At 70.6% G+C, this 113,078-nt stretch carries 101 protein-coding genes and 1 pseudogene (1 of these 102 running past the window's edge); 42 read left to right on the plus strand and 60 right to left on the minus strand.

Features of this window, described 5'->3' with window-relative positions; all coding sequences use genetic code 11:
* Positions 1–1,118, minus strand: a 1,118-nt coding sequence (locus ABID77_RS17080; protein ID WP_429598324.1) for a methyl-accepting chemotaxis protein, incomplete at its 3' end; no start/stop codon positions are given.
* 1,022 nt (positions 1,119–2,140) lie between these two features.
* On the opposite strand from ABID77_RS17080, the gene ABID77_RS17085 reads away from it, so the two are divergent.
* Positions 2,141–3,304 (plus strand): zinc-binding dehydrogenase, encoded by a 1,164-nt coding sequence (locus ABID77_RS17085; protein WP_429598326.1) that lies wholly within the window; start codon positions 2,141–2,143, stop codon positions 3,302–3,304.
* A 176-nt stretch (positions 3,305–3,480) separates the two neighbouring features.
* Positions 3,481–4,476: an extracellular catalytic domain type 1 short-chain-length polyhydroxyalkanoate depolymerase gene (locus tag ABID77_RS17090; RefSeq protein ID WP_429598328.1), complete on the plus strand. Its 996-nt coding sequence runs from the start codon at positions 3,481–3,483 to the stop codon at positions 4,474–4,476.
* On the opposite strand, the gene ABID77_RS17095 is transcribed toward ABID77_RS17090, so the two are convergent.
* A complete protein-coding gene (locus ABID77_RS17095; RefSeq protein ID WP_429598330.1) occupies positions 4,460–6,016 on the minus strand; it encodes a methyl-accepting chemotaxis protein in 1,557 nt (518 codons plus the stop codon). The genes ABID77_RS17090 and ABID77_RS17095 overlap by 17 nt on opposite strands.
* A gap of 205 nt (positions 6,017–6,221) precedes the next feature.
* Here ABID77_RS17095 and ABID77_RS17100 point away from each other — a divergent pair, with 205 nt between their 5' ends.
* Positions 6,222–6,968 (plus strand): DUF2076 family protein, encoded by a 747-nt coding sequence (locus tag ABID77_RS17100; RefSeq protein ID WP_429598332.1) that lies wholly within the window; start codon positions 6,222–6,224, stop codon positions 6,966–6,968.
* Between the two features lie 256 nt (positions 6,969–7,224).
* On the opposite strand, the gene ABID77_RS17105 is transcribed toward ABID77_RS17100, so the two are convergent.
* Complete coding sequence (locus ABID77_RS17105; RefSeq protein ID WP_429598334.1) at positions 7,225–7,587, minus strand: hypothetical protein; 363 nt, start codon at positions 7,585–7,587, stop codon at positions 7,225–7,227.
* A 247-nt stretch (positions 7,588–7,834) separates the two neighbouring features.
* Between ABID77_RS17105 and ABID77_RS17110 the strand changes: the two genes are divergently transcribed.
* From ABID77_RS17110 to ABID77_RS17155, 10 genes are all read left to right on the plus strand, one after another.
* Positions 7,835–8,863 (plus strand): amidohydrolase family protein, encoded by a 1,029-nt coding sequence (locus ABID77_RS17110; protein WP_429598336.1) that lies wholly within the window; start codon positions 7,835–7,837, stop codon positions 8,861–8,863.
* Between the two features lie 2 nt (positions 8,864–8,865).
* Positions 8,866–9,573: a 4-carboxy-4-hydroxy-2-oxoadipate aldolase/oxaloacetate decarboxylase gene (gene ligK / locus ABID77_RS17115; RefSeq protein WP_429598338.1), complete on the plus strand. Its 708-nt coding sequence runs from the start codon at positions 8,866–8,868 to the stop codon at positions 9,571–9,573.
* A 52-nt stretch (positions 9,574–9,625) separates the two neighbouring features.
* Positions 9,626–10,654, plus strand: coding sequence for a Bug family tripartite tricarboxylate transporter substrate binding protein (locus ABID77_RS17120; RefSeq protein ID WP_429598340.1), 1,029 nt, complete (start codon positions 9,626–9,628; stop codon positions 10,652–10,654).
* Positions 10,655–10,674: 20 nt separating this feature from the next.
* Positions 10,675–11,985, plus strand: a complete 1,311-nt coding sequence (locus ABID77_RS17125; RefSeq protein ID WP_429598342.1) for a gallate dioxygenase — start codon at positions 10,675–10,677, stop codon at positions 11,983–11,985.
* Between the two features lie 90 nt (positions 11,986–12,075).
* Positions 12,076–12,987 (plus strand): metal-dependent hydrolase, encoded by a 912-nt coding sequence (locus tag ABID77_RS17130; protein ID WP_429598344.1) that lies wholly within the window; start codon positions 12,076–12,078, stop codon positions 12,985–12,987.
* Positions 12,984–13,691, plus strand: coding sequence for a substrate-binding domain-containing protein (locus ABID77_RS17135; RefSeq protein ID WP_429598346.1), 708 nt, complete (start codon positions 12,984–12,986; stop codon positions 13,689–13,691). The genes ABID77_RS17130 and ABID77_RS17135 overlap by 4 nt, the downstream gene beginning before the upstream one ends.
* A 67-nt stretch (positions 13,692–13,758) precedes the next feature.
* Positions 13,759–15,051 (plus strand): LysR family transcriptional regulator, encoded by a 1,293-nt coding sequence (locus ABID77_RS17140; RefSeq protein ID WP_429598348.1) that lies wholly within the window; start codon positions 13,759–13,761, stop codon positions 15,049–15,051.
* A gap of 117 nt (positions 15,052–15,168) precedes the next feature.
* Positions 15,169–16,266: a porin gene (locus ABID77_RS17145; protein WP_429598350.1), complete on the plus strand. Its 1,098-nt coding sequence runs from the start codon at positions 15,169–15,171 to the stop codon at positions 16,264–16,266.
* A 47-nt stretch (positions 16,267–16,313) separates the two neighbouring features.
* A complete protein-coding gene (locus ABID77_RS17150; RefSeq protein WP_429598352.1) occupies positions 16,314–18,224 on the plus strand; it encodes a subtype B tannase in 1,911 nt (636 codons plus the stop codon).
* Between the two features lie 55 nt (positions 18,225–18,279).
* Positions 18,280–19,260: a Bug family tripartite tricarboxylate transporter substrate binding protein gene (locus ABID77_RS17155; protein WP_429598354.1), complete on the plus strand. Its 981-nt coding sequence runs from the start codon at positions 18,280–18,282 to the stop codon at positions 19,258–19,260.
* Between the two features lie 114 nt (positions 19,261–19,374).
* On the opposite strand, the gene yghX is transcribed toward ABID77_RS17155, so the two are convergent.
* The gene (yghX, locus tag ABID77_RS17160; RefSeq protein WP_429598356.1) at positions 19,375–20,262 is read right to left on the minus strand and encodes a YghX family hydrolase; all 888 of its coding nucleotides are present in this window, start codon (positions 20,260–20,262) and stop codon (positions 19,375–19,377) included.
* Between the two features lie 157 nt (positions 20,263–20,419).
* Here yghX and ABID77_RS17165 point away from each other — a divergent pair, with 157 nt between their 5' ends.
* Positions 20,420–21,025: a methyltransferase gene (locus tag ABID77_RS17165; RefSeq protein WP_429598358.1), complete on the plus strand. Its 606-nt coding sequence runs from the start codon at positions 20,420–20,422 to the stop codon at positions 21,023–21,025.
* Positions 21,026–21,149: 124 nt separating this feature from the next.
* Positions 21,150–22,523, plus strand: coding sequence for an MFS transporter (locus ABID77_RS17170; protein WP_429598360.1), 1,374 nt, complete (start codon positions 21,150–21,152; stop codon positions 22,521–22,523).
* A 51-nt stretch (positions 22,524–22,574) separates the two neighbouring features.
* On the opposite strand, the gene ABID77_RS17175 is transcribed toward ABID77_RS17170, so the two are convergent.
* Positions 22,575–23,807 carry an ATP-binding protein gene (locus ABID77_RS17175; protein ID WP_429598362.1) on the minus strand — a complete coding sequence of 411 codons (1,233 nt, stop codon included), beginning with the start codon at positions 23,805–23,807 and terminating at the stop codon, positions 22,575–22,577.
* Between the two features lie 427 nt (positions 23,808–24,234).
* Here ABID77_RS17175 and ABID77_RS17180 point away from each other — a divergent pair, with 427 nt between their 5' ends.
* On the plus strand, positions 24,235–26,241 hold the full coding sequence (locus ABID77_RS17180; protein WP_429598364.1) for a glycoside hydrolase family 28 protein: 2,007 nt from the start codon (positions 24,235–24,237) through the stop codon (positions 26,239–26,241).
* A 116-nt stretch (positions 26,242–26,357) separates the two neighbouring features.
* On the opposite strand, the gene ABID77_RS17185 is transcribed toward ABID77_RS17180, so the two are convergent.
* The 8 genes from ABID77_RS17185 to ABID77_RS17220 are packed head-to-tail and all read right to left on the minus strand — an operon-like array spanning position 26,358 to position 33,900.
* The gene (locus tag ABID77_RS17185) at positions 26,358–27,218 is read right to left on the minus strand and encodes an HpcH/HpaI aldolase/citrate lyase family protein (RefSeq protein WP_429598366.1); all 861 of its coding nucleotides are present in this window, start codon (positions 27,216–27,218) and stop codon (positions 26,358–26,360) included.
* Entirely contained in the window at positions 27,215–27,904 is a 690-nt protein-coding gene (locus tag ABID77_RS17190; protein WP_429598368.1) for an alpha/beta hydrolase, read from the minus strand. Before ABID77_RS17190 ends, ABID77_RS17185 begins: the two co-directional genes overlap by 4 nt.
* A gap of 17 nt (positions 27,905–27,921) precedes the next feature.
* The gene (locus tag ABID77_RS17195) at positions 27,922–28,854 is read right to left on the minus strand and encodes an electron transfer flavoprotein subunit alpha/FixB family protein (RefSeq protein WP_429598370.1); all 933 of its coding nucleotides are present in this window, start codon (positions 28,852–28,854) and stop codon (positions 27,922–27,924) included.
* Positions 28,855–28,856: 2 nt separating this feature from the next.
* On the minus strand, positions 28,857–29,606 hold the full coding sequence (locus ABID77_RS17200) for an electron transfer flavoprotein subunit beta/FixA family protein (RefSeq protein WP_429598372.1): 750 nt from the start codon (positions 29,604–29,606) through the stop codon (positions 28,857–28,859).
* Between the two features lie 36 nt (positions 29,607–29,642).
* Positions 29,643–30,632 (minus strand): tripartite tricarboxylate transporter substrate-binding protein, encoded by a 990-nt coding sequence (locus ABID77_RS17205; protein WP_429598374.1) that lies wholly within the window; start codon positions 30,630–30,632, stop codon positions 29,643–29,645.
* Between the two features lie 23 nt (positions 30,633–30,655).
* Positions 30,656–31,837, minus strand: coding sequence for a CaiB/BaiF CoA transferase family protein (locus ABID77_RS17210; protein ID WP_429598376.1), 1,182 nt, complete (start codon positions 31,835–31,837; stop codon positions 30,656–30,658).
* A gap of 22 nt (positions 31,838–31,859) precedes the next feature.
* Positions 31,860–33,020, minus strand: a complete 1,161-nt coding sequence (locus ABID77_RS17215) for an acyl-CoA dehydrogenase family protein (protein WP_429598378.1) — start codon at positions 33,018–33,020, stop codon at positions 31,860–31,862.
* A 28-nt stretch (positions 33,021–33,048) separates the two neighbouring features.
* The gene (locus tag ABID77_RS17220) at positions 33,049–33,900 is read right to left on the minus strand and encodes an FAS1-like dehydratase domain-containing protein (protein ID WP_429598380.1); all 852 of its coding nucleotides are present in this window, start codon (positions 33,898–33,900) and stop codon (positions 33,049–33,051) included.
* A 149-nt stretch (positions 33,901–34,049) separates the two neighbouring features.
* Here ABID77_RS17220 and ABID77_RS17225 point away from each other — a divergent pair, with 149 nt between their 5' ends.
* Positions 34,050–34,985, plus strand: a complete 936-nt coding sequence (locus ABID77_RS17225; RefSeq protein ID WP_429598382.1) for a LysR substrate-binding domain-containing protein — start codon at positions 34,050–34,052, stop codon at positions 34,983–34,985.
* Positions 34,986–35,031: 46 nt separating this feature from the next.
* Here ABID77_RS17225 and ABID77_RS17230 read toward each other — a convergent pair whose 3' ends face one another.
* From ABID77_RS17230 to ABID77_RS17245, 4 genes are read right to left on the minus strand one after another with little or no spacing between them, the layout of a single operon-like run.
* Positions 35,032–36,030 (minus strand): Bug family tripartite tricarboxylate transporter substrate binding protein, encoded by a 999-nt coding sequence (locus ABID77_RS17230; protein ID WP_429598384.1) that lies wholly within the window; start codon positions 36,028–36,030, stop codon positions 35,032–35,034.
* Between the two features lie 53 nt (positions 36,031–36,083).
* Positions 36,084–37,562, minus strand: a complete 1,479-nt coding sequence (locus ABID77_RS17235) for an aldehyde dehydrogenase (RefSeq protein ID WP_429598386.1) — start codon at positions 37,560–37,562, stop codon at positions 36,084–36,086.
* Positions 37,563–37,604: 42 nt separating this feature from the next.
* Complete coding sequence (locus ABID77_RS17240) at positions 37,605–38,201, minus strand: thiamine pyrophosphate-dependent enzyme (RefSeq protein ID WP_429598388.1); 597 nt, start codon at positions 38,199–38,201, stop codon at positions 37,605–37,607.
* A complete protein-coding gene (locus tag ABID77_RS17245) occupies positions 38,201–38,737 on the minus strand; it encodes a phosphonopyruvate decarboxylase (RefSeq protein ID WP_429598390.1) in 537 nt (178 codons plus the stop codon). The genes ABID77_RS17240 and ABID77_RS17245 overlap by 1 nt, the downstream gene beginning before the upstream one ends.
* 104 nt (positions 38,738–38,841) lie before the next feature.
* On the opposite strand from ABID77_RS17245, the gene ABID77_RS17250 reads away from it, so the two are divergent.
* Positions 38,842–39,774: a LysR family transcriptional regulator gene (locus ABID77_RS17250; RefSeq protein WP_429598392.1), complete on the plus strand. Its 933-nt coding sequence runs from the start codon at positions 38,842–38,844 to the stop codon at positions 39,772–39,774.
* 146 nt (positions 39,775–39,920) lie between these two features.
* On the opposite strand, the gene ABID77_RS17255 is transcribed toward ABID77_RS17250, so the two are convergent.
* The 11 genes from ABID77_RS17255 to ABID77_RS17305 form a co-directional block, all read right to left on the minus strand.
* Positions 39,921–41,096, minus strand: coding sequence for a Gfo/Idh/MocA family protein (locus ABID77_RS17255; protein WP_429598394.1), 1,176 nt, complete (start codon positions 41,094–41,096; stop codon positions 39,921–39,923).
* Complete coding sequence (locus ABID77_RS17260) at positions 41,093–42,100, minus strand: sugar phosphate isomerase/epimerase family protein (protein WP_429598396.1); 1,008 nt, start codon at positions 42,098–42,100, stop codon at positions 41,093–41,095. The genes ABID77_RS17255 and ABID77_RS17260 overlap by 4 nt, the downstream gene beginning before the upstream one ends.
* Positions 42,101–42,226: 126 nt before the next feature.
* Positions 42,227–43,186, minus strand: coding sequence for a substrate-binding domain-containing protein (locus ABID77_RS17265; protein WP_429598398.1), 960 nt, complete (start codon positions 43,184–43,186; stop codon positions 42,227–42,229).
* A 49-nt stretch (positions 43,187–43,235) separates the two neighbouring features.
* Positions 43,236–44,246 carry an ABC transporter permease gene (locus tag ABID77_RS17270; protein ID WP_429598399.1) on the minus strand — a complete coding sequence of 337 codons (1,011 nt, stop codon included), beginning with the start codon at positions 44,244–44,246 and terminating at the stop codon, positions 43,236–43,238.
* A 142-nt stretch (positions 44,247–44,388) separates the two neighbouring features.
* Positions 44,389–45,909, minus strand: coding sequence for a sugar ABC transporter ATP-binding protein (locus tag ABID77_RS17275; protein ID WP_429598620.1), 1,521 nt, complete (start codon positions 45,907–45,909; stop codon positions 44,389–44,391).
* A 5-nt stretch (positions 45,910–45,914) separates the two neighbouring features.
* Complete coding sequence (locus tag ABID77_RS17280) at positions 45,915–47,084, minus strand: ROK family protein (RefSeq protein WP_429598622.1); 1,170 nt, start codon at positions 47,082–47,084, stop codon at positions 45,915–45,917.
* 277 nt (positions 47,085–47,361) lie between these two features.
* Complete coding sequence (locus ABID77_RS17285; protein ID WP_429598400.1) at positions 47,362–48,336, minus strand: Bug family tripartite tricarboxylate transporter substrate binding protein; 975 nt, start codon at positions 48,334–48,336, stop codon at positions 47,362–47,364.
* 44 nt (positions 48,337–48,380) lie between these two features.
* Entirely contained in the window at positions 48,381–49,949 is a 1,569-nt protein-coding gene (locus ABID77_RS17290; protein ID WP_429598402.1) for a bifunctional 3-(3-hydroxy-phenyl)propionate/3-hydroxycinnamic acid hydroxylase, read from the minus strand.
* 4 nt (positions 49,950–49,953) lie between these two features.
* Positions 49,954–50,817 carry a fumarylacetoacetate hydrolase family protein gene (locus tag ABID77_RS17295; protein ID WP_429598404.1) on the minus strand — a complete coding sequence of 288 codons (864 nt, stop codon included), beginning with the start codon at positions 50,815–50,817 and terminating at the stop codon, positions 49,954–49,956.
* Positions 50,818–50,849: 32 nt separating this feature from the next.
* Entirely contained in the window at positions 50,850–51,782 is a 933-nt protein-coding gene (locus ABID77_RS17300) for a VOC family protein (protein ID WP_429598406.1), read from the minus strand.
* Positions 51,779–52,879: an amidohydrolase family protein gene (locus ABID77_RS17305; RefSeq protein ID WP_429598408.1), complete on the minus strand. Its 1,101-nt coding sequence runs from the start codon at positions 52,877–52,879 to the stop codon at positions 51,779–51,781. Before ABID77_RS17305 ends, ABID77_RS17300 begins: the two co-directional genes overlap by 4 nt.
* 83 nt (positions 52,880–52,962) lie before the next feature.
* Between ABID77_RS17305 and ABID77_RS17310 the strand changes: the two genes are divergently transcribed.
* Positions 52,963–53,868, plus strand: a complete 906-nt coding sequence (locus ABID77_RS17310) for a LysR family transcriptional regulator (RefSeq protein WP_429598410.1) — start codon at positions 52,963–52,965, stop codon at positions 53,866–53,868.
* Positions 53,869–53,872: 4 nt separating this feature from the next.
* On the opposite strand, the gene ABID77_RS17315 is transcribed toward ABID77_RS17310, so the two are convergent.
* From ABID77_RS17315 to ABID77_RS17330, 4 genes are read right to left on the minus strand one after another with little or no spacing between them, the layout of a single operon-like run.
* Positions 53,873–54,316 carry a GlcG/HbpS family heme-binding protein gene (locus ABID77_RS17315; RefSeq protein WP_429598412.1) on the minus strand — a complete coding sequence of 148 codons (444 nt, stop codon included), beginning with the start codon at positions 54,314–54,316 and terminating at the stop codon, positions 53,873–53,875.
* A 30-nt stretch (positions 54,317–54,346) separates the two neighbouring features.
* Positions 54,347–55,798: an aldehyde dehydrogenase family protein gene (locus ABID77_RS17320; protein ID WP_429598414.1), complete on the minus strand. Its 1,452-nt coding sequence runs from the start codon at positions 55,796–55,798 to the stop codon at positions 54,347–54,349.
* Positions 55,795–57,576 carry a thiamine pyrophosphate-binding protein gene (locus tag ABID77_RS17325; RefSeq protein ID WP_429598415.1) on the minus strand — a complete coding sequence of 594 codons (1,782 nt, stop codon included), beginning with the start codon at positions 57,574–57,576 and terminating at the stop codon, positions 55,795–55,797. The genes ABID77_RS17320 and ABID77_RS17325 overlap by 4 nt, the downstream gene beginning before the upstream one ends.
* A gap of 4 nt (positions 57,577–57,580) precedes the next feature.
* On the minus strand, positions 57,581–58,573 hold the full coding sequence (locus tag ABID77_RS17330; protein WP_429598417.1) for a Bug family tripartite tricarboxylate transporter substrate binding protein: 993 nt from the start codon (positions 58,571–58,573) through the stop codon (positions 57,581–57,583).
* A gap of 106 nt (positions 58,574–58,679) precedes the next feature.
* On the opposite strand from ABID77_RS17330, the gene ABID77_RS17335 reads away from it, so the two are divergent.
* The 5 genes from ABID77_RS17335 (at position 58,680) to ABID77_RS17355 (ending at position 63,186) form a co-directional block, all read left to right on the plus strand.
* Positions 58,680–59,591 carry a helix-turn-helix domain-containing protein gene (locus ABID77_RS17335; RefSeq protein WP_429598419.1) on the plus strand — a complete coding sequence of 304 codons (912 nt, stop codon included), beginning with the start codon at positions 58,680–58,682 and terminating at the stop codon, positions 59,589–59,591.
* Positions 59,592–59,731: 140 nt separating this feature from the next.
* The gene (locus tag ABID77_RS17340) at positions 59,732–60,598 is read left to right on the plus strand and encodes an intradiol ring-cleavage dioxygenase (protein ID WP_429598421.1); all 867 of its coding nucleotides are present in this window, start codon (positions 59,732–59,734) and stop codon (positions 60,596–60,598) included.
* 90 nt (positions 60,599–60,688) lie between these two features.
* Entirely contained in the window at positions 60,689–60,937 is a 249-nt protein-coding gene (locus ABID77_RS17345; RefSeq protein WP_429598423.1) for a hypothetical protein, read from the plus strand.
* A complete protein-coding gene (locus ABID77_RS17350) occupies positions 60,928–62,460 on the plus strand; it encodes a BCCT family transporter (protein WP_429598425.1) in 1,533 nt (510 codons plus the stop codon). The genes ABID77_RS17345 and ABID77_RS17350 overlap by 10 nt, the downstream gene beginning before the upstream one ends.
* Before the next feature lie 12 nt (positions 62,461–62,472).
* Entirely contained in the window at positions 62,473–63,186 is a 714-nt protein-coding gene (locus tag ABID77_RS17355; protein WP_429598427.1) for a MarC family protein, read from the plus strand.
* A gap of 19 nt (positions 63,187–63,205) precedes the next feature.
* Here the strand turns inward: ABID77_RS17355 and kdpE are convergent, their stop codons facing one another.
* The 8 genes from kdpE to ABID77_RS17395 all read right to left on the minus strand — a co-directional run bounded on the left by kdpE (position 63,206) and on the right by ABID77_RS17395 (position 73,551).
* On the minus strand, positions 63,206–63,901 hold the full coding sequence (kdpE, locus tag ABID77_RS17360) for a two-component system response regulator KdpE (RefSeq protein WP_429598429.1): 696 nt from the start codon (positions 63,899–63,901) through the stop codon (positions 63,206–63,208).
* Between the two features lies 1 nt (position 63,902).
* Positions 63,903–66,638 carry a DUF4118 domain-containing protein gene (locus ABID77_RS17365; protein WP_429598431.1) on the minus strand — a complete coding sequence of 912 codons (2,736 nt, stop codon included), beginning with the start codon at positions 66,636–66,638 and terminating at the stop codon, positions 63,903–63,905.
* A 52-nt stretch (positions 66,639–66,690) separates the two neighbouring features.
* Positions 66,691–67,263, minus strand: coding sequence for a potassium-transporting ATPase subunit KdpC (kdpC, locus tag ABID77_RS17370; protein WP_429598433.1), 573 nt, complete (start codon positions 67,261–67,263; stop codon positions 66,691–66,693).
* Between the two features lie 28 nt (positions 67,264–67,291).
* Positions 67,292–69,391: a potassium-transporting ATPase subunit KdpB gene (gene kdpB, locus ABID77_RS17375; RefSeq protein ID WP_429598435.1), complete on the minus strand. Its 2,100-nt coding sequence runs from the start codon at positions 69,389–69,391 to the stop codon at positions 67,292–67,294.
* Between the two features lie 10 nt (positions 69,392–69,401).
* The gene (kdpA, locus tag ABID77_RS17380) at positions 69,402–71,120 is read right to left on the minus strand and encodes a potassium-transporting ATPase subunit KdpA (RefSeq protein ID WP_429598437.1); all 1,719 of its coding nucleotides are present in this window, start codon (positions 71,118–71,120) and stop codon (positions 69,402–69,404) included.
* 1 nt (position 71,121) lies between these two features.
* The gene (gene kdpF, locus ABID77_RS17385; RefSeq protein WP_429598439.1) at positions 71,122–71,220 is read right to left on the minus strand and encodes a K(+)-transporting ATPase subunit F; all 99 of its coding nucleotides are present in this window, start codon (positions 71,218–71,220) and stop codon (positions 71,122–71,124) included.
* 242 nt (positions 71,221–71,462) lie between these two features.
* Positions 71,463–72,599, minus strand: a complete 1,137-nt coding sequence (locus ABID77_RS17390) for a mandelate racemase/muconate lactonizing enzyme family protein (protein ID WP_429598441.1) — start codon at positions 72,597–72,599, stop codon at positions 71,463–71,465.
* A gap of 16 nt (positions 72,600–72,615) precedes the next feature.
* A complete protein-coding gene (locus ABID77_RS17395; RefSeq protein ID WP_429598443.1) occupies positions 72,616–73,551 on the minus strand; it encodes an SMP-30/gluconolactonase/LRE family protein in 936 nt (311 codons plus the stop codon).
* A gap of 214 nt (positions 73,552–73,765) precedes the next feature.
* On the opposite strand from ABID77_RS17395, the gene ABID77_RS17400 reads away from it, so the two are divergent.
* From ABID77_RS17400 to ABID77_RS17430, 7 genes are read left to right on the plus strand one after another with little or no spacing between them, the layout of a single operon-like run.
* Positions 73,766–74,590 (plus strand): SDR family NAD(P)-dependent oxidoreductase, encoded by an 825-nt coding sequence (locus tag ABID77_RS17400; RefSeq protein WP_429598445.1) that lies wholly within the window; start codon positions 73,766–73,768, stop codon positions 74,588–74,590.
* 34 nt (positions 74,591–74,624) lie between these two features.
* The gene (locus tag ABID77_RS17405; RefSeq protein WP_429598447.1) at positions 74,625–75,461 is read left to right on the plus strand and encodes an ABC transporter permease; all 837 of its coding nucleotides are present in this window, start codon (positions 74,625–74,627) and stop codon (positions 75,459–75,461) included.
* A complete protein-coding gene (locus tag ABID77_RS17410) occupies positions 75,458–76,276 on the plus strand; it encodes an ABC transporter permease (RefSeq protein WP_429598449.1) in 819 nt (272 codons plus the stop codon). The genes ABID77_RS17405 and ABID77_RS17410 overlap by 4 nt, the downstream gene beginning before the upstream one ends.
* 22 nt (positions 76,277–76,298) lie before the next feature.
* Positions 76,299–77,144 (plus strand): ABC transporter ATP-binding protein, encoded by an 846-nt coding sequence (locus ABID77_RS17415; RefSeq protein ID WP_429598624.1) that lies wholly within the window; start codon positions 76,299–76,301, stop codon positions 77,142–77,144.
* Between the two features lie 54 nt (positions 77,145–77,198).
* A complete protein-coding gene (locus ABID77_RS17420; protein WP_429598451.1) occupies positions 77,199–78,434 on the plus strand; it encodes an ABC transporter substrate-binding protein in 1,236 nt (411 codons plus the stop codon).
* A gap of 36 nt (positions 78,435–78,470) precedes the next feature.
* The gene (locus tag ABID77_RS17425; protein WP_429598453.1) at positions 78,471–79,394 is read left to right on the plus strand and encodes an NAD(P)-dependent oxidoreductase; all 924 of its coding nucleotides are present in this window, start codon (positions 78,471–78,473) and stop codon (positions 79,392–79,394) included.
* 15 nt (positions 79,395–79,409) lie between these two features.
* On the plus strand, positions 79,410–79,706 hold the full coding sequence (locus ABID77_RS17430; RefSeq protein ID WP_429598455.1) for a DUF1330 domain-containing protein: 297 nt from the start codon (positions 79,410–79,412) through the stop codon (positions 79,704–79,706).
* A 21-nt stretch (positions 79,707–79,727) separates the two neighbouring features.
* Here ABID77_RS17430 and ABID77_RS17435 read toward each other — a convergent pair whose 3' ends face one another.
* From ABID77_RS17435 to ABID77_RS17445, 3 genes are all read right to left on the minus strand, one after another.
* Positions 79,728–80,621: a LysR family transcriptional regulator gene (locus ABID77_RS17435; protein WP_429598457.1), complete on the minus strand. Its 894-nt coding sequence runs from the start codon at positions 80,619–80,621 to the stop codon at positions 79,728–79,730.
* A 38-nt stretch (positions 80,622–80,659) separates the two neighbouring features.
* Complete coding sequence (locus tag ABID77_RS17440) at positions 80,660–82,519, minus strand: hypothetical protein (RefSeq protein WP_429598459.1); 1,860 nt, start codon at positions 82,517–82,519, stop codon at positions 80,660–80,662.
* 79 nt (positions 82,520–82,598) lie between these two features.
* On the minus strand, positions 82,599–82,928 hold the full coding sequence (locus ABID77_RS17445) for an EthD family reductase (RefSeq protein WP_429598461.1): 330 nt from the start codon (positions 82,926–82,928) through the stop codon (positions 82,599–82,601).
* Between the two features lie 233 nt (positions 82,929–83,161).
* Between ABID77_RS17445 and ABID77_RS17450 the strand changes: the two genes are divergently transcribed.
* Positions 83,162–84,058: a hypothetical protein gene (locus tag ABID77_RS17450; protein ID WP_429598463.1), complete on the plus strand. Its 897-nt coding sequence runs from the start codon at positions 83,162–83,164 to the stop codon at positions 84,056–84,058.
* A gap of 33 nt (positions 84,059–84,091) precedes the next feature.
* On the opposite strand, the gene ABID77_RS17455 is transcribed toward ABID77_RS17450, so the two are convergent.
* From ABID77_RS17455 to ABID77_RS17470, 4 genes are all read right to left on the minus strand, one after another.
* Positions 84,092–84,628 carry a pyridoxamine 5'-phosphate oxidase family protein gene (locus ABID77_RS17455; protein ID WP_429598465.1) on the minus strand — a complete coding sequence of 179 codons (537 nt, stop codon included), beginning with the start codon at positions 84,626–84,628 and terminating at the stop codon, positions 84,092–84,094.
* A 460-nt stretch (positions 84,629–85,088) separates the two neighbouring features.
* Positions 85,089–85,460 carry a response regulator gene (locus ABID77_RS17460; RefSeq protein ID WP_429598467.1) on the minus strand — a complete coding sequence of 124 codons (372 nt, stop codon included), beginning with the start codon at positions 85,458–85,460 and terminating at the stop codon, positions 85,089–85,091.
* Positions 85,461–85,546: 86 nt separating this feature from the next.
* The gene (locus ABID77_RS17465) at positions 85,547–85,870 is read right to left on the minus strand and encodes an ArsR/SmtB family transcription factor (RefSeq protein ID WP_429598469.1); all 324 of its coding nucleotides are present in this window, start codon (positions 85,868–85,870) and stop codon (positions 85,547–85,549) included.
* A 260-nt stretch (positions 85,871–86,130) separates the two neighbouring features.
* Complete coding sequence (locus ABID77_RS17470) at positions 86,131–87,018, minus strand: LysR substrate-binding domain-containing protein (protein WP_429598471.1); 888 nt, start codon at positions 87,016–87,018, stop codon at positions 86,131–86,133.
* A gap of 102 nt (positions 87,019–87,120) precedes the next feature.
* Here ABID77_RS17470 and ABID77_RS17475 point away from each other — a divergent pair, with 102 nt between their 5' ends.
* The 5 genes from ABID77_RS17475 to ABID77_RS17495 are packed head-to-tail and all read left to right on the plus strand — an operon-like array spanning position 87,121 to position 91,000.
* Positions 87,121–87,981 carry an amidohydrolase family protein gene (locus ABID77_RS17475; protein WP_429598473.1) on the plus strand — a complete coding sequence of 287 codons (861 nt, stop codon included), beginning with the start codon at positions 87,121–87,123 and terminating at the stop codon, positions 87,979–87,981.
* An 11-nt stretch (positions 87,982–87,992) separates the two neighbouring features.
* Positions 87,993–88,823 carry an SDR family NAD(P)-dependent oxidoreductase gene (locus ABID77_RS17480; protein WP_429598475.1) on the plus strand — a complete coding sequence of 277 codons (831 nt, stop codon included), beginning with the start codon at positions 87,993–87,995 and terminating at the stop codon, positions 88,821–88,823.
* A 36-nt stretch (positions 88,824–88,859) separates the two neighbouring features.
* Entirely contained in the window at positions 88,860–89,837 is a 978-nt protein-coding gene (locus tag ABID77_RS17485) for a Bug family tripartite tricarboxylate transporter substrate binding protein (RefSeq protein WP_429598478.1), read from the plus strand.
* Between the two features lie 27 nt (positions 89,838–89,864).
* Positions 89,865–90,383, plus strand: a complete 519-nt coding sequence (locus ABID77_RS17490) for a carboxymuconolactone decarboxylase family protein (RefSeq protein WP_429598480.1) — start codon at positions 89,865–89,867, stop codon at positions 90,381–90,383.
* A gap of 11 nt (positions 90,384–90,394) precedes the next feature.
* Positions 90,395–91,000, plus strand: coding sequence for a hypothetical protein (locus ABID77_RS17495; RefSeq protein ID WP_429598482.1), 606 nt, complete (start codon positions 90,395–90,397; stop codon positions 90,998–91,000).
* Positions 91,001–91,380: 380 nt separating this feature from the next.
* Here the strand turns inward: ABID77_RS17495 and ABID77_RS17500 are convergent, their stop codons facing one another.
* Complete coding sequence (locus ABID77_RS17500; protein WP_429598484.1) at positions 91,381–92,580, minus strand: vanadium-dependent haloperoxidase; 1,200 nt, start codon at positions 92,578–92,580, stop codon at positions 91,381–91,383.
* A 398-nt stretch (positions 92,581–92,978) separates the two neighbouring features.
* Here ABID77_RS17500 and ABID77_RS17505 point away from each other — a divergent pair.
* Positions 92,979–93,224 (plus strand): annotated as a pseudogene (locus tag ABID77_RS17505) (type II 3-dehydroquinate dehydratase); the annotation flags it as partial.
* Positions 93,225–93,401: 177 nt separating this feature from the next.
* Here ABID77_RS17505 and ABID77_RS17510 read toward each other — a convergent pair.
* Positions 93,402–94,376 carry a Bug family tripartite tricarboxylate transporter substrate binding protein gene (locus tag ABID77_RS17510; RefSeq protein WP_429598486.1) on the minus strand — a complete coding sequence of 325 codons (975 nt, stop codon included), beginning with the start codon at positions 94,374–94,376 and terminating at the stop codon, positions 93,402–93,404.
* Between the two features lie 107 nt (positions 94,377–94,483).
* Here ABID77_RS17510 and ABID77_RS17515 point away from each other — a divergent pair, with 107 nt between their 5' ends.
* The 4 genes from ABID77_RS17515 (at position 94,484) to ABID77_RS17530 (ending at position 100,322) form a co-directional block, all read left to right on the plus strand.
* On the plus strand, positions 94,484–95,383 hold the full coding sequence (locus ABID77_RS17515; protein WP_429598488.1) for a LysR family transcriptional regulator: 900 nt from the start codon (positions 94,484–94,486) through the stop codon (positions 95,381–95,383).
* 305 nt (positions 95,384–95,688) lie between these two features.
* Positions 95,689–96,975 carry an ATP-grasp domain-containing protein gene (locus ABID77_RS17520; protein WP_429598490.1) on the plus strand — a complete coding sequence of 429 codons (1,287 nt, stop codon included), beginning with the start codon at positions 95,689–95,691 and terminating at the stop codon, positions 96,973–96,975.
* A gap of 27 nt (positions 96,976–97,002) precedes the next feature.
* Complete coding sequence (locus ABID77_RS17525; protein ID WP_429598492.1) at positions 97,003–99,729, plus strand: CoA-binding protein; 2,727 nt, start codon at positions 97,003–97,005, stop codon at positions 99,727–99,729.
* 296 nt (positions 99,730–100,025) lie between these two features.
* Positions 100,026–100,322, plus strand: coding sequence for a BLUF domain-containing protein (locus ABID77_RS17530; protein WP_429598626.1), 297 nt, complete (start codon positions 100,026–100,028; stop codon positions 100,320–100,322).
* 96 nt (positions 100,323–100,418) lie between these two features.
* Here the strand turns inward: ABID77_RS17530 and ABID77_RS17535 are convergent, their stop codons facing one another.
* The 11 genes from ABID77_RS17535 to ABID77_RS17585 form a co-directional block, all read right to left on the minus strand.
* Positions 100,419–101,627 (minus strand): sensor histidine kinase, encoded by a 1,209-nt coding sequence (locus ABID77_RS17535; RefSeq protein WP_429598494.1) that lies wholly within the window; start codon positions 101,625–101,627, stop codon positions 100,419–100,421.
* Between the two features lie 390 nt (positions 101,628–102,017).
* Entirely contained in the window at positions 102,018–102,728 is a 711-nt protein-coding gene (locus tag ABID77_RS17540) for a Crp/Fnr family transcriptional regulator (RefSeq protein ID WP_429598496.1), read from the minus strand.
* Between the two features lie 332 nt (positions 102,729–103,060).
* Positions 103,061–103,768 carry a Crp/Fnr family transcriptional regulator gene (locus ABID77_RS17545; protein ID WP_429598498.1) on the minus strand — a complete coding sequence of 236 codons (708 nt, stop codon included), beginning with the start codon at positions 103,766–103,768 and terminating at the stop codon, positions 103,061–103,063.
* Between the two features lie 612 nt (positions 103,769–104,380).
* The gene (locus tag ABID77_RS17550) at positions 104,381–106,099 is read right to left on the minus strand and encodes a carboxylesterase/lipase family protein (RefSeq protein ID WP_429598500.1); all 1,719 of its coding nucleotides are present in this window, start codon (positions 106,097–106,099) and stop codon (positions 104,381–104,383) included.
* 90 nt (positions 106,100–106,189) lie between these two features.
* Positions 106,190–107,950, minus strand: a complete 1,761-nt coding sequence (locus ABID77_RS17555; RefSeq protein WP_429598502.1) for a carboxylesterase/lipase family protein — start codon at positions 107,948–107,950, stop codon at positions 106,190–106,192.
* A gap of 50 nt (positions 107,951–108,000) precedes the next feature.
* Positions 108,001–108,948, minus strand: coding sequence for a 3-keto-5-aminohexanoate cleavage protein (locus ABID77_RS17560; RefSeq protein ID WP_429598504.1), 948 nt, complete (start codon positions 108,946–108,948; stop codon positions 108,001–108,003).
* 66 nt (positions 108,949–109,014) lie between these two features.
* Positions 109,015–109,749 (minus strand): ABC transporter ATP-binding protein, encoded by a 735-nt coding sequence (locus tag ABID77_RS17565; protein WP_429598506.1) that lies wholly within the window; start codon positions 109,747–109,749, stop codon positions 109,015–109,017.
* A complete protein-coding gene (locus ABID77_RS17570; RefSeq protein ID WP_429598508.1) occupies positions 109,746–110,501 on the minus strand; it encodes an ABC transporter ATP-binding protein in 756 nt (251 codons plus the stop codon). The genes ABID77_RS17565 and ABID77_RS17570 overlap by 4 nt, the downstream gene beginning before the upstream one ends.
* Positions 110,498–111,796 carry a branched-chain amino acid ABC transporter permease gene (locus ABID77_RS17575; RefSeq protein ID WP_429598510.1) on the minus strand — a complete coding sequence of 433 codons (1,299 nt, stop codon included), beginning with the start codon at positions 111,794–111,796 and terminating at the stop codon, positions 110,498–110,500. The genes ABID77_RS17570 and ABID77_RS17575 overlap by 4 nt, the downstream gene beginning before the upstream one ends.
* A 4-nt stretch (positions 111,797–111,800) precedes the next feature.
* A complete protein-coding gene (locus tag ABID77_RS17580; protein WP_429598512.1) occupies positions 111,801–112,742 on the minus strand; it encodes a branched-chain amino acid ABC transporter permease in 942 nt (313 codons plus the stop codon).
* 17 nt (positions 112,743–112,759) lie between these two features.
* Positions 112,760–113,078 carry the 3' portion of a branched-chain amino acid ABC transporter substrate-binding protein gene (locus ABID77_RS17585; RefSeq protein ID WP_429598514.1) on the minus strand. It continues 947 nt past the right edge of the window, so 319 of the gene's 1,266 nt are visible here — the last part of the coding sequence; its start codon lies off the right edge, out of view; its stop codon occupies positions 112,760–112,762.

A 113,078-nucleotide genomic window follows, 5' to 3' on the forward strand; every position in this document is an offset into this window, starting at 1 on the left:
ATGCCGTCGATCACCCCGATGATGTCGGCGATCCTGCGGCTGCTGTCGTTGATGCCCTTCATCGTCTCCACCACCTCCACCACCACCTCGCCGCCTCGGCGCGCCACCGCGCTTGCGCCGTCGGCCAGCTGGTTGGCCTCTCGGGCGTTGTGCGCGTTTTGCTTGACGGTGGAGTTGAGCTCCTCCATGGAGGCGGCCGTCTCCTCCAGCGCGGAGGCCTGCGACTCCGTGCGGCTCGACAGGTCGTTGTTGCCCTGGGCGATCTGCGAGCTCGCCGCGGCGATGCTGTCGGCCGAGGCGCGCACCTGACCGATGAGGCCCACCAGCTGCGCCTGCATCGCTCCCATGGAGGCCAGCACGCTGCCCGGGGCCGCCTGCCTCGCCCCGGCGATCTCGCCCAGGTCGCCGCGCGCCACGCGCTGCGCCGCCACGCTCAGCTCGGCCGGCTCCGCACCCAGTTCGCCGAGGACGCGGCGGGTGGCGAACAGTCCCAGCGCGATCGCGGCCAGGACGGCGAAGACGCCGAGACCCAGGAGGAGGTTCCTCTGGCTGGCATAGGCCGCCGCCGAGGACTCGACATCGACCTTCGATTGCTCTTTGTTGACTTCGACGTTTTCCCTGATCGTCGCCAGCAATTCGGAAAGCAGGGGACGGCAGACCGTGTTGATCGTTTCGATGGCCTGGTCGCGCCTGCCGGAGGACGCCAATTCGACGATCGAGAGCGCCACCGGTTCGTATCTGGCTTCGACACGCTCGATCTTGTCGAACAGCACCCGCTCGCGATCCGAGACATCGGCGCCATTGCCGATGAGGGCTCTCAGGCTTTTCAGCCCGGCATGCAGATCCTCGTTGGCGCTGACCGCCATCGCCTTGCCGGCATCGCGTTCGGCGGCCGTCGTGACCAACGCCATGTCCCGCACGCCGATGGCGCGCCGGTTGGCGGCGGCCCTCACATCCGAGAGCAGGCTCTGGCGCTCGCCGATGCCATGGACATAGCCGGAAAACCGCTCGTCCGAAGAATGCAGCGAGCGCATGGCCAGCAAGCTGACGACCAATACCAGGAAGGCCAATACCACGAAGGTACCGACGAGAAGTTGTCTAGTGGACAGATTTTTCATTGCGATGGGATTCCAGACGATTCAAAACTTGCGGCGATCGACTGCCTGCGGTGAGTGCCAACCCTCCGGACCGAAATCGTTCGCTCGTCGATTCGGGTGGCTCCGGATGCTTCCCGAGCGCCCACGGGGACGTCTTTTCGCACACGGACTGATTGCCTGATTCCTTCAAATCATTGGAAACAGGAAGTCGATAATAAAAAACAATAATACTAATTCATTAATAGAAACTCGATGATCCGGCGCATCGGGCGCCCTCGAAAAGAAAACGATTCAGGACATACGGCAGGCGAAAGGGCGTGGATTCGGATCGACCGTGGAACGTCGATCCCATTCGGTGAAGAATTTCACGAAACCGCCTCCATGCGATGTCGAGGCCTGCAATGAACACTTTTCCTTTAAACGGCGAGTTTCCAGGGACCGACGTGCGATCGAACGACGTCGACCCGCATTCTCGATTCGTCCATCAGTAAAAGCGCGTCGATTAATTCCTGGAAACCGGATCGTCGTCGTTGGCTATTGCGCCGATCGAGGATCGCTATTCGTCCATTTCTCCGGGTTTTCCAAGCATCGGGAAAACGTGATCCGACGTCGGCCGGCGCGGACATGCTTTTTCGAGCTCGAATTGCCTCGTCCGAACGACTCGGGCGCGAGGAGGCCCGGTTTTTTTCACCGTGGAAGGCGCCCCTTCGAATTGGACGTCTTTAAGTCTTTTATCGATCCGATGGAAATCACCGGGCCGATTCACTGGATCGCGATCTGAAAGGCCATCGAGACGACGAGCGAACGGACGCCGACGGAAATCCGGGAAGCGAACCTGACCTGCCTCATGCTGTTCTGGCACCTGCCGACCCGGCACGACCTGCCCACGCGCACGGCGGGCGAATCCATCGCCCGCCGGCCCGCGGACCTGCCGATGGCCGACCGCTGCGCGGAAAGCCCGGTCTGAGCCGACATCCCGACGCCGGGCGGCGCCATAGGATCCGCCTCCGCTCCCCGGAAACACCAAGACCACCAGGCACCCCATGACGACCGACACCGACCCTACCGCCCTCCAGCTCCGCTCCCTCGTCACGCCCGAGGGCGAACTGCGTGTGACGCTCGAGCGCGTGCCGATTCCCGTCCCCGCCGACGACGAGGTGCTGGTGCGCCTTCAGGGCGCGCCCATCAACCCGTCCGACCTCGGCCTGCTGTTCGGCGCCGCCGACCTGCGCACGGTGAAGGTCGCGGGCACGGCCGCGCGCCCCGTGGTCACCGCCCGCGTGCCCGAGGCCGCGATGAAGGCCATGGCCGGACGCGTCGGCCAGTCGCTGCCGGTGGGCAACGAGGGCGCCGGGCGGGTCGTCCGGGCCGGTGCGTCGCCGGCGGCGCAGGCGCTGCTGGGCCGGACCGTCGCGGTGCTCGGCGGCGCGACGTACGCGCAGTACCGGGCATTGCCGGTCGACCAGTGCCTGCCGCTGCCCGACGGCGCGACGGCCGCCGAGGGCGCATCGTCCTTCGTCAATCCGCTGACCGCCCTGGGCATGGTCGAGACGATGCGGCGCGAAGGCCACCAGGCGCTGGTCCACACGGCCGCCGCGTCCAACCTCGGACAGATGCTCAACCGCATCTGCCTGAAGGACGGCATCGGCCTCGTGAACATCGTGCGCCGGCCGGAACAGGTCGATCTGCTGAAGTCGATCGGCGCGACGCACGTGTGCGACGCGAGCGCGCCCGCCTTCGCGCAGGACCTGACCGAGGCCCTGGTGGCCACCGGCGCCACCCTCGCCTTCGACGCCACCGGCGGCGGTCCGCTCGCGGGCACGATCCTGCGTTGCATGGAAGCGGCGCTCGGCCGCACGGCGCGGGAGTACAGCCGCTACGGCTCGACGACGCACAAGCAGGTGTACCTCTACGGTCGCCTGGACACCCGAACGACCGAGATCGACGTCAACTTCGGCATGGCCTGGGGCATCGGTGGCTGGCTGCTGTTCCCCTTCCTGCAGAAGATCGGCCCCGACGCCGCGCAGCGGCTCAAGCAGCGGGTGGCCGATGAACTCACCACCACCTTCGCGAGCCGCTACGCCCGGGAGGTGTCGCTCGCCGAAATGCTGCAGCCCGAGACGATCGCCGTCTACGGCAAGCGCGCGACCGGCGAGAAGTTCCTGCTCGATCCCCACAAGGACCTGGTGCCGCCGCCCGGGTTCTGAGGCGGCTCGCGGGCACGGCCTCGATGACCGCACGCGCAGCCTCCCGATCGTCGGCACGCGCAGGAGCCCGCGCCCTACATCGCTTCGGCGCCATCCGAGCGGGTCGGGCACGCGCCACGGCCCCATCGTCGTGACTCGATCGATTCAACCCACACCGCGGCACGACTGCATCTCCCATGACGTTCTGGCTCGATCTCGCATGCGCCTTCGCGACCCCTTTCTTCGTGCCGCCTTTCCTTTCGTCGACCGATCCCGCGACGACCTCCGGCATCGACGCCTCGCCCGTCCGACGGGGACACGTCTCGGCCGCGAGCTTCCTCGACGCCGATGGCGGGTCGATCGACTACCGGCTCTTCCTGCCCGCCTCGGCGTCGACGTCGACCAGGAAGGCGCTTCCGCTGGTCGTCATGCTGCACGGCCACTCGCAGGACCTCGACGGCTTCATCGCCGGCACCTCGATGAACGAGGCGGCCGCGGCCGCCGGCTTCGCCGTCCTGTATCCGGCCCAGTCGTCCAAGGCCCATCCGCAGAAATGCTGGCACTGGTTCGACCCCGACCATCAGCGGCGCGACCGGGGAGAACCGGCCCTGCTGGCGGCATTGACGCGCTCGGTCATGCAGGCCCATCCGATCGACGCCCGCCGGGTCTACGTCGCCGGCCTCTCCGCGGGCGGCGCCATGGCGACGGTCATGGGACGCGAGTACCCCGAACTCTTCGCCGGCGTGGGCGTGCATTCCGGGCTGGCGGCCGGCCTGGCCCACGACGTGGGTTCCGCCCTGGCGGCGATGCGGGGCGAACTGCCGATCGCCGACGGCGCCCGCACGGCGATGCCGACCATCGTCTTCCACGGCGACGACGACAAGGTGGTCCACCTGGACAACGCCGAGCGCGTCGTCGCTTCCTGCGCGGGCGGCGCCTGCGCGGTGGAGGAACAGCGGTTGAGCATCAACGAACGGGCCTGCACCCGTCGACTGCACCGGCGCGCCGATGGCGCCGTGCTGGCGGAACACTGGATCGTCCACCGCGCGGGCCATGCCTGGTCGGGCGGATCGACGCGGGGGTCCTTCGCCGATGCGCAGGGTCCCGACGCCAGCACCGAGATGCTGCGCTTCTTCGCCGCACACCCGAACGCCCGCCGAACGGCCTCGACCCGGTTCAGGCCGGCAGCCTGAAGGTGCCCACCAGGGACGACAGCTGCTGCGCCTGATCGCGCAGCGCTTCGGCGGCGGCCGACGACTCCTCCACCAGCGCGGCATTCTGCTGGGTCATCCGGTCGAGGTGGCTCACGGCATCGCCGACCTGGCCGAGCCCGAGACTCTGCTCGCCGGTGGCCACGGTGATCTCTCCGATGATCGCCGTCACACGCGAGACCGAATCGACGATCTCGCCCATGGTCGCCCCGGCGGCCTGCGCCAGGTGGGCGCCTTCGTCGACCTGCCGCACGCTGTCGGCGATCAGGCCGCCGATCTCGCGCGCGGCGACGGCCGAGCGCTGGGCGAGGTTGCGCACCTCCGCCGCCACCACGGCGAACCCGAGCCCCTGCTGCCCGGCCCGGGCCGCCTCGACCGAGGCGTTCAGCGCCAGGATGTTGGTCTGGAAGGCGATGCCGTCGATGACGCCGGTGATCTCCGAGATCCGGCCCGACGAGGCGGCGATGCCGGTCATCGTGGTCACCAGCCTGGCGACCGCGTCGCGACCGTCGCGGGCGGTGTCGCCCGCCACCTGCGCCAGACCGCTCGCCTGGCGCGACGCGTCGGCCGTCTGCCGCACGGTGGACACCAGCTCCTCCATGCTCGCGGCGAGTTCCTCCAGATTGGAAGCCGACTGTTCCGTGCGCGCGGCCAGGTCGTTGTTGCCGGTGGCGATCTCGGCGCTGGCCATCGCCACGTGATCGGCCGCGTCGTGCATCCGGCCCACCAGACCGACCAGCCGGGCCTGCATGAGACCGAGTTCGCCCAGCATGGCGCGCACCTCGTCGCGGCTGCCGGGTCGCGCCGGCGGCGGCCCGGCGGTCAGGTCGCCCTGCGAGATCCGTGAGGCGAGCTGCGAGGCCCGCTGCAGCGGCCCCAGGATCGAGCGGCTGAGCAGCCACGCGCTGACGGCGCCGACCGCCAGTCCGAGCAACGACCCCACGGCAAGCAGCCAGATGCCGGTGCCCGCGTTGCGGGCCGCTTCGGCGCGCGCCTGGACGACCTGTTCGCGCTGGAAGCCGGCGAAGTCCTCGAGCGACTTCGCATAGGCGTCGGCGGCGGGCCGCAGGCGCAGCGCCACGGTGTCGGCGGGCAGGGTCTCGCCGGCCTTGCGGCGCCGGACCAGGCCGTCGCGCACCTGGCGGAAGGCATTGCCGGCGCGGTCGACCGCCGCGAAGAGCCGCTTCGACTCGTCGTCGGTCGCCAGTTCCTCGAGCCGCTTGCGAACGGCCTCGGAACGGATGGAGGTCGCCTTGCGGTCCGCATCGATGCGCGCGACGAAGGCCGGGTTGTCGCCGAGTTCCAGCAGCGTCTCGGCCCGGTGGGCGCTGATCACCACGATGCCCTGCAGTTCGCGTGCCAGCAGGGCACGCTCGGCCGACGGGCCGCCGAGGTCGTCCGCCAGGCCGCGCAGCTCGGCCAGTCGCCAGATGCCGACCCCCGCGGCCAACGCCATCACCAGACACACCAGCCCGAAGGCCGCCACCAGACGCATCGCCAACGTCGCACGAGACAAGAACATCGAAACCTTTTTCGTTTGAGAGCCGGAGCACCCGCCGCGCGAAACGCATTCCCCCGCGGGCACTTTCCCCGTCGTCTATCGTCCGTTCCCATGGGAACTTGAGCGCGCGGGGCCGGGCGCACGCCTCGACGGCGCGGGAACATCCGGCACCGTCGGCGACTCCATACGGCCGCGGCCATTTCCAGGCCGATGAAGAAGGACCGAGATGACCCCCCAGGAACTTTCCATGCTCGAGAACATGCTGCAGCGCCTGACGGCGGTGCACGGCGTGCAGAAGGACCCGCAGGCCGATGCGCTCATCCGCGACCGCCTGGCCACGCAGCCGGACGCGCTCTACCTGCTGGTGCAGCGGACCCTGCTGCTCGAGCACGCCCTGGAGGACGCGCGCCGCCAGCTGGCACTGCGCCCTCCGGCGGCGCCGGCCGATCCCGGCGGCGCGGCCTTCCTGCAGCGCGGACTGGAACCGGGCTTCGGGCGCGACGCGGTCGACCGCGACGCCTACACGCCGGGTCGTCCGGCCCAATCCGACGCCCAGGCGACGGCATCCGCGGCGGCGCCCGCGCCCGGATGGCGCGAACGGCTCTTCGGCGCTTCGGCCCCCGCCGCGTCGGCGCGCGGCGGCGGTGGCGCCGGCTTCCTGGGTCAGGCCGCCACCGCCGCCGCCGGCGTGGCGGGAGGCATGTTCCTCTTCAACGGCATCGAGCACCTGATGAAGGGCGGCCACGGCGGTGGCGACGGCGGCGGTTTCCTGGGACTGGGGGGCGGCGGCGGGAACGGCGGCGGCGGCACGACCGAGGTGATCGAGAACGTCACCCAGAATTTCTACGGGGATGGCGGCAGCGGCGGCACGGGCGACGGTGGCGGCGACATCCGCCGGCTGGCCGACGATGCCGGCGCGGACTGGTCCGGATTCGACGACGGCGCTTCGTTCGACGACGATCGCTTCGCCTGAGCAGGGCCCGACCCGGAGCCGTCGCCGTCCCGCACCACCCGCGGGACGCATGGACGGCGAGGTCCACCGTGGACGATGGAAGGACGGCGGAATCCGCCGGGCGCGCAACCCTGGAACGCGCGCAGGCGCCGGGTCCCGGTGCCGGTCGACGACGACCCGGGTCGCGCGCCCGGCGAGGCGTGCGGGAACCGACGCGACGACCGGCCTCGGGCGGCGCGGCGAGCGGCGCGACGCGCCCGCCGGTGGCCGGTCCGGCTTAGAAGCAGCCCGTGGCCGTGCAGGTCCTGTTGTAGAAGCGGCCCCGGTTGTCGATGCCCTGGCGGTAGGTCGTGCCACCGTAGTTCTGGCTCGTGCCACCCCCGGCGCCGCCGTCGGCCGCCGCGCCCTGGCGAGCCCTGGCGTCGCCCGGCGATGGTGGCGCGGGTGGACTGCGGGCGTTGCCGGCCGGCGAGGGACCGTCGCGGGACGGCATCCCCTCGCCCGGGCGGCGGACGTCCTCGCTGCGGCCCGGATCGTCGCTGCAGGTCTGGAACGACCGCGATCCGTGGCACGCCGCGCTCGCCACCGCGCACGACAGGACGCTCGCCGCGAGGCAGGCCCATTGCTTTCGATGCGTCATCGGAACTTCCCTTCTTCGGCGACGGCCGCACCCGGCGGCCCCGGACCGCCCTGAACGGGCAAGGCGTCTCCCCTGACGAGAGATCCTCCGGACGTCGACAAGTTCGCGGCATTCCCGTGCCACCGGCCCCGATGTCGACCCTCGGCGATAAAAAAGTGTGACGGCAACCCAAATCGAAGTCATCCATGGCGCGGCGTTTCGCGCCGACACTGGCGCCCAGCAAACACCCTCCAGCGAGCGAACTCCCATGATCATCGACTGCCACGGCCACTACACGACCGCGCCCAAGGCCCTGGAGGCCTGGCGCAACCGGCAGATCGCCGGCATCCAGGATGCGGCGCTGAAGCCCCGGGTCGCCGACCTGAAGATCAGCGACGACGAGCTGCGCGAGTCCATCGAGCAGAACCAGCTGCGCCTGATGAAGGAGCGCGGCAGCGACCTCACCATCTTCAGCCCGCGCGCGAGCTTCATGGCGCACCACGTCGGGGACTTCGAAGTCTCCTCGACCTGGGCGGCGATCTGCAACGAGCTGTGCGCCCGCGTCGCCGGGCTGTTCCCCGACCACTTCATCGGCGCGGCGATGCTGCCGCAGTCCCCGGGCGTCGACCCGGCCACCTGCCTCCCGGAGCTGGAGCGCTGCGTCAAGGAGTACGGCTTCGTCGGCATCAACCTGAACCCCGATCCGTCCGGCGGTCACTGGACCAGCCCGCCGCTGTCGGACCGCCACTGGTACCCGATCTACGAGAAGATGGTCGAGCTCGACATCCCGGCCATGGTCCACGTGAGCACCAGCTGCAACGCCTGTTTCCACACCACCGGCGCGCACTACCTCAATGCCGACACCACCGCCTTCATGCAGTGCCTGACCTCGGACCTGTTCAAGGACTTCCCGACATTGCGCTTCGTGATCCCGCACGGCGGCGGCGCGGTGCCCTACCACTGGGGGCGCTTCCGCGGCCTGGCCCAGGAGATGAAGAAGCCGCTGCTGGAGGACCACCTGCTGAAGAACATCTTCTTCGACACCTGCGTCTACCACCAGCCGGGCATCGACCTGCTGACCAAGGTGATTCCGGTGGAGAACATCCTGTTCGCCAGCGAGATGATCGGCGCCGTGCGCGGCATCGACCCGCAGACCGGTCATTACTTCGACGACACGCGCCGCTACATCGACGCGACGCCGCAGCTCGACGCGGCCACGCGCCACCAGGTCTTCGAAGGCAACGCGCGCCGCGTGTACCCGCGGCTGGACCGCGCCCTGAAAGACAGAGGACTCTGACCATGACCGACAACGCGCAACCCTCGTTCCAGCAGCTCGGCGTCGTGCGCCGCACCATCGGGCGTGCCGACCCGGCGGCCGTCGAACGGCTCTCGCGCTTCGGCGTCTCGACCGTGCACGAGGCCATGGGCCGGCTCGGCCTGATGGCGCCGCGCATCCGTCCCATCTATCCGGAGGCGCGCTGCTGCGGCCCGGCCGTCACCGTGCTGCTGCAGCCCGGGGACAACTGGATGATGCACGTGGCCGCCGAGCAGATCCGCCCCGGCGACGTGGTGGTGGCGGCCTGCACGGCCGACAGCACCGACGGCTTCTTCGGCGACCTGCTGGCGACCTCGTTCCAGGCGCGCGGCTGCAAGGGGCTGGTGATCGACGGCGGCGTGCGCGACGTGCGCGACCTCACCGCGATGGGTTTTCCGGTGTTCAGTCGGGCCGTCCACGCCCGGGGCACCATCAAGGCGACGCTCGGCTCGGTCAACGTGCCGGTGGTGTGCGCCGGCGCGCTGGTGAACCCGGGCGACGTGATCGTCGCCGACGTCGACGGCGTGGTGGTGGTGCCGGCGGCGCGGGCGCGGGAGGTGGCCGACGCCGCCGCAACGCGCGAAGCCGGCGAAACCGACAAGCGTGCGCGTTTCGCCGCTGGCGAACTCGGCCTCGACATGTACGCTATGCGCGAGCCCCTGGCCCGAGCCGGCCTGCGCTACATCGACTGAAGCGCGGCGCCATCCCATCGCACGCAACCCGCATTCCTTGGAGACGAACGAGATGAGAGACACCCGGATCCCCCGCACCGCCCCCCGCGCGACGACGCGCCGCCGCTTCGCCGCCCTGGCCGCCGCGGCCGGCGCCTGCGCCGCGTTCTCGGCCCTGCCGACGACGGCCGCCGCCCAGGACTTCCCGAACCGCCCGGTGCGCATCATCACGCCGTTCCCGGTCGGCGGCGGTCCCGAGGGCGTGGTGCGTCTGCTGGCCGACAAGCTCAGTCGCGCCTGGGGCCAGCCCGTCACGGTGGAGAACCGCCCCGGCGGCAACGGCTTCATCGCCATCGACGCCTTCAAGCGCGGCAACAAGGACGGCTACGACCTGATCCAGCTCGACAACGTCCACCTGACGGCCTACCCGTCGCTGTTCAAGAAGCTGCCCTACGACCCGGTCAAGGACTTCGAGCAGATCGCCCCGCTGTTCCGCACCAACTTCTTCTTCACCGTCTCGACCGACAGCAAGTACAAGTCGGTCGGCGAGATCGTCGCCGACGCCAAGGCCAACCCCGGCAAGCTGAACTACGGCTCGTGGTCGATCGGCAACCCGGTGCACCTGGGCTCGGCATTGTTCGAGTCGATGACCGGCACGACGATGTCGCACGTGGTCTACAAGGAGACCTCGCAGCTCTACACCGCCGTGGCGACCAACGAGCTGTCCTTCGCGCTCGGCACGCTGGGCAGCGCCGGCGCGATGCAGCGCGCGGGCAAGCTGCGCTACCTGGCCGTGGCCGCGCCGGTGCGCCACCCGGCGTTCCCGGACGTGCCCACGGTGGCCGAGTCGGGCGGCCCGGCCGGCTTCGAGGTCATCGGCTGGACCACGCTGGCCGCGCCCCCGGGCCTGCCCGCGGCCGTGACCGACAAGATCCGCCGCGACGTCGAGAAGGCCCTGGCCGACAGCGACTTCAAGGCCAAGTTCGCCGCCTTCGGCTACGAGCCCTTCCCGGTCACGCGCGTGCAGTTCGAGCAGTTCGTGCGCTCGGAATCGGCCCGCCAGGCCGACGTCATCAAGAAGGCCAAGGTCTCGCTGGACTGAGGCCGCGCAAGGAGAAGTTCATGGCTCGCATCATCGGCGCCGTCGCCTGTTCCCACACGCCCACCATCGGCTTCGCGTTCGACAAGAACAAGCAGCAGGACCCCGTCTGGGCGCCCATCTTCGAGGCCTTCGCGCCGGTGCAGCGCTGGCTGGCCCAGAACAAGCCCGACGTGCTGTTCTTCATCTACAACGACCACGTCAGCTCGTTCTTCTTCGACCACTATTCGGCCTTCTCGCTGGGCGTGGGCGAGACGCACCGCGTGGCCGACGAGGGCGGCGGCGCGCGCGACCTGCCCGCGCTCGCCGGCCATCCGGCGCTGGCGCGGCACATCGGCCGCTCGCTGGTGGCCGACGAGTTCGACATGTCCTTCTTCCAGGACCGCGCGCTCGACCACGGCGTGTTCTCGCCGATGTCGCTGCTGTGCCCGCACGCGCCGGACTGGCCGATGCCGGTGGTGCCGCTGCAGATCGGCGTGCTGCAGTCGCCCGTGCCCTCGGCGCGGCGCTGCTGGCGCCTCGGCCAGGCCCTGCGGCGCGCCATCGACAGCTATCCGGAGGACCTGTCGGTGGCCATCGTCGCCACCGGCGGCCTGTCGCACCAGGTCCACGGCGAGCGCGCGGGCTTCAACAACCCGGCCTGGGACGCGCGCTTCCTCGACCTGATCGAGAACGATCCGGTGCGCATCACCGAGATGACGCAGGCCGAGCTGGCCACGCTCGGCGGCATGGAGGGCGCCGAGGTCATCATGTGGCTGGTCATGCGCGGCGCCCTGTCGTCGAACGTGCGCAAGCTCCACCAGAGCTACTACCTGCCCTCGATGACCGGCATCGCCACCGCCATCTACGAGAACCTGGCCAGCGCGCCGGTCGCCGGCGAGGCCAGGCGCCACCTGCGCCACGTCGACGAGCAGCTCGCCGGCGCCGAGGCGCTGGAAGGCACCTACCCGTTCTCGCTGGAGACCAGCGTGCGGGCCTACCGGCTCAACAAGTTCCTCCACGCCATGGTCGAGCCGGCCCACCGCGCCGCCTTCCTGGCCGACGAGGAGGCCGCCTTCGAGCGCGCCGGGCTGACCTCGGCCGAGCGCGACCTGGTGCGCCGGCGCGACTGGCGCGGGCTCATCCACCACGGCGTCATCTTCTTCATGCTGGAGAAGCTGGGCGCGGTGGTCGGCGTGTCCAACCTGCACATCTACGCCGCCATGCGCGGCGAGACGCTGGAACAGTTCCAGCAGACCCGCAACGCGCCCGGCGCGCTGTACTCGGTCGCGGGCAAGGACGCCGCGCCGCAGTCGTGGGACGCGGCGGCACCTTCGACCTCGGCCTCGCACTGAGCCGGCGAAGCCACGCCGTTGCCCCGTTCATCCGATTTCCCGATGCCCGTCCCGTCGCGGTCCGCCCACCGGATCGAGGAGCTTCCGACCATGTCCGTCCGCAAGAAACGCCCGGCCTCGCGCCTGCTCCCGCTGCTCGCGGCATGCGCGCTCGCCGGTGGCCTCGTCGCCGGCTGCGCCAGCCCGCCGCCGCCCGCCATGGCCGTCACCCTGAGCGCGCCCGGCGCCGCGGCCCCGCCGGCCGCCGCCGGCCGCACGGAGGTGCTGTGGCTCGGCCAGGCCGCCTTCCGCATCGCCACGCCGGGCGGCAAGGTCATCGTGATCGATCCGTGGCTCCGGCAGAACCCGACGACGCCACCGGCCTACAAGAACCTCGAGGCGCTGGGCAAGGTCGACGTGCTGCTGGTCACGCACGGCCACCTCGACCACTTCGCCGACGCGCCCGCGCTGGCGCAGATGCACCAGGTGCCGATGCACGCGCCGGCGGACATGAACCAGACCGTCGGCGTGCTGGGCATCCTGCCGGTGGCGCTGGCGCCGCGCTTCGGCAAGAGCGGCACCGTCAGTCCAGCGCCCGGCATCAAGGTGACGGCCGTGCACGCCGAACACTCCTCGGTCGTGGTCTGGAAGAACCCCGCCAGCGGCAAGGACGAGGTCCATCCCGGCGGCGAACCGGTGGGCTACGTCATCGAGCTGGAGAACGGTTTCCGCATCTACCACATGGGCGACACCGGTCTGTTCGCGGACATGAAGTTCATCGCCGACTATTACCGGCCCGACCTGGTGCTGATGCCCATCGGCGGCCATTTCACGATGGATCCGGTCGACGCGGCCCACGCCACGCGCGCCTGGCTCCGGCCGAAGTTCGTGATCCCGATGCATTACGGCGCCAACCCGCTGGCCAAGGGCACGCCCGAAGCTTTCGCGAGCGCGCTGGGCGCCGGCACCGGCACGCGGCTGCTGACCCTGCAGCCCGGCGGCACGGCGACTTTCGGTCCATGAACGCGGCGCCGACCCCGACCCCGATCCGTGGCATCTGCTCGATGGCCACGCGCGGGCTGCTCGACGAGCTGGCCGCCGTGCATGCCGCGCGCTCCGGCGTGCCGGTGTCGTTCCTGGCCGTGGGCGGCGTCGAAGCGGCGCGGCGCGTGCTCGCGGGCGAGTCCTTCGACGTCGTCGCGCTGGCGGCCGACGCCATCGACCGGCTGGTGGCCGCCGGCCGTGCCGACGCGGTCGGCCGCATCGACGTGGCGCGCTCCGGCGTCGGCGTCGCGGTGGGCGCGGCGGCACCGGTGCCGGACATCGCCAGCGGCGCGGCCCTGCGCACGGCCGTCGAGGGCGCGGCGCGGATCGGCTACTCCACCGGGCCGAGCGGCGTCGCGCTGGTGGCGCTGTTCGAGCGCTGGGGCATCGCCGACCGCGTGCGCGACCGCCTGGTGCAGGCGCCGCCGGGCGTCCCGGTCGCCTCGCTGGTCGCGCGCGGCGACGTCGACCTGGGCTTCCAGCAACTGAGCGAATTGATGGGCGTCGCGGGCATCCGGCTGGTCGGGCCGCTGCCGCCGGACGTGCAGATCCACACGGTGTTCGCGGCGGCGCCCGTGACCGGCGGCGAGGCGCCGTCCGATGCCGTGCGCGGGCTGCTCGACTTCCTGGCGTCGCCCGCCAGCGCCGAGGCCAAGCGCCGTCACGGTCTGGCGCCGGCCTGACGGCCGCCGAGCCTGCCGTCCGCCCGGCCCGGAAGCCCTTCCCTCTCGCCGGATCGACCTCGCCCCAGTGAACGCCCGACGGAATCAGCAGCGGCCTGCCCGGGTCACTCCGCTCGGCATCAATCTGCGGCACCTGCGCGCGTTGTCGGCCGTCGCTGCGGCAGGGAGCATCGCCGGCGCGGCGGAGCATCTCTTTCGTGTCCCGTCGGGCGTGACGCGCGCCATCACCGAACTCGAAGCCGCACTGGGCCGGCCGCTGTTCGATCGACGGGCGCGTGGCGTGACCCTGAATTCCTACGGCGAACTGGTGCTGGCGAGGGCGCACCGCATCGACGCCGAATTCGAGCTCGGCCGTGCCCAGCTGGTGGCGCGAGGCGGCATCCAGGCGTCGGCGGATGTGAGTGCCCTGTTCAACTCGATGCTCAACGGGCGCCGCCTGGCCGTCGTCGCGAGCCTGGTCGAGAAGCGCAACATGCCGATGGTGGCGCGCGAATTCGGCATCACGCAGCCGGCCATCAGCAGCGCACTCCGGGATCTGGAGACCGGTCTGGGCGTGCCCCTGTTCGAGCGCAAGGCCGGCGGGCTGGCGCCCACCCTGGCGGGCGACATCATCGCCTTCCACTTCAAGCGCGTGCTGGCCGAACTGCGCAGCATCGGACCCGACATCGCCGCCAACGAGGGATGCCTGCAGGGCAGCGTCGTCGTCGGCGCCCTGCCGCTGGGCCGCACGCTGATCCTTCCGCTGGCCATCGCGGCCCTGCTCCGACGCCATCCCGGCCTGCACGTGGCGACGGTCGAGAGCCCCTACGACGCCCTGGTGGCCGGGTTGCGCAATGGCGACGTCGATCTCATCTTCGGCGCCTTGCGCGACGGCGACCAGAACAGGGACCTGCAGCAGGAACCCTTGTTCGAGGACCGCATCGCCGTGATCGCACGCGCGGGTCATCCGCTCCTGAAGAGCACCCGGATCGACTTCGACACCTTGCGTCGGGCCCGGTGGGTGCTGTCGCGCAACGGCTCGCCCTCGCGCGAACTGCTCAAGCGGTTCTTCTCCGAAGCCGAGGAGATTCCGCCGGACCCGGCCGTCGAAACGGGCGATCTGGCCATCCTGCGCGGCCTGCTGATCGAGAGCGACATGATCACGGCCATCTCGGCGCATCAACTGCATTACGAGATCCGCGACGGCAGCCTGGCCGTCGTCGACTTCCCGCTGGATCGCACCCGGCGCGAGATCGGCCTGACCCAGCGCCTGGGCGCGTTTCCATCGCCCGGCACGCGGGCCCTCGCGCAGGAGATCAGGTCGGTGGTCGCCAACGCCTCGGTCGTCTCGTCGCGAACGCCGCGACGAGCTGATAAATAAAAGTCACCTCTCCGACATCGGAACTCACCCCTCGGCCGGCGGGATGTGAACAGACTCGCACCCGGCGTCCATCGCCGTCTCCGGGCCATGGCCTGTTCCAATTCGAGAAGACAACTCATGAGAAGACAACTCATCGCCTCGGCCTTGCTCGCCACCCTCGGGTGCTCCGCGCAGGCTCAGACGGTCACCCTCTACGGCATCCTCGACCAGGCGGTCGAGCACCTGAACCACGTGGGCACGGCCCAGGGCGGCCTGACCCGGATGCCCGGCCTGACGGGCAGCTTCCCCTCGCGCCTGGGCTTCCGGGGCAGCGAAGACCTCGGCGGCGGACTCAGGGCCGTTTTCACGCTGGAGCAAGGTCTGGGCGTCGACTCGGGAACGCTCAACCAAGGCGGGCGGGCGTTCGGCCGCCAGAGCTTCGTGGGCCTGTCGGGCGACTGGGGCAGCGTGACGGCGGGCCGGCAGTACTCGATGCTGTACTGGTCGCAGCTCGACGCCGACATCCTGGGTCCCAACGCCTTCGGATCGGCATCGCTCGACAGCTACCTGCCCAATGCGCGGGTCGACAACTCGCTGGCCTACCGCGGCACGTTCGGCGGTCTGACGGTCGGCGCGACCTACAGCCTGGGCCGTGACACGGTGAACGCCGGCCCGACGCCGGCCGGCACCAACTGCCCGGGCGAGAGCGCTACGGATTCCAAGGCGTGCCGCCAGTGGTCGGCCATGCTCAAGTACGACCAGACGAACTGGGGCGTCGTCGCCGCCGTCGACGAGTTCAGGGGTGGGCCCGGTGCCTTCGCGGGTCTCACCGGCAGTGCCTTGAAGGACCGCCGCGCCACCGTGGCGGGCTGGGTCAAGGTGGCCGACGTGGTCAAGGTCGGCGCCGGCGTCATCTCGCGCCGCAACGAAGGCAGCGCCGCGACGCCGCGCAGCGACCTCGGGTACCTGGGCGCGTCCTATGCCCTCACACCGCTGCTGACGCTGGACGCCCAGTACTTCGCCCTGAACTTCAAGGACAGCGCCAACGAAGCCGGCCTGTTCGCCGTGAAAGCCACCTACGCGCTGTCCAGGCGAACGGCGGTCTACGCCACGGCCGGACGGATCTCGAACGACGGCACCTCGGCGATCTCCGTCAGCAACGCCGCCGCCGGCGGCGCACCCGCCGCGGGCGCGTCGCAGACCGGCGTCGCGCTCGGCGTGCGCCACACGTTCTGAGTTCCGCGATGCCATCGATCAGCCTCGAACAAACACAGGAGACGCTCATGCACAAACGATTCCACCTTCGCACGCTCGCAGCGGCCATCGCCACGCTTTCGGCCGCCGGCCTCCTGACCGCCTGCGGCGGCGACGGCGATGCCGGCACCACGCCCGTCGTCACCACGCCGACCTCACCGACGACGCCCACCACGCCCGTCGCTGCCGGTGCCTACGACAGCGCGCTGGCCTTCGACAGCACCCGGTACACGACCATCACCGTCACCCTCGACGGCGTCCGCACCCCGGTGCGCTGGTACCGGGAACTGTGCTTCGTCGGCAGGCCGATGCGGCTGGCGCCCACGCAGGCGGCCGGCGCGGTCGACAACCAGACCTGCGGCTACCAGAACATGAACGTCTTCGTGCGCGAGGCCGACGCCGCCCGGCAGGACAACGCCATCCTGCTCAACGTCAACAACGCCGGCTGGCTGGCCAGCTACCAGGGCGGCCTGGGCGGCTGGAACGGCTCGACGCCGATCACCAACGCCAACTACCGCGGCGCCGACATCGTCGACGGCGGCGTCTACGTCAGCACGAGCGACACCGACAAGCGCGGCGCCGCACTGAAGCGCGGCTTCGTGTACGTCAACATGGCATCGCGCAGCCGTGGCGCCACCGCGCCCGCCGGTGTCTACGACGACGGCATCTACCCGGGCAAGGCGCCGGCGGCCATCGTCGACGCCAAGGCCGCCGTGCGCTACCTGCGCCTGAACGACGGCGCGATGCCGGGCAGCGCGAACCGCATCGTGGTCAACGGCACCAGCGGCGGCGGCGCGCAGACCGCGCAGCTCGCGGCCACGGGCGACAGCGCGGACTACCTACCCTACCTGAAGGCCGTCGGCGCGGCCGGCATCGACGCGGACGGCCGGAGCCTGATCGGCGACGGCGTCTATGCCGCCGTGGCCTACTGCCCGATCCAGGACCTGGGCAGCGCCGACCTCGCCTACGAGTGGATGTTCAACGTCCTCGACACCCGCAAGCTGGTTTCCGCCGACCAGAAGGCGGGCTTGATCGTCGACGCGGCCGGCAACGAACTCGTGCGCGCCTCCAACCCGGACCCCGCCGGCAGCGCCGCGCTGCTGCGGAAGTTCGTGGCCTACCAGGCGAGCCTGGGGCTGCGGAACGAGGCCGGCGCGCCGCTGACCGCCGACAACATGCTCGACGCCCTGCGAACCGAATTCACGAAGGCGGCCAGCGCCCACGTCAAGGCCGGCTCACCCTTCGTCGCCTACGGCGCCTACGGCAGCGCCGCGGCCAACGGCGTGGCGGGCGGCAGCGGCACCCTGTATTACAGGAACGACTTCATCGACGTCGATGCGACCGGCACGGTGACGTTCTTCGACCTGTCGAACTACCTCAAGTTCGTCGCCAAGCAGGCCCGGCTCAAGGCCCTGCCGGCGTTCGACCAGATCGGCCAGACCCCGGCCCTCGCGGCGACCGCCACGGCCGACACCACCCGGGCCGGCGCGGTCGTCAACGGCAACTACAGCGGCGGTGAATCGAACCTGTTCGGCACCGCCTCCCAGGTCTATTCCAACTTCACCGAGTACGCGTGGAACAACAACAACGGCGGCGACGCGGTCAACGCCGCGCAGGTCGATGTCGGCTTGAAGAACACCGGTGTCACCTGGGCCGCCAGTCCCAGACAGGCTTTCCTGCTCGACCAGTACAAGCTGATCAACGCACTGGCCTACATCGGCAAGACCGACGGCATCGCGACGCACTGGCGCATCCGCGTCGGCGCGCGCGACCGCGACACGTCGTTCACCGTGGCCTACAACCTGAGCCGCGCGCTGAAGGCCGATGTCAGAGTCAAGGACATCGACTTCGCCCTCCACTGGGACCAGGGGCACGCGGGCAACTATGACGTGCTCGATGCCTTCGCCTGGATCGACCGGCGACTGGCCGCAGGCAATTGATGCGCGCGGCACCGCGGCGCCTTCCCCCCTCTTCCATTCCACAAGGAGTTGTCCGATGTCCGGATTCCTGCTCTCCAGACGCCGTGCCCTGCTCGCCGCCGCCGGGTCGCTCGCCCTCGGCCCGGCGTGGGCCCAGTCCGCCTATCCTGACCGTCCCGTCAAACTCGTCGTGGGCTATTCCGCCGGCGGTGCCGTCGACATCGTGGCGCGCACCCTCGGGCAGAGCCTGTCCGCCAGCATGGGGCAGCCCTTCATCATCGAGAACAAGCCCGGCGCGGGCACGAACATCGCGGTCAAGTCCGTGATCGCCGCCGCGCCGGACGGCCACACGCTGATGCTGGCGGCCAATGCATTGGCAGCCAACATGGCGCTCTACAAGCCGATCCCGTTCGACGCCGAACGCGACCTGGTCCTGATCGCGCAGGTCGGTCGCGTGCCCGTGGTCATCGCCGCGAACACGTCCGTGCCCTACAGCACCCTCCCGGACCTCGTGGCCGCCGCGAAGGCGAAGCCCGATTCGGTGGCCTACGCGACGCCGGGCAACGGCGCGACCCCGCACATGGCGGTGGAACTGTTCGCCAAGACCGCCGGCATCGACCTGCAGCACGTGCCCTACCGGGGCGGGTCGCAGGCCATCACCGACACGATCGGCGGTCAGGTCCCGCTGGTCGCGGTCAACGCGCTGGAGGCGCTGCCGCACGTCAGGAGCGGCAAGCTGAAGATCATCGCGACGCTCGGCGCGAGCCGCACCCGCATCTTTCCGGACGCGCCGACGATCGCCGAGTCGGGCTATCCCGGCTTCGAGGCGTCGGTGTGGTACGGGCTCGTGGCGCCGGCCGGGACGCCCGGGTCCATCGTCGAGCGGCTGTACACCGAGGTCCAGAAAGCCTTGGCGACACCGGAAGTCAAGGAACGCCTGACCGCCGTCGGCGGCGACGTGACGCCCGGCGGCAGCACCCAGTTCGCGACGCTGGTGCGTTCGGAGCGTCAGCGCTACGACAAGCTGGTCCGGGAGACGGGAATCAAGCCCGACTGAGCCGGTTTCGACCCTGCCGCGCCGGGGGTGCGCCGCGCGCGCGACGCATCCCGCGCGCGTGGCTCCCTGGCCGTCGTGGACGCGGGCTCGGCCGACCGGGCGGCGTCGCCGGCATCAGGCCAGATGACGCCGGAACCAGCCGAGGGTCCGGTCCCACGCGAGCCTGGCGGCCGGTTCGTCGTAGCGCGGCGTCGAGTCGTTGTGGAAGCCGTGGCCGGTGCCCGGGTAGACGTGCGCCTCGTAGGTCGTACCGGCGGCCTTGAATGCCGCCTCGCAGGCCGGCCACGTGGCGTTGACGCCCGGATCGGTTTCGGCGAAGTGCAGCAGCATCGGCGCCCGGATGCGCGGCACGTCCTCGGGCCGGGCCTGACGGCCGTAGAACGGCACCGCCGCGCACAGTTCCGGATGCGCGACCGCGGCCGCGTGGCAGACGCCGCCGCCGTAGCAGAAGCCGGTGATCCCGATCCGGCCGGTGGTCCGGTCGCCGGCGCGCAGGTAATCGACGGCGGCGAGGAAGTCGTTCATCAGCTTCTGCGGATCGACCCGCTGCTGCAGTGCACGCCCTTCGTCGTCGTTGCCGGGGTAGCCGCCGAGCGAGCTCAGGCCGTCGGGCGCCAACGCCACGAAGCCGGCCTTGGCCAGGCGCCGCGCCACGTCCTCGACATAGGGATTGAGGCCCCGGTTCTCGTGGACGACGACCACGCCCGGCACCGGTCCCGTCGTCCGCGCGGGGCCGACGAGATAGCCGCGCACGTCGCCGTGGCCATGGGGCGATGGGTAGCGGACGTAGCCGGGCCGGATGTCGGGATCGGTGAAACGGACCTGCTGCGCCAGCGCGTAGTCCGGGCTCAGCGCGGTCAGCAGCGCCCCGGCCGTCAGGCCGCCGACGGCGAACCTGCCCGCGCGATCGAGGAAGTCGCGCCGGCCGATGCGGCCGTGGACGTAGAAGTCGTAGAGTTCCAGCAGTTCGGGCTGGAAGTCCTTGGCGGTGAGACGGCTCATGGCATGGCTCCTGGAGGATCGACGGCGAGCAGGATGCGACGAGTCTCTCATCGTTGGTGCGCTCGCGACCCCGATTTGCCCGTCGATCGTCCGCCGCATCGGATGCGCGGGCACGCCCGTGGTGCCACCGTCGATGCCTGCGGGTTAGCATCCGGGCATGGAATCCGCCGACGCCGCCACCTTCGACGAGTCGTATTACGACCGCTTCTATTTCGACAAGAAGACCAGGGTGGCCGATCGGCTGCACGTCGAACGACTGGGCGCCTTCGTGAGTTCCTATCTCCAGTACCTGCGCGTTCCCGTGCATCGCGTCCTGGACATCGGTTGCGGCGTGGGCCTGTGGCGCGACATCGTGATGCGCCACTTTCCGCAGGCGAGCTACCATGGCGTGGAGGTCAGCGACTACCTGTGCCGGCGCTATGGCTGGGAACGCGGCTCGGTCGTGGACCACGCCGCCGCGAAGCCGTTCGACTTCGTCATCTGCCAGGGCGTCCTGGCCTACCTGAGCCCCGCCGACCTGAAGCAGGCCCTGCGCAACCTCGGGACCCTGAGCCACGGCGCCCTCTACGTGGAGGCGGTGACGCTGGAGGACTACGAGAACGACGTCGTGGACGAGGAACTCACCGATCCCCTGCTCTTTCGGCACCGCGCCGAGGTGTACCGCCGCGGGCTGTCGAGGAACTTCAGGAACCTGGGCGGCGGCGTGTGGCTCGCTCGACGCGCCGAGGTGCCGGTGTTCACGCTGGAATGCGTGCCGGAATGACCCGCTGACCCGCTGACCCGCCGACGAGGAAGCGCCGCAGGCCGCCGGACGCCGCCGCCGGCCGCGCGGGACCGCCCATCGAATCGATCGATCCGATCGATCGAGCCTCCGAAGAAACATGGAAATGAATGTGAAACCCTCGAAGACCGTGGACGTCCAGACGTTCCTCAATGCGCACCCCTTTTCAGGCTACCAGTGGCTGATCTTCCTGATGTGTTTCCTGGTCGTCCTCCTGGACGGCTTCGACACGGCGGCCATCGGCTACATCGCGCCTTCGCTGATGAGGGAATGGGGCGTGCCGCGTTCCGCCCTCGCCCCGGTGCTGAGCGCGGCGCTCTTCGGGCTGGCGTTCGGCGCCCTGGGCGCGGGGCCGCTGTCCGACCGCTGGGGGCGCCGGCTGCTGCTGATCGTGTCGGTGATGGTGATGGGCACGGCCTGCCTGGCCTCCGCCTTCTCGCCCGACCTGCCGACCCTGACCGCCTGGCGCTTCGTGACCGGGCTGGGGCTGGGGGCGGCGATGCCCAATGCGATCACGATGATGAGCGAGTACTGCCCGGACAACCGCCGCGCCACGCTGACCAACCTGATGTTCTGCGGCTTTCCCCTGGGTGCCGCCCTGGGCGGCTTCCTGGCGGCCTGGATGATCCCGCAGTTCGGCTGGCGCAGCGTGCTCGTCCTCGGCGGCGTCGCCCCGCTGCTCCTGGTCGTCGTCATGCTCGCGACCCTGCCCGAGTCGGTGCGCTACATGGTCGCGCGGTCGCGGCCGGTCGACGAGGTCCGGGCCGTTCTCCGGCGCATCTCCGCCACGGCCGTCCGGGCGGGCTCGTTCATCAACACGGAGAAGGCCTCCCATTCGCTCCACACGAAGACGGGCCTGGGCCTGGTGCTCTCCGGCCCCTTCCTGGTCGGGTCGGTCATGCTCTGGGTGGCCTACTTCATGGGCCTGGTCATCTTCTACGCCCTGATCAACTGGATGCCCATCCTGCTCAGGGACGCGGGCATCGACGCGCGAACCGCCACCCTGATCGCCTCCCTGTTTCCCCTGGGAGGCTGCGGCGCGATCCTCTTCGGTGTGCTGATGGACAGGTTCAATCCGAACCGGATCATCGCCGTGGGCTACGCGCTGACGGCGGTGGCGGTCTATGCCATCGGCCAGTTCGCCGGCAATGTCGGCCTGCTGGTCGCGGTCGTGTTCCTGGCGGGCGTGCTGATGAACACCTCGCAGTCGTCCATGCCGGCGTTGGCCGCCCCTTTCTATCCGACCCAGGGACGGGCCACCGGCATTGCCTGGATGCTGGGCGTGGGTCGGTTCGGCGGCATCGCCGGCTCTTTCCTGGTGGCCGAACTCACCACCCGCAAGGCGTCCTTCGCCGAGATCTTCACCGTGATCGCGGCAGCGGGCCTGGTCGCCGCGGCCGCCCTGGCGATCAAGCAGGCGGTCCATCCGGAGACCGCGCGAACGCGATCGGCCCCCGGCGCCGACGTCCCGGCGCACTAGGAGCCGGTCGACGCTGCGCGATGAGATCGAGCGCCGACCGGCGCGCTCCCGTCAGGAACCGTCCTTCTCGTCGGGCACGTCCGTGGCGGCGGCTTCGTCCTCCTGCATGGCCGGCAGGCCGTGGGGATCGACCGGCGGCCAGCGTTCCTCCCTGGCCCGCTGCTCGAACCAGCGGTGCATGGCCGCATCGTCCACGGCGTACTCGCCGCGGGCCGACTTCCACACCAGCGCCGGATTGCGTTCGCGCAGCGATTCCAGCGCGCGCTGCACCATCTGCGGCGTGACGCGGCCCGTCACCCGATCCCGGTAGAAGCGCAGCGCCTCGCCGTCGTAGGGGCGGAAGCGCGCCCCCTGCGACAGCAGGCGCCACACCACCGCCTGTTCCAGAGGGCGCAGCGCCAGGTACTCGGATTCCATCTGGGCCTCGTCGGCGTCCTGCCGTTCCTTCGCCGCCTGCAGCACGGCCTGCTCGAACCTCACGCCGCTCAGGCCCGACAAGGGGCTCAGCGCTTGGCCCAGCGCTTCCATGAAAAACTGCGGCCGTTGGCCGAAGCTCTCGAAGGCCTGCAGCAGCAGGGCGGCATCCACCGGCGCCAGATCGGGCCGCTGGGCCGTGATCAGCCGCGCCACGTGGTCGATGAAATCCCGCCCCAGCGGCGGCATGCGCGAGATCTGCGAGCCGTAGAACGGCGCACCGTTGGTGTTGACCAGCCGCAGCAGCTTGTCGCGGTCGGAGCCCGACATCACCAGCATCAGGTTCACCCCGCCCGGCCGGTTGAGCTGGTCGCGGGCGGATTTCAATGCCGACATCGTGGCCTCGCCGGCTTCGCTGGTCAGCGCATGCTGCGCCTCGTCCACGATCAGGGCCACCGGCGCCCGGGCGGCCTCGTGCAGCGCGCGCAGCGCGTCGGGCAGCGTCACGCCGTCGATCCGGCCGATCTTGCCGACGTCGATCTTCAGCGCGCCGGCGATCGTCACGCTGTCCAGCCCGGCCGCCCGGGCCGCGCGGCTCACCACCCCCAGACGCGGCGCCAGCGCGCGGGCGATGGCGTCGGCGATCAGAGCGCCGGGGTCGCGGCGCGGGTCGGCCCACAGGTCCACATAGGCCACCACCGCGCCGGCGGCTTCCAGGGCCGGCTTCAGGTCGGCCTGCAGGAAGGTGGACTTCCCCGTGCGGCGCGGCGCGGCCAGGAACAGGCCGTTGTGCGCATCGCCGAAGACCGCCTGGCCTCGCAGCGCCGCGACGAGCTCCCGGGCCAGGGCCTGACGAGGAAAGTGGATCAATGTATCTCCGATTATTTTGAATTCAATAATTTATCAAGTTCGCGGTAAAAGTCAATAACCCATGTCGCGGTCGGGGGCCGAACTCCCGATGCTCGCGGCAAGCCGCTCCGGCGAGGACGTCGGAGGCCCGGCCGGACTCGCATCGCGTGCAGGCCTTCGGATCGCGTGGAACCCACGCACGGTCTAGGGAAACCACTTAAAAATTCGGTCGCCGTCCGTGAAATGACAACGATATCATCCCTCCGAACTTCGAAGAAGCCGGCCCGATCCTGGTTGAGGTTTGGAACGGATCTTCGAAATCACCGGAAATGACAACGTTGTCATATTCGTGACGGATGCCGGCGTGCCGGTGCACCGCTTCGCGCCTCGGCGGCGGTCGGTGCGACATCCCGGCTTTTCAACTGCAGACCATTCGACGGAGACAGTCATGAGTTCATTTTTCCAGGCCACCGGGGCGAAGCCCGGCGCGTCTTCCCTGCTGGACCGCCGGGGCTTCCTGCTGGGCACGGGCACCTTGCTGGGAAGCACGGCGCTGGGTGGCCTGGCGGGTTGCGGTGGCGGAGGCGGCGGCGACGAGGGCGGCGTGAGCGGCGGCACGACCGGCGATGCCATCTGGGGACCGTACGGTGCCGCCACCGCCATCGTCGAGTCGCTGAAGTCGGTGTCGCAGGCCGCCTTCCCCGCCCAGGACTTCCAGGTGGTCGCCTACGGCGCGAGACCCTGTGCCGTGGTCGCGGCCGTGAATCCCTACACCAACGCGGCCCTGTCGCCATTGAGCGCCGGCTCCGACCGGACGCACGCCCCCGGCTCCTTCGATTCGCGCCCGGCCTTCCTGGCCGCGATCGAGGCGTGCAACGCGGCCGGCGGCGGCCGGGTGGTGGTGCCGCCGGGCACCTGGTACTGCGCCGGTCCGATCGTGCTGCTGAGCAACGTCAACTTCCATCTGAGCGCCAACTGCCAGATCTACTTCAGCAACCGGCCGGCCGACTACGCCAAGGACGGCCCGGTCGACTGCGGTGCCAACGGCAAGCTGTATCACGGCCGCTGGCAGTCCAACGACTGCCTGAACTTCGGATCGCCGATCTACGCCCGCAACCAGTCGCGCATCGCCATCACCGGCGAGGACCGGACGTCGATCCTCAACGGCCAGGCCATGATCCCGTTCGCCGGCAGCGGCAACACCGCCACCTGCTGGTGGACCTACAAGGGCAACGTCGGCCAGTACGGTTTCGTCAACGCCGCGACGACGCCCTCGGCGGCCTCGAACAATCCGTTGAACCCGGACCTGCGCACCAAGGTGCCGGGCATCCCGGACGTGCTCTATGCGCTGCTGACCAATCCGGTCACGCCCTGGCAACAGGACCAGAACTACCTGCCCTGCCTGTCGGAGGCCGGGGTGCCGGTCGAGCAGCGCGTCTTCGGGCTCGGGCACTTCCTGCGGCCCTGCATGGTGACGTTCATCGGCTGCACCGACGTGCTGATGGAGAACTACCAGTGCAACAACACGCCGTTCTGGCAGCACCATCCGGTGGCCTGCCGCAACGTCGTGATCCGCAACGTGCTCGCCGACAGCACCGGGCTGAACAACGACGGTTTCGATCCCGACGGCTGCGACACGGTGCTGTGCGAACGCGTGGAGTTCAACACCGGCGACGACTGCATCGCCATCAAGTCGGGCAAGAACCTCGACGTCCAGTTCGGTCCGTCGCAGAACCAGGTGATCCAGGACTGCACGATGCAGAGCGGCCACGGCGGCATCACGCTGGGCAGCGAGATGGGCGCGGGCATCCAGAAGGTCTACGCGCGCAACCTCGAGATGCGCAATGTCTACTGGGCGACCAACGCGCTGAACATCGCCATCCGCATCAAGACCAACATGAATCGCGGCGGCTTCGTGCGCGACTTCTACGTCGACAACGTGACGCTCGCCAACGGCGTGAGCACGACGCCGGCGGGCTACGGCTCGTCGCTGCTGCCGGGCAGCCCGATCAACGCGACGGTGCCGCTGGGCGTGGTGACGGCCGCGGCCGCCAATCCCTCGGCGGCCCAGGGCGGGATCATCACCTTCGACTGCGACTACCAGCCGGCCAAGGATGCGATCCGCACGCGTCCGGCCACCGTCGAGAACATCGTCATCTCGCGCGTCCGGGCGAGCAACGTGACGCTCGGCGGCGTCACCGCGTCGTGCTTCCAGGCCATCGTGGCGCAGGGGCCGGTGAAGGCCGACTACAACGGACCCCTGCCCGTGCCGCCCGTGCCCGCGATCACCGGCGTGACGATCAGCGACTGCGACTTCGGGACTCCCGCCGCGGCCGGCCCGGCCGGCGCGACCGTGCCCGGTCCGATCTACGCGTACAACGTCCACGACATCGTGCTGAAGAACGTGAGGATCGGAGGCAGGATCTACGACACGACGATCGTCGACGCGCGGTGAGACGTGGTCGGGCGAGGCCCGACGATCCACCCTCGGCCGCTCCCCCTGCGGTCAACGCGGCGACGGCTTCACCAGGGCGGGACGGCCATGTGCGCGGAGGGCGAACAGGCGGGCGATCACGACGTCGGTCGGCAGGCGTCGTGCCGGGCCAGCACGCGGCGGGCCTGCAGCACCACCGGCCGGTCGACCATCCGGCCATCGAGCTGCACCGCCGCGCCGCCCGAGGCGGCGTCGGCCTCGACCACGCGCCGGGCCCAGGCCACCTGCCGCGCATCGGGCGTCATCACCTCGTGCACCGGTCCGACCTGACGCGGATGGATGCAGAGCTTGGCGCCGAAGCCGAAGCGCAGGGCCCGTCGGGTGTCCTCGCGCAGTCGCTCGTCGTCCTGGATGGCGACGGTCACGCCGTCCACGGCCGGCGCGAGCCCGTGCGCGCGGGTCGCCATGGCCAGCGCGAAGCGCAGGGGCGCGAGTTCGGCCTCGTCGGGGCCGCACTGGATGCCGGTGTCGGCCATGAAGTCGATGTGGCCCAGCACCAGGCGGGCCACGCCGTCGCACGCGGCGATCGACGCCACGGCGTTCCAGCCGGCCGCGCTCTCGATCAGCGGCAGCAGCGGCACGCCGGGGAGCCGGTCGCGCACGAGGGCCAGCGTGGCGGCGGATTCGACCTTGGGCACCATCACGCCCGCCGGGGCAGGGGCCGGCAATCGCGCCAGCCAGGCCAGGTCGTCGTCGCCCGACGGCTGATCGGCCGCGTTGATGCGCACGACCAGCGCGGTCCCCAGCGATCGCAGGGCGGCCCAGGCCTGCGCGACGGCCTGTCGCGCCGCCGCCTTGTCGGCCGGCGGCACGGCGTCCTCGAGGTCCAGCACGATGGCGTCGGCGCCGCTGAGGGCGGCCTTCTCGAAGCGTTCCGGCCGGTTGCCGGGGACGAACAGGAAGGTACGGGCGTCGGTCAGGGGAATGGAAGGGGTCATGGTGGTGGAGGAGGAAATGCGGCCGGGACGCAGATCGCCAGGTGCGACAGGACCAGGCCGCGCAGGATGGGCAATCTGCCCGTGAAGAAGTGATCGGCCCCCGGCACGACGACGACCGGCTGTCCCTGGGGCCGCGCCCAGTCCAGCACCGCGGCGAGCGCCACGCGCTCGTCGCGCTCGCCATGCACGACCAGCGCGTTGGCGAGGCCCTGCGGCGGGTCGAAGACGCGCCCGTCCTGGACAGGCCCCGAGGGCATGCCGGCGAGGCAGACGCGCCAAGCCGCCCGTCCCCGGTCCTCCAGCGCGCGGGCGACGCGCGCCTGCACGAAAGCGCCGAAGGAGAACCCGACCAGCGCGATCCGCGCACCGGGATGCGCGCCGCGCAGGGCGTCGTGGAGGGCCACGACGTCCTCGGCCTCGCCGATGCCCGCGTCGTGGACGCCGGCGCTGCCCCCCACGCCCCGGAAGTTCGGCCGCGCCACCCGCCAGCCGGCGTCGCTGAGCGCCCGCGCGAGCAGCTGCGGGACCTTGTGCAGGGCATGGCCGCCGAGCAGCGGCTGCGGATGCGCGACGATGGCGATGCCGTCGTGCATCGGGCCGCGCGGCGCGTCGACGATCACCTCCATCGGGCCCGCCGGTCCGGCGACCAGCTGACTGCCGGAGACGGCGAGATCGAGCGCGTGCATGGTCGGGGGATCCGCGCTCAGAGCTTCTCGACGAGTTCCGGCACGGCGGTGAACAGGTCGGCCACCAGGCCGTAGTCGGCCACCGAGAAGATGGGCGCCTCCTCGTCCTTGTTGATCGCCACGATCACCTTGGAGTCCTTCATGCCCGCCAGATGCTGGATCGCCCCGGAGATGCCCGCGGCGATGTAGAGCTGCGGCGCCACGATCTTGCCGGTCTGCCCCACCTGCCAGTCGTTGGGCGCGTAGCCCGCGTCCACCGCCGCGCGGCTCGCGCCCAGGCCCGCGTTGAGCTTGTCGGCCAGCGGCGTCATCACCTCCGCGAACTTCTCCGCGCTGCCCAGGGCGCGACCGCCCGAGACGATGATCTTGGCCGCCGTGAGCTCGGGCCGGTCGCTCTTGGTGACCTCGCGCCCGACGAAGCTGGACTTGCCCGAGTCGGCCACCGCCTCGGCGTTCTCGATGGTCGCGCTGCCGCCGGAGGACGCCGCCGCGTCGAAGCCCGTGGTGCGCACCGTGACGACCTTGATCGCATCGCTGCTCTGCACCGTGGCGATGGCGTTGCCCGCGTAGATCGGGCGCTCGAAGGTGTCGGGACCGTCGACCTTGGTGATGTCGCTGATCTGCGCGACGTCGAGCTTGGCGGCCACGCGCGGGGCGACGTTCTTGCCCGCCGCGGTCGACGGGAACAGGATGTGGCTGTAGTTCGAGGCGATGGCCAGCACCTGCGCGGCGACGTTCTCCGCCAGGCCTTCGGTCAGGCTCGCGCCGTCGGCCACGATGACCTTGGCCACGCCGGCGATCTGCGCGGCGGCGGCGCCCGCCTCCGCAGCGTTGGCGCCGGCGACGAGCACGTGGACGTCGCCTCCGATGGCGAGCGCGGCCGTGACGGTGTTGAGGGTGGCCGGCTTGACGCTGGCGTGGTCGTGTTCGGCAATGACGAGGATGGGCATGGTCAGATCACTTTCGCTTCGTTCTTGAGCTTGTCGACCAGGGCGGCCACGTCGGCCACCTTGACGCCGGCGCCGCGCTTGGGCGGCTCGGCGACCTTGAGCGTCTTCAGGCGCGGCGCGACGTCCACGCCCAGGTCCTCGGGCTTCACGACGTCGAGCGTCTTCTTCTTGGCCTTCATGATGTTGGGCAAGGTCACGTAGCGCGGCTCGTTGAGCCGCAGGTCGGTCGTGACGATCGCCGGCAGCGTCAGCGACACCGTCTCCAGGCCGCCGTCGACCTCGCGCGTGACGCTCACCTTGTCGCCCGAGACCTCGACCTTGCTGGCGAACGTGCCCTGGGGCAGGTCGGCCAGCGCGGCGAGCATCTGGCCGGTCTGGTTGGCGTCGTCGTCGATGGCCTGCTTGCCCAGGATCACCAGCTGCGGCTGCTCCTTGTCGACCAGTGCCTTCAGGAGCTTGGCCACCGCCAGCGGCTGGAGCTCCACGCTCGTCTCCACCAGGATGGCGCGGTCCGCGCCGATGGCCAGCGCCGTGCGCAAGGTCTCCTGGCACTTGGTCTCGCCGCAGGACACCGCGATGATCTCCGTGACCACGCCGCGCTCCTTGAGCCGGACGGCCTCCTCGACGGCGATCTCGTCGAAGGGGTTCATGCTGTGCTTCACATTGGCCACGTCCACTCCGCTGCCGTCGGATTTCACCCGAACCTTCACGTTGTAGTCGACGACCCGCTTGACTGGGACCAGAACCTTCATGGGATGCTTCCTGCTTCGATGTGGCCAGCGTGCCGGTCAGTCGGCGAACTGGCCGGCGGCCTTGATGACCGGGGCGTAGCGCTGCGTCTCCTGCTCCAGCCAGGTCTTCAGGCCCGCCGGAGTGAGCTTGTCGTCGCCGGGGACGACCGCGCCGAGCTCGGCCAGGCGCTGGACGATGGCCGGATCCTTGAGCGTCGACTTCAGCGCCGCGCCGAACTTCTCGATCGCTTCCTTCGGGGTGCCCTTGGGCGCGTAGATGCCGTGCCAGACGACGACCTGGAAGCCCGGCAGGCCCTGCTCGGCCAGCGTGGGCGTGTCGGGCAGGGTCTTCAGCCGGGTCGGCGTGGTCACGCCGTAGAGCTTCACCGAGCCGGCCTTGATGTAGGGCGTCGTGGACGTGGTCTGGTCGCACAGCAGGTCCACCTGGCCGGCGAGCAGCGCGTTCATCGCCGGGCCGGTGCCCTGGTAGGGCACCGTGGTCATCTCCACCCCCATGGCCTGACGCACCAGCATGCCGCACAGGTGCGAGACGGCACCCAGCCCGGCATGGGCCAGGTTGACCTTGTCGCCGTTGGCCTTGGCATAGGCCATGAGGTCCTTGAAGTCCTTCGCTGGCAGGTCCTTGCGGCCCACCAGGGTCATGGGCACGTCGATCACCTGGCTGACGTACTCGAAGTCGGCCAGCGGCTGGTAGCTGAGCTTGCGGTAGAGCGCCGGCGCGGTGGCCATGCCGTTGTGGTGGATGAGGAAGGTGTAGCCGTCCGGAGCGGCGCGCGCGGTGAACGCGGCCGCGATGGTGCCGCCGGCGCCGGTCTTGTTCTCGACCAGCACCGTCTGGCCGAGCGACTTCGTCATGGCCCCGCCCAGGGTGCGGGCGACCACGTCGGTCGGCCCGCCGGCGGCGAAGGGGACCACCAGGGTGATCGGCTTGGTCGGGTAGCCCTGCGCCCAGCCGGCCATGGCGCAGGTCAGGCCGGCCATCGCCACGGCCGTGCATTGGAGGGCGTGCTTGTAGAAGTTCTTCATGGTTTCTTGTCTCCGGGGTGGCTTCAGATCGCGTGGGTCTGGCGCATGTCGTCGATGGCCTCGGCCGACCAGCCCAGTTCCCGCAGGAGGTCCCGGGTGTGCTGTCCGAGGCCGGGCACGCCGTCCATGCGGGGTTCGTAGGCGTCGGTGCGGCCGGGCGGCAGCAGCGCGGGAATCGGTCCGTTGGGCGTGGCCACCTCGGTCCAGCGTCCCCGGGCCTTCAACTGCGGGTGCGCCCACACGTCGTGCATGTCGTTGACGCGGGCGTTGGCGATCTGGGCGTCGTCCAGGCGCTCGACGACCTGCGCGGCCGAGAGCGCAGCGAAATTCTCCAGGATCAGCGCGCGCAACGCGTCCCGGTTGGCCACCCGGCGCGAGTTGGAGGCGAAACGCTCGTCGCCCGCCAGGTCGGGCTGCCGCAGCACGAGCCGGCAGAAGGCGTCCCACTCCCTTTCGTTCTGCAGCCCCAGCATGACCGAGACCCCGTCCCCGGCCACGAAGGGACCGTAGGGATAGATGGTGGCGTGCGCCGCGCCGGCGCGCGGCGGCGGCGGCGCCCCCTCGTAGGCGTAGTACATCGGGTAGTTCATCCACTCGACCATGCTCTCGAGCATGGACACGTCGATGCGGCTGCCCCGGCCCGTGCGGTCGCGCTGCAGCACCGCGGCCAGGATGCCGCTGTAGGCGTACATGCCCGCGGCGATGTCCGCGATCGAGCAGCCGGCCTTGGCCGGCTCGGCCTGCGAACCCGTGACCGACAGGAAGCCCGACTCGCTCTGGATCAGCAGGTCGTAGGCCTTCTTGTCGCGGTAGGGGCCGTCGTCGCCGTAGCCCGAGATGTCGCACACGATCAGGCGCGGGTGCTTGTCCTTCAGCGCCTCGTAGGACAGCCCCAGGCGCGCCGCCGCGCCGGGCGCGAGGTTCTGCACCAGCACGTCGGCCTTTTCCAGCAGCTGGGCGAGCACCTCTTGGGCGACGGGCTGCTTGACGTCCAGCGTCAGGCTCTCCTTCGACCGGTTGGTCCAGACGAAGTGCGAGGCCAGGCCCTGCACGCGCTCGTCGTAGGCGCGGGCGAAGTCGCCGGTGCCCGGGCGCTCGACCTTGATGACCCGGGCGCCCAGGTCGGCGAGCTGGCGGGTGCAGAACGGCGCGGCGATGGCGTGTTCCAGCGTGACGACGGTGATGCCGTCGAGGGGGCGTGTCATGGCGTGCTCCTTGCCTTCGCGTTCAGAACGACCGCGGCAGGCCGAGCACGTGCTCGGCGACGTAGGCGTAGATCAGGTTGGTCGAGATCGGCGCCACCTGGTAGAGGCGCGTTTCGCGGAACTTGCGCTCGATGTCGTATTCGTTGGCGAAGCCGAAGCCCCCGTGCGTCTGCAGGCACACGTTGGCCGCCTCCCAGCTGGCCTTGGCCGCGAGGTACTTGGCCATGTTGGCCTGCGCGCCGCAGGCCTCGTGGGCGTCGAAGCGGCGCGCGGCGTCGAAGCGCATCAGGTTGGCGGCCTCGATCTCGATGAAGGCGTCGGCGATGGGGAACTGCACGCCCTGGTTCTTGCCGATCGGGCGGTCGAACACGACGCGCTCGTTGGCGTACTTGCGCGCGCGCTCGATGAACCAGTAGCCGTCGCCGATGCACTCGGCGGCGATCAGCGTGCGCTCGGCGTTCAGGCCGTCGAGGATGTACTTGAAGCCCTTGCCCTCCTCGCCGATCAGGTTCTCCTCCGGGATCTCCAGGTTCTCGAAGAACAGCTCGTTGGTCTCGTGGTTGACCAGGTTGGGGATCGGGCGCACGGTGAGCCCGTTGCCCACGGCGTGGTGCAGGTCGACGATGAAGATCGACATGCCCTCGGACTTCTTCTTCACGTCGGCCAGCGGCGTGGTGCGCGCCAGCAGGATCATCAGGTCGGAGTGCTGCACGCGGCTGATCCACACCTTCTGCCCGTTGACGACCCAGCGCCCGTCCTTCCTCACGGCGGTGGTCTTGATCTTGGTGGTGTCGGTGCCGGTGGTCGGCTCGGTCACCGCCATCGACTGGATGCGCAGCGTGCCCGCGGCGATGCCGGGCAGGTACTTGTCCTTCTGCGCCCGGCTGCCGTTGCGCAGCAGCGTGCTCATGTTGTACATCTGGCCGTGGACGGCGCCGGCGTTGCCGCCGCTGCGGTTGATCTCCTCCATGATCACCGTGGCCGCCGTCAGGCCCAGGCCGGTGCCGCCGTATTCCTCGGGGATCATGGCCGCGAGCCAGCCCGCCTCCATCAGCGCGTCGACGAACTGCTCGGGGTAGGCCTTCTGCTCGTCGACCTTGCGGAAGTACTCGTCGGGGAACTGCTTGCACAGGGCGCGCACGGCGTCGCGAATTTCTTGATGCTCGTCGATCTCGTTGAACATGAGGGTGGTCTCCTAAGTGCTTTGTGTATCAGGCCAGCGTGGCAGTGGCGTCCATGGCCAGGTGGCCGTCGTGGGTGCGCGCCCACAGCGTCGCCGTCCCGTCGCCCTCCACGCGGCCGCAGACGGCGAAGGGCGCGATGTCGAACAAGGGCTTGACGGCGCGGAAGTCGAAGGTCCTGACCTGCGCATCGGGCAACTGGCGGCGCAGCAGGTCCAGCAGCAGCGTGGCGATCAGGGGCCCGTGCACGATCAGGCCGGGATAGCCCTCGACCTCGGTCACGTAGCGGCGGTCGTAGTGGATGCGGTGGCCGTTGAAGGTCAGCGCCGAGTAGCGGAACAGCAGCACGTCGTCGGGCACGATCTCGCGCGTCCATTGCGCATCGGTCGGCGCGAGTCGGGCGGCGGGCGCCGGGGCATCCGCCTGGGGGTTGTCGCGATAGACGATGTCGTGCTCCTCGACGATCGCGACGCCCGCCTCGTCGGCGATCTCGTGGCGCACCCGCACGAACACCAGGTCGCCGGTGCGGCCGGTCTTGCCGCTCACGTCCTCGATGCGCGAGGTCCGCGTCACGGCGCTGCCCACCGTCAGCGGACGCTGGAACGCCAGGCGCCCGCCGGCCCACATGCGGCGCGGCAGCGGCACCGGCGGCAGGAAGCCGCCGCGTCGGGCATGGCCGTCCGGGCCGATCTCGGACTGGCGGTGCAGGGGCAGGAAGTACAGCCAGTGCCACAGCGGCGGCACGGCATCGCCCGCCAGGGGGACGGCATCGTCGCGATCCAGCGTGGCCGCCAGCGCCCGCACGGGCGTCGGCGCGGTGACGTCGTGGACTTGTTCGGTTCGACCGATCCAGGATTTCAGGTGGTCCAGGTCCAGGCTCATCTCTTCGTCTCCAGCGTCGTGTCCATCGACACCCTGCGAGGCATCGTCGGAAGGTGTATCGGAGCCTGGATTGTTCGATGCCGATCGATATTTGTGAAATATGGATTTAAGCTAGGCGCTAGACGTCGAAGACATAGCAAGACCGACCAATGGAACTGCGCCACATCCGCTACTTCATCGGCGTCAGCGAGGCCGGCAGCCTGCTGAAGGCCTCGGCGCGGCTGCACGTCGCACAGCCGGCGCTGGGCCAGCAGATCGCGGCGCTGGAACACGACGTCGGCGCGCGCCTGTTCGACCGGTCGAGCCGCGGCGTCACGCTCACCGAGGCCGGCAAGGCCTTCCTGGAACACGCGCGGGTGGTGCTGGCCGACGTCGAGCGCGCCCGCGCGGCCGTGCGCCAGACCGGCGTGGTGCCCGCCGGCGAGGTCGCGCTCGGCCTGCCGACCACCGTGTCGCTCATCGCCACCGTGCCGATCCTGCAGGCCTGTCGCGAGCGGCTGCCGCAGGTGCGCATCAAGCTGGTGGAGGGCTACAGCGGCTTCCTGCGCGAGTGGCTGATCGCCGGCCGGCTCGATCTGGCCCTGATCTTCGGCGACCAGGCCGACCCGGCGCTGGCCAAGCAGCTGCTGCTGGAGGACCGCCTGGCCTTCGTTTCGAACGCCTACGGCGCCACGGCCCCGCGCACGATGGCCCTGGCCGCGCTGCCGCGCTGGCCGCTCGTGCTGCCGGGCCGCGACCACGGCCTGCGCCGCATCGTCGACGACGCCTGCGAGGCCGAGGGCCTGGTGCTCGACGTGGTGGCCGAGATCGAGTCGCTGCCCAGCGTCAAGCGTGCGGTCGAGGCGGGCCTGGGCAGCACGATCCTGCCGCCGGGCGCCGTCGCCGACGAGGTGGCCGCCGGCCGCCTGCGGGCCTCGGTGATCGACAGCCCGCGCATGCTGCGCCGGATCGTCGGCGCCACCAGCGTCACCCGGCCCGGCACCACGGCGGGCGCCGCCGTGATGCGCGTGGTGGTCGACGTGCTGCGCCGGATGGTCGAGGACGGCAGCTGGCCGGCGCGCTGGATCGGTCCCGGCGACGCGTGAACCGGGAGGCGGTCCGTCGGAGCCGCGTGGTCGCAACGGCGCGCGCTCAGTCCCGCTTGAGGCCGCCGATGGACCGGATGACGCCGCCCCACTTGTCCAGTTCCGACGCGACCAGCGACGACAGCACCTCCGGCGTGGAGCCCACCGGCACCGCGCTCAGGTCCTTCAGCCTGGCCTGCACGTCGGGCTGCGCCACCACGGCCTGGAGCTCGCGGCTCAGGCGATCGACCAGCGGGCGCGGCAGCTTGGCCGGACCGAAGATGGCGTTCCAGGTATAGGTCTCGTAGCCCGGCACGCCGGCCTCGGCCAGGGTCGGGATGTCGGGGAAGGACGGCGAGCGCTGGCGGGTCGTCACCGCCAGGGCCCGCGCCGAACCGGCGCGGATGTGCGAGGCGGCGCCGGTCAGCACGTCGAACAGGATCGGGATGTGGCCGCCCACCAGATCGGTCATCGCCGGTCCGCCGCCCTTGTAGGGGACGTGGCCAATCTCCACCCCGGCCATCGACTTGAACAGCTCCCCGGACAGGTGCGGCGGCGTGCCGACGCCCGAGGAGCCATAGCTGTACTTGCCGGGCTCCGCCTTGAGCAACGCGATGAGTTCACGCACGTCCTTGGCCTTGACCGATGAACTCACCAGCAGCACGTTGGGCACGGTCGCGACGAGCGAGATCGGCGTGAAGTCGCGCTGCGCGTCGTAGGGCGCCGGCGGCGTCGACAGGGGGTTGATGGCATGGGTGGCGACGGTGCCCATGAGCAGCAGGCCGCCATCGGCGGGCGCCTTGGCCACCCTGGCCGCGCCGATGGCCCCGCCGCCGCCCGCGACGTTCTCCACGATGACGCCGTGCGACAACCGCTCGGACAGCTTCTGCGCGACGAGGCGCGAGACCACGTCCGTCGCGCCCCCGGCGGCGAAAGGAACGACCAGGACGATCGGACCCTTCGGCAGTTCGGCGGCCTGCGCGACGGCGAACGGGGCAGCCGGGCCCAGCGTCGCGGCAGCGCCCCACGCCAGCAGGTCACGACGAGAAATCTTCGAACCGGTCATGTGCCTTGTCTCCGTCTTGTTCTGTTCTGTTCTGTTTTTTCGTGACGCTGCCGTCAACGCATCACGAACGGATTGCCCGCCACGGCGCCGCTGTTGATCCAGACGCACTTGGTCTGCAGGTACTCGCGGATCGCGTCGATGCCGTTCTCGCGGCCGAGGCCGGAGTCCTTGTAGCCGCTGAACGGCGCCATGAAGCTCACGGCCCGATAGGTGTTGACCCAGACGGTGCCCGCCTGCAGCTTCTCGGACATGCGGAGCGCGCGGCCGATGTCGCTCGTCCACACCGCCGCCGCCAGACCGAAGCGCACGTCGTTGGCGATGCGCAGCGCGTCGGCCTCGTCCCGGAAGCGGATGATCGACAGCACGGGACCGAACACTTCCTCCTGGGCGATGCGCATGTCGTTGCGCACGCCGGTGAAGATGGTCGGCTGCACGAACCATCCCCGGCCGCATCCGGGCGCCGTCCCCTTCCCGCCGCCGAGCACCACCGTCGCGCCCTCGGCACGGGCAATGTCGATGTACTCCAGCACCTTGCGGTACTGCGGCGGGGTCGTGACCGGGCCGACCTGCGTGCCGGGGTCCATCGGGTCTCCCATGCGGGCCGTGCGCGCCACCGCCAGGAGGCGCTCGACGAAGGCATCGTGGATGCTGTCGTGCACCAGCAGCCGGGAGCCCGCGATGCAGGTCTGGCCGGTGGCCGCGAAGATGCCGGAGATGGCGCCGAAGGCGGCCTGCTCCAGGTCGGCGTCCTCGAACACGATGTTGGGCGACTTGCCGCCCAACTCCATGGCGGTGTGCTTCAGGTGCCGGCCTGCCTGCTCGTTGATCAGGCGGCCCGTGGCGTCGGAGCCGGTGAAGCTGATCTTGTTCACCAGCGGGTGCTCCACCAGCGGCGTGCCGACCTCGGCGCCGAAGCCGGTGACCACGTTGAACACGCCCGGCGGGAAGCCGGCCTCGTCGAACAGCTCGGCCAGCTCCAGCGTGGAAGCGGAAGTGAACTCCGATGGCTTGACCACCACCGTGCAGCCGGCGGCCAGCGCCGGGGCGACCTTCCAGCTCAGCAGCATCAGCGGCGAGTTCCAGGGCGTGATGGCCGCCACCACGCCGACGGGCTCGTGACGCGTGAAGGCGAAGTAGCCCTTCTTGTCGAGCGGCAGCGTCGCCCCCTGCACCTTGTCGGCCAGACCGCCGTAGTAGCGGAACCACTGCGGGATGTAGTCGAGCTGGGCCTGCATCTCGGCGAGCAGCTTGCCGTTGTCGCGCACCTCCGTCGTGGCCAGCTGGACGGCGTCACGCGCGATCAGGTCGGCGAGCCGGTGCATCAGCGCACCGCGCCGGGTGGCCGTCAGCTCGGACCAGGGTCCCCCGGTCAGCGCCTGGTGGGCCGCCCGCACGGCGGCGTCGACGTCGCTCGCATCGCCACGCGGGATCCGTGCCCAGGTCTCGCCGGTGTAGGGGTTCTGCGTGTCGAACCACTGCCCGCTCCGGGGCTCGCAGGCTTGCGCGCCGATGCGCAGCAGGTAGCGTTTCATGGGGTTTCCTTGGAGGATCATCGGTGCTCGAAGCGTTGCCGCTCAGAACGGCTGGAGGCCGAGCGCAGCGCGGAACCGGTTCTTGATGAACGGGCCGTCGCGCGGCGGCAGGGCGCGCGGCGGTTCATTGGCGTCGATGAAGACCTGCACGAAGCGCAGGCCGCCGCGGGCGTTGATGCCCTCGGCGATCTCCCCGACTCGCTCGATGCCGTCGGTCGAGTCGGCGTGGGCGATGCCGAAGCCCTTGGCGATCGCCACCAGATCGGCGCCGAGGCTGGAATGGCTGCGCTGCATGCCGGTCTCGCCGAAGTGCCCGTTATCCAGCACGACGATGGTGAGGTTTTTGGGCTGCTTGACGGCGATCGAGCCCAGGCTGCCGATGCCCATCAGCTGCTCGCCGTCGCCGGTGATCACGACCACGGACTTGTCGGTCTGCGCCAGGGCCAGGCCCAGGCCCAGCGCCGCGGCACCGCCCATGGCGCCCCACAGGTAGTAGTTCTTGTCGCGGTCGCCGGCGGCGAACACGTCGTAGGACGCGGAGCCCAGGCCGGTGACGACCAGCGCTTCAGGGGTGGCCGCCAGCAGCTCGGCGACGAATTCGCGGCGATCGGCGCGCGGCTTCGATTCGATCTGGTTCATCACTTGCGCTCCCACTTCTTGCGTCCGATCAGGCTCTGTCCCAGCAGCACGGCAACCTTCTCGCCGGCCTGGAAGGCGGCGTCGTAGCCGGCACTCACGATCTCCTCGACCTCGTCGGGGTGGGAGGCACGCAGCACGTGGATGCCCATGAGCTCCAGCGCGGCCTGCGTGGCCTTGCCCATCGGGCCCTGCCAGGGATTGAACTCGGCGTACTCGCCGCGCATGGTGACCAGCGTGAAGAACGGGAAGTCCGCCGCCTGCAGCAGGGAGAACATGTTCACGCAGTTGCCCACGCCGCTGCTCTGCATCAGCAGCACGGCGCGCTTGCCGCCGAGCCAGGCGCCGCACACCACGGCCACGCCCTCCTCCTCGGTCGTGAGGACGACGTCCTCGATGTCGGGATCGGCGATGGCGCTGCGGATCACGTGCGAATGCCCGGCGTCGGGCACGTACGCGATCTGGTCGACGCCGCCCTCCTTGAGGACCTTGAAGACGGCTTCCTGCCAGGCGGGCGCCGAGGAGGGGGGATGACTCATGGGAATGAAGATCTGGAGTGGACGGGTCGGTCATCATAAAATTTGATTCCTGACGATGTGAAATAAATATTTCGCATTCCTCCATCACCACCCGGCATCGCTCCATGGACTTCAAGCAGCTCAAGGCCTTCCTCACGGTCGCGGAGACCGGCAACGTGACGCGGGCCTCGGAGGTCCTGCACCTGGTGCAGCCGGCCGTCTCGCGCCAGCTGCGCCTGCTCGAGGAGGACGTGGGCACCCCGCTGTTCGTCCGGGAGCGCCACGGCATGGTGCTCACGGATGCGGGCCACGCCCTGGTGGGCTACGCGCGCCGCGCGATGCTCGAACTCGACCGGGCGCGCGTGGAGATCGCCGGTGGCGCCGAGGGCGTCGCGGGACTGGTCACGCTCGGGCTGCTGCCCAGCACGATCGACGTCCTGTCGGGCCCGCTGGTCGCCGCGCTGGCGCGCGAGCATCCCGGCATCCGCATCCGGCTCGCGATGGGCTACGCGGGGACCCTGGCGCGCTGGCTGGTCTCGGGCGAGGTCGACGCCGCGCTGCTCTATGGCGTCGAGCATTCCGCCGACGTGCGCACCACCGCGCTGATCGAGGAACCTCTGTGGGTGATCGGGCCGAAGGACGCCGGACTGGACCGCCGGACGCCCGTGGCGCTGAGCAGCCTGGCGCAGCGCAAGCTGGTGCTGCCCAGCGCGCCGCACGGCATCCGCTCGCTGGTCGAGCACGCGTGCGCCGTGCGGAACGTGGTGCTGGATCTCTCGGCCGAGACCAACGCCCTGAGCGTGCAACGCCGCCTGGTCCTGGCGGGCCACGGCCTCACCATCCTGCCCCCCATCGCCGTCGCCGAGGACCTGCAGGCCGGCAAGCTCTCCGGCGCGCCGCTGGCCGATCCGCCGGTCGCACGGACCATCGTGCTGGCGCTGCCGTCGAACCGCCTGTGCGGCCGTCACGTGCATCGCGCCGTGGACGTGCTGGTGCGGGAAACGCGTCGGGCGGTCGAATCAGGTGCCTGGCCGGAGGGTCGCTGGCTGGGCGCCTGAGGACGCTCGGACGTCCGGAGCATCCGGCCCAGCCCGGTGGCGCGTCGGCCTTCGGCAGTCTCGCGGACCGGCACCCGCGCTCCGGCCCCGGGCGGCCGCGCCGTCGTCGATCCCTCGGTCGACCGCGGGCATCGCGGCATCCTCCGTCACCAGGGCGTCCATTTCGCCTCGCTCGCCGCCGACGCCAGGGTGCGCTCGATGAAGCGCACCCCGCGCGCCCCGTCCTCGACGCGCGGATAGACGGCGTCCGGCGGATCGTCCGGCGCGCCCGCGAGCCGGGCGCGGATGGCCGCGAAGATGCTGGCGTAGACGTCGGCAAAGGCCTCGATGAAGCCTTCGGGATGGCCGCTCGGCAGCCGGTTGCCGCGCAGCGCCGCCGGGTGCAGCCATGGCGAGCCGCGCGTGAGGCGCCGCGCCGGTCCGTCGAGCGGCCGGTGGATCAGCTCGTTGGGCCGCTCCTGCTGCCATTCGACCGTGCCGAGCGTGCCGGACACCCGCAGCCGCAGGTCGTTCTCCACGCCCGTGTTGATCTGCGACGCCACCAGCACGCCGCGCGCGCCGTTGGAAAAGCGCAGCAGCAGGTTCGCATCGTCATCGAGCGCGCGGCCCGGCACCAGCGAACCGAGGTCGGCACAGAGGCTCTCGATCTGCAGCCCGGTGACCGTGGCGATCAGGTTCTCCGCATGCGAGCCGATGTCGCCGATCGCACCGGCAGCGCCGCTGCGCGCCGGGTCGAGCCGCCAGTCCGCCTGCTTGTTGCCGATGTCCTCGAGCGCGGTCGCGAGCCAGCCCTGGCTGTATTCGACCACCACCTTGCGCACCGTGCCGATCTCGCCGGCCGCGACCATGGCGCGCGCCTGTCGCACCATCGGATAGCCGCCGTAGTTGTAGGTGACGCCGAACACCGTGCCCTGCCGCGCGACGGCGGCCACCAGCGCATCGGCCTGCGCGCGCGTGTGCACCAGCGGCTTGTCGCACACGACGTGGAAGCCGGCGTCGACGAAGGCCTGCGCCACCGGGAAATGCACATGGTTGGGCGTGACGACGACGACGAAGTCGATGCGCTCGTCGGGCGACCGCCGCAGTTCGTCGGCCAGCAACGCGGCCCAGTCGCCGTGGTTGCGGTCGTCGGGCAGGAACAGGTCGCGGCCCGAGGCGCGCGCCTTGTCCGGGCTCGACGAGAGCGCGCCGGCGACCAGCTCGGCCTGGCCGTCGAGCGCGATCGCGTGGCGATGCACGGCGCCGATGAAGGCGTCGCGCCCGCCGCCGACCATCGCGTAGCGCAGCTTGCGGCGGGGCGTGGAGGAAGGCGGGGCGTTCATCGGCGCTTTCTGTCGAACACGGCGTCGAAGGCGCCGGCCGCCGGTTCGAAGTCGAGCCGCCTGCAGAAGGCCGCGCTCTCGGTGGCGCCGTGCACGCGGTCCATGCGGCTGTCCTCCCATTCGACGCTCAGCGGGCCGGCGTAGCCGATGTCGTTGAGCGCGACGATCACCGATTCGAAATCGATCATGCCGCGGCCCACGCTGCGGAAGTCCCAGAAGCGGCGCGCGTCGCCGAAGCTGGTGTGGCCGCCGAACACGCCGACCGTGCCGTCGCCCTTGCCCCACCACACGTCCTTCATGTGGGCGTTGTGGATGCGGTCGTGGAACAGGCGGATGAACCTGACGTAGTCGACTCCCTGGTAGCCCAGGTGGCTCGGGTCGAAGTTGAAGCCGAAGCGGCGGTGGCCGTTCACGGCCGCGATCGCGCGTTCGGCGGAGGCGATGTCGAAGGCGATCTCGGTCGGGTGGACCTCGAGCGCGAAATCGATGTCGTGCGCGTCGAACACGTCGAGGATCGGGGTGAAGCGGCGCCCGAAGTCGGCGAAGCCCTTGTCCCAGAAAGCCTGCGTGGTCGGCGGGAAGGCGTAGATGGCGTGCCAGACCGACGAGCCGGTGAAGCCGGTCACGGTCTTGACGCCGAAGGCCGCCGCCGCGCGCGCGGTGTCGGCCAGTTCGCTGGCGGCGCGCCGGCGCACGCCTTCGGGCTCGCCGTCGCCCCAGACGTGATCGGGCAGGATGGCCCGGTGACGCTCGTCGATCGGGTCGCAGACGGCCTGGCCGACCAGGTGGTTGCCGATCGCGAAGCACCGCAGGCCGTGCGATTCGAGCAGCGCCCGCTTGTCCCGCACGTAGGTCGCGGAGGCGAGCGCCTCCTGCACGTCGAAGTGGTCGCCCCAGCAGGCCAGTTCGAGGCCGTCGTAGCCCATGCGCCTGGCCAGCGGCGCCAGCTCGGCCAGCGGAAGGTCGGCCCATTGGCCGGTGAAGAGCGTGACGGGTCTTGCCATGGTGGGTATTTGGTTTGTCTTCGCGCGAAACGCCGCTGAACCGGCTTCGCCGGGCCGCTGGCGTTGCCCCCGGCAGGGGGTGGGCGAAGCGACACGAAGTGCGCGGAGCCTGGGGCGGAGCCCGTATCAGAACGGCGAATCGGGGACGTAGAAGTCCTTGGCGTTGTCCTTCGTGATCAGCACCGACGGGATGATCGTCGTCGCCGGCAGCTTCTCGCCTTTCAGGCGCGCTTCGGCCGTCAGCTTGATGGCGTCGTAGATGAACTTGGGCGAGTAGCTGACGTCGGCGCCGATGCGCTTGTCCTTGCCGTCCATGATGGTCTTGACCATGCCCTTGGCGCCCGCGCCGCCGAACACGATCTTGATGTCGTCGCGCTTGGCCTGCTCGATGGCCTTGAGCACGCCCACGGCCATGTCGTCATCGGCGGCCCAGATGGCGTCGATCTGCTTGAAGCGCGTGAGGTAGTCCTGCGTCACCTTGAAGGCGTCATCGCGGTTCCAGTTGGCGTACTTGGCGTCGAGCAGCTTCACGTCCGGGTGGTTCTTGAGCACCGCGTTGAAGGCGTCCATACGCTCGTTGTCCAGCGTGGTCGCGATGCCGCGCAGCGCCACCACGTTGCCCTTGCCCAGCGTCTTCACGATGTATTCCGCCGGGATGCGGCCGAAGGCGGTGTTGTCGCCGGCCACGTAGGCGTCCTGCGCGCTGGTGTCGGTCAGGCCGCGATCGACCACCGTGACGTAGGCGCCCTTGGCCTTGACCTGCGCCACCGGCTTGGTGAGCGCGGCCGACTCGAACGGGAAGATCACCAGCGCGTTGATCTTGCTGACCGTGGTGAAGTCCTGCAGCTGGTTGGCCTGCTCGGGTGCGCCGCTGGCGGTCTTGATCGTGATCTTCAGGTCCTTGTGTTCCTTCTCGAGGTCCTTCTTCGCCTGGTTGGCCCAGTAGTTGATGCCGCCCATGAAGCTGTGCGTGGCGGCCGGGATCGAGACGCCCAGGTTGACCTTCTCGGCCGCGAGGGCCGGCAGGCCGGCGAGGGAGGCGGCCGCGATGGCCGTGAGCGCGAAACGGCGGGTGAGGTTCTTCATGCTGGATGTCTCCTGTGGATGTGTCGATGGAACGGGACGAGGGGAAAAACTAGCGCCGACCTCTCTGGAGGAACGCCACGACGATGATCACGAAGCCCTGAACCGCCGCGTTCAGGTAGACGCTGATGATGCTGGTGAGGTTGAGGATGTTGCTGATGACCGACAGCAGGATGGCGCCGACGACGGTGCCGGTGATGCTGCCCGCGCCGCCCTTGAGCGCCGTGCCACCGACGATCACGGCGGCGATCGCCTCCAGCTCCCACAGCAGGCCGGTGGTCGGCGAGGCCGAGCCCAGGCGCGGCACGTACAGCAGCGTCGCGATGCCCACGCACACGCCCAGCAGCACGTAGGTCAGGATCTTCACGCGGTCGACGTCGACCGCCGCGTAGCGGGCCACCTGCTCGTTCGAACCGATGGCCTGCATGTAGCGCCCGTAGGCGGTGCGGTTGAGGATCACCCCGCCGACCACGGCGACGACGAAGAACACCCACACCGGCACCGGGATGCCCGCCAGGCTCGCGTAGTACACGGGGGCGTAGAGGTCCGCCGGCTCGTTGTCGAGCGTGAGCGCGCCGCCGTCGGCGAAGTAGGTGAGGTAGGCGCGGAAGATGCCCAGCGTGCCCAGCGTCACGATGAAGGGTTCGATGCGGCCCTTGGTGATGAGCAGTCCGTGCGCCAGGCCGAACATCGCGCCCAGCACCACCGCGAGAGCGGCGCCGAGCACGACGGCCGCGAGCGGCGAGCCCGTCGCCGGCCCCGCCCAGTTGATGAACATGATCACGCTGCCGGCGATGAGCGCGGCCATCGAGCCCACCGAGAGGTCGATGCCGCCCGAGATGATCACGAAGCACATGCCCACCGCGATGATCCCGATGAACGCGGTGCGGGTGAGCACGTTCATCGCGTTGTCGAGCGTGGCGAAGTCGCCGTTGAGCAGCGTGCCGGCGATGCACAGCAGCACCAGCCCGACGACCGGCCCGATGCCGCGCAGGCGCTCGGCCCAGCCGGGCTTGTTCTCGGCGCGGTGCGCGGAGGCGCTCGATTCAGGAGTCGATGCCATGGTTTTTTCCTGTGCTCAATGCGTTTCCGGGACGCGGCCGAAGCCCGGAACACCGTGGAACCGGCTTTGCCGGGCCGCCGGTGTTGCCCCCTGCGAGGGGGTCGGCGAAGCGACACGCAGTGCGCGAAGCCTGGGGGTGGGTCTAGTTCGTTCCGGTGGCATGGGCGATGAGTTGTTCTTCTGTCAGATGGTCGGCGTCGAGCGTCGTCACGATCCGGCCGGCGCGCATCACCGCGACGCGGTGGCACAGGCCGATCAGCTCCATCAGCTCGGACGAGACGACGATCACGGCCAGGCCTTCGCGGGCCAGTCGCTGGATCAGGAAATAGATGTCGCGCTTGGCGCCGACGTCGACGCCGCGCGTGGGCTCGTCGAGCACCACCACCTTCGGCCGCGGCTGCAGCACCTTGGCCAGCGCCAGCTTCTGCTGGTTGCCGCCCGACAGCGACGAGGCGCGCGCGTCGAGGCTGCCGGTGCGGATGCCGTAGTCCTCGACCGCCTCGGCCAGCGCGGCGCGCTCCGCGTCGGGCCGGAGCCAGGGCGTGGCGTAGCGCTCCAGCGCCATCAGCGTGAGGTTCTGCCGCAGGCCGAAGTGCACGTGCAGGCCCTTGCCCTTGCGGTCCTCGCTGAGGTAGGCGAAGCCGTGCCGCGCGGCATCGCGCGGATCGCGCCAGCCGCGCCCGTCCGGAACGACCCTGCCGAGCATCTCGACGTGGCCGCTCGCGGGCCGCAGGCCGATCAGCCCTTCGAACAGCTCGGTGCGGCCGGCGCCGACCAGCCCGGCGAAGCCGAGGATCTCGCCGGGACGCACCTCGAAGGCCGCGTCCCGCGCCCAGCCCGGCACGCCGAAGCCGGCCACGCGCAGCGCCGGAGCGCCCTCGCGCGCCACGGCGTCGCGCGGCGGATAGAGGTCGGCCAGCTCGCGCCCGACCATCAGGTTGGCCATCTGCTGGCGCGTCACGTCGGCGGTGGGCGCGCGGGTGACGAAACGGCCGTCGCGCATCACGATCACCTCGTCGGTCACGCGCTGCACCTCGTCGAGCTTGTGCGAGATGTAGACGATGGTCACGCCGTCGGCGCGCAGCTGCGCGATCAGCCCGAACAGCCGCTCGGTCTCGCCCGGCGTGAGCGTCGCCGTGGGCTCGTCCATGATCAGCAGGCGCGCCCGGCGGGCCACGGCCTTGGCGATCTCGACCAGCTGCTTCTCGGCCACGATCAGCCGGCGCACCTTGGTACGCGGCTCGACCCGCAGGCCGACCTGGGCCAGCGCCGCCGCCGCGTCGCGCGTCATCGACGCGTCGTCCAGCAGCCAGCCCTTCTTCTTCTCGTGGCCCAGGAAGATGTTCTGCGCCACGCTGAGGTCTTCGGCCAGATTGAATTCCTGATGGATCAGCACGATGCCCAACGCCTCGGCGTCGCGCGAGCCGGCGAAGCGCCGCGGCGTGCCGTCGATGCGCAGCGCGCCCTCGGTCGGCTGCTCGTAGCCGGCGAGGATCTTCATCAGGGTCGACTTGCCCGCGCCGTTCTCGCCGAGCAGCCCGTAGACCCGGCCGGGCGCCAGCGAGAAGCTCACGCCGTGGAGCACCCGCACCGGCCCGAAGGCCTTGACGATGCCGTCGAAGTCGACCGCCACGCCGGCCGGCGGCGACGGCGTCGTCGCGATGCCCGTCACGGCGCCACCCCCCGCACCCTGAGCGTTTCCTGCATCGCCAGCACGCCCGCGCCGATGACGCCGGCCTGCGCGCCCAGCGGCGTGTACTGGATCTCCAGGTGCCGCGTCGACAGCGCCAGCGAGCGCTGGTAGACGCTCTGCCGCACCGCCGCCAGGAACAGCGGTCCCACCTGCGTGATGCCGCCGCCGATGAAGATGTGCGAGGGGTTGAAGAAGTTGACCACCGACGCGAGCATCTGGCCGAGCAGGCCGGCCGCCTTCTGGATGATGCCGTTGGCCGCCACGTCGCCGGCGCGGCCCGCGTGGCCGACGTCGGCCGCCTCGATGCGTCCCGTCCGGCGCAGGCATTCGGCCAGGGCTTCGCTCTCGCCGTCGGCGGCGGCCCGCGTCGCCATGCGCGTGATCGCCGGGCCGGCGGCCATCGCTTCCACGCAGCCGACGTTGCCGCAATGGCAGCGCGGCCCGTCCAGGTCGACGCAGATGTGGCCGACGTCGCCGGCGGAGCCGGCCGCGCCGCGGTAGACCTCGCCATGGCAGACGATGCCGCAGCCGATGCCGGTGCCGACCTTGACGACGAGGAAGTTCGACAGCGAGCGCTTGAGCCGCCAGAGTTCGCCCAGCGCCATCAGGTTCACGTCGTTGTCGACGAAGACCGGCGCGGCGTAGTCCTCCCGCAGCAGGTCGCGGATCGAGAAGCCGTCCCAGGCCGGCATCAGGGGCGGGTTCACCAGCTGGCCGCTCTGGAAGTCGACCGGCCCGGGCACGCCGATGCCGATGCCGATCACCCGGCGCGCATCGATGCCGGCGCTCGCGAGCATGTCGCGCAGCAGCACGCGCACCCGCGCCAGCACCACGCCCGGCCCCTGGCGCACGTCGGCGGCTTCGACGTGCTGCGCGAGCGGCCGCAGATCGGGCCCGAGGAGCGCGATGTCGAGGCGGGTGGCGCCGATGTCGATGCCCAGGAGCACGCCCAGCGAGTCGCTGAGCCGGAGGTTCTCGGCGCGGCGGCCGCCCGACGAGGGCCGCAACCCCGCCTCGGCGAGGACGCCCTGGTCGACGAGGCCCGCGATCAGCGCGTTGGCCTTGCTCTTGGAGAAGGCCAGCCGCTCGGCCATGCCATGGCGCGAGCCGCCGGACGACCAGAAGGTGGCTTCCAGCAGCAGCAGTTCGTCGGCGGTCAGGCCGCTCCAGCGTTCAGGCATGTGTCTCCGTCGCTTCGTCCGGCATCGTGTGGCCGGTCGCAGGCGAATACTAGGGGCGCATCTTCAGCCGGACAAGCTCCAACTTCGGACAAATTCGGGTCGAAGTCGGCGACGTCTCCTCGCATCGGCCACGCGCGAGCGGCGAGGCGGTCCCGGCGCGCTTTCTCGGCCGCCGCGGCTCCCTTCACGACCCGTCCCGGCCTCCGCGTCGCGCCTGCGCCGTCGCGTCGACGGCCGACGGTCACTCGGGCAGCAGGCCGATCTCCGACGCGACCTGACCGAGCCGGCGGTGCTCGGCGACGAGCCAGGCCTCGACGTCGCGGGGCGAGCCGCCGGGCGCGGCGATCGGGCCGACCGTCAGCATGCGCTGCGCCAAGGCCGGGTCCCGCAGCAAGCGCTCGACCTCGGCGTTGAGGCGCGCGACCACCGGGGCGGGCGTGCCGGTCGGCGCGACCAGCGCCATCCAGCCGCTCATGTCGACGCCGGGCAGGGTCTCGGCGACGGTCGGCACCGCCTCCCAGCCGGCCACGCGCTTCGCCGACGTCACCGCCAGCATGCGCAGGCGGCCCTGGCGCACCAGCTGCGAGGTCGACGCCACGTCGGCCACCAGGGCGTCCGCGTGGCCGCCCATCACGTCCTGCACCGCCACGCCCACCGCGCTGTAGGAAACCAGGTTGGCCTGCGCGCGGCCGCGCACGTTGACCAGCCGCGCGATCATGCCGCCGAAGGTGCGCGGCCCCTCGTTGGCGATCGACAGCCGGCCCGGCGCCTGGGCGCCGCGCGCGAGCAGGTCGGGCAGCGACTGGATCGGCGAGTCGCCGTTGACGAGCAGCGCGAACGGGCTGTTGGCCACGAAGGCCACCGGCGCGAAATCCTTGAGCGGGTCGTAGGGCAGGTTCCGGAACAGGTAGCTGTTGGTCACCAGCGCGGCGGCGGTGGCGAAGTACAGCGTGTAGCCGTCGGGCGCCGCGCGGGCCACGGCCTGGGCGCCGATCACGTTCTGGCCGCCGGGGCGGTTGTCGATCACCACCGGCTGCCCCAGCGCGCGCGCCAGGCCGTCGCCCAGCAGCCGCGCGACGTTGTCGGGGCCCGAGCCGGCCGGCTGCGACAGCACCAGCTTCACCGGTCGGTCGGGCCAGGCGCCCTGGGCGGCAACGCGGCCGGTGCCGGCGAGCGCGGCCAGGGCCAGCCCGAGCTGGAAGGTTCTGCGGTCCATGTGTCGTCTCCTCGTCTTGTGTTCGTCCCAGGTGGGGAATCGCTTCAGCGCCAGTCGCGCGCGAGCCGGTCGAGCAGCGCGCGCAGTTCGCCGGCGTCGCCGGCCACGCCGTAGACATAGCGGTCCGGCCGGACGATCGCCGCGCGGCAGCCGTGGCGGTCGAACCAGCCGGCGACCACGCCCTCGGTCTCGCGCAGCGCGTCGGCGCCGAAGCGCAGCACGGTCGGCGCCGGTCGCGCCGGCAGCGCGTCGGCGAGCGCCGCCGCGTCGATGCGCTCGCCGTCGAGCGCCAGCCACCAGCCGTCGCCGGCCAGCATGTCCAGGCGCGTGGCCGTGCCGTCGACGTCGATCCACGGCTGCGGAAAGATCGTGCCGACGGCCGGATGCGCCCCCGGCGCGAGCCAGCCGGTCTCCAGGCCCGGGATCACGTCCTGGCGCGGCGTGTCGCGCACCACGCCGCCGCACTCGGCGAGCAGGCGATCGTCGCGTTCGCGGGCGCGATCGGCATCGCGCTCGCCGATGACCGCGCCGATGGCCTTGATGCGCCCGGTGAGCGTTCGCACGTGGCGGCCGCGCTCCTCGCCGTAGCTGTCGAGCAGGCGCTCGGCGGCGTCGCCCTCGATGTCGCCGCGCAGCACCGCCGCCAGCTTCCAGGCCAGGTTGGCGGCGTCGCGCACGCCCTGGCACATGCCCTGGCCCAGGAAGGGCGGCTGCTGGTGCGCGGCGTCGCCGGCGACGAAGACGCGCCGGTCGCGCCAGCGCTCGGCCACCAGCGCGTGGAAGCGGTAGGCCGCCTGGCGCCACAGCTCGCCGTCCTCCGGCGTGAGCCAGCGCTCCAGGAACCGCCAGGTGACCTCGGGCCGCACGACCTCGCGCGGGTCCTCGCCCGGCTTGAGCGAGATCTCCCAGCGCCGGTGGTTGCCCGGACCGATGACCAGGGTGCAGGGCCGGTCGGGCTCGCAGTACTGGACGCTGGTCGCGGGCAGCTTCGCCAAGCCGCGCTCGTTGACCCGCACGTCGACCACCAGCCAGGGCTCGTCGAAGTCCAGGTCGTGCAGCGCCAGGCCGGCGAGGCCGCGCACCGTGCTGGAGGCGCCGTCGCAGCCGATCGCGTAGCGGGCCCGCACCGTCCGCGCCGCGCCGCCGCCCTCGACGTCGGCGATGCGCAGCGTCACGCCCGCCTCGTCCTGCGCCAGCGACGCCAGCGCGGCGCCGAGCACGACCCGCGTGCCGGGCGCCGACCGCACGTGCGCGCGCAGCAGTTCCTCCACCGGCGGCTGCGTGAACACGTTGGAGGGCGTGTAGCCCAGCGGATGCGGCGGCGCGACCATCGTCAGCCGTTTGATGAGCCGGCCGTCGGCGCCGTAGTAGGCCGAGGGCGTGAAGGGCTCGACGTGCCGGGCGACCGCCTCTGCCACGCCCAGCTGCTGCATCACGCGCATCACCTCGTGGTCGATGGCGATGGCGCGCGGCTTGTCGTAGACCTCGGCGAGCCGGTCGCAGACGAAGACGCTCAAGCCTTCCTTGGCCAGCAGACCCGCCGCCACCGCGCCCGACGGGCCGAAGCCGACCACCGCGACGTCGAACACGTCGCGTTCCTCGTCGATGTCCATGGCCTCAGTCCTCGGCGCGGATCGGGTTGGCCAGCGTGCCGATGCGCTCGATCTCGACCTCGAAGGTGTCGCCGGCCTTCAGCCACACGGGCGGCGTGCGCGCTTGGCCGACGCCCGCGGGCGTGCCCATGACGACGACGTCGCCGGGCTCCAGCGTGAGCACCTCGCTGAGCAGCGCGAGGGTCTCGGCCACGCCCCAGATCATGTCGGTGGTGTCGGCGCTCTGCATCACCCGGCCGTTGAGGCGCCCCTCGATCTTCAGTCCGACAGCCGCCGGCGGCAGCTCGTCGGCCGTCACCAGCACCGGGCCGAAGCCGCCGGTGCCGTCGAAGTTCTTGCCGATGGTCCACTGCGGCGTGCGCTTCTGGTAGTCGCGCACCGACATGTCGTTGAAGCAGGTGTAGCCGAAGACGTAGGACGGGGCGTCCTCCTGCGACACGTGGCGCGGCACGCGCCGCCCGACGACCAGGGCCAGCTCGGCCTCGTAGTCGAACTTCGCCGAGACGCGCGGCGCGATGCCGGCCTCGCCGTGGGCGATCAGCGAGCTGGCGCCGCGGAAGAAGAACCAGGGGTAGTCGGGCTTCTCGCGGCCGCCCTCCTTCGCGTGGTCGAAGTAGTTCAGCCCCAGGCAGACGATCTTGCCGGGCTCGGGCACCAGCGGCGCCAGCCGCAGGCCGGCCAGCGGCCGACGCGGCGCGTCCGAGGCCAGCGCGCGCCCGGCGGCGGCGGCGAGGTCGACGCCGGCGGCCAGGGCGGCGCGCAGGCCGGGCGGCACGGCGGGATCGGCGGCGTTCAGGTCGATGACGTGCGCGCCGTCGACCAGGCCCAGGCGGGGCTGGCCGTCCTGCAGGAAGGTGGTGAATTTCATGGGATCGTCGCTCGGGATGGCAGTGGAGGGATTCAGGCGTCGGTGGCGTCGGTGGCGCTGGCGGGGGCGACCGGGGCGAAGAGGACCCGGCGCTGCGCCTCCTTCAGCCGCGCCGTCGGCGGCTGGGAGATGCCCCACTGGTCGACCCGGCCGGCGGGCCACTTCCAGTCCTCGGGGCCGCGGGCGACGTAGGTGTCGTCGATCTGCTCGACCTCGGCCGTGTACTCGATGACCTCGCCGAACGGGCCGACGAAATAGTTGAAGGCGTTGTCGCCGGGTCCGTGGCGGCCCGGACCCCACTCGATCGCGTGGCCGGCGTCGCGCATGCGGCCGCCGCCGCGCATCACCGATTCGAGGTCCGGCATCACGAAGGCGATGTGGTTGAGCGCGTCGTTGTCGGCGTCGCCGAGCGCCACGCTGTGGTGGTCGCCGGCGCAGTTCATGAAGGCCATGATCCGGGTGCGGTCGGCCAGCGTGAAGCCCAGCGCCTGCTCGAAGAAGCGCCGCGTCGCCTCGACGTCGTGGCTGTTGAGGACCACGTGCGCGAGGCGCGAGGGCCGGTCCCTGGCCTCGTGGGCATCGGCATGCGCGGCGTCGCCGAAGACGGCGCGCAGCACGCGCCCGTCGGGGTCGCGTACGGTGACGGCGGTGCCGCCGCCGGGCTCGTCGAGCGGCGCCGGCGCGCGCACGACGGTGCCGCCGGCGCGCACGGTGGCCGCGGCGATCTCGTCGAGCGCCGCGCGACTGCGGGCGCGCAAGGTGACGTGGCGGATCGCGGTGGCCGCTCCGCCCTGGTGCAGCGCCAACAGGTGGTGGTCGGCGCCGGTGCCGCGCAGATAAAGCACGCCGTCGCCGCGCGCCGCGACGTCGAGGTGCCAGACGCGGGTGTAGAAGTCCTCGGCGCGCGCGAGGTCGCTCACGTCGAGCGCGACGCTGCGCAGGCCGCCGATCCAGGGAGAGCTCATGGGGATTCCTTGTGGGTCGAAGGACCGAACGCGCGCGCCAGGAAGCGGCGCGCGGTGCCTTCGGTGAGTTGTTGGATCTGCGCGTCGTCCAGCCCGGCCGCGGCCAGCGGCGCCAGCGGCGCGGATTCGTGGAAGTTGAACGGGTAGTCCGTGCCCAGCATCAGCCGCGACGCGCCGAACCGCCCGACCAGGTGGGCCAGCGTCCGGGGGTCGAACACCAGGGTGTCGAAGAACAGCCGCGCCGCCTGCTCGGCCGGCGCCACCGGCATGTGCTCCTGCAGCGCCGGGAACACCGACCAGCCCTTCTGCAGCCGTGGCAGCAGCGACGCGAAGGTGCCGCCGCCGTGGCTGAACGCCAGGCGCAGGCGCGGCCGGCGCACCGGCAGGTTGCCGGTGACGACCGAGGCCGCCGCCAGGCCGACGTCGGTCGGATAGCCCAGCACCTGCTGCAATGGCGCGGGTCCGGCGACGCGGTCCATGCCGGTGGGCTTGAGCGCGTGCACGAAGACCGCCGCGTCGAGCGCCTCGCAGGCCTCGAAGAACGGATCGAAGCGCGCGTCGCCGATGGGCGTGCCGTCGACGTTGCTGCCGATCTCCACGCCGGCGAGGCCGAGCGTCCCGACGGCGTGGCGCAGCTCGGCGATGGCCGCGTCGACGTCCTGCAGCGGCACCGCGCCCAGGCCGATCAGCACGCCGCCGGACTCGGCCGCCATGCGGGCGATCTCCTCGTTGAGGAAGCGCAGCAGCTGCTGCGCGTCGGCCGCGTCCATCCAGTAGGACAGCAGTTCGGGCATCGGCGAGATCGCCTGGTGGGCCAGGCCCATGCCGGGCAGGTCGGCCAGGCGCCGCGTCGCGCTCCAGCACTTCTCGGAGACGGTGCGGTAGTTGCGCCCGGCGATCATCACCTGCCGGTGGCACAGGCCGTTCACGCTCGGCGCCGCCAGCGTCGAGGGCCAGTCGGCCGGCGCGCGGCGGCCGAGGTAGGCCGGGAACCGCGCCGGCACCACGTGCGCGTGCACGTCGATGCCGCAGGCGCAGCGCAGGCGTCGCGGGCCGCCCTGGCCGTCCTCGCCGCTGTGTCGGGGTCGTTCTTCCATCTGCCTCGTCTCCGTTGGCAGGCAGTCTAGGCAGGCGCACTCCATCGATGAAGCGGATCGCTCGTATACATAGAATCCACGCCATGGATATCGCCGAGGTCGACCTGAACCTGCTCGTGGCCTTCGCCGCCATGGCCGAGCACCGCAGCGTCACCCGCGCGGCCGAGTCGATCGGGCTGAGCCAGCCGGCGATGAGCGCGGCGGTGGCGCGATTGCGGGTGCTGTTCGACGACGCGCTGTTCGTCAAGACGCCGGCGGGCATGCAGCCGACGCCACGGGCGTCGCAGCTGGCCGAGCCGGTGCTGCGCGTGGTGGAGGCGATCCGCAGCGAGATCCTGCCGGCGTCGGCCTTCGACCCCGGCGCGGCCACCAAGGCCTTCGCGATCGTCCTGCCCGACATCGCGGAGGTGCATTTCCTGCCGCGCATCCTGGCGGCCTTCGCGTCCGAGGCGCCGCGCTGCACCCTGCGCACGATGGCGATGGCGCGCCACGCGGCCGCCGACGCGCTGGCCTCCGGCGCGGCCGAGCTCGCGATCGGCTACCTGCCGGACCTGCAGAAGGCGGGCTTCTTCATGCAGAAGCTGTTCGTCAACGACTACGTGTGCATCGTGCGCAAGGACCATCCGGCCGTCGGCGAGCGGATGACGCTCCCGACCTACCTGGCCGCCTCGCACGCCGTGGTCAGCCCCGACGGGCGCGAGCACCTGCTCGAGCAGGCGCTGCAGCTGCGGCGCGTCGAGCGCCGCGTGGTGGTGGTGCTCTCGCACTTCATGAGCCTGCTGCCCATCGTCGAGGGGTCGGACCTGGTCGCCACGGTGCCGCGCGACCTGGCCGGCATCTGCGAGCGCCACGGCGACATCCGCATCGTGGCCCCGCCCTTCGAGTCGCCGACGGTGGAGGTGCACCAGTTCTGGCACCGGCGCTTCCACCAGGACGCCGCCAGCGTCTGGCTGCGCACGCGCGTGCACCAGCTCTTCGGCGGCGCCTGAACGCTCAGCCGGCGACGAGGCCGGCGGAGGTCACGCCGGCGATGCAGATCGCCTCGTCCTCGTCGCCCGTGCCGCCGCTCGCGCCGACGGCGCCGATGGTGCGGCCCTCGGCGTCCTTGATCAGCACGGCGCCGGTCTGCGGCAGGAAGCGGCCCGACGCGGTGGCCGCCAGCGAGACGAAGAAGTTCGGATTGCCCTTGGCGCGCTCGCCGAGCACGCGGCTGGAGACGCCCATGCCGACCGCCCCCCAGGCCTTGGCCTGCGCGACCTCGAAGCGGAACATGCTCGCGCCGTCCTCGCTGGCGAAGGCCTTGAGGTGGCCGGCGGCGTCGAGCACGGCGATGCCCATGGGGGCGTAGCCCGACCGTTCGGACTGCAGCAGCGCCCCGGCGATGATCTGCTGGGCCTGGGCGAGGGTGAGAGGGGTCAGGGTGGTGGTGGTCGTCATGGCGATGCGATGAGGAAGGAGGGAAGGGTTTCAGAACGGATGGTGCCGCGGCCCCGTCTGCACGGTGATCCAGCGCAGTTCGGTGAAGGCCTCGACACCGGCGCGGCCGCCGAAACGGCCGTGGCCCGAGTCTTTCACACCGCCGAAGGGCATCTGCGCCTCGTCGTGCACGGTGGGTCCGTTGACGTGGCAGATCCCCGACTCGATGCGCCGCGCGACCTGCAGCGCGCGCCCGAGGTCGCCGCCGAAGACCGCCGCCGCCAGGCCGAACGGGTTGTCGTTGGCGCAGGCGACGGCGGCCTCGACGCCGCGCACGCGCACGATCGGCTTGACCGGGCCGAAGCTCTCGTCGTGGTAGATCGCCATCTCGCGCGTGACGTGGTCCAGGAGCGTGGCCGGCATCAGCGTGCTGTCGGCCCGGCCGCCGCACACCAGACGCGCGCCCTTGGCCAGGGCGTCGTCGATCAGGGCGTTGCAGCGCGCGACGGTGGAACGGTCGACCACCGAGCCCAGCACCGTCGGGCCCTCGCGCGGGTCGCCGGCGGGCAGGGCCACCGCGCGCGCCGCGAGCTTCTCGACGAAGCGGTCGGCCACCGCCTCGTCGACCACGATGCGCTCGGTCGACATGCAGATCTGTCCCGAGTTGGCGAAGGCGCCGAAGATCGCCGCGTCCACCGCCGCGTCGAGGTCGGCGTCGTCGAGCACCACGAAGGGCGCCTTGCCGCCGAGCTCCAGCACCACCGGCTTGAGGTACTGCGCGCAGGTGACGGCGATCTTGCGGCCCACGTGCGTGGAACCGGTGAAGTTGACGCGCCGCACCGCCGGGTGCGCGACCATCGCCTCGACCACCGCCGCCGCGTCGGCCGGCGCGTTGGTGACGAAATTGACCACCCCGGGTGGCAGTCCGGCCGCCTGCAGGGCCTCGACGATCAGGCCGTGCGTGGCCGGGCACAGCTCCGAGCCCTTGAGCACCACCGTGTTGCCGCAGGCCAGCGGCGTGGCGACGGCGCGCACGGCCAGGATCACCGGCGCGTTCCAAGGCGCGATGCCCAGCACCACGCCCGCGGGCACGCGCAGGCCCATCGCCAGGCTGCCGGGCACGTCCGACGGGATGACCTCGCCGGCGATCTGCGTCGTCAGGCTCGCGGCCTCGCGCAGCATCGAGGCGGCCAGGTGCGCGTTGAAGCCGGCCCAGGGCGACGCGGCGCCGGTCTCGGCCGCCATCAGTTCGACGAAGCGCGGCGTGCGCGCCTCCAGCGCCGCGGCGGCCTGCAGCAGCAGGCCCCGGCGTTCGGTCGGACCCAGGGCGGCCCAGGCCGGGAAGGCGGCCGCGGCGGCGTCGACGGCGCGCGCGGCGTCGGCCGGCGAGGCGGCGGGCGCGCGGGTGGCGACCCGGCCGTCGAGCGGATTGGCGCGCTCGAAGGTGCGGCCGTCGGCGGCCGCCGCGGCCTCGCCGCCGATGAGCATGCGGATGTCGTTCATGGTGTCGTGTCCTTGTCGGGTGGAACGGGGTGGGCGGAAGGCGCGTCGGCGCGTGCGAGGGCGTCGAAGCCGAAACGGTTCATGGCGCCGAACAGCGGCCCGGCCGGATGCGGCACGAAGCGCGTTCGGCAGTCGAGCACGGCGGGCAGCCCCGAGGCGAAGGCCCGCGCCAGCGCCGGCGCGACGTCCTCGACGCGGTCGACCCGCTCCCCGAAGCAGCCGAAGCCGCGTGCGATGGCGGCGTGGTCGGTGCCCTCCAGCCCGGTGCCGAACTCGAAGCCCAGCTGCGCCTTCTGGCCGGCGCGGATGATGCCCCAGGCCTCGTTGTTGTGGATCACCGTGACGACCGGCGCGCCCGCGCGGCGCGCCGTGTCGAGTTCGTTGAGCGTGAAGCCGAACGAGCCGTCGCCGGTGATGTTCAGCACCGGCCGCTGCGGATGCTGCAGCTTCAGCGCGATGCCGCAGGGCAGGCCGAAGCCGAGGTGGCTCATGCCCGGTTCGTGGAAGCGCGTGCGGACCTCGGCGACCGGCGTCAGGTCGTTGCTCCAGAAGGTGGTGTGGCCGCCGTCGAAGACCACCAGCGCGTCGGCCGGCAGGGCGGCGGCCACGGCCTGCGCCAACGCCGCCGGGTGCATCACGGGGGTGCGCTCGGCGGCCATGGCCGCGAGGGTCGCCTCGTGGCCCGCGCGCACCGCGCGGCAGCGTCCGAGCCAGCCCGGCTCCGCGCCCTCCCCCGCGCCCTCCGCCGCGCTCCCCTCGCCCAGCGCGTCCAGCAGGTCCTCCAGCGCGAACCCGGCATCGGCCTGCATCGCGACCTCGTGCAGCGCGGGATGGCCGAGCGCCGAGGGATCGACGTTGATGCCGATGGTGCGGTGGTGGCGGCGCGCGTACGGTCCGCGCTCGTCCCACATCCACGACGAGTAGCGGCAGCCGACGCCCAGGATCACGTCGGCGGCGTCGAAGGCCGCGCGCACGGCCTCGCCCGCGATCAGCCCGCCGTGCCCGATGAAGTGCGGGCTGTCGCTGGCCACCACGCCGAGCGCCATCTGGGTCGGCACGACCGGCGCGCCGAGGCGCCGCGCGATGCGCCGCACCGCGTCGGCCGCGCCGCTGGCGACGACGCCGCCGCCGGCGACGATCAACGGCCGGCGCGCCGAGCGCAGCAGCGCCACCGCCTGCTCGACCAGCGCCCGGGCCGGCCGGGGCCCCAGCGTGGCGCGGTAGCGCGAGGGCGCCAGGTCGAACTCGTCGTCCGCGTAGTCGGTCGGCGCGGCGAGCACGTCCTGCGGGATGTCCAAGTGCACCGGGCCGGGCCGGCCCGAGAGGGCTTCGCGGAACGCCCGCCGGGCGAGCTCGGGAATGCGCCGGGGATCGTGGACGACCGCGTTCCAGCGGGTCAGCGGCGCGAACACGGCCCGGGTGTCGAGGTCCATGAACATGCCGCTGTGCGGGTAGGCGGCGGCGCGGTGCTGGTTGGTGGTGATGGCGAGCAGCGGCAGGTTGTTGTTCAGCGCCACGCCCATGCCCGAGGCCAGGTTGAGCGCGCCCGGCCCCATCTCGCCCAGCGCGACCGCCATCCGGCCCGAGCCGGCATGCACCGCCGCGGCCATCATTGGCCCGGTGGCCTCGTGGCGCACGCCGACGAAGCGCACCGCGTCCTGCCGCGACAGCGCGTGCATCAGCGGCGCCAGCTTGCCGCCGACGATGCCGAAGGCGAACGGCACCCGCTCCGCCGCCAGCACGCGCACCAGCGCCTCGGCGCCCGTGAGTCGGATCATGGCGTCAGTCCTCCGCCGTGAAGCCGGTGGCGCGCACGATCGGCCCCCAACGCTCGTGGTCGGCCCTGACGCGGCGCGCGAAGTCCTCGGGCGACTGGTGCATCGGCTGCAGCCCGTGGGTGGCCAGCTGCGCGACGTGGTCGGGCGCGTCGAGGGCCTCGCGCACCTGGCGGTTGAGCAGGTCGACGGTGGCCCGGGGTGTCCGCGCCGGCAGGAACCAGCCCAGCCATTCCTCGACCGCGATGTCCCGGTAGCCCTGCTCCACCAGCGTCGGCACGCCGGGCAGGAAGGGCGAGCGGTCGGCGCTCGTCACGGCCATCGAACGCAGCTTGCCGTTGCGCACGTAGGGCATGACCTCGCCGACGACGTTGAAGCTCACGGGCACCTGCCCGCCCAGCACGTCGTTGAGCAGCGGCGCGCCGCCCCGGTAGGCCACGCTGGTCATCTCGATGCCGGCGGCCTTCTGCAGCAGCATGCCGGCGAAGTGCAGCGCCGAGCCCGCCGCCGGCACGCCGTAGGTCGCCTGCCTGGGATTGGCGCGAGCCCAGCGCACGTAGTCCTCGACGGTCCGGATCTCCGCCGGCAGACCCGGCCCGGCCGTGAACGAGAAGGCGTAGGTGACGGTGGAGCAGACCGGCGCGAAATCCGCCAGCGGGTCGTAGCCGAGCTTCCGGTAGGTGTGCGGATAGAGCACCATCGGCGAACTCGGCACTTGCAGGATGGTGAGTCCGTCGGGCGCCGCCCGCTTCACGTACTCGACCGCGATGCGGCCGCCGGCACCGGTGCGTGACTCGACCGTGAGGCTGCTCGCGTAGCGGCCCCGCAGCCTCTCGGCCACCGGTCGCGCGACGTTGTCGCCCATGCCGCCGGCCGGAAAGCCGGAGACGATGGCGGCATTGCCGGCCAGGGCCTGCGCCCGGCCCGCGAGGGGCCATCCCAGGGAAGCCAGCGCGCAGGCACCCGCGCCGCGCCGCAGCCATTCACGTCGATCCACCATGTCCGTCTCCTGATTGGTATGGCGGGAGCTTAGGCACGGGGCGGGCAGGCGACCATGGACGAATGGGCCCTCGGCAGGTAGATTTCCGGCCTCAGGATCACGTCCCATGCCCGCCGCCAACGCTCAGAAGCTCCTCGTCGTGCCCTTCCGCGAGGTACGGCACTTCCGACCCGACGACAGCCTCCACTGCGAACCGATCGAGTTGCGCGCCGCGCAGTACGGGTGGACGATTCCGGCCCATCGGCACGCCGAACTGCACCAGTTCCAGCTGCTGACCGAAGGCGGCATGACCCTCGCCCTGGACGGAGAGCATCGGGTGCTGGAAGCGCCGCACGCCCTGATGATCGCCCCTGGCGTCGTGCACGGTTTCGTCTACGTGCCGGGCAGCCAGGGCCGCCAGGTGAGCATCCCCAGCACGGTGCTGGCCGCGCTGTCGGCCCACTCCCCCGCGACGGCGGCCCGGCTGTCGCAATCGATCTCGATCGACCTGTCGTCGCCCGATGCGCAGCGACAGGACTGCTTCCGGCTCTTCGACCTGCTCGGCCGGGAGTTCGCCTGCCAGCACGACGGCCGGGCCGAGGCCCTGAACGCGCATGCGATCCTGCTGGCCTTGTGGTTCCTGCGCCATGTCCGGTCGCCGCGCGGCGGCAGGCGGCGGCAGGTCCTGCGCGACACCCTGGTGCAGCGCTTCCAAACCCTGGTCGAGCGGCATTTCCGGGAACACCGGCCCCTGGGTTTCTATGCCGGCGCGCTCGGGGTGACGGCCGACCACCTGAGCCGGGTCTGCCGCGGCGTCGGTCGCACGAGCGCCCTGGACGTGGTCCACGAGCGCGTCGCGCTGGAGGCTCGACGGATGCTCGCGCACACCGACGCGACGGTCGCGGACGTCGCCGTCCAGCTCGGCTTTTCCGATGCCGCCTACTTCAGCAGGTTCTTCAAGGCCGCCGCCGGCACGTCGCCCTCCGGCTATCGCGGCCTGCTGGCGCTCGGCCTGACGCCGGCGCCCGCGCACGCCTGATGCATCTCGTCCGCGCCGTCGAACCCTCGGGGAAACCCCTTCTCTTCCGGTGTCCGCGCGCGGGATTTCCACCCGACGCGGCTTTCTCTGGTTTCATCGACCGCATCGACACCCATCGCGACGACGAAACGGAGACAGCCTTGCGAAACCTCGACGAAGACAACATCACCCGCGCCGTCATCGGCACGCATGCCGGCGCGGCCAGTGCCCGGCTGCGCGAGCTGATGACCAGCCTGATCCAGCACCTGCATGCCTTCGCCCGCGAGACGCGCCTGACCGAGGCGGAATGGATGCAAGGCATCGAATTCCTCACCGAGGTCGGCCACATCACCACCGACAAGCGGCAGGAATTCATCCTGCTGTCGGACACGCTGGGCCTCTCGATGCTGGTGACGGCGCTGAACCACAGGAAGCCCGAAGGCTGCACCGAGGCCACGGTGTTCGGCCCCTTCCACGTCGAGGACTCCCCACGGGTCGAGCTGGGCGGCGACGTGGCCAACGGCGCCCAGGGCGAGCCCTGCTTTGTGCGCGGGACGATCTGCGGGCCGGACGGACGTCCGTTGCCTCACGCCGAACTGCAGGTCTGGCAGGCCGACGCGGCGGGCCGCTACGACGTGCAGTACGGCGACGACGCGCCGCATCGCGCACGTGCCACGCTCACGGCGGACGCGGCCGGGCATTTCCACTTCAGGACCGTCCGTGCGGAGGCCTACCCCATCCCGCACGACGGGCCCGTGGGCAGGATGCTCGACGCGCTGGGGCGCCATCCATGGCGCCCCGCCCACCTCCATTTCATGATCACCGCGCCGGGCCACGAGCGCCTGATCACCCACGTGTTCCGCAACGGCGACCGCTACCTCGATTCGGACGCCGTCTTCGGCGTGCGGTCCTCGCTCGTCGCCGACTGGGTCGAGCACGCTCCCGGCACGACGCCCGATGGCGCCCGCAGCGACGTGCCGTTCTACACCCTCGACTTCCGCTTCGTCCTGAACCCGGTGAAGGACTGACGGCTCCCCGGCGTGCGACGAAACCCCTCGCCCGGGACGTCGCCCACGGGCCCCGGCGGCGCGGACGCGCCCCACCGAGATCCCGCCGGGGTGCCATCCATGCCGCCGGGCGACGCGATCCATCCGCGTGCCTGCGCTACCATGCGAGCGATTTCGTCCATCGGCATCATCCCCCGCCGCCTCGCCGACGCCGACGCGCGGAATTCCATCCCCGCCGGCCGCGCCGTGCCGAAGATCGGACCGCCCGATCGAACGACCTTCGATCCGGGACTCGTCGGGTTTTTTCCATCTCGAGCCATCCAGGCTCATTCCTCTGCAAGAAACATCGCGTGCAACTGATCATTTCGGCCGGCTTCATCCTGGCCATCGTTCTGTGGGGCGTCGTGTCCCCCGCGCATCTGGGCACCGTGTTCGACGGTGCGCTCGCGGTCATCACACGCAATTTCGGCTGGTTCTACCTGTGGGTGGTGCTGGGCCTGGTGATCCTCGCGCTGTTCCTGGCATTCGGTCGCTACGGCAACCTGAAACTGGGTGCCGACGACGAGGAACCGGAGTTTTCCATCGGCTCGTGGTTCGCGATGCTGTTCGCGGCCGGGATGGGCATCGGCCTCGTGTTCTGGGGCGTGGCCGAACCCGTCTCGCACTACGGCGCACCGCCACCGGGAATCGCGGCCCGCACCCCGGAGGCCGCCGGCGCGGCCATGCGATACAGCTTCTTCCATTGGGGTCTGCACCCCTGGGCGGTCTACAGCATCGTGGCGCTGGCCATCGCGTTCTTCCAGTTCCGCCGAGGCGGTGCCGCCCTGGTGAGCACGGCCGTGGAGGCGCTGCCCTGGGCGCCGCTGCGACACGTCGGGCCGCTGGTCAACATGCTCGCGGTGGTCGCGACGGCCTTCGGCGTGGCGGCGTCGCTGGGCATGGGTGCGCTGCAGATCAACAGCGGACTCGAGGCCGTGTTCGGACTGGCGGTCGACAAGTCCTCGCAGCTGGTCATCATCGCGGTGACCACGACGCTGTTCATCGCCTCGGCGGTCAGCGGCGTGACCAAGGGCATCAAGTGGTTGTCCAACATCAACCTGCTGCTGGCCGCGCTCCTGTCGCTGGTGGTCTTCGTGGTCGGACCCACCATCGCGATCATCGACACGATGACCACGACATTGGGCAACTACGTGAGCGAGTTCGTGCGCATGAGCCTGCGCATGACGCCGTTCCGCGACAGCACCTGGGTGGGAGGCTGGACCATCTTCTACTGGGCGTGGTGGGTGAGCTGGTCGCCCTTCGTGGGCCTGTTCATCGCGCGGGTGTCCCGGGGTCGCACCGTGCGCGAGTTCATCCTGGGCACCGTCGCCGCGCCCACCATCGCCGCGTTCGTCTGGTTCTCGGTCTTCGGCGGCACGGCCCTGAACCTGGAGATCATGCAGCACGTGCCGATCTCGGACGCCGTCGAGGCCGACGTGTCGACCGCGCTGTTCGCCATGCTCGGACACCTGCCGCTGGGCACGCTGATGTCGGGCATCGCGACGATCCTGGTCATCGTGTTCTTCGTGACCTCCGGCGATTCGGCCGTGCTGGTGCTCGGCATGATGAGTATGGGAGGCCGGCCGAACCCGAGTGCCTGGGTGAAGATCGCCTGGGGCCTGCTGGTGGCGGGGATCGCGTCGAGCCTGCTGATGGCCGGCGGGCTGAAGTCGGTGCAGACCGCGACCATCGTGTTCGCCCTGCCTTTCACGATCGTGATCGTGCTGATGGCAGTCTCGCTGTGGCGGGGGTTGCGCGAAGACCATGCGGAGGAACAGCGTCGCGAGCGCGCCTTGCGGCGGCGGCTGCGCGCCATCGCGGACCCGGCCGCTTCCGAGCCCTGAGACGGAGCCGCCGTGACCTTCGAACTGTTGAGCGCCTTCGGCAAGAGTTTCCTGTTCGTCCTGGCCGCGCTGCTGCCCATCCTGAATCCGGCCGCCACCGCCCCGATCTTCCTGGGCCTCACGGAAGGGGCTTCCCCGATCACGCACGAACTGCTCGCGCGCCGCATCGCCCGCAACATGTTCTGGCTGCTCCTGGGCGCGATGCTCGTCGGTTCCTATGTCCTGGATTTCTTCGGCATCGCGCTGCCCATCGTGCGGGTCGGCGGCGGGTTGATCGTCGCGGCCACGGCCTGGCGCCTGCTGACCACGACGCAGGCCACGGTGACCAGCCGCACCGAACTCGCCGAGAGCTTCACGGCGGAGATGGCGCAGCGCCAGGCCTTCTACCCGCTGACGTTCCCGATCAGCTGCGGACCGGGCTCCATCGCCGCCGCCATCACGGTGGGCGTATCGCTCTCCGATGCGCGCGTCTCGGTCTCGATGGCCCGCATGGGCGGAGGCGTGCTCGCGCTGCTGGCCGTGGCGGCGCTGCTCTACCTCGCGTTCCGCTACGCGCAGCAGCTGCTCAAGCCCCTGGGCGAGGCCGGCGCGGTGATCTTCCTGCGCCTGTCGGCCTTCATCCTGCTGTGCCTGGGCGTCCAGATCATCTGGGACGGGGTCTCTCAGCTCGTCGTCGAACTGCTGCGCGACGGATGGGGGCCGCTGCAGCGGCCCGATCGACCCTGATCCCGCGCCGGGCCGGTCCTCAGAGGACCAGTCGATAGCCGACGGCCGTCTCGGTCAGCAGGTGCACCGGTTGCGTCGGATCGACCTCCAGCTTCTGGCGCAGGTGCCCCATGTAGATGCGCAGGTAATGGTTCTGCTCCGTGTGCGCCGGTCCCCAGACGGCATGGAGCAGCTGGCGCTGCGTGAGGACGCGACCCGCGTTGGCCACCAGCACCATGAGCATGCGGTACTCGGTGGGCGTGAGATGGACCCCGGCGCCGGCGCGTCGCACGGTGCGCGCGGCGGGGTCGACCTCGATGTCGCCGAATCGCACCACCCGGAGCGCCGGATCGGCGTCGTTCCTCGCGGCGCGCTGCCGGCGCAGGTTGGCGCGCACGCGGGCGAGCAGTTCGCCCGTACCGAACGGCTTGGTCAGGTAGTCGTCGGCGCCGGCGTCCAGCGCCGCGATCTTCTCGGCCTCCTCGACGCGGGCGGACAGCACGATGATGGGCACGCCCGACCACTGGCGCACGTCGCGGATCAGCGCGACGCCCTCGCCGTCGGGCAGGCCCAGGTCCAGCACCAGCAGGTCCGGCTGGCGGGTGCCCGCCGCCGCGAGCCCGTCGCGCAGGGTCCCGGCCTCGAACACGGTCCAGCCCTCGGCTTCGAGCGCCAGGCGCACGAAGCGCCGGATCTGGGGTTCGTCCTCGACGACGATGGCGGTGGGCTGGGACATCTCAGGTCTCGATGGAAGGTGGAGGACGCCGGGGCAGGACGACCGTGAACTGTGCCCCATGTCCGGGCGCGTTCGACGCCGTGATGGTCCCGCCGTGCGCGTCCACGATGGCCTTGCAGATCGCCAGGCCAAGCCCCACGCCCGGCGTGGCCGATTCCGCCTGCCCGCGCGTGAACTTCTCGAACAGCAGCCGCTCCTGCCCGGCCAGGGCCGCCGGCAGGCCCGGGCCGTCGTCGCGCACGCTCAGCCGCAGGGCGTCCGGCGTCGCCACGGCGTCGATCTCGATGGGCGCGGCGCCGTACTTGCGGGCGTTCTCCAGCAGGTTCACGAGCACGCGCTCCATCAGGACCGCGTCGAACTCCACCAGCGGGAGGTCGGGCGCCAGCCGGGTGCGCACCGGCCAGTCGCCCAGCGCCGGCCGCGCGGCGCGGATCGACGAGCCCACGGCCTCCTCGACCGACTGCCAGTCGCGCCGCAGGCTGGCCGCCCCGCCGCCGGCCTCCAGCCGGGCCATGTCCAGGAGGTTGTTGACGAGGGCGTGCAGCTGGCGGGACTGCGTCACGATGGCCGCCGCGGTCGCGGCGTGCGCGTCGGCCGGGAGCGCCGCCAGCGACTCCGCCAGCGCGATCAGCGCCGTCAGCGGCGTGCGCACGTCGTGCGAGATCGCCGCGAGCAGCGCGTTGCGCAGGCGCTCGGACGCCATGTCCACCACGGCACGCTGCGCCACCTCGACGTAGTGCACGCGTTCCAGCGCGATGGCGATCTGGCGGGCCAGCGTCTGCAGCTGCCGGGCCTGTTCCGGCACGAGCAGCCATCGCGCCTGCCGTGGCGCGAGCGCGAGGACGCCGCGCACGCGCATCGGGGCCTTCAGGGGCAGGTAGTGCCAGGACTGCGCGGCCAGCGTCGCCGTCGCCAGGCCCGCGGGCCGGCCCTGCCGGAACGCCCAGTCGGCGACGTCGGGATCGAAGTCGGACGGCATTCGGTCGGCCGCGGGCAGGACCAGCCGGTCGTCGGCGTCCATCCCGAGCACCAGCGCCCGCCCGCCGAAATGGCGCTGCACGGCGCCGGCGCCCAGCGCGGCGACCTGCGCGCTCTCCAGGGCGCCCGAGAGTTCGCGCGTGAGCTCGAAGAGCGAATGCGCCCGCCGCTCCCGGCCGCCCGAGACCCGCACCGCGAAGCGCAGGCCGGCCGTGAGCTGCCCGACCAGCAGCCCCACCCCGAGCATCACGGCGAAGGTCACCAGGTACTGGACGTCGCTGACGGCGAAGGAGTGCGTGGGCGGCACGAAGAACCAGTCGAAGGCCGCGACGTTCAGCAGCGCGGACAGCGCGGCCGGTCCGCGCCCGAAGCGGAAGGCCACGCCCACCACGCCGAGCAGGAAGATCATCACGATGTTGGCCAGCTCCAGCACGCCCGCCAGCGGCGTCGCCAGCAGCGTGACGCCGACGCTGACGGCCGCGGCCCAGGCATGGCCGCGCCAGCGCGCCGGTCTCCCGGCGCCCTCCTCGTCGGCCGCGCCGGTGTCCGCCGGACGATCCCGTCGCGGACCCGGCGCGACGCCGGCCAGCCGGCGCGAGGTCGCGGCGAGCCCGGCCTCGAGGATGTGCAGGGACGGCGCGCGGCGCGCCAGCAGCGACGCCAGCCCGGGCCGCGGCCACGCCGCGCGCCATCCGCGGCGCGGCGCGGCGCGGCCGATCACCAGCGTCGCGCAGTTCAGCCGCTGCGCCAGCGACGCCAGCGCCGCGGCGACGTCGGGCCCCGGGAGCACGGCGGTGTCGGCGCCCAGCTCCTCGGCCAGCTTGAGCACCGCGAGGATGCGGTCGCGCTCGGGCGCCGGCAGCCGCTGCAGCCGCGGCGTCTCCACGTAGGCGGCATGCCAGCGCACGTTGAGCCGGCCCGCCAGACGCGCCGCCGTGCGCACCGTCTGGGCCGCCGCCTCGTGCGGGCCGACGCAGGCGAGGATCGCGCCGGAGGTGTCCCAGGCCTGCAGCGCGACCTCCCCGGACTGCTCGACGCGCCAGCCGCGCATGTCGTCCTCGACGTGCTCGGCCGTGCGCCGCAGGGCGATCTCGCGCAGCGCGATGAGGTTGCCCTTGCGGAAGAAGTTGCGCGCCGCGCGCTCGGCCTGCTGCGGCAGGTAGACCTTGCCCGCCGCCAGCCGCGCCATCAGCTCGTCGGGCGTCACGTCGACCAGCACCACCTGGTCGGCCTCGTCGAGCACCCGGTCGGGCACGGTCTCGTGCACGCGGATGCCGGTGATGGCGCCGACCGTGCCGTTGAGGCTCTCGAGGTGCTGGACGTTGAGCGCCGACCAGACGTCGATGCCGGCGCCCAGCAGCTCCTGGACGTCCTGCCAGCGCTTGGCGTGGCGCGATCCCGGCGCGTTGGTGTGCGCCAGTTCGTCGACCAGGAGGATCCCGGGCCGGCGCCGCAGCGCCTCGTCGAGATCGAACTCGTGCAGCCGATGCTCCCGATGGACCGACTCGCGCAACGGGATCCGCTCCAGGCCGGCCAGCAGGGCGGCGGTCTCGGCGCGCCCGTGCGTCTCCGCCACGCCGACCAGGACCTCGCGGCCGGCGGCGAGCTCGCGCTGCGCCGCGCTGAGCATCGCCCAGGTCTTGCCCACGCCGGCGGTGGCGCCGAAGTAGATGCGCAGGCGGCCGCGGCGCGCGGCCGCGCCGTCGCGCCGGATCCGCGCGAGGATCGCGTCGGGGTCGGGCCGGGTGTCGGTCGGCATCAGCGCCGGCGGGTCGTCGGGGGTGCGGACATCGCGGGGTCTCCTGGGCGCCTCAGCGCAGGCGCTCCAGCGCCAGATTCAGCGCCAGCACGTTGACGCGCGGCTCGCCGAGCACGCCCCACAGGCGGCCCTCGACATTCTGCTCGACCAGGGAGCGCACCCGCTCGGCCGGGAGTCCCCGCGCGCGCGCCACGCGGGACACCTGGTGGAGCGCCGCGGCCGGGCTCACGTGCGGATCCAGCCCGCTCGCCGAGGTGGTGACCAGGTCGACCGGCACCGCCGCCGTGCGGTCCGGGTCGGCGGCGCGCAGCGCCTCGACGCGCTTCTTCACCGCCTCGGTCAGGGCCGGGTTCAGCGGGCCCTGGTTGGCGCCGCCGGAGGCCGAGGCGTCGTAGGCCGTGGGCGCGGTGGCCGAGGGCCGGCCCCAGAAGTGCCCCGGGTCGGTGAAGTTCTGGCCGATCAGCGACGAGCCGACGACCTGGCCGTCGCGCTCGACCAGGCTGCCCGCGGCCTGCGCCGGAAACAGCGACCGGGCGGTGGCGGTGACGACGAACGGATAGACGATGCCGGTGAGTGCGGTCAGCACGACGAAGACCACCAGGGCCGGACGCAGCAATGTGTTCATGGAAGTGTTCTTTCGCGAAGACGAGGTCCTAGACGAGGCCGACGGCGGCCAGCAGCCAGTCGATGGCCTTGATGCCGGCGAAGGGCACGATCAGGCCGCCGAGCCCGTAGAGGGCGAGGTTGCGGCGCAGCAGCGCGGCCGCGCCGACGGGCCGGTAGCGCACGCCCCGCAGCGCCAGCGGGATCAGGCACACGATCACCAGCGCGTTGAAGATCACGGCCGACAGGATGGCCGACGACGGGCTGGTCAGCCGCATGGCGTCGAGCGCGCCGAGCTGCGGATAGGTCGAGACGAAGATCGCCGGCACGATCGCGAAGTACTTCGCCACGTCGTTGGCGATGGAGAACGTGGTGAGCGATCCACGGGTCATCAGCAGCGCCTTGCCGGTCTCCACGATCTCCAGCAGCTTGGTCGGGTCGGAGTCGAGGTCGACCATGTTGCCGGCCTCCTTCGCCGCCTGCGTGCCGCTGCCCATGGCGACGGCCACGTCGGCCTGCGCCAGCGCCGGCGCGTCGTTGGTGCCGTCGCCCGTCATCGCCACCAGCCGGCCGTCGGCCTGGTACCGGCGGATGAGCGCGAGCTTGTCCTCGGGGGTGGCCTCGGCGAGGAAGTCGTCGACGCCGGCCTCGGCCGCGATGGCCGCCGCCGTGAGCCGGTTGTCGCCGGTGATCATGACCGTCCGGATGCCCATCGCGCGCAGCTCGGCGAAGCGCTCCCGGATGCCGGTCTTGACCACGTCCTTGAGCTCCACGATGCCCAGCACCCGGTTTCCCTCGGAGACCGCCAGCGGCGTGCTGCCGCGGCGCGCGACCTCCCCGGCCGCCTGCAGGAGTTCCGGCGCCATCGCGCCGCGCAGGGCCTCCACGTGCCGACGCACCGCCTCGACGGCGCCCTTGCGCATCACGATCGCCTCGCCGTCCCCGCCGTGCGCCGCCGCCGGCAGGTCGGCCCCGCTCATGCGGGTCTGCGCGGTGAAGGGCACGTGGCGCGCGCCCTCGACGTCGGCATCGGACACGCCCTGGCGCCTGGCCAGCGCGACGATGCTGCGACCCTCGGGCGTCTCGTCGGCCAGCGAGGCCAGCACGGCGGCGCGCGCCAGCCGCTCGGCCGCGACGCCGGGACCCGGCAGGAAGGCGCTGGCCTGGCGGTTGCCGTGCGTGATGGTGCCGGTCTTGTCCAGCAGCAGCACGTCGACGTCGCCCGCCGCCTCGACCGCGCGGCCGGAGGTCGCGATCACGTTGGCCCGCATCATGCGGCTCATGCCCGCCACGCCGACGGCCGACAGCAGCCCGCCGATGGTGGTCGGTATCAGGCACACCAGCAGCGCCACCAGCGCGGTCAGCGACACCACGGTGCCGGAACCGGCCGCGCCGGTGCTGAAGATCGAGTACGGCAGCAGCGTGACGGTCACGACCAGGAAGACCAGGGTCAGCGCGACCAGCAGGATCGTGAGCGCCACCTCGTTGGGCGTCTTCTGCCGCTTGGCGGCCTCGACCATGCCGATCATGCGGTCGAGGAACGACTCGCCCGGGTCGACGCTCGCGCGCACCACCAGCCAGTCGGACAGCACGCGCGTGCCGCCGGTCACGGCGGAGAAGTCGCCGCCCGACTCGCGCACCACCGGCGCCGACTCGCCCGTGATGGCGCTCTCGTCGACCGACGCCACGCCCTCGATCACCTCGCCGTCGAGCGGGACGACGTCGCCCGCCTCGACCAGCACGACGTCGCCCTTGCGCAGGCGCTGCGCCTGCTCCGGCAGGAACGCGGCGCCGTACCGGGGCTGCGCGAGCTTCTTGGCCCAGGTGTCCCTGCGCAGGCCGCGCAGCGAGGCCGCCTGGGCCTTGCTGCGGCCCTCGGCGAGCGCCTCGGCGAAGTTGGCGAAGAGCACGGTGAACCAGAGCCAGACGGCGATGGCCAGCGCGAACCGGGGCGGCATGCCGGTGTCGTCCGGAAAGCCCAGGGCGTGCAGCCACAGCAGCGTGGTCAGGATGCTGCCGACGAACACGACGAACATCACCGGATTGCGCCACTGCGCGCGCGGATCCAGCTTGGCGACGGCGCTGCGCAGCGCCGGCCTGACCAGCGCCATGTCGAGCAGCGAGGGGGAGGTCCCGAGGGGGGTCGTCATCTCGATCTCCTCACGTCGTCCACAGCATCAGGTGCTCGACGACCGGCCCGAGCGCCAGCGCCGGCACGTAGTTCAGCAGCCCCACCAGCAGCACGGTCCCGACCAGGAGCGAGACGAACAGCGGGCCGTGCGTGGGCAGCGTGCCGGCGGTGGCCGGCAGCCGCTTCTTGGCCGCCAGGGCGCCGGCGATCGCCAGCACCGGCACGATCATCCCGAAGCGCCCGACCCACATCGCGATGCCCAGCAGCGCGTTGTAGAAGGGGGTGTTGGCCGACAGGCCCGCGAAGGCGCTGCCGTTGTTGTTGCCGGCCGAGGTCAGCGCGTACAGGATCTCCGAGAAGCCGTGCGCGCCCGGGTTGGCGACGCCCGCCCGACCCGCCCCGGCGCCGACCGCGACGGCGGTGCCCGCCAGCACCACCAGCGGCGTGATCAGGATGGCGATCGAGGTCAGCTTCATCTCCCGCACCTCGATCTTCTTGCCCAGGTATTCGGGCGTGCGGCCGATCATCAGCCCGGCGATGAAGACGGCGAGGATCGCGAAGATCAGCATGCCGTACAGGCCGCTGCCGACGCCGCCGAACACCACCTCGCCCAGCTGCATGAGCACCAGCGGGACCAGCCCGCCCAGCGGGGTGAAGGCGTCGTGCATGGCGTTGACGGCGCCGCACGAGGCCGCCGTGGTCACGGCCGCGAAAAGCGCCGAGGCGGCGATGCCGAAGCGCGTCTCCTTGCCTTCCATGTTGCCTCCGGCCTGCAGGGCGGAGGCCGCCGTGTCGACGCCGAGGGGCCGCAGGAGCGGATTGCCGGCCTGCTCCGCCGGCACGATCACCATCACGGCGGCGACGAACAGCACCGTCATGGCCGCCAGCAGGGCCCGGCCCTGGCGGACCTCGCCGACCACGTGGCCGAAGGCGAAGCACAGCGCCGCCGGGATCAGCAGCATGGCGATCATCTGCACCAGGTTCGTCAGCGCCGTCGGGTTCTCGTAGGGGTGCGCCGAGTTGGCGTTGAAGAAGCCGCCGCCGTTGGTGCCGAGCATCTTGATGGCCTCCTGCGAGGCCACCGGCCCCATCGCGATCGTCTGGGTCGTCGTCTCCAGGGTCGCCACCGTCCGGGGCGCGTCGAGGTTCTGCACCACCCCCTGGCTGGCGAAGAACAGGGCCACCACCAGCGCCAGCGGCAGCAGCAGCCAGACCGTGATGCGCGTGAGGTCGACCCAGAAGTTGCCCACCACGCCCCCGCCGCCGGTGCCGCGCGCGGCGAACCCGCGCGCCAGGGCGAACGCCACGGCGATGCCGGTGGCCGCCGACAGGAAGTTCTGCACCGTCAGCCCCAGCATCTGCGTGAGGTGGCTCATGGTGGATTCACCGGCATAGCCCTGCCAGTTGGTGTTGGCGACGAAGGACACGGCGGTGTCGAACGCCGAGTCCGGCGCGACCGCGGCCTGGCCGGCGGGGTTGAACGGCAGCAGCGCCTGCGCGCGCTGGAGGCCGTAGACGGCCATCGTGCCGATGCCGTTGAAGGCGATCAGGGCGATCGCGTAGGCGCGCCAGTGCATCGACGCCCCGGCCGAGGTGCCGGCCAGCCGGTAGAGGGGCCCCTCGGCGGCGCGCATCCAGCGCGGGTGGCGCCCCTCGCACAGCGCCGCGACGAAGCGCCCCAGGGGCCGGCCCAGCGCCAGGAGCGCGAGCAGGAGGATCGCCAGCAGGATCCAGGTCGATTCGTCCATCTCAGAACGCCTCGGCGCGGATCAGCGCGAACACGAGGTAGGCGAAGAGCGCGACGGCGACGATGCCGCCGACGCCGTACAGGACGTCCGGGCCGATCATGAGCGATCCCCGCGCGACGGCGCGGACGCGTCGAGCCCGTCCAGGCCGACGACCAGGCCGGCCGCCAGCAACCACAACGCGGCGATCGCCGCCATCCAGACCATGTCCATCGCGCACTCCGTTCGGAAAGTGCACGGAGTCTCCGGCGGAGCGCGTAAAAACGTTGAATGGAATGCCGGCGGCGGCGTAAAAATTCCGTCAACGGCCCGGCTCGGCGGGCGTCCCGCGGACGCGGCGCGCGATCAGGCGCGGCCGGTCCAGGTGCGGTAGGCCGCGAGCGCCGCCATGTCGGGCTCGGCGCCCAGGCCCGGGCCGCGCGGCACCGGCACGCGGCCCTCGGTCACGGGCAGCAGGTCGCCCACCACGGCCTCGCGCCCGACGTTCGGATGGCAGTCGAATTCCAGCAGGCCCTCGCCGCCGGCCGCCGCGAGCACGTGCAGCGAGGCCAGCAACGACACGCCGCCGCCGAAGTAGTGCGGGCAGTAGCGCTTGCCGGCCGCCACGGCGCGCCGCGCCACCTCCCAGTTGCCGGTGACGCCGCCCCACTTGGTCACGTCGGGCTGCAGCACCTGCAGCACCGGCGCGTCGATGGCGGCGTCGAACTGGCGGTCGTGGAAGTTCTCGCCGCCGGCCAGCGGCGTGGTCGACGCGCGGGCCAGCGCCTCCCAGTCGGCCGCCGGGGCGTCCACCCGCAGCGGTTCCTCGAACCAGCTCAGCCGCAGCGGCTCGACGGCGCGGCAGAAGGCCCGCGCGCCCGCCAGGTCGTGCGACTGGTTGGCGTCGCAGGTGAGCACGGCGTCGGCGCCGAGCACCTCGCGCATGGCCGCGAGGTTGCGCACGTCGAGGTCGTGGCCGAAGCCGGTCTTGAGCTTGAAGGCGCGATGCCCCTCGGCCTGCCGCGCGGCGGCGAAGCGCTCCGGCTCGTCCGGGTTGATGCCGGTCGCGTACACCGGCACGGTGGCGGGGTCGCGCGCCGACAGCAGGCGGTGCAGCGGCCGGCCGGCCCGGCGCGCGGCCAGGTCCCACATGGCGATGTCCAGGCCGGCGACGACCTGGGCGATCGGCCCCACTTCGAGCGTCTGCAGCACCAGCACCTCCAGCGATGCGGTGAGCCGGCGGAAGAAGTCGGCCGGACCGTCGAAGGTCTGCCCGACCAGGCGTTCGCCGATGTCGACGGCCAGCCGCGCGCGATGCTCGGCGCCGACGGCCGGCCAGTTGGCCCAGACCTCGCCCCAGCCGTGGTGGCCGCGGTCGTCGGTGACGCGCACCAGCACGAAGGGCCGGTCGCGGAAGGTGCCGAAGGCGACCTTGATGGGCGTCTTCACGGGCACGCGGAAGCAGAAGGCCTCGATCGAGGCGATGCGGATGGGTTCGGTCATGGCGGCGGTTCGCGGTTCAGGCGTGGTGGGGGACGGTGGCGGTCGGGACGGCGACGCGGTCGAGCGCGAAGCGGGGCTCCGGCACGCCCGCGACGCCGACGTCGAGCGCCAGCAGCGCGCCGGCCAGCGGCTGGGCGGCGAGCTCCTCGGGCGTCATCTTCTGGCTCGTGGTGGTGACGTAGAGCGTCGCCAGGCCCGGGCCGCCGAAGGCGCAGCAGGTCGGACGGCGCACCGGCATGCCGATCACGCGGTCGATCCGGCCGTCCGGGGCGTAGCGCACCAGCCGGGCGGCGTCGAACTCCGCGTTCCAGAGGAAGCCTTCGGCATCGACCGCCGAGCCGTCCGGGAAACCCGGCGGCCGGGTGGCCGCGAGCAGCCGCTCCGGGCCCATCTCGCCGGTCTCCGGCGCGTAGTCGTGGGCGTAGAGCGCGTAGTGCAGCGAATCGGCGAAGTACATCGTGCGGCCGTCCGGGCTGAACGCGAGGCTGTTGGGGATGCAGATGCCGGTGCGCACCGGCACCAGCTCGCCCCGGCCTTCGAGGCGGTAGAGCACGCCCTCCGGCGCGCGCGTCAGGTTGTTCATGCTGCCGACCCAGAAGCGCCCCTGCCGGTCGCAGCGCCCGTCGTTGAAGCGGTGCCCCGGCACGATCCGCGGCGGCCGGGCGAAGGCCTCCAGGCTGCCGCTCGCGGGATCGAACAGCGCGATGAAGCGCGGCAGCGCGACCAGCAGGCGGCCCTCGTCGGTCAGCGCGATGCTGCCCACCAGGTCGGGCATCTCCCAGGTGTCGACACGGCCGTCCTGCGGGCGCAGGCGTCGGATGGCCGGACGGCGGATGTCGACCCAGTAGAGGCAGTCGTCGCGGTCGTCCCAGATCGGGCTCTCGCCCAGGATGTCGACCTGCGTGCCGATGCGTCGCCAGGGCACGGCCTCGGGGGTTTCGTCGTTGTGCATGCGGCGAATCCTAGGAGCGCCCCCGCCGTGGCGCCATCTGCTTTGCGGCAATCGAGGGTTCGAATCAGGACAAGCCCCGGCCCCTCGTCTAGGGGCTAACCCCGGGGTTCGCTTTGTGCGTAGAGGGCGTTGCCCAAAGTCCAATTCCGGCCGCGCGACGCCGTCCCTAGCATGCCGCCATCGACATCGGAGACAACCGACAGAAAGCGCGTCCATGCACATCGCCACGCCCATCCCCGGCGCCGCCAGCGCCGGCGACCACCTCTTCGACGGCCTCGCGCCGGCATCGCTCTTCTCGCTCGAAGGCCGGGTCGCGCTGATCACCGGCGGCGCCGGCGGCATCGCGCTGGGCCTGGCCAGCGGCTTCGCCGCCGCCGGCGCCCGGCTGGTGCTGGCCGACGCCGACGAGGCCGTGCACGAGAGGGTGCGCGAGTTCCGCGAAGCCGGCTGCGACGCGCACGGCCTGGTGTTCGACGTCACCGACCCCGAGGCGGTGGCCGAGGCGGTCGCCGAGGCGGCGGCCCTGCACGAGCGCCTGGACATCGTGGTCAACAACGCCGGCGTCATCGTGCGCACGCACTTCCTCGACCTGAGCCCGCAGGAATGGCAGAAGGTGATCGACACCGACCTGACCGCCTGCTTCCTGGTCGCGCAGCAGGCCGCCCGACGGATGGTGACGCAGGGCTCCGGCCGCATCATCAACATGGGTTCGATCATGAATCACGTGGCGCGGCCGAACCTGGTGCCCTACGTGGCGGCGAAGGCCGGCGTCTCGGGCTTCACGCGCGCGCTGGCCGCCGACCTCGCGGGCACCGGCATCACGGTCAACGCGCTGGCGCCGGGCTACACGGTCACGCCGTTCAGCCAGGCCGGCAACGCCGACTTCAACGCCTTCGTCGCCGACTGGACGCCCGCGAAGCGCTGGGGCCGGCCGCAGGACATCTGCGGCGCCGCGCTGCTGCTGGCCTCCGACGCCGGCGCCTACATCAACGGCCACACGCTCTACATCGACGGCGGCTTCCTGGCGGTGACGCGCTGACGCGCCCGAGCGGAGCCTTCCCATGGAGACGACCTTGAAGTCACGAGACATGCCCGGCGGCGCCACGCCGCGCGCCGCCGCGGCGCCGGCCTCCGGCGTTCCGGGGCGGCCGGGCCGCCGGCGCTGGTTCGTCGTGCCGCGCGCCTTCGCGGTCTTCGCCCTGCTGTGGTGGGCGGCCGCGACGTGGAACGGCAATCCGCTGCAGCTGCCCTCCCCGACGGCCGTGGCCGCCGCCCTGGTCGAGCTGGCCGCCGACGGCGAGATCTTCGACCACGCGCTCATCAGCAGCACGCGGCTGCTGCTCGCGCTGGCGGTGTCGATGGCGCTGGCGATCCCGCTGGGTTTCTGGATGGGGCGCAGCCGCCGCGCGGAGGCCTTGATCGACCCGCTCGTGGAGATGCTGCGGCCGATCTCCGGCATCGCCTGGCTGCCGCTGGCGCTGTTCATCTTCGGCGTCGGCGACGTCCTGCCGGTCTTCATCATGGTCTACGTCGGCTTCTTCCCGATCCTGCTCAACACGGTCGCCGGCGTGCGGCAGGTCGATCCCAAGCTGATCGCGGCGGCCCGGACGATGGGCGTGGACCGGCGCGCCCTGCTCGCCAGGGTGCTGGTGCCCTCGGCGCTGCCGAGCGTGATCGTCGGCGTGCGGCTGGCCTTCGCCGCCTCCTGGGCGGCGATCGTGGCGGCCGAGCTGATCGGCGCGCCGAGCGGGCTGGGCTTCGCCATCGAGTGGTACCGCCAGCTGCTGATGACGCCCAAGGTCTTCGCCTTCATCCTGGCCATCGGCGTGGTGGGCTACCTGTGCGACCTGGGCCTGCGCCGGCTGCAGCGGGTGCTCACGCCCTGGTCCGACGGCACGGAGCTGCAATGACGACGTCCACCTCCACCCACCCCCTCGACCCGTCGGGCGCGTCGGGCCGCTGGCTCCGCGTGGCGCGCGCCGGCGCGCTGCCGGTCGCGCTGCTGGCGATCTGGCAGCTGTGGACGCTCGGCCTGCCGGCCACCAGTCCCGCGCCCGCGCCGCTGCGCGTGCTGGCCACCGGCGCGGAGCTGATCGCCAGCGGCGGCCTCCTCGGCGCGCTGGGGCAGAGCCTGCTGCGCGTGCTCTCCGGCTTCGCCATCGCGCTGGTCCTGGGCGTCGTCGTCGGGCTCCTGATGGGGTCGAACCGGCGGGTGCGGGAGAACCTCGATCCGATCGTCGAGAGCTTCCGCCCCATCGCGCCGATGGCCATCCTGCCGATCGCGATCCTGTGGTTCGGCACCGGCACGCCCTCGGCGCTGGCCATCGTCACCTACGCGGCGTTCTTCCCGATGCTGGTCAACACGGTGCACGGCGTCGGCCGGGTCGACCGCAAGCTGGTGCTCGCGGCGCGGACCATGGGCGTGCCCGGGCCGTCGATCCTGGCGCGGGTGATCCTGCCCGGCGCGCTGCCGAGCATCCTGCTGGGCGCGCGCCTGGCCATGGGCGTGGCCTGGACCGCCATCATCGCCGCCGAGCTGGCGGTGGGCGCCAAGTCCGGCGGCGGCGGCTCCGGCGGCATCGGCCAGATGATGTTCGTCTTCTATTCCTACAACATCGATCTCAACGCGATCGTGGTCTGCATGATCGTCGTCGGCCTCGTGGCCCTGGCGATCGACCGCGTCTTCCGCGCCCTCGAGCCGCGGCTCGTTCCCTGGAGGCAATGACATGAGCGATCCCGCGACCCCCCTGCGCAAGCTGCGCCTCGCCGGCGTGACCAAGAGCTTCGTCGCGCCGCGCACCCGGCAGGCCACGCTCGCCGTGGCGGACGTCACGCTGGACATCGAGGCCGGCGAATTCGTCTGCATCGTCGGCCCCTCGGGCTGCGGCAAGTCCACCGTGCTCAACATGATCGCGGGACTGGACCGCCCGACCGCCGGCGTGCTGGAGAAGGACGGCGCCCCGATCGCCGGACCGGGCGCCGACCGCGGCGTCATGTTCCAGGACTACGCGCTCATGCCGTGGCAGACGGTGCAGCAGAACGTCGGCTTCGGCCTGTTCCACGGCACGCCGGGCCACGGGCTGAGCACCGTCGAGCGCGAGGAGCGCGTGCGCCACTTCATCGACCTGGTGGGCCTGAAGGGGTCGGAGAGGAAGTACCCGCACCAGCTCTCCGGCGGCATGCGCCAGCGGGTCGCGCTCGCGCGCCTGCTGGCCAACGGCCCCGACGTGCTGCTGATGGACGAGCCGCTCGGCGCGCTGGACGCGCAGACCCGGCTGATCCTGCAGATCGAGCTGCTGCGCATCTGGGGCCAGACCCGGCCCCGCGCGGAACGCAGGACCGCCGTCTTCATCACGCACGACATCGAGGAGGCCGTCTTCCTGGCCGACCGCGTGGTGGTGATGAGCAGCCACCCGGGCCGCGTGCGCGCGGTCCTGGACGTGCCCCTGCCCCGGCCGCGCGACGAGACCTCGCGCGGCGACCCGGACTTCGGCCGGCTGGTCGAGCAGATCTGGTCGCTCATCCGCGACGAGGCCTACCGCGCGATCGGCGGCGCCGACGCGCAGCCGGCCACCGCCGCCGCGTCCCACTGAGCGCCGTCGCGCTCCGAACCCGTCACCGCCCCAGAGAACCCCAAGGAGACCTCCGTGAACGATCTTTCATTGCTCCCGAGCCGGCGTCGGCTGATCCTGGGCGCGTCGCTGGCGGGCGCCTCGCTCGCCATGCCCGCGTTCGTGCGCGCGCAGGGCTCGCGCCGCGCGCTGAAGGTGTCGATCGGGCGCATTCCCTGGGCCGCGGGCAACTCGCCCATGACCCAGTACATGATCAACAACAAGCTGCTGGAGAAGCGCGCCGCCGAGTACGGCTACGACCTCACGGTCGACTGGCGCGAGTACCCCACGGCGCTGCCGATGGTCGAGGCCATGGTCGGCAACAACCTCGACATCGGCATGTGGGGCAACACGCCGATCACGCGCGGACTCGCCAGCGGCCTGCCCATCAGCCTGCTGGTGGTGGGCGAGGGCCACCTGCGCTTCCTGGTCACCACGCGCCAGGGCTCGCCGATCCGCAACCTGCAGGACCTCAAGGGCAAGACGGTGGGCGTGTCGCTGGGCGGCGATCCGCAGAGCGCGCTGTTCCAGATGCTGCGCATCGAGCTGGGCGCCAACGACATCAAGGAGACCGGCATCCGCTTCGTCAACATGCCCACGCACGCGCAGGCGGCGTCGGTGCCCAACGGCGTGGACGCCACCTGCACCATCTACCCGGCCTACCTGGCGGCGCAGGCCGGCGGCACGGTGGCCATCGCCAACTCCTTCGGCTACACCGAGGACCACTACGACGGCCCGGCCGGCAAGGGCGCCGGGCACCTCCTGCCCAGCGTGAGGAAGTCGCCCTTCTACCCCGACGGCTACTACCTGCACCGCTCGTTCTGGATCGGGCGCAACGGCCTGATCGAGCAGCATCCGCAGGCCGTGGTCGCCTTCCTGGTGGCGCAGCAGGACGCCGTCGCCGCGCTCAGCGCGATGGACGCCGGCGCGGTCTCGCAGCTCGTCAGGGACTACTGGAAGCTCGACGCCGAGGCCGGCGCCAAGGTCGTCAAGGACGACGTGCTGTTCGCGCGCGGCTGGTCCTGGCCGACCGAGAACGACGCGCGCGCGGTGCTGGAGACCTCCAAGTTCATGGCCGAGAACAAGGTCATCCAGAAGCCCCTGCAGTGGGACCAGGTCAAGGCGTCGTTCGGCCGCACCGCGCCGCTGATCAGGCAGGCCTACGACAAGCTCGGCGGCAAGCCCGCCGCCGCCGAATTCACCCGCGCCGACACCGCCGACCTGCGCGGCCGCCCGGTGTGGGAGATCAACCAGTGGACCGAGCGCACCTGAACCGGCGCCCGTCCTTTTTTTCCTAGGAGCAAAGCAATGAAGGTCGGATTCATCGGTCTGGGCGTCATGGGCGCCCCCATGGCACGCAACATCCTCAAGGGCGGCCACGAACTCACGGTCCACGACACCAGCGCCACGGCCGTCGCCGCCCTGGTGGAGGCCGGCGCGAAGGCCGTCGCCACGCCGCGCGAGGTCGGCGCGGCCAGCGACATCGTCGTGACGATGCTGCCGGAGCCGCAGCACGTCGAGCAGGTCGTCCTGGGCAAGGACGGCGTGGCCGAGGGCCTGCGCCCGGGCGGCATCGTCGTCGAGATGAGCACCATCGATCCCAACACCTCGCGCCGCGTGGGCGACGCCCTGCGCGCGCGCGGCATGGACCTGGTCGACTCGCCCGTGGGCAAGACCAGCGAGCACGCCGTCACCGGCACGCTCACGCTGATGGTCGGCGGCCTGCCGGAGACGATCGACCGCGCGATGCCGGTGCTCAAGTGCATGGGCACCGACACCTACCTGTGCGGCGGCCCCGGCACCGGCCACGCCATGAAGATCACCAACAACCTCCTGGCCACGACCATCATGGTGGCCAACACCGAGGCGCTGGCCATCGGCATCAAGGCCGGCCTCACGCTGGAACTCATGCAGGAGGTGATGCGCACCACCATGGCCTGGAACCAGCAGTTCGCCGTCGCGATGCCGAAGAAGGCCTTCCTCGGCGACGACAGCCCCGGCTTCGCGGTGCGCCTGGCCTGCAAGGACGTCCGGCTGGCCTGCGAGCTCGCCGAGCAGCAGGGCTTCACCGCCGAGGTCGGCCGCGCGGCGCAGCGCACCATGGAACAGGCCATCGGCCGCAAGCTCGGCGACCGCGACACGGCGGTGCTGATGAAGATCCGCGAGGAGCAGCTCGGCATCGAGGTGCGCCAGCAGCCGCAGCAGCAGACGGCCGCGACGGCGAAGGCCTGAACCGGAGAAACGGGGATGGTCGCCTACGTCATCAACGACATGGTCGTCACCGACCCCGCGCTGCTGGAGGACTACAAGCAGCTGTCGCCCGCCACGGTGGCGCGCTACGGCGGCCGGTTCCTCGCGCGCGGCGGCCGGGTCGAGCCGATCGAGGGCGACTGGTCGCCCGCGCGGATCGTCATCATCGAGTTTCCGAGCGTCGAGCAGGCGCGGGCCTGGGTCGATTCGCCGGAGTACGAACCGGCCCGGCGGATGCGCCAGCGCGCGGCGGCGTCGCGCCTGATCGTGGTCGAGGGCACGGCGCAGCCCTGAGCGGGCCTCGCGCCCGCGGCGTCACGCCGCGCGGGCTTCCACGAGGTAGGCCAGCAGCTTGGCGATCGAGTGATTGGCGACGCGGTCGCTCTTCACGCAGATGAGCATGCGCCGCTCGGCCCACTCCTCGGTCAGCGGCCGCACCGCCAGGCCGAGGCCGCCGACCAGCACGTTGGCGGCCTGGTAGGGCAGCAGCCCGATGCCCAGGCCGGCCTGCACCATCCGGCAGACGGCCTCGAAGCCCCGGACCTCGACGCGCAGCTGCAGCGTGCGCTCGGCGATCACGGCCTGCTGGGCGAGCAGTCGCATCATCGACGAGCCGCTCTCCAGCGCGACGAGGTCCTCGTCGAGCACGTCGACGAAACGCATGTCCGGCGCGCGCGCCAGCGGATGGTCGGCCGGCATGACGACCCCGATGCGGTCGGTGGCGTAGGGGTGGGTCGTCAGGCCGTCGGTGGGGATGCCCTCGACGACGATGCCCACGTCGCCCTCGGCGGCCAGGAGCGCGCGGACGATCTCCCCGCTCCAGCGCTCCTCGATCACCAGGCGGACGTCCGGGTTCTGCCGACCGAAGCCGGCCAGGTCCTCCGGCAGCGATTCGGTCATGACGGAGGTGTTGGCGAGGATGCGCAACGCGCCCTTGTGGCCGAGCGCGTGGTCGCTCATCTCGGCCTGCATCTGGTTGATGCCGATCAGCAGGGCCTTGGCGTGCGGCAGCAGCGACGCGCCCGCCGGCGTCAGGTCGACGCCGCGCGAGGACCGCTCGAGCAGCGGCGTCCTGAAGCGATGCTCCAGCAGCGCCATGCGCCGGCTGGCCGCCGCCAGACCGATGTGGGACGCCTCCGCCGCCTTGGTGAGGCTGCGCAACTCGGCCGCCCGGACGAAGAGGGCCAGCGAATCGATGTCGGGAAGCACGTTGTCTCCTGAGGGGTTCGGCGACCGTGAAGCCTGGGTCAGGCGCCGTGGCGCGCGACGTACCGTGCGACGGCGTACGCCGGCAGCCGCCAGTGTCCGTCCTGCGGCGGCAACGGCCTCCAGGGGTTAGCGCTGAGTCCGTCGCGGCAGGACGTCCACGAACCCGCGTCGATCGCATGCGATTCGCCTTCGGGCAGGCCCCGCACGTCCAGCCGCAGCGGTGCGGCGCCGAGGTTGGCGACCAGCACGACGTCCTCGCCGCCGGCGCGGCGGAAGGCGAGCGCCGCCGTCGCGTCCGGTCGCGACAGCCGCACCGCGCGCACTCCCGCGAGGCCGGCGAGCTCGTGCAGCACCCATCCCGCCGGCGTCGGCGCGGCGTCGGCGCCCTCCCCCGCCGCGAACAGTCCGTCGCGCTCGCCCAGCCCCCGGACGCTCGCCGCCTGGACGCCGCACGACGCCAGGCCGCCCAGGTGGCCGACCAGCCAGGCGGCGCCGTAGAGCGCGCCGCTGCGCGGATCGTGCCGCGCCAGCGCGATGCGGCGCGTGCCGTCCGAATCCGGCTGGGCGCCCAGCGGGCTGCGCGGCGCCGCGATGCCGCTCGGCCCGACCCGCACGCCCGGTCCCGGCCAGCGGTCGCGCAGGGTCTCGACCAGCGACGGCAGGCACCGGAGGCCCTGCATCGGCGATGCGTCGTCGGCCCCGTGCACGATGGCGCTCACGGTGAAGCTCAGGAAGTCCACCGGCCCGAGGTCCTCCACCCGGTTGACCTGGGCGAAGAAATGCGGCGTGCCGCCGCCGACCGCGGCGCCGGGAAAGGCCCCGCGCAGCGCGGCGACGGTGAGGGCATCGCCCGGGAACGCGGCGACGGCGTCCGTGGGGATGCCGGCGGCGCGCAGGCGGCCGGCGAGCGCGGCGAAGTCGTCGAAGGCGGCGTCCCCCGGCGCGCCGGCCTCGCGCACGTCCAGCCGCAGCGGCCGGCCGCTGGCGGCCACGCAGCGCGCGAGCGCGTCGAGATCGACCACGTCGTGGACCGTGTCGAGCACCAGGTGCAGCGGGATCGGCGCCAGCGCCGCCACCCGCGCGCGCAGCCGCGGCACGTCGCGCAGGTCCTCGGGTCCCAGGCCGACGCCCACCACCGGCGCCCGGTCGAGCGCCGCGTCGAGGGCGATCGACGGCGCGGGTCGCCGCAGCGGCCGCGCGGGCACGCGATCGAGCGCGAACTCCGCCGCCTGGGTGACGGCGACGCCGGCGCGCAGGCGGTACGGCCGCGGCATCGCGTTGGAGCGGCCGTAGGTCTTGAAGGACGCGTCGGCGTTGTTGCGCTGGTCCTCGAATTCGAAGACGTCGCCCGACAGCCGGCAGGTCGCCCAGGCGCCGTCGGCGAACGCGTGCCGCACCGAGCGCACCAGTGTGAAGGGCGGCCAGGGCGGCACCCGGCGCGGCAGGCTCGACCGGCTGACGCGGCCGTCGTCGTGCCCGATCTCCACCGCGCCTCCCATGGCCGACATCGGGTGCATGACGACGATGCCGGTGCGCTGCGTGGCGATGTCGCCGCGCGGCACGGCGGTGCCCTCGTAGCGCACGCGCCCCGAGGCGTCGCCGACGATGCGGATGCGCAGGTCGATCACGGGCGTCGAGGGCACGTGGGCCCGGATGTCGACCGCGAAGCCGTCCTCCTCGCGGCGGCAATCGCAATCGTCCACCACCGGCTCGGGCGTGCCCCAGCCGGGATCGCGGTACAGCAGCGCGACGCCGTGCCAGACCTCGTGCCCGGCGGCCTCCACGGCCAGCAGCCGCGTGCCCTGCAGGCGCAGCGCCAGCGGGCCGGCGCGCAGGGGGATCACCGGCGGCTCGGTCTCCAGGGTGCCGAACAGCGCCCGGCGTGTCGAGCGGTCCATCAGGCCTCCGACGACCGGCCGGTGCGGGCGGGCGTGGGCGCCATCGGGCGGTGCGGGCCGTGCCTCGGCGCGACGCCGCTCAAGGCCAGAGGATGGGCGTCTCGACCGAGATGATCGGATCGATGTCGCCGGCGAAGTTGGGCAGGTCGGCCAGCAGCGTCTTGCCCTCGGGGCTGGCGAACGCGGCCACCAGCATCTCCTCGGAGTCGAACCAGAGTTCGGAGAAGCCGTCGTAGCCGAACTTGGGGAAGCGCGCCCGGTCGACCAGGTTGATCGAGTAGCGGCGCAGGCCCGGGAGCTGCTTGCACAGCGCGGCGTGCTTCTTCAGCCAGTGGTCGACGAATTCCTCGTGCGAGATGCCGTCCTTCTTGCGGAGGATGCCGAGTCGTTTGGTGAAGGTCTGGGTCATGCTGCGGATTCCTTGTCTCGATCCTGGAACGTCGCGCGTGCCCGGATGCACGCGGCGCGTCGCCTGCGATCGATGCTATCGGCGCCCGACCCGCCGGGGCTTCGAATTTGGTCAACCGTCGCTATGGAGGCCGGCAAGCGTGCCGGGCGCCGCGCACCGTCGCGCCCGGCAATGGGCATGATCGATGCCGTGGACCGATTCCACACGACATCCCCATTTCCGAAGGACCCATCGTGCCGACACCCCTGATGACACGCCGCGCCCTGCTGGGCGCCCTCGCGCTGCCGGTCGCGCTCGCCGGCTGCAGTTCGCCGCTGCCCCTGGTCGCGGCGCCGCCCGGCGACCCCGACGCGGCGCAGGTCCTGCGCGACAGCGCCGAGGCGCACGGCCTGCCGGCCTACCGCGAACTCACCGACATCAACATCGCCTACGAAGGCGAGTGGCGTCCGTTGATCGGCCGCATCCAGCCCGAGGTCACCGACACCGGTTTCAGGGGCCGCTCGCAGGAGCGGCTGATGCCCCGGCTCGGCGTGTCCGGGCAGGCCTACACCGGTCCCCGCGGTCGCAAGCAGGTCGCCTGGCGGCGTGGCAGCGGGTCCGACGAGGATCGCGGCGACGTCGCCGTCTGGTTCAACGGGGTCCGCAGCCCGGACCCGGCGGCGCAGCAGGCCGCGGCGCTGGTGGCCGAGGCCTACGGACTGTTCCTGCTCGGTCCGCTGTGGCTCGTGGATCGCGGCCTGCCCGCGAAGCGGGCGGGCACCGAGCGTGTGGACGGACGGCTGTGCGACGTGGTCGAGGTGTGGATGACGCCGGGCCTGGGACAGGTGCGTTCCGACCGCGTGGCGCTCTGCGTGGACCGCGCCGACCGCATCGCCCGGCGGCTGCGATTCACGCTCGAGGGCTTCGGCAACACCCGGGGCGCGGTGGCCGAAGTCGACACGTTCGAACACCAGCAGCGCTTCGGCGTGACGTGGCCGATGCGCTCGTTCGAGCGCGTGGTGCATCCGATCGCACTGCCAGCCCACGACTGGCGGATCACCGGCCTCGACGTGAACCGCGGCTACCCGGCGCAAGCGCTCGCGGGCCCGGAATTCATGGCGGGTGCGCAGGCTCCGGCGACGCCCTTGTGATCGACGCCGCCCGGCCGCCCCCGACCGGACCGGTCAGGGCTTGAGCCGGCCTTCGATCGAATCGTCCAGCGTCTTGCCGATGGCCGCGCCGATGACCATCTTGGTGGCCGCGACGAGGCCGCCGTGCTTGTTGTCCCAGTAGTAGCCGCCGGTCGGCGCCACCTTGATCACCGTGATGCGGGGGTCGTCCTTGCCCTCGGTGAACCACGTCTTCATGATCGGACTCCACAGCTCGTCGATACGCGCCGGGTCGCGACCGATGGTGGCGTGGCCCTCCAAGGTCAGGAAGCCGGCGTGCTTGCCGCCCTGGAAGAAGAGCCTCACCTTGGGATCGGCCTCGATCTCGCGATTCTTGTGGCTGTCCGAGGCGCTCAGGAACCAGAGGTTGCCCGCGTCGTCGGCCTTCTCGACGCTCATGGGCCTGATGCCCTGCGTCTCGCCCGTCGTGGCGCTGGTGCAGAAGAAGCACGATTGCGCGTCCTCGCTCATGTCCTGGATCCGTCGGGCGGCTTCGGTCCCCGAGAGGTCGGCATGGGTGTCTTCGGGCTGGTTTCGATGGATGGAATCCATTTTTGCTTCCTTCGATGGAGAGCGTCGCATTAGGCGCAATCGCCACGGCCTCGGATGTAGGAAAACGGATGGCGTCGTCGCGTCTTCCGCGACACGGTCCATGACAGCGCCTGTCGGCCCGGCGGCGCGCCGCGTCGCGCCCCGGGCTGGCTCCCGGCGCATCGCATCCTTGGCGGCGAAACCGCCTGAGCATCGTCGTCGCCGCCTCGACCGGCGCGATGACGGCCGTTTCGTTCGCAGGACCGGACTCTCCCTGGGATACGACCGGCCCGCGTGGTCGGTCAGGGCGGCAAGGGACCCCAGGTCGATCGATCGGTGCAGAACATGCTGCGCCTGTCGGTGGCCCGCCATTTCCGATCGACTCGACGTGTCGATCCCGACCGGCGAGCACGTCGTCCAGGACGCCCCCGGGTCGACCGGCCGCTGCTCGGTGGCGGCGCGACGACGGAGAGCGGAAAGGTCACGATCTGGCTGCGGCGCTGCAATATTTCAGTATGAGACCGATCTCCAAATCCTTCATGAACGCCGCATCCGCACCCATCGCGGCACATCGCCGCCGCGCGGCCGCATTGAGGTGGTTGCTCAGGACAACGACCTTCTGATTCGACTGCCGGACCCTGCAGGCGCTGAGGACCTGCAAACCATTGCCCGGTCCCAGCGCGAGATCGACGATCGCCAGATGCCATTTGGACCGATTCTCGAGAAGCCAATCCACGGCGTCGCCCTCGCTCTGCGCATGCCCCACCACGTGGACGTCCGGCAGATCTTCGAGCAATTCGGTCATGGCGTTCACGACATGGCGATCGTCGTCGACGAGGTATACGTTGAGCATCGGGTCGGTTCTCGTCGTGGGTCGAAATGTGGTGTCGCGTCGACGCGACCGTCCGTCGGATCGTCCACGCATGCGATCGGAGACGGTCAGCAAGCACAGGTGGCGGTCGTGCTCACCGCACACGCCTGGCCTCGACAGCAATTTTCCGTGAGATAGGTCAGAAGCAGATTCATCTGGTCATAGGACGCCCGATAGACCAGATTACGTCCCTGGCGTCGTTGCACCGCCAGGTTCGCGTTCACCAGTTCCTTCAGGTGAAACGACAAGCTGGTGGCAGGCAGTTCCAGCATCTCGCTCAGGGCGCCGGGCGTCAGACCGTCCGACCCCACCTCCACCAGCGCGCGAAAGACGCGCAGGCGGCTGGGTTGCGCCAAGGCGGCCAGCGCTTTGACAGCGGCGTTTTCTTCCATCGTTCAATTTTTATCGAAATGTAGAGTCGGAGCAAGGACCCGACCTCGAGCGCCGGCGCCTCCCGTCAGGATGCCGCGCGGACCGACCCGCTTCGACGAGGCTCGCGCGCCTTGCGGCGGAACCGCCCGCTGTCGAGGTCGGGCAGCTCGGGCGAGTCGGGACTCGGCGACACGTCGACCCTTGTCGTCGACGGCGGCATCGGCGGGATGTCGAGCACGGCCGGCTCGGACAGCACGTCCTCGTGCGATCGGCTGCGCCCCTATCCGCCATACTGTTCCAACGCGAGCGAGCGCAGCAGTTCGGCCGCCAGCCGCTGCGGCCTGGTGGCGGGCCGTGCGCGAGGGATCGCCAGCACGACGCGGTTGCGCATCGCCGGCGACACGATCGCGGCCTCGTGCAGCGTCTGAGGGTAGGTCCAGAGCCGTCGCGCACTGGCCGGCAGCACGGTGTGCGCCACCCCCCGCGCCACCAGCGACAGCACGGTCAACACCGAATCGACCTCCGCGACGATGTCGAGCGCCAGACCGCGCGGCCGCGTGTGCGCCTCCAGCAGGCGACGCAGGGCGTTGGGGCCGCTGGGCATGACCAGGGGCACGGCGCTCAGTTCGGCGAGCTTCATGCGCCGGGGCAGGGGTCGGGGCCCGAACAGCAGCAGCGGCTCGCGGCCCAAGGTTTCCTCGGTCAGCTGCGGAGAGGTCGGCGGATCGAACAGGATCGCCATGTCCAGCGTTCCGGCCACCAGCCACTCGCGCAGACGGATGCTGAGCGACTCGACGATCGTCACCGTCGCCTCCGGATACTGCTCCCGGAACCGCTGCACCAGATCGGCCGTCAGCACCTGCGCCACGCGCGGCGGCAGGCCCACCGTGACCTGGCCGCGCGGGCTCGACTGGCGTTCCCGCATGTCGGCCCGGGCCTTGTCGGCCAGTTCGAAGATGCCGCGCGCGTGGGCCAGCAGCGCCAGCCCGGCTTCGTTGGCCGACGCCCCGCGCCCGTTGCGCACCAGCAGCCGCTGGCCGACTTCCTCTTCGAGCAGCAGCACCTGCCGGCTGAGTGCCGGCTGGGACAGATGCAAGGTCGCGGCGGCCCGGCTGAAGCTGCCGCTTTCGACCACCGCGACGAAGTAGCGCAGGCGGGTGAGATCCATGGATTTTCCCTGAGTGGAGCCCGCATTAGGCATGCGATCGACGGATAGCTGCTATCGGGTCGATCGATGGTTCCGCGGCCCTCGCGACCAGACAATGGAGCCATGCCCGACATCCTCACCTACGACCCCGAACCCAGGGCCCCGGGCTTCACGCCGCCGCCGCTGAGCTGCGACAGCCACGTGCACGTGTTCGGTCCGGCGGCGCGTTTTCCGTACGCGGAAGGACGCGGCTTCACGCCCGCGGATGCGCCCAAGGAGACCTTGTTCGCGCTGCACCGCCTGCTGGGCATCGCGCGCTGCGTGATCGTGCAGTCGGCCGTGCATGGCATGGACAACCGGGTCGTCGAGGACGCCATCGCCGCGGGCGGCGGGCGCTACCTGGGCGTCGCCCTGGTGCCGGCCTCGGTCCCCGACGCCGAGCTCGCCCGGCTGGCGGCGGCCGGTTTCCGCGGCGTACGCTTCAACTTCATGGCGCACCTGCCCGGCACGCCGCTGGACGACGTGCTGGCGCTGACCCGCCGGCTGGCCCCGCTGGGCATGCACCTGCAGGTGCATTTCGAAAGCGCGTTGGTGCACACCGTGGGGGCCGCGCTGGCGCGCAGCGCGGTGCCGGTGGTGATCGACCACATGGGCCGGGTCGATGCCGCGCGGGGTCCGGACCACGCGGATTTCGCGGGCCTCTGCCGCCTGATGGCCAACCCGCTGTTCCGGGTGAAGGTGAGCGGGGTGGACCGCATCGCCACCGCCGGCACCTACCCGCAGGGCGTGGCCCTGGCGCGCCGGCTGGTCGAATCCTTCGCCGACCGCTGCCTGTGGGGCAGCGACTGGCCGCATCCCAACCACACCCATGTGCCCGACGACGCGGCGCTGGTCGAACTGCTGCCGGACATCGCGCCCGACGCCGGGCTGCGGCAGCGCCTGCTGGTCGACAACCCGGCGGCGTTCTACCGATTCGCAGAGTGAGGACGAACCCGATGAGCGAAGAGACAACGTTCAATTACAACCCGGCCGGACGGCTCAAGGACCGCGTGGCCTTCGTCAGCGGTGCCGGCTCGGTCGGCCCGGGCTGGGGCAACGGCCGGGCCATCGCCGTGCGATTCGCCGAGGAGGGCGCGCTGGTGTTCGCCACCGATCGCGATCCGGAGCGCCTGGTCGAGACCGCCGAGCGGGTGGCCGCCGCCGGCGGCACCCTGGTGACCTGCCGGTGCGATGCGACCGACAGCGCCTCCATCGCCGCCGCGGTGGCGCGGTGCGCCGAGCGCTTCGGCCGCATCGACGTGCTGGTCAACAACGTGGGCGGCTCGGCCAAAGGCGGGCCGGTCGACATGCCCGAGGAGGTGTGGGACGCCCAGGTGGACCATAACCTGAAGAGCGTGTTCCTCGGCTGCAAGCACGTGCTGCCGCTGATGGAGCGCCAGGGCGCGGGCGCGATCGTCAACATGTCGTCGACCTCGGGCCTGCGCTGGACCGGCGCGGCGCAGGTGGCCTACGCCGCGACCAAGGCCGCGGTGATCCAGTTCTCGCGGGTGCTGGCGGTGCAGTACGCCGATCGCAACATCCGCTGCAACACCGTGGTGCCGGGGCAACTGCACACGCCGATGGTCGAGGTGCGGCTGGCCGGACAGCGCGCCGGCGGCGACGTGCAGGCCCTGCTGGCACAGCGCCAGGCACGCATCCCGCTGCCCTTCATGGGCGACGGCCGCGACACGGCGGCGGCGGCGCTGTTCCTGGCCTCGGACGAGGCCCGGTTCATCACCGGGACGGAACTGGTGGTCGATGGCGGCATGTCCGTGCGCTGCGGCTGAGACGACCCTTTCTCGAACAATCAGGAGACCGACATCGTGAACACCCCCTCTCTCGTGCGCCGCTGCGTCCTCGGCCTGGTGGCGGCCGTTTGCCTGGCCGCACCCGCCGCCTGGGCACAGGGCGGCAAGGTGACCCGCCTGGTGGTCGCCTTCCCGCCGGGCGGACCGGTCGATTTCGTGGCGCGCACCGTGGCCGAAAGGCTTGGCAAGGAACTCGGCCAGCAGGTCATCGTCGAGAACAAGGCCGGGGGCAACGGCGCCATCGCGGCCGAGTACGTCGCCCATGCCGCACCCCACGGCGACACGCTCTGGCTGACCAGCGTCGGCGCGGTCGCCATCAATCCCGCGCTGTACGAGAAGCTGGCCTACGACATGCAGAAGGACCTGCAGCCCGTGGCCCTGGTGGTGCGCAACGTGGAGGTGCTGGTGGTGCCCGCCAACGCGCCGTACGACACCGGTGCCGAGTTCGTGGCCGCGGCGGCCAAGGCCAGGCGACCGCTGACCTTGGCGTCCTCGGGCACCGGCAGCGTGCCGCACCTGGCCATGGAATTGCTCTCGGACGCCGCCAAGGTGCCGTTGCTGCACGTCCCCTACAAGGGGGCGGCGCCAGCCATCACCGACGTGATCGCCGGCCACGTCGACGGCTTCTTCGGCGACATCCCCGGCCTGGTGAGCTTCATCAAGGGCGGCAAGCTCAAGCCGATCGGCGTCGCCGCCGACAAACGCAATCCCCTGCTGCCCGACGTGAAGACGTTCAAGGAAATGGGCATCGCCGGCGTCGACTCCGACAACTGGTATGCCGTGTTCGCCGGCAGGTCGGTGCCCGCCGCCGAGATCGAGAAGGTGAGCGCGGCGCTGCGCACGACGTTGGCCGATGAAGGCGTGCGCAGCCGCCTGCTAGCCTCGGGCGCCGAACCCGCGGCCTCGACGCCCGCCGAATTGGCCGCGCTGCTGAAGAAGGACGGCGACAAGTGGGGCCGCATCGTCAAGGCCAAGAACATCAAGCCCGACTGACGCATCCGCAACGCGAGGAGGAATCTCATGCGCATCCCGGCCATCGAACCCGGCACCCGTCCAGAAACGGCCGCTCTGGAAGCACGGATCCAGGGCGCCCGCGGCCGCATCTCGCTGCTCTACCAAGTGCTGCTCAACAGCCCCCCCGTGGCGCACGGCTGGGAGCAGATGCTGTCGTCCATCCGCAATCACAACAGCCTGCCGGCCGGACTGCGCGAGATGCTCATCCTGCGGGTGGCCGTGATCAACCGCGCGCCCTACGAGTTCGAGGCCCACGTGCCCCATGCCCTGGCGGGCGGCGTGGCGCAGGCCACCATCGACGCCCTGCGTTCACCGCGCCTGCCCACCGACGCCGGGTTGAGTCCGGCCGAGGCGGTGGCCTTGGAATACGCCGACACCATGACCCGCGACGTCGAGGTGCCCGACGAATTGTTCACCCGCGTGCAGGCGCATTTCCTCGGCCAGGCCCTCGTCGATCTGACCGCCACCGTGGCGGCCTACAACATGGTGTCGCGGTTCCTGGTGGCACTGCGGATCGGCCACTGAGGGACGGCGACATGACAAGACGCGACACCGACCAGATCCTGCTGCAGGCCCGGCTCGACGAGGGCGCATCGGCAACCTGGACGACCGCCTGCGCCGCGGCCGTCGCCGCATGGCCCGGCGCCCGGCTGCGGCGCGCGGCGTGGTCGCCCACGACCGGCGACGCGTACGCCTACCTGGCGCTGCCGCAGCGCCGGCAGCTGGAAGCCGCCGATCTGGCACCGGCGCTGGCGGCCCTGACCGCGGTACTGCCGCCGGAGGCCGGGCCGCGCGTGTCGCGGCTGGCGCTGGCCTTCGCGCTGGCCGGCGCCAGTCGGGGCGCCGAACCGGCCTGGCACTACGTGGTCGAGATGGACCCCGCGGCCGGCTGGCAGGACGAACTGATGCGCTGGTACGACACCGAGCACATGCCGGGTCTGGCCTCGGTGCCCGGCAGCGTCCACGCCGCGCGCCTGCTCAACCACGACCACGGCCCGCTCTCGCTGGCCTGCTACGACCTGGTCAGCCCCGAGACCCTGGGTTCGCCGCCCTGGCTGGCGGTGCGCGGCACCGCGTGGAGCAGCCGGGTGCGGCCGCATTTCACCCACACCCGACGGACCATGTTCAAGACCCTGGCCTGACGACCACCCACGGCCCGTCGATACCGGAAGCGCACCGGGCACCGCCGCTTCTCCGACGTCGTCGGGCGCGCCCTGGCCGACGAGCCGACCCGCGATCCTCGGCGTGCCCCTGGTCGTGGACGACCGGACCGGCGGGGGCGGCGTGCCGGCCATGATGGAGTACCTGAAGCTCACCACCGGCCTGTTCATCGTCCACGTTCCCTCCCGCGGCACGAGGCGCGGGAGCAGAAAGCGTCGGAAAAGCATCGTGGCGCGCGCCGCCATCAGGACGGAACGAACTCTGTCCTTCGACACGTCGCGCAGATCTTCGATTCCGTGGACCGCCGATGGGGTCATCCGGCCGTTCCGGGGGAAAACAGTCCGATCGCGTCCAGCGGGCGTCATGGGTTCTGCTGGAAGCGATGAGCCATCACCCATTGCGCGACGTGCTCACCGAGTTCTTCTCCGCGCACCATCGCATGGCGGAAGTGCATCCCACCGTAGATGCGGGCCTCCCGGACCTCTTCGACCAAGCCTCGCATCGTCGTGAAGGCATGTGTCGTGCCCGTGACCGTGCTGTCGAAAACATGGTCGACCCTGTCGGTGCCGAAGAAGCGTCGGATGGCTCCGGCGATGGCAGCTGCGTTGCAGGCATGCGCTGCCGGGTACTCGGGATGATTGGGGGTCGGCACCACCGGCGCCCAGCCCGGATCGGGATCGGTGACGGGATTGCCGTCGAGGTCGGCCAGCGTGATCGCGCTCGTCGGACGCCAGGACTCGTAGAAGTACTTGGCTTCGAAACACGCGATCGTCGAATCGGCCTGCGCCACGTGGATCATCGCCAGCAGGCGCGCCTGATCGGCCAGGCTGCGATCGGTGCGTGCGAAGCGGCGGATGTTGCGGGGCCAGAAACGGAACGGCGGTTCGGTATGGAATTGCGCAATCTCGCGTTGCGCGGGCGTGCGCGGGCTGTCCACTGCCGCGCCCAGGGAACGCGTCTCCCGCAGGTCCTGCGCATAGGCGACCGAATCGAGCGCATGGGGCGCAGGGGGCCTGAACTGGGCCGCGCCGATCAGTGCGAAGGGCTTGACCGAAGGCAGGAAGCGGTTGATGGGATCGACGCCCCGGAAGCGGCCCGGTGCGCTGCCCGGCACATAGGGCGCGAGCACCACCGAACGCCCATCGTCGGCGCGCGCCGCCAGCACGCCCGCAGCCACCTCCGCACCGAGCGCGAGTCCCCGCGTCTTGGCTGCGTCCTCCGGGATGGCGTCGACGAACTCGACATAGGCCGACTGATACCGTGCCGTGCGCGCGGGATACAGACCCTTGAGAACGCCATGGGCGGCCGCGCCGACTGCGGCACGCTGCGACACCTCGCCCTCGTCCGCACCCACGACCCGCGCCACGTAGTAGGGCCGGTGGGTGCCGGTGATCGCCATCAGTGCATCGTAGATGGCGATATGCACGGTGGCCAGATCGACCGAATCGATGGGACGGCGCTCGGCCGACGTCCCGGTGGCGGCGGCCGGCACGTTGATGGTGTCGATGGCGATCTCGCTCCAGCTCGACACGGCATTGGCGCCTGCGTCGACGATCTTCACGTCGCCGGCACCGGACGAGGGTGGGAAGGCGGTGCCGCCCCCTCCATCGCCACCCCCACACCCGCCCATGACGAGGGCCACCACGGCCAGAACCGCCCCGGTGCACGCCCGAACGGATGGGCGGACACGACACCCTGGGTCGTTCGATGACGTCATGATCGTCTCCTGCGACTCGGCACCATGGCCGATCCCGGCATGGGAATGCAGCGGCGTGGGCACGTTCGGATCCTCGTGAAGGAAGGCCCGTCATGGTTGTACTTCGCCGAAGCACGTGCATCCACTGCATTGGGGAGGTCGACTCCCGCTGCGTGAAGGTCGGGCGAACGACGCCTCATCCGGGTCCGACACGCGCACGGTGCATGTCCGGCCAGCGTGATCCACCGCGACACGGCAGGCCCATGCCGGCCGAGGTCGACACACGGCTGCACGCGCGGGAGCGCGAAATCGACGCTGTCGACGCCGTGCCGATCGACGCCGGCGCCTGGACGCACTGCGGCTGCGGCTGCGGCATCCGCGATGCCCTGGCGATCCTGGCCCGTCCGGTGGTCGAACCCCCTGCGCGCGAGGCGCTCCGGCACCGCTCGGCGTCGGCCGAGATCGTCAAGGAGCGGATCCGTGGTCTTGGGATCGAGAGTCAGCCGACGGCCCTGGGCGCGACGGTGCCGGCGCGCGGGCGGTCAGGAGCGGCGCACCGATCCTTCGAGCCGATGCCCGCCATCGATCAAGTGCCGGGGTGCGTGCCCGGTGGAATCCCGCCTCGACGAGTCGTCTCCGTCTCGATCCGACGGAGACCGTTTCCTTCGATTTCGCCGCGGTCCCGCTCAATCGGCCGTGATCTTGCGTTCGCGAATGATGCGGCCCCACTTGGTGTTTTCCGCCGCGATGAACTTGCCCAGTTCCTCGCGGCTGGTGGGGTCCGCGGTCTGGCCGTGCTTGAGCAGGTTCTCGCGCACGTCCGGCGTGTTGAGCACCTTGACGATCTCGGTGTTCCAGCGGTCGAGCAAGGGCTTGGGCGTCTTGGCCGAGGCCACGAAGGCATACCAGTTGGTCGCGTTGAAGCCCGGGAAGGTCTCGGCCACGGTGGGCACGTTGGGCAGGTAGGCCGGACGGGTCAGGCCGGTGGTCGCCAGGGGAATCAGCTTGCCCGATTCGATGTGGGGCAACGCCGACGGAGGCGCCGCATAGAACGCTGCCACCCGACCGCCCAGCACGTCCTGGAGGGCGGGCGCACCGCCCTTGTAGGGAATGTGCACGGTATCGACCTTGGCCACGTCGTTGAGCAGTTCCCCCGCCAGATGGGCGGCCGAGCCGGGACCGGTGGAGGCGTAATCCAGCTTGCCGGGTTCGCGCTTGGCCTTGGCCACGAATTCGGCCAGGGTCTTGACGCCGGTGGTGGCGGGAACGACCAGCACGTTCGGGAAGGTCACCCCCATGGTGATGGGAGCGAGGTCCTTGAGCGGGTCGTAGGTCACCTTCATGAAATGGGGCGCGATGCTCAGCGGACCGATGGAGCCGAACAGGAGCACCGACCCGTCGGCGGGACCGTTGGCCACCTGGGCATGAGCCAGATTGCCACCCGCGCCGGGCTTGTTGTCCACCACCACGCTCTGGCCGATGTTCTGGCTCAGTTGCTTGGCGATGATGCGCGCCGCGATGTCGGCGGACCCACCGGCGGCGAAGCCGACGACCATGGTCACGGGTTTCTTGGGGGGAAAGTCCTGGGCCTGCACGGCATTGCAGAACAAGGGAAGACCGGCGGCCAGGAGTGCGGTCGCGATGAGCGGGCGTCGTTGCATGGAATTGTTGTCTCTGAAAGTTCGACGCCGGATCGGCACCGTGAAGGGACGCCATGCTATTCATCGGACAATAATCTGTGAATTGCAATTTACGAAAAGATTGTTGCATGCGGCGCATCAAATTCGATCTCAAGGAATTGCAGGCCTTCGTCGTCACCGCGGACGAAGCCAGTTTTCGTTCGGCCGCCCAGGCCTTGAACCTGTCGGCGCCGGCCTTGAGCCGGCGGGTGGAGCGCCTGGAAACGGCGTTGGGTGTCCGGCTGCTGGAGCGCACCACCCGACACGTCGAACTGACGGCGGCGGGACGGGAATTCCTGCAGGAAGCGCGCTCGGCGTTGACGGGTCTGGACGAAGCGGTCCAACGCCTGGGCGACCAGGGCCGACGGCGCCGGGGACGCGTGACCATCGCCTGCGTGCCGTCGGTGGCCAACCACCTGTTGCCGCCGGTGCTCGGAGCCTTCGCCCAGGAACTGCCCGACGTGCAGGTCCATGTGATCGACGAGAACGCCACCCAGGTGCTGGAGGCGGTGGCCCGGGGCGAGGCCGACTTCGGCTTGAGTTTCACCGGCAGCCAGGAGTCGGCCCTGGAGTTCCAGGTCCTGACCCGCGAACGTTACGTGCTGGCCATGCCGCGCGACCATGACTGGGCCCGGCGCGACGAGATCCGCTGGACGGAACTGGCCGGCCAACGGCTGGTGTCGGTGTCCAGTCGCAGCAGCAACCGGCTGTTGCTCGACCAGGCCATGGCCGGTCTTGCGCACCGACCGATGGTCTGGTACGAATGCAATCACGTCACCGGTGCCCTGGCCTTGGTGGAAGCAGGTCTGGGCTTGGCGGCACTGCCGCAACTGGCCCTGCCACGAGCGCACCCACGGGTGTGCGGCGTGCCGCTGATCGAACCGGACCTGTGGCGCACCCTGGGTCTCCTGAAACGACGCGGCCGCGATCTCACCCCGGTGGCCGAGGTGCTGCGACAGCGCCTGCTGCAGCGATACGCTCCTGCTTGAGAACCAGTCCGGCCGATCCGGCGGCTCGCCGCTTGTCGGTCATGCCATTGGCAGGATCATCGGCATCGGTATCGAAGCCCTAGATCCTGTCGATGCAGGCCGGCGAACGACATTCCCCGTTGTTATTCGCGTCAATATCCGACCCATCGCCAGACGCTCGATTCGATGGAGTCCTTCTCAATGCGTCTCGAATTGCATCCGTGCAAACCCTGAATCCGATGACAGCCGATTGAAAGTCTCCGTTTTTAAGATCGATGCGTGGCGGTTCGCCATGGCTTCAATTAAAACCCTTCGGAGACATTCCAATGCAGATCACCGGCATGTTGCACGGCGCCCGCCTGCTCGAATTCGCGGGCTTCCCCAGTACGGAGGTATTGGGTCCCGGCGCCAGCGAGGAAGAGATCAAGGCCATGCTCGACAAGCATGGCCTTTTGTTCGTCAAGCCCGTGTTCAAGGGCGGCATCGGCAAGAAGGGCAAGGCCGGACTGCTGGGACGGGCCAAGGACCTGCAGACCGCGCTGCAGGAAAAAGAGCGTCTCTATTTCGTCGAGCACACGCATGGCAACCAGCGCGCCAAGTCCAATGGGGTGACCTTCGAGGCCGGCGTGCCGGCCGAGCACGAGGTCTATTTCTCGATCACCGACTCCACGCAATACCGGGCGCCGATGATGACCCTCACGCACATGGGCGGCATGGAGATCGAGGAATTGGACAAGCGTCTCGTCGCGCGGGTGCCTTTCGATCCACTCACCGGATTGAAGGCTTTCGTGGTCGCCAATGCATTGACCGAGATCGGCGCGCCCAAGGAGATCATCTCGCCCCTGGTGCAGCAATTGCCCAAGCTGTGGGAATTGTTCCACAACTTCGGCATGACCACGCTGGAACTCAATCCGATCCGCATGCGGCCGGACAAGAAGGGCCGCCTGACGCCGGTGGCCTGCGACTTCAAGTGCGGCTTCGACCGCGACGACCCGCGCTGGCTGCGCCTGAAGCTGCCGGCACAACTCTTCGCCGCCGACTACTCGCCCTTCGAGCAGGAGATCAACACCCTGCGCACGCATCAGGGCCAGAGCGACGTGTACGTCGTCAACGACAAGGGCACGGTGCTGGCACCCACCTTCGGAGGCGGCGCCAATTCGCTGGTCACCGAGATGCTGGGCGACGCGGCCATCATCAGCTCGGACTTCGGCGGCAACCCGCCCTACGAGAAGATGAAGGAAGTCGCCCGCATCTGCTTCCGGCACTGGCTGCGCCAGTCCAACGTGCTGTTCGTCATCGGCGGCAAGAGCAACAACACCGACATCTTCGAGACCCTGCGCGCGATGGCCGATGCGTTGCGCGAGCATTTCAGCGTCCACGGACCGACTCCGCTATACGTGGTGCTCGGACGCGGCGGGCCGAACCTGGTGCGCGGCATGGGCGTGCTGCGCGACACCTGCGACGCGCTCGGGCTGCCCTACCGTCTGTTCGGTTTCGACTCGGACATGAGCGAGGTGATCCAGTTCGCCAAGCGCGTGGACACCTGGATGCAAAACGGCGGACGCCGCCAGATCGCCGAACGCCTGGGCATCGAGGCCCGCGTCGCCGCCTGAACCCGACCACCTCCGAGGAGACACTTCATGAACAACGGTCATTGGCAACGTCGCGGCGTGGGCGACTTCAAGTACCACGTGGGCATCAGCTCGCTCACGCAGGTCGCCTCGCGCGACGACCGCGTGTGCGTGCTCAACATCTTGGGCGGCGAATCCAGCGACGTGACGCCGGTCAGCCACGCCTATTCGGGCGGCAACGTGGTATGCGGCACGGCGCCCGGCAAGGGCGGCTCGGTGCTGGAGACCCCGATCGGCGACATCCCCGTCTACAACAACGTGCGCGACGCGCTGGCCGCGGGCCACCGCTTCAACTGCGGCGTGGTCTACCTGCCGCCGTCGGCGGCACGCGACGGCGTGGCCGAGCTGATCCGCGTCAATCCGGACCTGCGCAAGATCTTCATCATCACCGAGAAGATCGCGGTGCACGACGCACGCGAGATCCGCGCGATGGGCCAGCAGAACGGCATCGACATCTTCGGCGCCAACGGGCTGGGCGTGGCTGATTCGTGGAATCAAGTGCGCATCGGCGGCGCGCTGGGGGGCGACAAGCCCGGCGACTCGCTGCGGCCCGGTTCGATCGCCATCTTCTCCAATTCGGGTGGCTTCTCCACCACCATCGCGCAGTACCTGCGCATGGCCGGCTGGGGCACGACCACCGTGATCTCCAGCGGCAAGGACGTCTACATCCACTACGCCGCGCCCGAATTCGCCTTCGCCCTGTCCAACGATGCGCGCAGCAAGGCGGCCGTGCTGTACTGCGAACCCGGCGGCTACTACGAATACGACGCGCAGTTCAACAAGCCGGTGGTGGCCTGCGTGGTCGGCCGCTGGAAAAGCAAGCTCACGCGCGCCGTGGGCCACGCCGGCGCCATGGCCGGCGGCGACGACGACGCCCAGGCCAAGGAACGCTGGTTCATGGAGAAGTTCGGCGTCGACGGCATCTTCACGCCCGAGACCCCGGTGTTCTCCGCCAAGGGCGCCCTGGTGACCAACATCGCCCACATCCCGGCGGCGCTGACGGCGGTGATGCGCGCCAACGCCACCCTGCCCGATTTCGCGCCCGAGGGCACCCTGGCGCTCAAGCCCTGGTTCGGCTCCGACGAAGGTCTGGACCTGCCCGAGGCGCTGCGCATCCCGGTCGTGGCGGCCGTCGCTCCCTACGACGAGCAGGTGGCCCTGCTGAACACGCAGATCGGCGGCGTGGTGCCGCGCCAGACGATGAAGGACGCCTCGGGCGCCTCGCAGATGAATCCGAAGACGCAGGTCAGCAGCCTGCACGGCACCAGCATGCTGCACGCCGCGACGCTGCCGCTCGAGTCCAGCGTCGCCCTCGCCCTGGTGCACGACACGGGCGGCGAGAACGACCGACGGCTGATCGCCCCGGCCATCGCCGCCTATGTCAACCTGCACGGGCGTCCCGAACTGGCCGCCGCGCAGGCCAGCCGCGAGGCCGGCAACGCGCCCAACGCGGTGCTGGCCGCGGCCGCCGCCATCGTCGGCCCGCGGCGCCAGCAGGCCGCGCGCGAGGCCCTTCGCTTCATGATCGAGCGCTTCCACTCGGCCGGCCTGGGCAACGAGTTCGGTGCCGCGCTGTCGGAGACCTTCGATGTCGCCCGCATCGACGCGGGCGGCCAGCCGGGTCTGACCTCCGACCGGCCCGACGACCGCGCGGGACGGCTGATCGCCGGCGTCAAGGCGCGCGGCGCTCGCTCGGTGTTCCTGCGCTGGCTGGAGAGCCTGCCGGGGCATCCGACCGAAGCGGCGGTGCTGGCCGCCCTCGGCGCCACCCTGGCCTGGGGACCGCTCGCGCGCAAGCGCATCTCGCGCATCACCGCCGAGAGCTTTCCGTGGTGGTTCCAGCTGTTCGGCACCCTGATCGGCGCCTCGGCCGAGGCCGGGCGGCATGCCGAGGGCCGTTTCTGCGGCATCGAGGACGAGCGCCTGCTGGGCGAACTCGGCCTGGGCGAGATCGCCTTCGCCGCGTTGCTGGGCCACGCGCCCGGCAGGGACGACCTGTTCGCCTTCGAAACCCTGGTCGGCCTGTTGCTGACCAACGGACCGGGCGCGATCTCGGCCCAGGGCACCAAGGGCGCGGTGTCTTCCGACGGCCCGGAACAGCCCGAACGCGTGCAGCTGAACAAGGCGCTGATGGGTTTCCTGACCCACACCGGCTACGCCCACGGCGGCAACGGCTACGAAGGCATCGCCTACCTGTGCGAGCAGTTCGCGGACAGCGGCCTGAAGGACCCGGCGGACAGGAACCACGGCGTGGACCTCAAGGCCCTCGCACGGCGCGCCGTCGAGCGCTACGCCCAGTACAAGACGCGGAAGAAGTCCGCCGGCAGCCTGGACATCGCGAAATTGCCGGGCGTGAACCATCCGGTGTTCAAGGACAGGCCGATCAACCACGATCCGCGCGAGGTGTTCATCGCCGAGCAGTTCGAGGCACGCGGCGAGCACAACGTGTTCCACGCCTTCTACCGCGAGCTGGTGCAGGCGCTCTACGACGCGGGCGTCTCGCGCAACGTCTATTGCGTCAACGTGGATGCCGTGATCGCAGCGCTGCTCCTGAAGATGCTGTGGCGGCCGCTGGCGGAAGGCCGCATCGGCGAGCGCGAACTGGAGACCGCCGCGTTCACGATCTTCCTGTACCCGCGCATGTTGGGTTGCGCCGCCGAGGCCGACGACCACCTCAACCGCGGCCGCAACATGGACACGCGCACGGTGGCGTCGGTCTGCAGGTTCGTGGCCTGAAGCGCGCGGCGGGCACGACACACCGTCGTGCGGTGGAACTCGGCCATGGACCGACACGTCGATGGCTGAGCGGAACCGCGCGCCGACCTGAGCCTCGCCCGCGAATGACGACCTTGCGGAACACGGGATCCCTCCACGGGCCGTACCGACGCGCACCTCGCTGCGATCACCTCGGGGAGGCCGTCCGGATGACCAGCGACCACGGAGCACCGGCACAGCGACATGCCGGGCATCCGTGCGTGAACCGCCGCGACGCCGGAGCATCGGCACGACCCCGGGTCGATACGGCGTTCTCGATGGACCGGCATCAAGTCGAGTCATCGAGACGCCGTCGGGAGGTTCAACGCTTGTCCGAACACATCCGACAAGATGCCCGGCATCGCGACGTCACGGTGCTGGACCAGCGCCCCATCTCCCGACGTGCCTATCCCGACTGGTCATTGGCCTTGAGGGCATGGGACGATCGAACCAAGGCCATCTTCCGCAGTTTCTCTCCGGGTCAGAACCTCGACCTGTACGCCAGCGATCCCGGCACCAGCGCGCCCCTGATCAAGGCGCTCACGCGATCGGAAGACTGGAAGTTCTTGCCCTGAGCACGTCTGGGCGTCGTCGGCTGCCGAGGCTCGGTCGCGTGCATCGTTCGTGGAACCCGGATTCGGCACACCCCGGTCCTTCGGGTCCGCCGTGAATCACGGAACGCTCACGGGCCACCGCATTTCGAATCGCGTGCCCGCGTGCGCCGACGACGTGGCCGTCAGCGTTCCCTGATGCGCCTTGGCCACCTGCGCGCAGATGTGCAGACCCAGTCCGAGGTGCGTGCCCTTGTCAGGCCGATCCGAACGCCAATAAGGGTCGAAGATCCGGTCCAGATCCGTCGGGTCAATCACGGCGCCCTGATTGGAGACCGACAGCACGGCGTCATCGCCTTCGACGAACGCGCGAATCTGGATGGGAGTGCCTCGGGTTCCGTACGCGATGGCGTTGGCCACCAGATTGGAGAGCAGCTGCTGCAGGCGCGACAAGTCGCACGTGACCGCGCCGTCGATCGCGAACTCCTGGAGCAGCTGTGCGCCGGGATTGGCATCCTGGAGCTCGTGCACCACGCTGGCCAATCCTTTTGCCAGGTCCACGCGCGGTGACAGGCTGATCGAGATCACCTGACCAGCGCGGCCCTTCGCGAAATCCACCAGATCGTTGAGCAGTGCCGCCATGCGCTGGGTGCTGGCACGCATGCGTTCGCCCACCCGTGACATCGCGGGTTCGCCGAAGCGCGCGATGAGTTCGGTGCCCGACGCGATCGCGGACAAAGGGTTGCGCAGATCATGAGCGACCACGGCGATGAATTGTTCGCGCGACACGGCAAGCGAGCGCTCCGCTGCCAAGAGCTGTACCGTGTCCTCGTGCGCCAATTCGCCATCGAGCAAGTGACCGAGCAGCGCCGCATAGGCAGCGAACATCGCCTGGACCTTCGGGTCCGCGACCGGCCGCGGCATCAGATCGAGCGCGCAGAGGTTGCCGAAGTGGCTGCCGTCGTGCAGCATGATCGGCACCGAGACATAACTCTCGAACTTGTAGAGCCGGGGTGTCCGATGGTGGCGAAACACCGGGTCGACGCTGGCATGCTCGATCACGATCGGCGTGCGCTGATTTCTGACCTCCAGGCACAGCGTGGTCTCCACGGGAAGTTCGGATCCCGGGCTCAAGCCGAAATCGAGCTGGTCGTGCACGGCACAGGCGACCCAGAGCTCGTCGGTGACGTGCGCCACGGCGGAAAACCGAAGCTGCGTCTGCTCGGAGATCAGCCGAAGCATGACCGGCACGGCATCGATGCGCTGGACCGCACGACGCAACGCGTCGGCACGGGTTCGCGCATCCTGGCGCAGTGCTGAGGTGGTCATGGTGTCGTCAGTATTTTCCTACATTTCGAGCACCGACCGAAACTTTCTGCGTACCTGACCCGAAATTTCTCGCGAGATCGCACTGTCGGCCGAACCGGTCCATTGCGACGCGGTCGCTCACTGCTCGAATGCCGGCATTTCGATGACGTGCTGACGCGGGCCACGGCCGGATGCAGCCGATCCCGGACCGCGCCGTGGCACCACTTGGCGGACTCCTGGCGCGCGCTGGACGAGATGGGGTGGTGGGGCGGCGGCGGTCACCGAGGCGGCGCACGTCGCCCGCCACGCATGGGCACCGCCCCATGCGATGACTCCCCACCGCTGCCGGACCGGACGTGGACCTGCACGACGCACGCCTTGCGATCCGTGTTCACGGACTGTGCGACTCGGTCATTTGGCTGGAAGCAGATGTTCGTACCGCTTCGCGACGAAGTCATAGCACCTGCACGCATTCATCTCGAGTCCGGGACGATCCACGACCATGATGCGTCCCCGCGTGTAGCTGATCAGGTTGGTCCCCTGCAATCGGAGTGCCACGTCAGTCACGCTCTCGCGCCGCACGCCGAGCATCATGGCCATGGTTTCCTGCGTGATCTTCATGTCGCCCGGAGGAAGGCGATCCTGCGCCATCAGCAACCAGCGGCTCAGTTGCTGCTCCAGGGAATGTCGACGGCTGCAGGCGGCGGTCTGCGCCATCTGGGAGACGAGCGCCTTGAGGAAACGGCAGAACAGTTCCTGGACGGGACTTTCGTTGCCGAGTCTGCGTACGACTTCCGAGGCATCGATTCTCAGGCTGGTTCCTGCGACCTGGGCCATCGCGCAGCCGGACGCCGTGCGGCTGCCCAGCACCACCGAAACTCCCACCATGCCTTCGTTGCCGATCACCGCCAACTCGATGACGGAGCCGTCTTCCAGGGGCTGGACATAGGAGATCAGCGCATCGACGGGAAAGTAGATGTGACTCAATGGCTGGCCATCGTCGTAGAGGACGGTGCCGAAAGGCAATTCAACGAGTTCGAAATGCGGAAGCCAATCGTCGAGCACGTCGTCAGGCATTGCCGCCAGCAAACGATTCCTTCGGGCCAGAGAAACAGCAATCATCTGGAATGACCATTCACAGGAAGGATTGAAACTCAGGACGCGCTACGAAATTCGTGCACCGGTCTTCCGGACCGGAGGCGCAGGAGTTCTTTTAAAACGAACCTCGCGTAGGACGGGGCGACGACATTCCCGTGGCATCCGAAGTCCTGTGCCCGGAAGCGCGGGCCCGCCGACCCGCCAGCGCCATGGATCGATGCATTTCCTGCGCAGTGGCGAGCGATCGCCCTCCGGCACCCATCAGGCGGTCGTGCGCTGCCGCGCCGCGCCGGACGACCCGATCGACCGGCAGTGGATCGGGCGACCGGAAACAGAGATGGCCATGCCGAGCGCCGTCACGCTCGACAGCCCGATCTCATGCCCTCGGCGTAGCTCGCCTGGTCGCTGCGATAGCAGGCGCAGGCCATGGCGGCCAGCCCCGCCCGGTCCAGGATATGCAGGGTGCCGCGTTGGTAAGCGATCAGGCCGCGGCGCTGCAAGGCTCCGGCCGCGCTCGTGATGCTGACCCGGCGCACACCCAACAGGATGCCCAGGAGTTCCTGCGTGATGCTCAAGGGTTCCGGGCCCATCCGGTCCTGGTTCATCATCAGCCAACGTGCCAGCCGGGGTGCCACCTCGTGGTGGCATTGGCAGATGGCCGACGTGACCAACTGGCTCATGAGCACCGCGGCATAGCGATCGAGCACCTGTCCGAGCACGGAACCGGCCAGCAGGCATGCCTGGAAGCGATCCGTCCTCAGTCGCCAGGCCCACCCCTCGGCCTGCACCGTCGCCCTGAGCGGTGCGCTCACCAAACCCAGCGCCACCTGGGCGCCCAAGGCACCCTCCCTACCGACCATGGCGATCTCGAGGCCGGCGCCATCCTCCAGCGTCGCCGTCACCGAGATCAGGCCGGTGACGGGGAAATACACATGGGTCATGGCCTGACCCGGGTGCCACAGGATGACCGAGCGGATCAGAGGTACCTGCTCGCAGCTCGCCAGGATGCCTCGGCGCTCGGACAGTGGCAGCAGGTGAAGCAGGTGGTTGCGGATGAAGGTCAAGCGAGGCACTCCAGGTGCGGTACCTCGGATGACAAAAGGCACTGGATCGGATCGACCGAACTGCAGGAGTCACATCAACAGGTTCCACCAGTATGCGCGGTTGCCGATCCCCCTGCATGTCGCTCATCTCGCACGTTTAACAGTTCAAGACCGCGAAGCGTGCCGCTGGCTCAGCTCCAACTCCGGTCCCTGGACCATTCGCGGTATGACCTTTTCCCACGGATTGATGAAGTCTGACCATGGTGGATCGAGCTAAGAAAACACCATGCGTCATGCCGCATCAGCAAAGTCCAGGCCCCTATCGATCAGCGTCCTGACGCGCTCGAAGGGATCGAAGGTGACATTCATTGACTCAATGTAGCCACAGTAACTGCCGTTGGCGTCTTTTCCATCCATCGGCGATCGGCCCGAGTCACAGTCAGGAACAGCGGACCAGCCACTACCTCAGCTGTCTATCCATCATGGCAATCAGGACGCACGTTCTGAACGGCTGGCGCAAGACCACTTCGCCGCTGAACGTTTTTTCTCAGACACCGCGAATCTGGCCGACTGAGCAGACAACCGAAGTTTTTGCCTGACGACACGGCATGCCTGCAGGCCCCTTCCCCAACGTCATTCCGTCCGGATGGCTGGCGCGATGGGCGTGGCGTCGAAGATGAGTTTGCCGGGCCATGTCCGCCAAGTCGTGCCCAGGCCGGCATGGTTCGGATCACCATGGCGCGCGAAGCTGGCCAAGCTCCTCATCATCGCATCGGAGAGCGCCACGCGGCCTGCGCGGTTGGCTTCGCTGAACCAGACGTTGGAAAACAGCGAAGGCCCGAAGTTGCCGAACAGGAAAGGCACATCGGCGGCGTGCGCGGCGCCATAGATCTGGTTCCAGGGCGCAGGTTGCTCGTCCCAGTCGAAACGGTAGTACCACACGCTCGGCTGCTTCGCCCTCAGTGCGTTGAGCACGTTGTCGCGGCTGCGCTCGAGGAACGTTTCCGTGAGGACCAGGGAACGCGCCGTGAAGCCCGTCGTGGGCGCGTCGACGGGCAGGTAGGCCGGCGCGATCCATTGCTCGACCGTGGTGCGCGCCGGACCGTCGGGGTCGTAGGAGAAGTGGTTGGCGAACAGTTGGGCATCGGTGACGATGCGGCCGTTGACCGTGCCGCCCACGCGTGGGAGGAAGGAGGGAAAGAGCTTGCCTTCCTCCCGCGTCGTGCTCGCGAGCACCGGTACCTGCACGTAGCGACCCTGACCGATGGCGGCGATCGGATCGGCGGCGACCACGCTGCCGTCGGGGATCGGCCCCGAGGCCGCGAGCCCGAGTGGCGCGAGCCGCGTCAGGAGCGTCGAGAACAGCTGCGTCGGCGTGCGGCTGCGCAGATAGGCCGCCATCTCGGCGTCCGACCGCGTCCGGACGTAGGCGCCCGCGGACGCGGCATCGGCGGCGAGGCCGTCGGCGATCAGTTGCTGCTGCAGCAGTTCCCTGCCCTGCGCGGTGTAGGTGCTCGCCGGATTCAGCGTCGCGATGCTGCCGGCGGGCAGGTTCGACGGCAGCGAGATGCCATAGGACATCGGCATGATCCGGTGGAAAAGCTTCGTCGCGGCGCCGGCCATGATCGGCGAGCTCTGCAGGGCCCAGACGTTGTTGGCCCCGGCCGAGTGGCCGACCAGGGTCACGTTGCCCGCGTCGCCGCCGAAGACCTGGGCATTGGCACGGACGAATTGCAGGGCCTTGATGCTGTCGAGCAGGGTGAAGTTGCCCGAATCGGCCTGGACGTCGCCCGACTTCAACGGCGCGGCGTCGAGAAAACCGAAGATGCCGAGCCGGAAATTGGGCGTGACGACGACGGCGTTGGCGGCCTTGGCCAGCGCCGCGCCGTCCCACATCGGATCGGCCGTGTAGCCCGAGACATTGCTGCCGCCATGCAGGAACACGATGACCGGCAGGTTGCCATCCTCCGTCGCAGGCCGCCAGATGTTCAGGTAGAGGCAGTCCTCGCTGCCCACCGCCTGGTTCAGGGTCACGCCGATGGTTGCGTCGTAGCGGTTGTTGGTACCGGGCCCGTAGATCCGGCCGTACTGCGTGCAGGCGTTGCCGAACGACGTGGCCGCGCGGGCGTCGGTCCAGGCGGTGGGCTCCTGCGGCGGGCGCCAGCGCAGATCGCCCACGGGGGGGCGCGCGTAGGGGATCCCCTTCCAGGCATAGGTCCCCGAGGCGTCGGCCTTCGCGCCGACGACCGCTCCGAGGTGCGTCGTCCGCACGAGCGGGTTCGCGGGCGGGCCGTCGTGATCGCCGCCACCGCCGCAGGCGGACAGCAGAAGGGGCAGCGTGCAAAGCGCCATGAGGCATGCGCCTCGGAGTCGATGTCCTTGGTTCACGGTAGTCTCCTTTTCTTCTGGGTGGTTGGTCGTCGGGCGTGGGGGATCGCGGGATCAGGGCAGGACGACCGGAATCGAACGCACGTGCGTCGTCGTGTCGCCGGCGTCGAGCAGCAGGCCGGCGGGCCAGGGAGCCCATTCGCCCGAGGCGAACCCGGTGTGGGACGGCCGTCCGGTTGCGGCGAAGCTGCCCAGGGTCCTGGCCATGGCATCCGAGAGCTGCTCGCGACCGGCCCGGTTCGCGTCGCCGAAGGCGAAGGAAAACAGGCTGCGGCCGAAGTTGCCGAACCAGAACGGCAGGTCCAGCGCGTGCGCGGCGCCGTACACATCGGCGAACGGCGCCGGGGCACGGCGCCAGTCGAAACGCGCATACCAGATCTGCCCGGGCTGGGCGGTCGCCAGGGTCGAGAGCGAGTTCTGCGTCATCGACCAGAACAGACCGGTGGTCAGCGTGCGCGAGATGTCGTTCCAGCCGGTCACGGGCGCGTCGACCGGCAGGTACTGGGGCTGAATGAAGTCGGCGGCCGTGAGCGCGGTCGGCGCGTTCGGATCGAAGCCATCCATCATCGCGAGGCGATCGCGGTCGCTCGGCTTGTACGCCCCCACGGTCGCGCCGAACAGCTTGCCCTCGTCGAGCGTGTTGGTGGCGAGCATGGGCACGCGGTTGTAGGCACCCGTCGCGATGGCGAGCTGGGGCACGGCCGGGATGACGTTGCCGTCGAGCAGCACCGCCGGCGCGTCGGGCAGCTTGTTGGCGATCGCGACGCGGATGATCTGCACCGCCGTCTTCGACCGCAGGTACGTCGCGACCTCCTCGGCCTTCCAGTTGAGCAGCAGCAAGTCGGCCTGCGTGGCATCGGCCGCCTTCCCATCGTCCACGAGCAGCGCGCGCAGCAGCGACTGCGCGTAGTTGCGTGACTCCATGGGCGACTTGGTCACCAAGCCGCCACTCATCGACACGGCCTTGTGCATGAGTCCCCGGGCCAGCGGCGAGATCATCATCGCCCAGACATTCACGGCGCCGGCGGACTCGCCCATGACGGTCACGTTGGCGGGATTGCCGTCGAAGGCCGCGATGTTCCTTTTCACGAACGACAGGGCCTGGATCTGATCGAGCGTGCCGAAGTTGCCCGAGTCCGTTCGGGGCTCGCCGATCTTGAGTTGGGCCAGGTCCAGCCAGCCAAGAAGTCCGAGACGGTAGTTCAGCGTCACGACCACCGCGTTGGCCTTGCGCGCGAGCGTGGCGCCGTCGTAGATCGGATCGGCCGAGTAACCCGTCACATTGCTGCCGCCGTGGATGAAGACGATGACCGGCAGGCCGGTCGTCGGCGTGTCCGGACGCCAGATGTTGAGGGTCAGACAGTCCTCGGCGCCCACGGGCTGGCCCAGGTTGGCGCCGACCGCCGAGTCGTAGGTGTTGGTCATCGGCGAGGGGCTGAACAGACGGGCGCCCTGGCTGCAAGAGGCGCCGAAGGCGCGGGTCTCGCGGACGCCGCTCCAGGCTGTCGGCTCGGCGGTGGCCTTCCAGCGCAGTTCGCCCACGGGCGGACTGGCGTAGGGCACGCCCAGCCACGACAGCGTGCGCGTCGACGCGTTGCGCGAGCCGCGCACGGCGCCGTACCCGGTCGTGCGGACCAGTCCCTCCTCGCTCGACGCCGCGGCGGGGAGGGGCGTCGGCGTCGGCGTCGGCGCGGACGGCGTGGCGACGCCGACCGAGACGCTGACATCGACGGCAGCGGCGGCCGCGCCGCCCGCCATCGATGCGCACAGGAGGAGGGACAGACAGGCGAAGGGGACGTGGCGTTCCGTTGTCATTGGGGAAGCTCCGGGATGGTTCGGATCGATCGGCGGGGAAAGGAAGTCGCTCAGAACGCCACCCGGTCCCGGCCCTTGAGGCCCAGCATGGCGCGCGCCTCGTCCGGCGTGGCGATCTCCAGGGAGAGTTCTTCCAGGATGCGGCGGATCTTGCGCACCTGCTCGGCGCACGAGCGGGCCAGCTGCCCCTTGCCCAGGTAGAGGCTGTCCTCCAGCCCGACGCGCACGTTGCCGCCCATCACGGCGCCCATGGTCAGCAGCGGCATCTGGTGGCGGCCCGCGCCCAGGATCGAGAAGCGGTAGCCGTCGCGGCCGAACAGCCGGTCGGCGGTGGTGCGCATGGTCACCAGGTTCTCCGGGTCGGGACCGAGGCCGCCGAGGATGCCGTAGATGCTCTGGATGAACAGCGGCCCCTGGATCAGGCCCTCGTCGACGAAATGCGCCAGGTTGTAGAGGTGGCCGACGTCGTAACACTCGAACTCGAAGCGCGTGCCGCAGTCCTCGCCCAGCACCTTCAGGATGTGCTTGATGTCGCGGAAGGTGTTGCGAAAGATCAGGTCTTCCATGCCTTCGACGTAGGGCCGCTCCCAGTCGTGCTTCCACTGGGAGATGCGCCGCGCCGCCGGGTGGATCGAGAAGTTCATCGAGCCCATGTTGAGCGAGCACATCTCGGGCTTCGCCTTCAGCGGATAGGCCAGGCGCTCTTCCAGCGTCATGCGCGTGCTGCCGCCGGTGGTGATGTTGATGACCGCGTCGGTGGCGTCGCGAATGCGCGGGACGAAGCGGTCGAACACCGCCGGGTCAGAGGAGGGCCGGCCGTCCTCGGGATCGCGCGCGTGCAGGTGCAGGATCGCCGCGCCGGCCTCGGCGGCCTCGATGGACTGTTCGGCGATCTGGTCGGGTGTGAGCGCCAGGTGCTCGGACATGGTCGGCGTGTGGACCGATCCCGTGACCGCGCAGGAGATGATGACCTTGTCGTGTGGCTTCGTGGTTGCCATGTCGGCCTCCGTCGATGGGAAGAGATGGAAAGAGATGGGGATGCGCGGGGAACGTCGGAGGCCGGCTCAGACGGCCAGCCATTGCGCGACGAGGGCCTCGTCGGCGGTGAGTTCCTGCGGCGTGCCCTCGAACACGATGCGGCCGTGGCCCATCACGCACACGCGGGTGGAGACCTTCAGGGCGATGGCGAGCTTCTGCTCGACCAGCAGCACCGACACGCCCTTCCTGTGCATGTCGCGGATGCACTCGCCGACCTGCGCCACGATCTTGGGCGCCAGGCCCTCGGTGGGCTCGTCGATCAGCATCACGCGCGGGTTGCCCAGCAGCGAGCGGCACATCGTGAGCATCTGCTGCTCGCCGCCGGACATGCTGCCCGCGCGCGTGTTGCGCCGCTCCTTCAGGCGCGGGAAGTAGTCGAACATGTCGGCCACGCTCCAGCGGTGCGTGCCCGCGGGCGCGGCCTGCTCCCCCATGCGCAGGTTCTCGTCGACCGTGAGGTTGGCGAACACCTCGCGTTCCTCCGGCACGTAGGCGATGCCCGCGCGGCAGATGGCGTAGGGCCGCTCGCCGGCGAGCTCGCGGCCCTGCAGGCGGACGTGGCCCGCCGAGGGCGCGACCAGGCCCATGATGGCCTTCATGGTGGTCGAGCGGCCGGAGCCGTTGCGCCCGAGCAGGCTGACCACCTCGTTGCGCGCGACCCGCAGGTCCACGCCGTGCAGGATGTGGCTCTTGCCGTAGTGGGCGTGCAGTCCGGCGACGTCGAGCAGGCGGTCGTCGGCGTGGTTGGCGACGGCGTTCATGCGTGCGCCTCCTCGCCCAGGTAGGCCTCCTTGACGCGGGCGTCGTTGCGGATCTCGTCGGGCGTGCCGGTGGCGATCACCTGGCCGTAGACCAGCACGCTGATGCGGTCGCTCAGCGAGAACACGACGTCCATGTCGTGCTCGACGATCATCAATGTGCGGCCTTTCGTCACCTCGCGGATGAGCTGCGCCGTGTAGTGCGTCTCCTCGGTGGCCATGCCGGCCATCGGCTCGTCCAGCAGGATCAGCTTGGGGTCGGAGGCCAGCGTCATCGCGATCTCCAGCGAGCGCTGCTCGGAGTACGCCATTTCGCCGGCGAGCGTGGCGGCGCGCGCCGTCAGGCGCACCAGCTCCAGCAGGCGCTCGGTCTCCCGGCGGACGACCCGGTCGTTGTCGATGAACTTCCAGAAGGCGTACTGCAGGCCGTGCGCGCGCATCACGGCCAGGCGGATGTTCTCGAACACGCTCAGCCTCGGGAAGACGTTGGTGATCTGGAACGAGCGCGCCAGACCGAGCCGGTTGATCGCCTGCGGCGTGCGCCCGCCGATCGGACGACCGTCGAAAACGATCTCGCCGGCGCTCGGCGCCAGGTGGCCCGAGATCAGGTGGAACAGCGTCGACTTGCCCGCGCCGTTGGGGCCGATGAGCGCGTGGCGCTCGGCGTCCACGAGGTCGAGGTCGACGCCGCGCATGATCTCGGTCGGCCCGAAGGACTTGCGCAGGCCGCGGATGCTGAGGATGGGTGGGGTCATGCGAGGCTCCGGGTGACGGGTACGTTGACGGGGGAAGCGGAGGCAGAGGCGGCGGGTGGCTCCGACCCGCTCTCCTCCAGCGCCCGGTGCCGGCGGCGGGCAGACCACGCGAGCGCCAGGCCGACGGCGAACAGCCCGGCGGGCACCGACCAGGTGGCCGGCGAGCCCGGCGACCAGGCGCGCGACAGCAGCGTCACGCTCGGCCAGGCGGCGCCGGGGTTCATCTGAACGGCGGCGCGGTAGTCCTGCGAGAAGACGCGCTGCAGCAGTTCGATGGCGAAGGTGCCGCCCAGGCTCAGCAGCAGCGCGGCGCCGATCGACAGCAGCACCAGCGGCAGCAGCCGCGCCAGGCCGACGCGCCGGCGCAGGCGGCCCAGGGTGCCGGGCAGCCCCGCCAGGCCGGCGGGCATGAACAGCATCACCAGCACGAACAGGATGCCCTGGTAGAGCAGCCACGACTGCGTCAGGTCCGACACGGCGTAGCCGAAGAAGGTCATGATCGCCGCGCCGAAGGCCGGGCCGAGGAACACGCTCACGCCGCCGATGAAGCAGTTCAGGATCACCGACGCCGACAGGGCCGGGTCGAACACCACGTAGTTCGCCGATTCGTTGGACAGCACCTGCAGCGCGCCGGCGACGCCGGAGAACATGGCCGAGATCGCGAACACCGCGACGCCCAGGCCGTGCACGTCGTAGCCCAGGAAACGCAGTCGCTGGCCGTTCTCGCGCAGCCCGCAGGTCAGGCGTCCGAGCGGCGTGCGGGTGTAGAGGTAGAGCAATCCCACGCACAGCAGCGTCCAGCCCAGCACCAGGTAGTACACCTGCGTGGTGGAACCGAAATCGAAGCCCCAGGCCGGCATGCGCATGCTCGACACGCCCGCCTCGCCACCGAACAGCCCCTTGAGGTGCGGCGCGAGCGAGTGCACCAGTTCGGCGATGGCCAGCGTGATCATGGCGAAGTAGGTGCCGGTGCGCTTCGTCGCGAACCAGCCGGCGACGCCGCCGAAGATCAGCCCGACGCCGGCGCCGGCCAAGGGCAGCAGCGGCGTGGGCAGCAGTCCCGCGCCGCCCACCGCGTTCATGGCGTGCACGGTGGCGAAGGCGCCGACGCCGAAATAGGCCGCATGGCCGAAGGACAGCATGCCGGCCTGGCCGCACAGCACGTTGTAGGCGCTGGCGAAGAGCGCGGCGATGAGCATCTGCACGGCCGCGTTGAGCAGGCCCTGCGACAGCAGCGCGGGCGCGGCGAGCAGCAGCGCGACACCGGCCGCGACGATGGACAGGGTGGTCTTCATGGCATCAGCCCTTCTCGCCCATGAGCCCGCCCGGACGCACCAGCAGGATCAACAGCATCAACGCGAATGGAATGGTGGCCGACAGGCTCGAGATCTTCAGCGTCATCAGCCCGCCGATGCCCTGCGCCCAGTCGCCGAAGCCCACCAGGGCGAACAGGTCGGCCAGGCTGCGGTCAATGCCCACCGCCAGCGAGGTGACGACGCCGATCAGCAGCGACGCGAGCATCGCCCCGCCCAGCGAGCCGAGCCCGCCGACGACGACCACCACGAACACCATCACGCCCAGCTCGAGCGCCATGTTGGGGTTGGTGGTGTAGAAGGCGCCGGCGACCGCGCCGGCCAGGCCCGCCAACGCGGCGCCGACGCCGAACACGCCCATGAACACCAGCGGCACGTTGTGCCCCAGGGCCTCGGCCATGCGCGGCTTGTGGATCGCCGAACGCACCACGATGCCCACGCGGGTGCGGGTGAGCAGCAGGTAGATGACGACGAACATCGCGAGGGCGATGCCGCCCATGAGCAGCCGGTAGACCGGGTACTGCGCGCCGCCGACGGTGAAGGCCGACACGTCGAGCGCCGCCGGGATGCGGTAGTCGACCGGGTAGTTGCCGAAGAACAGCTTGATCGACTCGGCGACGATGAACGACAGGCCGAAGGTCAGCAGCAGCTCGTGCGCGTGGCCGTACTGGTGGACGCGCCGCAGGAAGAAACGCTCCACCGCGACGCCCACCAGCCCGACCAGGATCGGCGAGACGGCGATGGCGGCCCAGAAGCCGATCGCGCCCTGGAGCGTGTAGGCGAAGTAGGCGCCCAGCATGTAGAACGACGCGTGCGCGAAGTTGAGCACGCCCATCATCCCGAAGATGAGCGTGAGTCCGGCGGACACCATGAACAGCAGCAGTCCGTAGACGACGCCGTTCATGAGCGAGACGAGGAACTGGTCCATGGCCGCTCTCCTCGCGCTCAGCCCGGCCGCTTCATGGCGCAGGCGGACTGGGCCGGGATCGAGGCCTCGGCCGCCGTGAAGCGCTTGACCGGCTTGAAGCCCATGTCGGTCTCGTCGGCCTTGTAGCGGGCGTCCTTCGCGACGGTGGAGACCACCATCGGCATCTGCACCTGGTGGTCGGACGCGCGCATGCTCATCTCGCCCATCGGAGAGACGACCTTCGACGTCTCCAGCGCCTTGGCGAAGGCGTTGACGTTGAGCTTGCCGCCCTCGGCCGGCGTGCGCCTGAGCGCGTCGGCCACCATCGCCATGCCGAAGACGGTCTGCGGCTCGATG

The sequence above is a fragment of the Variovorax sp. PvP013 genome (assembly GCF_050435945.1).
In the GTDB taxonomy this organism is placed as follows: Bacteria; Pseudomonadota; Gammaproteobacteria; order Burkholderiales; family Burkholderiaceae_C; genus Variovorax.

Excerpts from the sequence above, each read along its gene's own strand:
- ABID77_RS17085 (WP_429598326.1), top strand. The coding sequence starts at position 2,141 with ATGACGACCGACACCGACCCTACCGCCCTCCAGCTCCGCTCCCTCGTC.
- ABID77_RS17090 (WP_429598328.1), top strand. The coding sequence starts at position 3,481 with ATGACGTTCTGGCTCGATCTCGCATGCGCCTTCGCGACCCCTTTCTTC.
- ABID77_RS17095 (WP_429598330.1), bottom strand. The coding sequence starts at position 6,016 with ATGTTCTTGTCTCGTGCGACGTTGGCGATGCGTCTGGTGGCGGCCTTC.
- ABID77_RS17100 (WP_429598332.1), top strand. The coding sequence starts at position 6,222 with ATGACCCCCCAGGAACTTTCCATGCTCGAGAACATGCTGCAGCGCCTG.
- ABID77_RS17105 (WP_429598334.1), bottom strand. The coding sequence starts at position 7,587 with ATGACGCATCGAAAGCAATGGGCCTGCCTCGCGGCGAGCGTCCTGTCG.
- ABID77_RS17110 (WP_429598336.1), top strand. The coding sequence starts at position 7,835 with ATGATCATCGACTGCCACGGCCACTACACGACCGCGCCCAAGGCCCTG.
- ligK (WP_429598338.1), top strand. The coding sequence starts at position 8,866 with ATGACCGACAACGCGCAACCCTCGTTCCAGCAGCTCGGCGTCGTGCGC.
- ABID77_RS17120 (WP_429598340.1), top strand. The coding sequence starts at position 9,626 with ATGAGAGACACCCGGATCCCCCGCACCGCCCCCCGCGCGACGACGCGC.
- ABID77_RS17125 (WP_429598342.1), top strand. The coding sequence starts at position 10,675 with ATGGCTCGCATCATCGGCGCCGTCGCCTGTTCCCACACGCCCACCATC.
- ABID77_RS17130 (WP_429598344.1), top strand. The coding sequence starts at position 12,076 with ATGTCCGTCCGCAAGAAACGCCCGGCCTCGCGCCTGCTCCCGCTGCTC.
- ABID77_RS17135 (WP_429598346.1), top strand. The coding sequence starts at position 12,984 with ATGAACGCGGCGCCGACCCCGACCCCGATCCGTGGCATCTGCTCGATG.
- ABID77_RS17145 (WP_429598350.1), top strand. The coding sequence starts at position 15,169 with ATGAGAAGACAACTCATCGCCTCGGCCTTGCTCGCCACCCTCGGGTGC.
- ABID77_RS17150 (WP_429598352.1), top strand. The coding sequence starts at position 16,314 with ATGCACAAACGATTCCACCTTCGCACGCTCGCAGCGGCCATCGCCACG.
- ABID77_RS17155 (WP_429598354.1), top strand. The coding sequence starts at position 18,280 with ATGTCCGGATTCCTGCTCTCCAGACGCCGTGCCCTGCTCGCCGCCGCC.
- yghX (WP_429598356.1), bottom strand. The coding sequence starts at position 20,262 with ATGAGCCGTCTCACCGCCAAGGACTTCCAGCCCGAACTGCTGGAACTC.
- ABID77_RS17165 (WP_429598358.1), top strand. The coding sequence starts at position 20,420 with ATGGAATCCGCCGACGCCGCCACCTTCGACGAGTCGTATTACGACCGC.
- ABID77_RS17170 (WP_429598360.1), top strand. The coding sequence starts at position 21,150 with ATGAATGTGAAACCCTCGAAGACCGTGGACGTCCAGACGTTCCTCAAT.
- ABID77_RS17180 (WP_429598364.1), top strand. The coding sequence starts at position 24,235 with ATGAGTTCATTTTTCCAGGCCACCGGGGCGAAGCCCGGCGCGTCTTCC.
- ABID77_RS17185 (WP_429598366.1), bottom strand. The coding sequence starts at position 27,218 with ATGACCCCTTCCATTCCCCTGACCGACGCCCGTACCTTCCTGTTCGTC.
- ABID77_RS17190 (WP_429598368.1), bottom strand. The coding sequence starts at position 27,904 with ATGCACGCGCTCGATCTCGCCGTCTCCGGCAGTCAGCTGGTCGCCGGA.
- ABID77_RS17195 (WP_429598370.1), bottom strand. The coding sequence starts at position 28,854 with ATGCCCATCCTCGTCATTGCCGAACACGACCACGCCAGCGTCAAGCCG.
- ABID77_RS17200 (WP_429598372.1), bottom strand. The coding sequence starts at position 29,606 with ATGAAGGTTCTGGTCCCAGTCAAGCGGGTCGTCGACTACAACGTGAAG.
- ABID77_RS17205 (WP_429598374.1), bottom strand. The coding sequence starts at position 30,632 with ATGAAGAACTTCTACAAGCACGCCCTCCAATGCACGGCCGTGGCGATG.
- ABID77_RS17210 (WP_429598376.1), bottom strand. The coding sequence starts at position 31,837 with ATGACACGCCCCCTCGACGGCATCACCGTCGTCACGCTGGAACACGCC.
- ABID77_RS17215 (WP_429598378.1), bottom strand. The coding sequence starts at position 33,020 with ATGTTCAACGAGATCGACGAGCATCAAGAAATTCGCGACGCCGTGCGC.
- ABID77_RS17220 (WP_429598380.1), bottom strand. The coding sequence starts at position 33,900 with ATGAGCCTGGACCTGGACCACCTGAAATCCTGGATCGGTCGAACCGAA.
- ABID77_RS17225 (WP_429598382.1), top strand. The coding sequence starts at position 34,050 with ATGGAACTGCGCCACATCCGCTACTTCATCGGCGTCAGCGAGGCCGGC.
- ABID77_RS17230 (WP_429598384.1), bottom strand. The coding sequence starts at position 36,030 with ATGACCGGTTCGAAGATTTCTCGTCGTGACCTGCTGGCGTGGGGCGCT.
- ABID77_RS17235 (WP_429598386.1), bottom strand. The coding sequence starts at position 37,562 with ATGAAACGCTACCTGCTGCGCATCGGCGCGCAAGCCTGCGAGCCCCGG.
- ABID77_RS17240 (WP_429598388.1), bottom strand. The coding sequence starts at position 38,201 with ATGAACCAGATCGAATCGAAGCCGCGCGCCGATCGCCGCGAATTCGTC.
- ABID77_RS17245 (WP_429598390.1), bottom strand. The coding sequence starts at position 38,737 with ATGAGTCATCCCCCCTCCTCGGCGCCCGCCTGGCAGGAAGCCGTCTTC.
- ABID77_RS17250 (WP_429598392.1), top strand. The coding sequence starts at position 38,842 with ATGGACTTCAAGCAGCTCAAGGCCTTCCTCACGGTCGCGGAGACCGGC.
- ABID77_RS17255 (WP_429598394.1), bottom strand. The coding sequence starts at position 41,096 with ATGAACGCCCCGCCTTCCTCCACGCCCCGCCGCAAGCTGCGCTACGCG.
- ABID77_RS17260 (WP_429598396.1), bottom strand. The coding sequence starts at position 42,100 with ATGGCAAGACCCGTCACGCTCTTCACCGGCCAATGGGCCGACCTTCCG.
- ABID77_RS17265 (WP_429598398.1), bottom strand. The coding sequence starts at position 43,186 with ATGAAGAACCTCACCCGCCGTTTCGCGCTCACGGCCATCGCGGCCGCC.
- ABID77_RS17270 (WP_429598399.1), bottom strand. The coding sequence starts at position 44,246 with ATGGCATCGACTCCTGAATCGAGCGCCTCCGCGCACCGCGCCGAGAAC.
- ABID77_RS17285 (WP_429598400.1), bottom strand. The coding sequence starts at position 48,336 with ATGGACCGCAGAACCTTCCAGCTCGGGCTGGCCCTGGCCGCGCTCGCC.
- ABID77_RS17290 (WP_429598402.1), bottom strand. The coding sequence starts at position 49,949 with ATGGACATCGACGAGGAACGCGACGTGTTCGACGTCGCGGTGGTCGGC.
- ABID77_RS17295 (WP_429598404.1), bottom strand. The coding sequence starts at position 50,817 with ATGAAATTCACCACCTTCCTGCAGGACGGCCAGCCCCGCCTGGGCCTG.
- ABID77_RS17300 (WP_429598406.1), bottom strand. The coding sequence starts at position 51,782 with ATGAGCTCTCCCTGGATCGGCGGCCTGCGCAGCGTCGCGCTCGACGTG.
- ABID77_RS17305 (WP_429598408.1), bottom strand. The coding sequence starts at position 52,879 with ATGGAAGAACGACCCCGACACAGCGGCGAGGACGGCCAGGGCGGCCCG.
- ABID77_RS17310 (WP_429598410.1), top strand. The coding sequence starts at position 52,963 with ATGGATATCGCCGAGGTCGACCTGAACCTGCTCGTGGCCTTCGCCGCC.
- ABID77_RS17315 (WP_429598412.1), bottom strand. The coding sequence starts at position 54,316 with ATGACGACCACCACCACCCTGACCCCTCTCACCCTCGCCCAGGCCCAG.
- ABID77_RS17320 (WP_429598414.1), bottom strand. The coding sequence starts at position 55,798 with ATGAACGACATCCGCATGCTCATCGGCGGCGAGGCCGCGGCGGCCGCC.
- ABID77_RS17325 (WP_429598415.1), bottom strand. The coding sequence starts at position 57,576 with ATGATCCGACTCACGGGCGCCGAGGCGCTGGTGCGCGTGCTGGCGGCG.
- ABID77_RS17330 (WP_429598417.1), bottom strand. The coding sequence starts at position 58,573 with ATGGTGGATCGACGTGAATGGCTGCGGCGCGGCGCGGGTGCCTGCGCG.
- ABID77_RS17335 (WP_429598419.1), top strand. The coding sequence starts at position 58,680 with ATGCCCGCCGCCAACGCTCAGAAGCTCCTCGTCGTGCCCTTCCGCGAG.
- kdpE (WP_429598429.1), bottom strand. The coding sequence starts at position 63,901 with ATGTCCCAGCCCACCGCCATCGTCGTCGAGGACGAACCCCAGATCCGG.
- ABID77_RS17365 (WP_429598431.1), bottom strand. The coding sequence starts at position 66,638 with ATGCCGACCGACACCCGGCCCGACCCCGACGCGATCCTCGCGCGGATC.
- kdpC (WP_429598433.1), bottom strand. The coding sequence starts at position 67,263 with ATGAACACATTGCTGCGTCCGGCCCTGGTGGTCTTCGTCGTGCTGACC.
- kdpB (WP_429598435.1), bottom strand. The coding sequence starts at position 69,391 with ATGACGACCCCCCTCGGGACCTCCCCCTCGCTGCTCGACATGGCGCTG.
- kdpA (WP_429598437.1), bottom strand. The coding sequence starts at position 71,120 with ATGGACGAATCGACCTGGATCCTGCTGGCGATCCTCCTGCTCGCGCTC.
- kdpF (WP_429598439.1), bottom strand. The coding sequence starts at position 71,220 with ATGATCGGCCCGGACGTCCTGTACGGCGTCGGCGGCATCGTCGCCGTC.
- ABID77_RS17390 (WP_429598441.1), bottom strand. The coding sequence starts at position 72,599 with ATGACCGAACCCATCCGCATCGCCTCGATCGAGGCCTTCTGCTTCCGC.
- ABID77_RS17395 (WP_429598443.1), bottom strand. The coding sequence starts at position 73,551 with ATGCACAACGACGAAACCCCCGAGGCCGTGCCCTGGCGACGCATCGGC.
- ABID77_RS17400 (WP_429598445.1), top strand. The coding sequence starts at position 73,766 with ATGCACATCGCCACGCCCATCCCCGGCGCCGCCAGCGCCGGCGACCAC.
- ABID77_RS17410 (WP_429598449.1), top strand. The coding sequence starts at position 75,458 with ATGACGACGTCCACCTCCACCCACCCCCTCGACCCGTCGGGCGCGTCG.
- ABID77_RS17425 (WP_429598453.1), top strand. The coding sequence starts at position 78,471 with ATGAAGGTCGGATTCATCGGTCTGGGCGTCATGGGCGCCCCCATGGCA.
- ABID77_RS17430 (WP_429598455.1), top strand. The coding sequence starts at position 79,410 with ATGGTCGCCTACGTCATCAACGACATGGTCGTCACCGACCCCGCGCTG.
- ABID77_RS17440 (WP_429598459.1), bottom strand. The coding sequence starts at position 82,519 with ATGGACCGCTCGACACGCCGGGCGCTGTTCGGCACCCTGGAGACCGAG.
- ABID77_RS17445 (WP_429598461.1), bottom strand. The coding sequence starts at position 82,928 with ATGACCCAGACCTTCACCAAACGACTCGGCATCCTCCGCAAGAAGGAC.
- ABID77_RS17455 (WP_429598465.1), bottom strand. The coding sequence starts at position 84,628 with ATGGATTCCATCCATCGAAACCAGCCCGAAGACACCCATGCCGACCTC.
- ABID77_RS17460 (WP_429598467.1), bottom strand. The coding sequence starts at position 85,460 with ATGCTCAACGTATACCTCGTCGACGACGATCGCCATGTCGTGAACGCC.
- ABID77_RS17465 (WP_429598469.1), bottom strand. The coding sequence starts at position 85,870 with ATGGAAGAAAACGCCGCTGTCAAAGCGCTGGCCGCCTTGGCGCAACCC.
- ABID77_RS17470 (WP_429598471.1), bottom strand. The coding sequence starts at position 87,018 with ATGGATCTCACCCGCCTGCGCTACTTCGTCGCGGTGGTCGAAAGCGGC.
- ABID77_RS17475 (WP_429598473.1), top strand. The coding sequence starts at position 87,121 with ATGCCCGACATCCTCACCTACGACCCCGAACCCAGGGCCCCGGGCTTC.
- ABID77_RS17480 (WP_429598475.1), top strand. The coding sequence starts at position 87,993 with ATGAGCGAAGAGACAACGTTCAATTACAACCCGGCCGGACGGCTCAAG.
- ABID77_RS17490 (WP_429598480.1), top strand. The coding sequence starts at position 89,865 with ATGCGCATCCCGGCCATCGAACCCGGCACCCGTCCAGAAACGGCCGCT.
- ABID77_RS17495 (WP_429598482.1), top strand. The coding sequence starts at position 90,395 with ATGACAAGACGCGACACCGACCAGATCCTGCTGCAGGCCCGGCTCGAC.
- ABID77_RS17510 (WP_429598486.1), bottom strand. The coding sequence starts at position 94,376 with ATGCAACGACGCCCGCTCATCGCGACCGCACTCCTGGCCGCCGGTCTT.
- ABID77_RS17515 (WP_429598488.1), top strand. The coding sequence starts at position 94,484 with ATGCGGCGCATCAAATTCGATCTCAAGGAATTGCAGGCCTTCGTCGTC.
- ABID77_RS17520 (WP_429598490.1), top strand. The coding sequence starts at position 95,689 with ATGCAGATCACCGGCATGTTGCACGGCGCCCGCCTGCTCGAATTCGCG.
- ABID77_RS17525 (WP_429598492.1), top strand. The coding sequence starts at position 97,003 with ATGAACAACGGTCATTGGCAACGTCGCGGCGTGGGCGACTTCAAGTAC.
- ABID77_RS17530 (WP_429598626.1), top strand. The coding sequence starts at position 100,026 with ATGGACCGGCATCAAGTCGAGTCATCGAGACGCCGTCGGGAGGTTCAA.
- ABID77_RS17535 (WP_429598494.1), bottom strand. The coding sequence starts at position 101,627 with ATGACCACCTCAGCACTGCGCCAGGATGCGCGAACCCGTGCCGACGCG.
- ABID77_RS17540 (WP_429598496.1), bottom strand. The coding sequence starts at position 102,728 with ATGATTGCTGTTTCTCTGGCCCGAAGGAATCGTTTGCTGGCGGCAATG.
- ABID77_RS17550 (WP_429598500.1), bottom strand. The coding sequence starts at position 106,099 with ATGGCGCTTTGCACGCTGCCCCTTCTGCTGTCCGCCTGCGGCGGTGGC.
- ABID77_RS17555 (WP_429598502.1), bottom strand. The coding sequence starts at position 107,950 with ATGACAACGGAACGCCACGTCCCCTTCGCCTGTCTGTCCCTCCTCCTG.
- ABID77_RS17560 (WP_429598504.1), bottom strand. The coding sequence starts at position 108,948 with ATGGCAACCACGAAGCCACACGACAAGGTCATCATCTCCTGCGCGGTC.
- ABID77_RS17565 (WP_429598506.1), bottom strand. The coding sequence starts at position 109,749 with ATGAACGCCGTCGCCAACCACGCCGACGACCGCCTGCTCGACGTCGCC.
- ABID77_RS17570 (WP_429598508.1), bottom strand. The coding sequence starts at position 110,501 with ATGACCCCACCCATCCTCAGCATCCGCGGCCTGCGCAAGTCCTTCGGG.
- ABID77_RS17575 (WP_429598510.1), bottom strand. The coding sequence starts at position 111,796 with ATGAAGACCACCCTGTCCATCGTCGCGGCCGGTGTCGCGCTGCTGCTC.
- ABID77_RS17580 (WP_429598512.1), bottom strand. The coding sequence starts at position 112,742 with ATGGACCAGTTCCTCGTCTCGCTCATGAACGGCGTCGTCTACGGACTG.